Genomic DNA, 115,343 nt, shown 5'->3' with positions numbered 1-115,343 from the left:
CCCTCGGCGGTGGGCTCACCGCCCTGTGGGCAGCGATGACGCTGATGATGGCGATGCGGCTGCTGACGCTGTGGCTGCGTACCCGATCGGGGCGCTGGATCGTCACCGGTGCGACACGCTGACTGTTTCACGTGAAACGGCGAAAGGCGACGTTCCACGTGAAACATGACTGCCGCCACGGACACGAAAGGGGCCGCATCCCTCGGGAGATGCGGCCCCTCTCATCGCTTCAGCGAGAGCAGTGCTCAGGCAGCGACGACCTCGATGCTGACCTTGGCGTCAACCTCGGGGTGCAGACGCACGGACGTCTCGTGGGCGCCCAGGGTCTTGATCGGCGAGCCCAGCTCGATGCGGCGCTTGTCGACCTCGGGGCCACCGGCGGCCTTGATCGCCGAAGCGACGTCGGCCGGGGTGACGGAGCCGAAGAGACGACCGGCGTCGCCGGAGCGGACGGCCAGACGGACCTTCACACCCTCGAGCTGGGCCTTCACCTGGTTGGCCTGCTCGATGGTCTGGATCTCGTGGATCTTGCGCGCGCGACGGATCTGCGCGACGTCCTTCTCGCCACCCTTGGTCCAGCGGATCGCGAACTTCCGCGGGATCAGGTAGTTGCGAGCGTAACCGTCCTTGACGTCGACGACGTCGCCCGCGGCACCGAGGCCGGAAACCTCGTGGGTGAGGATGATCTTCATGATTCGGTCACCCTTCCCTTATCGCGCGGTGGAGGTGTAGGGCAGCAGCGCCATCTCACGGCTGTTCTTCACGGCCGTGGCGACGTCACGCTGGTGCTGGGTGCAGTTGCCGGTCACGCGGCGGGCACGGATCTTGCCGCGGTCGGAAATGAACTTCCGCAGCATGTTCGTGTCCTTGTAGTCCACGTACGTGACCTTGTCCTTGCAGAATGCGCAGACCTTCTTCTTCGGCTTGCGCACAGGCGGCTTAGCCATGATGTTTCTCCTGTGTGATCAAGAAGTGTGGGTAGAGCCCGTCCCTTAGAAGGGGGGCTCGTCCGAGTAGCCGCCACCGCCGCCGGAGCCACCGCCCCAGCCACCGCCCTGGCCGCCACCGCCCTGCTGGCCACCGGCGGGAGCGCCGGTCGCCCAGGGGTCGTCGGCGGGAGCGCCGCCGCCCTGCTGGCCGCCACCGGGGCCGCCGCCCCAGCCGCCGCCACCCTGGCCGCCACCGCCGCCGTAACCGCCCTGGCCTCCGCGGCCCTGGCCCGAGGTCTTGGTGACCTTGGCCGTGGCGTTGCGCAGGCTGGCGCCGACCTCGTCGACGTCCAGTTCGTAGACCGTGCGCTTGACGCCCTCACGGTCCTCGTAGGACCGCTGCTTCAGCCGGCCCTGCACGATGACGCGCATGCCTCGCTGGAGCGACTCGGCGACGTTCTCCGCCGCCTGGCGCCAGACCGAGCAGGTGAGGAAGAGGCTCTCGCCGTCCTTCCACTCGTTCGTCTGGCGGTCAAAGGTGCGGGGGGTCGACGCGACGCGGAACTTCGCGACGGCCGCACCGGACGGGGTGAAGCGCAGCTCGGGGTCGTCGACAAGATTGCCGACGACCGTGATGACGGTCTCGCCTGCCATGGGGAACCTCTCGGCGGGTTTGCTGCTCTGGCTGCTTGGTTGCTGCTACTCGGATCCCGGGATCAGCTGAGCGGGAAGGCTCAGTGGGTCTCGGGACGGAGGACCTTGGTCCGGAGGACCGACTCGTTCAGGTTCATCTGGCGGTCGAGCTCCTTGACGACCGCAGGCTCGGCCTGCAGGTCGATGACCGAGTAGATGCCCTCGGGCTTCTTCTTGATCTCGTACGAGAGACGACGACGGCCCCAGGTGTCGACCTTCTCGACCTTTCCGCCGCCGTCACGGACGACAGAGAGGAAGTTCTCGATCAGCGGGGAGACAGAGCGCTCCTCGAGATCGGGGTCGAGGATGACCATCACCTCGTAGTGACGCATGTGGAACCCACCTCCTTTGGACTCAGCGGCCACGGTCGTTCCGTGGCAGGAGGGTTGCGATGCGTTCGCACCGGCATCAACGAGTAAACCAGGACCCACTGACAATCGGGCCTCCTCCGAGGAGGTGGCCCGGTCGTGGCCGGCAACAGACACCGGTGCGGAAGGTACAGCGTACCCGGCTGCCCCCTTGCGGTTGAAATCAGGCCCCGAGGGGACACAATCGGTAGTCAGGGATGTGAGGGCGAAAACACACTGCCTTCGGCAGGAGGTTCTCCATGGCACAGATCATGCGACCCGCCAAGCCCCGGACCGGCTTGCTGGCCACCGACGGCAAACCGCACCCCCTCCAGGACACGCTGCTGGCCGTGACCGCGGTCCTCGCCGTACTCGCCGTCGCGACCGCGAGCTTCCGGGGGCTGCACGTCCTGACCTCGTGGGCGGGGCTGCTCGGTGTCCTGACCGGCGGGTACGGCCAGTACGTCTCCGAGACGACACGGGAGCGCTTCGGGCTGGTGCTCGCTCTCGGCGTCTCCGCGTTCGGTCTGTTCTTCGGCATCTACCACGGCGGGTTCGTCGGCTGATCCGCAAGCGCCGGTCGCCCGGCCGGTGCCACCCCTTCCAGCCGTACGCCGGACGGGGCGCTCACAGGGCGCAGTAGGCTTCGCGCGAGAGCCGGAGCCCCTGTACCCATGGGGACACACCAGCCCGAGGAGCGCCCCGAATGAGCCTGACCCTGAGGACCATCAGCCGCGAGCAGCATCTGGCCTACATCCAGAGCCTGCCGGCGGCGAGTCACATGCAGGTCCCGGCATGGGCGGACGTCAAGGCGGAATGGCGCTCGGAGAACCTCGGCTGGTTCGACGACCGGACCGGCCAGCTGGTCGGCGTCGGTCTCGTCCTCTACCGGCAGCTGCCCAAGATCAAGCGCTACCTCGCCTACCTCCCCGAGGGCCCGGTGATCAACTGGTTCGCGCCGAATCTCCAGGAGTGGATGGAGCCGATGCTGGCGCACCTGAAGCAGCAGGGCGCCTTCTCCGTCAAGATGGGCCCGCCGGTGATCATCCGGCGCTGGGACGCGACGTCCATCAAGAAGGGCATCCAGGACCCCGACGTCAAGCGCCTGCGGGACATAGAGGCGGACCACATCGAGCCGCGCGCCTTCGAGGTGGCCGACAAGCTGCGCCGTATGGGCTGGCAGCAGGGCGAGGACGGCGGTGCCGGCTTCGGTGACGTGCAGCCCCGCTACGTCTTCCAGGTGCCGCTGGCCAACCGCTCCCTGGAAGAGGTCCACAAGAACTTCAACCAGCTCTGGCGCCGCAACATCAAGAAGGCCGAGAAGGCCGGCGTCGAGGTCGTCCAGGGCGGCTACCACGACCTCGAGGAGTGGCAGCGGCTGTACGAGATCACGGCCGTGCGCGACCACTTCCGGCCGCGCCCGCTGTCGTACTTCCAGCGCATGTGGGCGGCCCTCAACAACGAGGACCCCAATCGCATGCGGCTGTACTTCGCCCGGCACAACGGGGTCAACCTGTCCGCGGCGACCATGCTGGTCGTCGGCGGGCACGTCTGGTACTCCTACGGCGCCTCCGACAACATCGGCCGCGAGGTCCGGCCGTCGAACGCCATGCAGTGGGCCATGCTCCGCGACTCCTACGCGCTGGGCGCGACCGTCTACGACCTGCGCGGCATCTCCGACTCGCTGGACGAGAGCGACCACCTCTTCGGTCTGATCCAGTTCAAGGTGGGTACGGGCGGTCAGGCGGCCGAGTACCTCGGCGAGTGGGACTTCCCGCTGAACAAGCTGCTCCACAAGGCGCTCGACATCTACATGTCGCGCCGCTGACCGCACCGCCCATCCCCGATCCGCACCTCTGACAGCCACGAGAAAGGTTCCAGGTCCGGCCATGGCGCTCACGCTCTACGTCGACACCGCGCGCTGGCGGGCGCACCACAAGCACGTGCAGGAGCAGTTCCCCGGGCTGGTCCCGGTCTGCAAGGGCAACGGCTACGGATTCGGTCACGAGCGGCTGGCGGAGGAGGCCACGCGGCTGGGCTCGGACGTACTGGCCGTCGGCACCACCTACGAGGCCGCCCGCATCAAGGACTTCTTCGGCGGTGACCTGCTGGTCCTCACGCCGTACCGGCGCGGTGAGGAGCCCGTGCCGCTGCCCGACCGGGTCGTGCGTTCGGTGTCGTCCATCGACGGCGTGTACGGCCTGGTGGGCGCGCGCGTGGTCATCGAGGTGATGTCCTCGATGAAGCGGCACGGCATCAGCGAGCAGGATCTGCCGCAGCTGCACGCCGCCATAGAGAACGTCCGGCTCGAGGGCTTCGCCATCCACCTGCCGCTGGACCGTACCGACGGCTCGGACGCCGTCGAGGAGGTCATCGGCTGGATGGACCGGCTGCGCGCCGCCCGGCTGCCGCTGCACACCATGTTCGTCAGCCACCTCAAGGCCGACGAGCTGGCCCGGCTCCAGCAGCAGTTCCCGCAGACCCGTTTCCGCGCCCGGATCGGCACCCGGCTGTGGCTGGGCGACCACGAGGCCACCGAGTACCGCGGCGCGGTCCTGGACGTCACGCGCGTCGCCAAGGGCGAGCGTTTCGGCTACCGGCAGCAGAAGGCCGCCTCCGACGGGTTCCTGGTGGTCGTGGCGGGCGGTACGTCGCACGGGGTGGGTCTGGAGGCGCCGAAGGCGCTGCACGGCGTCATGCCGCGTGCCAAGGGTGTCGCCCGGGCCGGCCTCGCCACGGTCAACCGGAATCTCTCGCCGTTCGTCTGGAGCGGCAAGCAGCGCTGGTTCGCGGAGCCGCCGCACATGCAGGTGTCGATCCTGTTCGTCCCCTCGGACGCGACGGAGCCCAAGGTGGGGGACGAGCTGGTTGCCCATCTTCGGCACACCACCACCCAGTTCGACCGCATCCTCGATCGCTAGCGAACGGGCCGTACCCGCGCGAAGGCCGTAGACGACGTCCTGACGATCACGGGGATCGTCAGGACGTCGTGTACGGCCTTGTTGTGCGTTCGCTCAGAGCGAACCATCCGGCTGCCGGCTCTTGCCCCAGTCGACGTGCGGTTCTTCGCAGTGGGCAGCGGGCGGTTCGGGACGAGCCGCGGGGCCCAGGACGAAGACGTCCTCCGCGCCGTCCAGCACACCGCCCGACGGGTCGTCGTCGCCCGTCCGCCGGACCGGGTCCCGGTCCGGCAGCAGGATGTCGCGCACGACCATGGCGCACAGGAACAGCGTTCCCAGCAGGTGCAGGCCGATCGCCCAGTGGTAGCCGTCCGTCGGCAGCCCCTTGTGGGCGTCTCCGCTGGTCGTGTAGGCGAGGTACATCCAGATGCCGAGGAAGTACGCCACCTCGCACGCCTGCCAGATCAGGAAGTCCCGCCACTTCGGCCGGGCCAGCGCGGCCAGCGGCACCAGCCAGAGCACGTACTGCGGTGAGTAGACCTTGTTGGTGAGGATGAACGCCGCGACGATCAGGAAGGCGAGCTGGGCGAAGCGCGGGCGCCGGGGTGCGGTCAGCGTGAGGGCCGCGACGGCACCGCAGCAGAGCAGCATCAGGAGCGTGGCGAGGGTGTTGACGGTCTCGGTGCTGAGCGGGTTGTCGGAGTTCTGGGCCAGGATCAGCCAGAAGGACCCGAAGTCCACTCCGCGTTCCTGGCTGAAGGTGTAGAACTTCGACCATCCGTCGAAGGCGTAGAGCATCACCGGCAGGTTCACCACGAGCCAGGCGACGACCGAACCCCCCAGCGCCGTTCCGAACGCCCGCCATTTGCCCGCTCGCCAGCACAGGACCAGCAGCGGGCCGAGAATCAGGAACGGGTAGAGCTTGGCGGCCGTGGCCAGGCCCAGCAGCACACCGAACGCCAGCGGGCGCTCCCGGGACCACATGAGCAGTGCTGCGGCCGTCAGGGCGACCGCCAGCAGGTCCCAGTTGACGGTGGCGGTCAGCGCGAAAGCGGGAGCCAGGGCTACCAGCAGGCCGTCCCAGGGACGCCGGGTGTGGGTACGGGTCACGCAGACGGCGATGACGGCCGCACACACCATGAGCATCCCGGCGTTGACCATCCAGTACCACTGCTCCTGGTCCTGAATGGTGCCGCTGCCCGGTGTGAGCCAGGACGCGACCTCCATGAACAGGCCGGTCAGCACGGGGTACTCCAGGTACTCCATGTCGCCGGGAAGCTTGTCGAAGTACGGCACGAGCCCGTCGACGAACCCACGGCCCTGGTAGAGGTGCGGGATGTCCGAGTAGCACGCGTGGGTGTACTGGGAGCTGGCTCCGAAGAACCAGGCACCGTTGTAACAGGGGGCTTTCTGGACCAGCCCGAGGGCGAACATGCCGATCGCCACGAGTGCGATCACCCGCACAGGCGTCCACCAGGACCGGCCGAGCAAGGCACGCCGGCCCATCGGGCCGCCGATCAGCTCGCTTCCGGCCGCGGCGACCGTGTCCTGACTGGTCGGTCGTACCGGGTCCGGCTCGTGCACGCTCGCTGGCGTCGATTCTGCACTGGGCATGGGGCACATCCTGCCGCATGCCCCTGGGAACGGGCCGGGGCCGCCGCACCCTCCTGGATGCGACGGCCCCTGTTTCACGTGAAACTTGCGGGTGTTTCACGTGAAACACCCCTGCTTGCGGCTCTGCGGTCAGCCGTTCGCACCCCAGATGGTGTTTCCTCGGCTGTTTCCGTTGGTGTCGCCCTCTGTGCCCGTCTCACTGGACGTTGGTGAGGGTGATCCACTCCCCTCCGAGCCACCTGGGCCATTGCCCCCGTTGCCGTTGCCGCCATTGCTTTCTTCACAGCCCCACTCGAAGACACCGCACGTGTTGCTCGGGGCGGGGGGTGAGGGGCTGTTCTGCGTGTCGCTGGGCGACGGAGTCGGCGACGGGCTGGCCTCCTCGGTCTCGGACGCGGAGGCAGAGGGGGTGGGCGTCGGGGTCGGCGACGGGGTGTCGTTGACGACCTCACCGATGGGCTCCGGCTCCGGGAACCCCTCCACCTTCAGGCCCTTCACCGCGTCCGACATGTAGTCCTGCCAGATCGTGGACGGGAAGGAGGCACCGTGGATCTTCTTCTCGCCACCCGTTCCGTACATCTCCAGGAACGTGCGGTTCTTGATGGTCTCGTCGTCCGGGTAGCGGTACATGCTGATCGCGGTCGACAGCTGCGGGGTGTAGCCCACGAACCAGGCGGACTTGTTGCCGTCCGTCGTACCGGTCTTGCCGGCCACCTCGCGGCCGGGCAGCTGGGCATTGGAGCCCGTGCCGTCCTCCACGACGGTCTTCAGGACGTCCGTGACGTTGTCCGCGACCTTCGCGGTGAAGGCCTGCTTCTCCTCGACCTTGTGCGTGTAGATCGTGCCGTCCTTGCTCGTCACCTTCGTGACGGAGTACGGCTCGCGCTGCTTGCCGCTGTCCGCGAAGGTGGCGTAGGCGCCCGCCATGCGGATGGCGCTCGGGTCCGAGATACCGAGGGAGAAGGACGGGAAGCTGGAGCCCGTCAGGCTGTCCTCCAGAAGCCCCGCGTCGACGGCGGCTTCCTTCACCTTGTCCAGGCCGACGTCCATGCCGAGCTGCACATAGGCGGAGTTCACCGACTCCCGCATCGCCTCTCGGAGGTCGATCTTGTAGTCCGGCGGATCACCGACGTTGTCCTGGCCGTCGTTCTCCTGGCGCCACTGCTCGCCGTCCTCGTTCTCCCAGATCGACCCGTCGTAATTGTTGATCTTGAGTTTGTTCTTGCCGCTGTAGAGGCTCTTCGGAGAGACGATGGTGCGCTCGTCCTGGGCCTGGACCGGTCCGAGGTCGGGGTCGCGCACGCCCCACTTCATCGCCGCCGCGAGCACGAACGGCTTGAACGTCGAACCGACCTGGGCACCGGTGACGTCGGCGTTGTTGGTGAAGTGCTTGGTGGCGTCCTCACCGCCGTAGATGGCCTTGATGGCCCCGGTCTTGGTGTCGATCGACGCACCGCCGAACTGGACGTGGGTGTCCGTCTCGGGGCGCTTCTTGGGGTCGATCTTCTCCTTGTAGACCTTCTGGACCGCCTTCTCCATCTCGTCGACCTTCTTCTTGTCGAAGGTCGTGTAGATCGAGTAGCCGCCCTTCTCCAGCTGCTGCTCCGACACCTTGCCGCTCTTGAGCACGGAGGACTTGGCGAGCCTGACGAGGTAGCCGATCTGGCCGCCCAGCTTCGCGTTCGACTGCGGGTGCTGCGTGGTGGGGAGTTCGGTGTACTTGGCCCGTTCCGTCTGGCTCAGATGCCCGTACTCCACCATCTTGTCGAGGGTGTCCTGCATCTGGGTGAGGGCCCGCTTCTGGTTGGCCTTCGGAGTGGCCCCCACCGGGTCGATCGAGACCGAGCCCGCCGGGTCGTAGTAGGTGGCGCCCTTGAGCATCGCCGAGAGGAAGGCGCACTGTCCCGGGTTGAGGTCGACGGCGTCGACGTTGAAGTACGCCCGGGCCGCGGCCTGGATGCCGTAGGCGCCGCGGCCGTAGTAGGCGGAGTTCAGGTAGCCCTCGAGGATCTTGTCCTTCGGCTCCTCGGCGCCGACCTTGATCGAGACGAAGATCTCCTTGACCTTGCGGGAGATCGTCTGCGACTGGTCGTTCAGCATCGCGTTCTTCACGTACTGCTGGGTGATGGTGGAGCCACCCTGCGTCTCACCGCCCTTGGCCATGTTGAACACGGCGCGGGCGATGCCCTTGGGGTCGATGCCGCTGTCGGAGTAGAACGTCTTGTTCTCCTGCGAGATGACCGCGTTGCGCATCGCCTTCGGGATCTGCGAGAGATCGACGCTCTGGCGGTTGCGGTCTCCGCCCGTGGCCACCATCTGGGTGTTGTCGGCCCAGTAGTAGACGTTGTTCTGCGCCGTGGCGCTCTCGTCGATGACGGGAACGCTCACCATGGCGTAGGCGAGGCCGGCGGCGCCGACCAGACAGCCGAAGAACGCGATGCACAGCCCGGAGACGAGCCTCCAGGAGGGCACCCAACGGCGCCACCCGTCCCTGTCGTAGCGCGGGTAGTCGATCATCCGCTTCTTGCCGGGCGCGGCGGCACGCCCCCGCCCGGGCCCTGCCGACCCGCCGGGGGCGCCTCGCCGGCCACCGCGGCCCGGCTCGGCCGCTCTGCGGCGGCCACCCCCGTTCCGCTGTGCGGCGCGCCGGGCTTCGGCGCGGCTGCCGTATTCACGCTCCTCGTTCTCCGGACCGTACGAGCCGGACGGAGACCCTGTGGCGCCTCGCGGTGCCGCACGGCGGCCGGAGGACGAGCCGGACTGACCGCGTCGGGCCGCGGCACGTCCGCCTCCCTGCGGCTGCGGCGGTTTGCGACGGTGCTCGCTCATCGAACGACTACTCCTCGGGCAGGCGCACCCTTGCGCGCCTGGTAAAGGCGGCTGGTTTCCGGTCCCCCCGAAGTACGGATGCGGCCCCTTCCGCATTCACCCGTACTGCACCGGGGACAGGGACGCCCCCAGACGTCACTCGGTTCCCGGTGGTTCGCATGGCGCACACACTACGCACCGTCAAAACCCCCGAGGCCCGAAGTTCACCTCAAATCAGGCAACTTGCTCGCGATGAAACCCTGATGTGATCCCGTTCACCAGTTCCCCCCTTGTCGCACGTGGAAGCTCGTTCTATCGTGCTGATGTATCGAGTCGATACATCAGCACGGCATAAGGGCGAGAGGAGGCGACGATGAGCCGGAGATCCGGCATCCTCGAGTTCGCCGTACTCGGCCTGCTCCGCGAGTCCCCGATGCACGGCTATGAGCTGCGTAAACGGCTCAACACCTCACTGGGTGTGTTCCGGGCGTTCAGCTACGGGACGCTCTATCCCTGCCTCAAGACGCTGGTCACCAACGGCTGGTTGATCGAGGAACCGGGGAACGTCGGCGAGGCCGCCGCTTCTCTCACGGGACGCCGCGCCAAGATCGTCTACCGGTTGACGGCCGACGGTAAGGAACATTTCGAGCAGCTCCTCTCCCAGACGGGCCCGGACGCGTACGAGGACGAGACCTTCGCCGCTCGCTTCGCGTTCTTCGGCCAGACGTCGCGGGACGTACGCATGCGCGTGCTCGAGGGCCGGCGCAGCCGGCTGGAGGAGCGCCTGGAGAAGATGCGGGCCTCCCTGGCCCGCACCCGGGAGCGACTCGACGACTACACGCTTGAGCTCCAGCGCCACGGAATGGAGTCCGTGGAGCGCGAGGTGCGCTGGCTGAACGAGCTCATCGAGAGCGAGCGGGCGGGGCGGGACCTGAGGGGTTCCGCCGCGGAGGGGACCGCTCAACAGGACACGACATCTGGAGCGACGGGCGGCCTGCCCCGGCCGGGGGACGACCCCCGGCCGGATACGCCCGGCGACACCGCCACGTGAGCGCCCAGTCAGGGCCTCACTCGTACACACAGGGAGCAACCGGAATGGGTTCGGTTCGCGTAGCCATCGTCGGTGTGGGCAACTGCGCCGCATCGCTGGTGCAGGGCGTCGAGTACTACAAGGACGCCGACCCGGCGGCCAAGGTCCCCGGCCTGATGCACGTCCAGTTCGGCGACTACCACGTAAGTGACATCGAGTTCGTCGCCGCCTTCGACGTGGACGCCAAGAAGGTGGGCCTGGACCTCGCGGACGCCATCGGCGCCTCCGAGAACAACACCATCAAGATCTGCGACGTGCCGAACACCGGTGTCCAGGTCCAGCGCGGCCACACCCACGACGGTCTCGGCAAGTACTACCGCCAGACCATCGAGGAGTCCGCCGAGGCGCCGGTCGACGTCGTCCAGGTCCTCAAGGACAAGCAGGTCGACGTTCTCGTCTGCTACCTGCCCGTCGGTTCCGAGGACGCGGCGAAGTACTACGCCCAGTGCGCCATCGACGCCAAGGTCGCCTTCGTCAACGCCCTCCCGGTCTTCATCGCCGGCACCAAGGAGTGGGCGGACAAGTTCACCGAGGCGGGCGTCCCGATCGTCGGCGACGACATCAAGTCCCAGGTCGGCGCCACCATCACGCACCGCGTCATGGCGAAGCTGTTCGAGGACCGGGGCGTCGTCCTGGACCGCACGATGCAGCTGAACGTCGGCGGCAACATGGACTTCAAGAACATGCTCGAGCGCGAGCGCCTGGAGTCCAAGAAGATCTCCAAGACGCAGGCCGTCACCTCCCAGATCCCCGACCGCGACCTGGGTGCGGACAACGTCCACATCGGCCCGTCCGACTACGTCGCCTGGCTGGACGACCGCAAGTGGGCCTACGTCCGCCTCGAGGGCCGCGCTTTCGGTGACGTCCCGCTGAACCTGGAGTACAAGCTCGAGGTCTGGGACTCCCCGAACTCGGCCGGTGTCATCATCGACGCCCTGCGCGCCGCGAAGATCGCCAAGGACCGCGGCATCGGCGGCCCGATCCTGTCGGCGTCGAGCTACTTCATGAAGTCCCCGCCGGTCCAGTACTTCGACGACGAGGCCCGCGCCAACGTCGAGAAGTTCATCGCGGGCGAGGTCGAGCGCTGAGAAGCCGCTCACCCCGCTCTGCCGAGGGTCCCCGGGTCGCAGGACCCGGGGACCTTTCCCGTATGTGAGGCTGTGCCCCATGGCCGTCGTCCGTGACCTGCGCATCCTGCTGCGTCTGAAGGGGTTTCGGCACCTGCTCGCCGTTCGTCTTCTCTCCCAGGGCGCCGACGGCGTCTACCAGGTCGCGCTCGCCACCTACGTCGTCTTCTCCCCGGAGAAACAGACCTCGGCCGCCGCGATCGCCTCCGCGATGGCGGTCCTGCTGCTCCCCTACTCCCTGGTGGGCCCCTTCGCCGGTGTCCTCCTGGACCGCTGGCGCCGCCGCCAGGTCTTCCTGTACGGCAACCTGCTGCGCGCCGTGCTGGCCTCGGTGACGGCCGTGCTGATGTTGGCCTCCGTCCCCGACTGGCTCTTCTACGTCTCGGCCCTCTGCGTCACCGCCGTCAACCGTTTCGTCCTGGCGGGCCTGTCCGCCGCGCTGCCCCGGGTGGTCGACGCCGAGCGCCTGGTGATCGCCAACTCGCTCTCCCCGACGGCCGGCACCCTGGCCGCCACGGCGGGCGGCGGCCTCGCGTTCGTCGTGCGCCTCGTGGTCTCGGACTCCGACGCCGCCGTGGTGCTGCTCGGTGCCGGTCTCTATCTGTGCGGCGCGCTGGCGGCGCTGCGCATCGCCGTGGAGCTGCTGGGCCCGGACCCGGCACGGGTTCCGCCGAGGCTGACCTCGGCTCTCACCGGCACCGCCCGCGACCTGGTGGCGGGCGTGCGTCATCTGGCCGCACCCGCCCGCCGGGAAGCGGCCTGGGCCCTCGCCGGCATGACACTGATGCGGTTCTGCTACGGCGCCCTGCTGGTCATGCTGCTGATGCTGTGCCGGTACGCCCTGACCTCGGACACGGACGAGGGGCTCGCCCTGCTGGGGCTGGCGCTCGGCGTTTCCGGGGCGGGCTTCTTCGCGGCCGCGGTGGTCACCCCGTGGACAGCGGGACTACTGGGCCCCGGGCGCTGGATGGCCGTGTGCGCTGCGATCGCCACGGTGCTGGTCCCGGCGCTGGGCCTGCCGTTCGCCACCGCGCCCCTGCTCGCCGCAGCGTTCGTGCTCGGCCTGACGACCCAGGGAGCGAAGATCGCGACCGACACGGTCGTGCAGTCCTCGGTCGACGACATCTTCCGCGGTCGGGTCTTCTCCGTCTACGACGTGCTGTTCAACGTGGCCTTCGTCGGCGCGGCCGGGGTGGCCGCACTCATGCTGCCGCCGGACGGCCGCTCGGTGCCGCTGGTCGTGACGGTCTCCGTGGTCTACGGAGTGGTTGCGGCAGCTATGTCCCGGTTTGAGAGCCGGTAAGTGTCACATCAGTGACACAGAGCCCCACCGGACTACAGAGTTGTCAGTGGGACCCGGTAGCTTACGTGCGTCTTATCTCGCGGCATGTCCGCGACACGCACCTATTCCAGGGGGACCCCCAGTGACCACCCAGCCGCCGCCTCAGGGCAACCCGTTCGCGCAGCAGCCGCAGCAGCCCCAGGGACAGAACCCCTACGCCCAGGGACAGCAGGGCTTCCCGCAGCAGGCGGGCCAGCCCGGTCAGCCCGGTTTTCCGCAGCAGGGTGCGCCGTACGCCCCGGTGCCGCCGCAGCCGGCCCGCCGCAAGCTGAGCTTCAAGACGATCAAGAACATCGTCATCGCGGTGGTCGTCGTGGGTGTCGCGATCGGCGGCTACATCGCCAGTCGGGACGATGCGGACCAGGCCGGCGTGGGTGACTGCCTGAAGTCCGCGTCGTCCTCGTCGGACCGCATGGAAGTCGTGGACTGCTCTTCCTCGGAAGCCGAGGGCAAGGTCCTCGAGAAGGTGAAGGGACACTTCACGTCGATCACCGCCGAGACCGAGTGCCGGAAGGTCAAGGACGCCACCGGTTTCTACGCCGAGACCGGTGATGGGGAGGAGTTCCTCCTCTGCCTCGGTGACGTCTAAAGCACCTGGGAATGCTTCCTCTCCCTTAACCGGGACGTGTTTCACGTGAAACACCCGGCATGCCGAACGGCGCCGCATCAGGTGATGTGATGCGGCGCCGTTAGCGTTCCAGGGCAAGCATGGAGAGCCGGAACCTCTGGTCACGCTCAAAAGCCTTGCCCGCCTCCCTCCCCACGGCAAAGATCACTCACTGGGCCTGACCAGCCCTCTCGGCGAGGACCTCAACCTCGCTGTACGACACCTCAACATGCAGGGGGAATTGCCGTGAGGAAACACTTCATTCACGGGGCCGCCGCCGCGTTCGGCGCTGCGGCTCTCACCTTCGGCTCGATCTCGACCGCTTCAGCGGCAGAGCCGGCACACAGCGGCCCGGCTTCCAGCCCGGCCGCATACGTCGACTATCTGGAGCACTCCGACGAAGACGGTGCATCGGAGACCCTCGAAGAGTTCCATTCCCTCACCACAAGTGAGCAGAAACGATTCATCGGCTATCTCCAGGACCCCGCTCTGTTCACAGAGTTCCTGACGCAGAGCACGGGCGAGGCCGCCGCCAGTACCGACACCGATGACATTCAGGTCACCGCCCTGCGAGGAGGTGACGTCACTCTCGAAGCTGAACAGACGGGCAGTGCTCTTGCCGTAGCGGCCAAACGACCGCTGCCCAAGGGCAACCACACGGTGACGAGGTCCAACAAGATCAAGCTGATGGGCGTCACCGTCATGGAGTTCAAGATCTGGGAGACCTTCTACAGCAACGGGCGCACCATCACGAAGGTGGTCGACGCCGACGGGGGAAAGAAGAACTACTCCGGTGTCGTCAAGATGTCGAAGGGCATAGCGAAGAAGCAGCTAGGGAAGCAGAGCTTCTGCAAGAAGGGCGGTCCTTGCAGCAGTGGCAACACGGCCGTCGCCTCCATCGTCTGGGAGGGTGAGGTCGTCATCTCCGGAGGGACCTTCCAGGTCGACAAGAAGCAGACCCTGGTCTCCAACGTCTACGGCACGGCCACCAGCACCCTCGTGAACGTGTAACGAGTCACGCGCAAGACCCGCAAGCACTGCAGCAGTAGGGGCGGCATGTTTCACGTGAAACATGCCGCCCCTACTCATTCAGCCTCTGACTCGTTGCTCCACCACTCCTTGAGTGCCGCGACGGCGGCCTCATGCCCCATGGGCCCGTTCTCCAGGCGCAGCTCCAGCAGGTGCTTGTACGCCCGACCGACGACCGGGCCCGGCGGGACGCCCAGGACCTCCATGACCTGGTTGCCGTCCAGGTCCGGGCGGATCGCGTCCAGCTCCTCCTGTTCCTGAAGCTGCGCGATCCGCTCCTCCAGACCGTCGTAGGCGCGGGAGAGGGCCGACGCCTTGCGCTTGTTGCGCGTCGTGCAGTCCGACCTCGTGAGCTTGTGGAGCCGGTCGAGCAGCGGTCCCGCGTCCCGGACATAGCGGCGGACCGCGGAGTCCGTCCACTCTCCCGTGCCGTAGCCGTGGAAGCGCAGATGCAGCTCGACCAGGCGCGAGACGTCCTTCACCAGCTCGTTGGAGTACTTGAGCGCGAGCATGCGCTTCTTCGTCATCTTCGCCCCGACCACCTCGTGGTGGTGGAACGAGACCCTGCCGTCCTTCTCGAAGCGACGGGTGCGCGGTTTGCCGATGTCATGCAGCAGGGCGGCCAGGCGCAGGGTCAGGTCGGGGCCCTCGCTCTCCAGGGCCATCGCCTGCTCCAGGACGATGAGCGTGTGGTCGTAGACGTCCTTGTGCCGATGGTGCTCGTCGCGCTCCAACCGCAGGGCGGGCAGCTCGGGCAGGACGCGCTCGGCGAGGCCGGTCTCCACCAGGAGGGTCAGCCCTTTGCGCGGGTGCGAGGAGAGGATGAGCTTGTTCAGCTCGTCCCTGACCCGCTCGGCCGAGACGATGTCGATGCGTCCGGCCATGTCCCGCATGGCCTTGACGACCTCCGGGGCCACCTCGAAGTCGAGCTGTGCGGCGAAGCGCGCGGCTCGCATCATCCGGAGCGGATCGTCCGAGAAGGAGTCCTCGGGAGTCCCCGGAGTACGCAGCACGCCGGCCGCGAGGTCGTCGAGTCCTCCGTGCGGGTCGATGAACGCCTTCTCCGGCAGCGCGACGGCCATCGCGTTCACCGTGAAGTCACGCCGGACGAGGTCCTCCTCGATGGAGTGGCCGTAGGACACCTCGGGCTTGCGCGAGGTGCGGTCGTACGCCTCCGACCGGTAGGTGGTCACCTCGATCTGCCAGCCGTCCTTCTGTCCCCCGACCGTGCCGAAGGCGATCCCGACCTCCCAGACCGCGTCCGCCCAGGGCCGCATGATCTTGAGTACGTCCTGGGGGCGGGCATCCGTCGTGAAGTCCAGGTCGTTGCCGAGCCGCCCGAGCAAGGCGTCCCGGACCGACCCGCCGACCAGGGCGAGCGAGAACCCGGCCTCCTGGAAACGGCGGGCGAGATCGTCGGCGACAGGGGCGACGCGCAGCGGCTCGTTCACCGCGCGGTGCTGCTCCTGGCTCAGGACACTGGGGCTGACTTCGTTGGCGTTCGGCACAACTGAACAGGGTACGTGGCCCGGGCGAAGACGGGCGCCCCCATTCGTCGGGCGCGGAATCCCGCACTTCCGTACCGCTCCCTTTATAGACGCACATAGAGGGAAGCCCGCCGTGGCTGCGGATCTTGTGGCGTACGCCGCGGCACTTCCCCTCGGCGCACATCGTTACCATGCGTGGACGCACATTCCGACGACCACTGATCACGACGAGGGACGGGCGAGCGCGTGGCCGAGGCGGCAGACTTCCAGGGGACCAGTCCCTCACCTGCCCGCCGGTGGCTCCGGCGCACCACGGCGCTGCTCGCCGGGGCGCCGCTGCTGGCCGGCCTCGTCCAGCTGCCCGCCGCCGGTTCGGCGCACGCCGAGGAAGCGGCCGCCGCCCTGGCCGACTCGGACTCGGGCTCGGTGGCCGTCGCCGTGGACTCGCTCACCCCCTCGGCCCCGACCGACGGGGACACGGTGACCGTGTCGGGCACCGTGACGAACAAGGGCAAGCAGACCGTCACCAACGCCCATGTCGGCCTGCGCGTGGGACCGCAGATCGACACCCGGTCGTCCGTCGACGCGATCGCCAAGGACAGCGACGATCTCCAGGGCTCCATCGCTCCGGAGATCGACAACAAGTACACCGAGAAGTTCTCCAAGCTCACCCCCGGTGTCGCCGAGCACTTCAACATCTCCGTCCCGGTCGACGACCTCAACCTCGGCGACGACGGTGTCTACGAATTCGCCGTCTCGCTGTCCGGTGAGACCTCCGCACGGCCGTGGGAGCAGATCCTCGGCATCCAGCGGACCTTCCTGCCGTGGCAGCCCGACGGGGCCGACACGAAAACCAGGACCACGGCGCTGTGGCCCCTCGTCTCGACGACGCACATGGCAGCCGAGACGGGGCCGAACGAGGAACAGACACCGGTCTTCCTCAACGACGACCTGGCGAAGGAGATCTCCCCCGGCGGCCGTCTGAACCAGATGGTGACGCTGGGCAAGGACCTCGACGTCACCTGGGTGGTCGACCCCGACCTGCTGGCCTCCGTCGACGCGATGACCGGCAGCTACCGCGTCCGGGACGGGGACAAGACCGTCGCCGGCACCCACCAGACGATCGCCAAGCAGTGGCTGGCGGACCTGCAGGACGCGGTGGCCGACGAAGAGGTCGTCGCCCTCCCCTTCGCCGACCCCGACCTGGCCTCCCTGGCCCACAACGGCACGGACGTCACCGGCTCCCTGAGCCAGCTCAAGGAGGCGACGGACGTCATCGGCAACACCGTCGAGCCGATCCTCCACGTGAAGCCGAACACCGACTTCGCCTGGCCCGTGGACGGCGCCGTCGACCGGTCGATCGTCAAGGTCGCCACCTCCGCGGGCGCTGACAAGGTGATCGCCCGCAGCGACTCCCTCCGGGAGACCGACGGCCTGCCCTACACCCCCTCGGCCGCCCGTCCCATCGGTGGCGGCACCACGGCCGTCGTGGCGGACGCCCGGCTCTCCACGGCGTTCGAGGGCGACCTCACGACGGCGTCCGCCTCCACGCTCGCCGTGCAGCGCTTCCTCGCCCAGAGCCTCGGCCTGAGCCTCCAGACCGACAAGCAGCGCAGCGTCGTCATCGCACCGCAGCGGATGCCCTCCGGCAGCCAGGCCCGCGCGATGGCCGAGGCACTGCGGGCCCTTCAGAGCGGCACCTGGTCCCAGTCCCAGAAGCTGTCCGCGGCCTCCGCCGCCAAGCCGGACCCGGACGCCGCCACCAAGGTGCCGGGCACCTCCTCCTACCCGTCCGGGCTGCGCAAGAAGGAGCTGCCCCGGTCGGCCTTCGTGGAGAGCGCGCGGACGCAGGACGCCCTGGACAGCTTCAAGGTCGTGCTCTCGGACCCGTCCCGGGTGGTGACCCCCTTCGGACGTGCCCTGAACAGGGAGATGTCCGTGTCGTGGCGCGGCCGGGCCACCGAGGCGGAGTCGTTCCGCGACGGGGTGAAGTCGTACCTCGACAGCCTGTCCGGCCGGGTCAGACTGATCGACAAGTCGGAGACGAAGCTCTCCGGCCGCAGCGCCACGATCCCGGTGACGGTCCAGAACAACCTGGTGCAGGACGTCGGCCCCCTGGTCCTCCGGCTCACCTCGACCAACCCGACGCGTCTGGAGATCGACGGCGCCCGCTACCAGGAGCAGCCGATCTCGGTCTCCGGCGGCCACAGCCAGTCGGTGAAGTTCACCACGTCGGCCAACGCCAACGGCCGGGCCACGGTGATCGCCCAGCTGTACACGCAGGACGGGCGGCCCTATGGCAAGGCCGTCACCTTCGACGTGAAGGTCACCGAGATCACGGCCACCGTGATGCTCGTCATCGGCGGCGGTGTCCTGCTGCTCGTCCTCGCCGGCTTCCGGATGTACACGCAGCGCAAGCGCGCCGCGGCCCGTGCCGCCGAGAAGGCCGACGAGGAGACGGAGTCCGGGGAGGAGCCGGAGGCGGCGGGAAACTCCGACGACGACCCGGAGAACCCGAAGGACCCCGAAGCACGTCACACACAGGAGTCCGAGGCACCGGCCCGGGCAGACGACCCGGAGCAGCCGAGTGACCCGACACCGGACACCGCAGCGGAAAACGCCGACCCGTCCGGCACGGGTGAGAGAGTGGACCGTTGAGGATGTCGTGGCCGGTCGGCCCGGGACGATGAGGTGGGGTAACCATGAACGCGCCGTACGACGGTGACCGCGGTCAGGCCGCGGACGGCTCGGGTCACCCCCAGGGCCCGCCGCCGGACCCCGGCCAGACGCCGCCGCAGGCGCCCGCGGACATGTACCTCCAGGACGCCTACGACCAGGACCCCTACCGGGCGCAGGACCTCTCCGCCCAGGACCCGGTCTCCGAGGCGCTCTACGATCGCGCCGCGCACCCTCCGCCGCCCCCGGGCACGTACCCGCCGCAGCAGCCGCTGTACTCCCAGCCCTCCCAGTCGCCCCACGCTCCCGACCCCCGCCTCTGGGCCCAGACCCCGGCGCCCGAACCGGAGGGCCCGACGCAGTACCTGCCGTACGGCGACGACCCGCGGACCACCCAGTTCGTCGGCGTGGACGACCTGGTCGGCCAGGCCGGTGACCAGCGTCACGAGCGCGACGCCTTCGCGCACCTCTTCCGCGACCAGCAGCAGGGCGGCGGCCACCCCTCGTACAACGACCAGGCGGCCGTCCCCGCCCCGGCTCCGGCGCCATACGGCGGGACGGCAGGACCGGGGCAGTACGGCACCACACCGGCTCCGGGACAGTACGGCGGGCACCAAGGGCCCGACTCGTACGGCAACGCTCCGGCGCACGGCCAGTACGGCGGCCCCACTCCGGCACCCGGCCAGCACGCGGCACCGGCGCCGGGCCAGTACGCGGTGGCGCCCACCCCCGAGGCGGCCGAGGCTCCCCTCCAGGAGCCCGAGCCCGCCCCTGCGGCACCGCCGGCCGCCGCGCCCAAGAAGGGCGGGCGCGCGGGCGGCCTGCTGAAGTCGAGCGCCGTGATGGCCGCGGGCACGATGGTGTCGCGGCTGACCGGGTTCGTCCGGTCAGCACTGATCGTCTCGGCGCTGGGTGTCGGCCTGCTCGGCGACACCTTCCAGGTCGCCTACCAACTGCCGACGATGATCTACATCCTTACCGTCGGCGGCGGTCTCAACTCGGTCTTCGTACCGCAACTCGTCCGCGCCATGAAAGACGACGAGGACGGTGGCGAGGCATACGCCAACCGCCTGCTGACCCTCGTCATGGTGGCCCTGGGCGCGCTGACGGTGATCACGGTCTTGGGCGCGCCCCTGCTGATCCGGCTCCTGTCCAACCCTGTGGCCAGTGACCCGGCTGCGAACGAGGTCGGTATCACCTTCGTCCGATACTTCCTGCCGTCCATCTTCTTCATGGGTCTGCATGTGGTGATGGGGCAGGTCCTCAACGCCCGTGGCAGGTTCGGCGCGATGATGTGGACCCCGGTCCTGAACAACATCGTCATCATCGTGACCTTGGGGATGTTCATCTGGGTCTACGGCACCGCTGAGAGCTCAGGGATGAAGGTCACGAGCATCCCACCGGAAGGCGAGCGCCTGCTCGGCATCGGTGTGCTGCTGGGCCTCATCGTGCAGTCCCTGGCCATGATCCCTTACCTGCGGGAGACAGGCTTCCGGCTCCGCCTCCGGTTCGACTGGAAGGGACACGGACTCGGCAAGGCCATCACTCTCGCCAAGTGGACGGTCCTCTTCGTGCTTGCCAACCAGGCGGGCGCCATGATCGTCATCCAGCTCTCCACCGCGGCGGGCAAGGCATCGCCTGTGGACGGCACGGGTTTCGCCGCCTACGCCAACGCCCAGCTGATCTGGGGGCTGCCGCAGGCGATCATCACCGTCTCCCTCATGGCCGCGCTGCTGCCCCGCATTTCCCGCTCGGCATCCGAGGAGGACGGGGGAGCGGTCCGCGACGACATCTCCCAGGGCCTGCGCACCACGGCTGTCGCCATCGTTCCTGTGTCCTTCGGTTTCGTCGCACTCGGCATCCCCATGTGCACGCTCATGTTCGGCTCGTCGGGCACCAGTGAAGCCACCAACATGGGCTACATGCTGATGGCCTTCGGTCTCGGCCTCATCCCGTACTCCGTGCAGTACGTCGTCCTGCGCGCCTTCTACGCCTACGAGGACACCCGGACGCCCTTCTACAACACCGTCATCGTGGCCGTGGTCAACGCCGCCGCCTCGGGCCTGTGTTACCTCCTGCTGCCCTCCCGCTGGGCCGTCGTGGGCATGGCCGCCTCCTACGGTCTGGCCTACGTGATCGGCGTGGGCGTCGCCTGGCGCAGGCTGCGCAAGCGGCTCGGCGGTGACCTGGACGGCGCCCGGGTGCTGCGCACGTACGCCCGGCTGTGCATCGCGTCCGTACCGGCAGCCCTGCTCGGCGGCGCCGCCTGCTACGCGATCAGCCAGGCGCTCGGCCAGGGCGTCGTGGGATCGTTCGCCGCGCTGATCGCCGGCGGTCTGCTCCTGTTCGGCGTCTTCTTCGTCGCCGCCCGCAAGATGCGCATCGAGGAAGTCAACTCTCTGGTCGGGATGGTGCGCGGACGCCTGGGACGCTGAGACCCGGGGTAGGCGCACAACCATCGTCCGCCGCTGTGTGTCGTGCATAGCGGCGGACTGTGGGCACAATTGGGTTCGGCGTCGGACGCGCGGATCGGGAGTCGGCCGACGCGCACGGAATGGGGAGGCAGGAACGACGGTGGCGGAACGGAGCACAGCTGCCGTCGACGTGGCAGACAACAGCGGTGACGAGCCGCTGACCGCACAGGCGGACCAGTCCACGGCCGACGGGGTGGCCAACAACCGGGAGCGGGACACGGACAGCGACGAGGCACAGGGGAGCCCCACGAGCGAGGAATCCGGCAAGGCCTCGCCTCCCGAACTGCACAGCGGGCACAAGCTCGCCAGACGCTACCGTCTCGAGGAATGCGTCACCCGTCTGGACGGCTTCAGCAGTTGGCGGGCCGTCGACGAGAAGCTGCGCCGCGCCGTCGGAGTCCACCTCCTCCCGGCGGACCACCCGCGCGCCCGCTCCGTGCTGGCCGCGGCACGCTCCTCCGCCCTCCTCGGCGACCCCCGATTCGTCCAGGTACTGGACGCCGTCGAGGACAACGACCTCGTCTACGTCGTCCACGAGTGGCTCCCCGACGCCACCGAGCTGACCGCGCTCCTCGCCTCCGGACCGCTGGATGCCTACGACGCCTACCAGATGGTCAGTCAGGTGGCGTCGGCCATGGCGGCCGCACACCGCGAGGGCCTGGCCCATCTGCGCCTGAGCCCCAACGCGGTGCTGCGCACGTCGACGGGCCAGTGGCGGATCCGCGGGCTCGCCGTCAACGCCGCGCTGCGCGGCATCAGTTCCGACACCCCGCAGCGCACCGACACCGAGGCCATCGGCGCCCTTCTGTACGCCACGCTCACCCAGCGCTGGCCGTACGAGAGCGACGCGCACGGTCTGGCGGGGCTGCCCAAGGACATCGGCCTGATCCCCCCGGACCAGGTGCGGGCCGGCATCCACCGCGGCCTGTCCGAGCTGGCGATGCGGGCGCTCGCCAACGACGGCGCCACCGCCTCCCGCCACGAGTCCCCCTGCACGACGCCGGAGGAACTGGTGAAGGCGATCGGCGAGATGCCCCGCATCCGCCCGCCGGAGCCTGCGTACACCGCTCCACCCCAGTACCAGCGCACGGCCTACCAGCAGGGCGCGTACGGACGTCCGGCGCCGCACCCCGGTGTCGCACAGCCCGTACCGACGCCGCCGCCCCCGCTGCAGAGCCGTACCGGCAAGGCCCTCAAGTGGAGCGTCTCGGCCCTGCTGATCGCCGCGCTCGGCCTCGGCAGCTGGCAGTTGGCGGACGCCCTGATGGAACGGGGCGGCAAGGCCGACGACCAGAACCAGACCCAGACGACGGACGGCAACGACAAGAACAACGAGCAGACCAAGCCGGCCAAGCCGATCAGTGTGCAGGCAGCCCAGGAGTACGTCGCCAGCGGCGGGGCCCAGGCACCGGGGGATGTCGCCAACACCTACGACGGTGACGCCTCCACCTACTGGCGCACGAAGAAATACAACGAAGGCCCGAAGCTCGCGCCGTACAAGCCCGGCGTCGGCATCGTCTACGACCTCGGTTCACCGCAGGACGTCTCGACGGCCTCGGTAGCACTCCGGTACACCGGTGATCACACGACCGTGCATCTCTACGCCACCGATTCCCTGTCGCCCTCGACGGGCGTCGAGGGGATGAAGGAGATCGCGAGCGCCACCACGACCGGCACCTCGCTCACCGCCAAGGCATCGAAGCCCGTCAAGACGCGGTACGTCCTCCTGTGGATGACCGACGTGCCGAACGCTCCGTCCGACGGCTACAGCGGCGCCGGCTACAAGCAGGCGATCACCGACGTGACGTTCAAGGGCTGAAGGCCCTCGGAGGAAGGGGGGAGGAGGCCGATGGCAGATGACACCGCATACAGCGGCATCAGCGATCAGGACCTCCTCGCCCGCCACGTCGAGGGCGACCCCGATGCCTTCGGTGAGGTCGTACGCCGTCACCGCGACCGGCTCTGGGCGGTGGCCCTGCGGACGCTGGGGGATCGCGAGGAGGCGGCCGACGCCGTCCAGGACGCTCTCGTCTCCGCCTATCGGGCCGCGCACACCTTCCGTGGGCAGGCAGCCGTCACGACCTGGCTGCACCGGATCACGGTGAACGCCTGTCTGGACCGTGCCCGCAAGGCCGCGTCTCGGAAAACCGCACCCGTCGACGACACCGAGCGCCTGGAGCAGCTCCTGGAGCCGCACGAGTCGGCCTCCGCGCCCGCCGAACGCAATGATCTGCACCGTCAGCTGCTGGCGGCCCTGAGCACCCTGCCAGCCGACCAGCGAGCCGCCCTCGTCCTGGTGGACATGCAGGGCTACCCCGTCGCGGAGGCCGCCCGCATCCTCGACGTACCGAGCGGGACGATCAAGAGCCGGTGTGCCCGGGGCAGAGCCAGGCTCCTGCCGCTACTCACCCACCTCCGGCCTGACGGCAGCGACAAGAAGAGGGAACCGGGCGCGGAGCGGAACCGGACGCAGGGGGCATCCGTCCCACCCGCAGCGGGACCGCAGCGTGCGGGTCCGCCGGAGACAGGGCCGAGCGATTCAGCCGCAGTGAAGGGCGGAGGTGGACGAGCGTGACGTCGTCGACGACAGACATGACCGAGCACCCGGACACCGCGGAGCTCTCCGACTTCGCCGAAGGTCTCCTCCCCAGTACACGGACTGCCGACGTACGGCAGCATCTGGCCGGCTGCGAGCTCTGCGCGGACGTCTACGCGGCACTGGACGAGATCCAGGGACTGCTCGGCAGCCTGCCCGCCCCGGCGCCCATGCCGGACGATGTGGCTGCCCGTATCGACGCCGCCCTGGCAGCCGAGCCACTGCCGGGCGTCTCCGGCACCGCGCATGTTTCACGTGAAACATCGGCCCCCGCCGACCGGCCCACGGGACACGCTCGCCCCTCCTCCACCGGCCCCGGTCGCAAGGATCGTCGGCGAGGCGGGCGACGCAGGATCGCCGTCCTCGGCGCCGTGACCGCGGCCGCGGCCATCGGACTCGGCTCGGTCATCGTGTCCTCCCTGAATGGGGGGAGCTCCTCCGACGACACCGCCCACGAGCAGCAGACCGCGCTCGCGGACACCTTCTCCGAGGGGCATCTCGAGGCCAAGGTCACCGGCCTCGTCGCGGACGGGAGCGCCCAGAAGGAGTCGCGCACACCGCGCAGCTTCGGCATGGAGTCCGAGACCGGTGGCGAGACCGCCGAGAATCACGTCTTCAAGCAGCCGACCGTCCCCGAGTGCATTCGGAGGGCCCTCGGGCGCGACGACGCGGCGATCGCCACCGAGCAAGGCGTCTACAAGGGCAAGGAAGCCCTGCTGGTGGTGCTGCCCGATGCCGCCAACGACACTCGGGTCACCGCCTACATCGTCGAGTCGGCGTGCGTGAAGCAACCTGCGATCGGCAAGGGCAAGATCCTCCTGAAGCACTCCTACGCGCGTCCGTAGCCGTCCGGCCCTATTCGCCCTCGGGCGGCCCTGAGCTGTCGCCGTGTGCCCGGACACAGCGGGAATGCGCGCCCCGTAGGATCCGTTAGGTGGGGTGAGAGTTCCGAGTGCAGCTCCACCCGGCCCTGAAGACACAGTCCAGAGACGAGGAATGAAGCCGTGAGCGACGTCCGAAACGTGATCATCATCGGCTCCGGGCCCGCCGGCTACACGGCGGCGCTCTACACCGCGCGAGCGTCGCTGAAGCCGCTGGTGTTCGAGGGTGCCGTCACCGCGGGCGGAGCTCTGATGAACACCACCGAGGTCGAGAACTTTCCCGGCTTCCAGGACGGCATCATGGGCCCCGAGCTCATGGACAACATGCGGGCCCAGGCGGAGCGCTTCGGCGCCGAACTGATCCCGGACGATGTCGTGGCCGTCGATCTCAGCGGTGAGATCAAGACCGTCACCGACACCGCGGGCACGGTCCACCGGGCCAAGGCCGTCATCGTCACCACCGGCTCCCAGCACCGCAAGCTCGGCCTGCCGAACGAGGACGCGCTGTCCGGCCGGGGTGTCTCCTGGTGCGCGACCTGTGACGGCTTCTTCTTCAAGGACCAGGACATCGCCGTGATCGGTGGCGGTGACACCGCGATGGAGGAGGCCACGTTCCTCTCCCGCTTCGCGAAGTCCGTGACGATCGTCCACCGTCGCGACACCCTGCGCGCTTCCAAGGCGATGCAGGAGCGTGCCTTCGCCGACCCCAAGATCACGTTCGTCTGGGACAGCGAGGTCGCCGAGGTCCAGGGCGACCAGAAGCTCGCGGGCCTGAAGCTGCGCAACGTCAAGACCGGCGAGCTCTCGGACCTGCCGGTGACCGGCCTGTTCATCGCGATCGGCCACGACCCGCGCACCGAGCTCTTCAAGGGCCAGCTCGACCTGGACCCGGAGGGCTACCTGAAGGTCGAGGCACCCTCGACCCGCACCAACCTGACGGGTGTCTTCGGCGCCGGTGACGTGGTCGACCACACCTACCGCCAGGCGATCACCGCCGCGGGCACCGGCTGCTCCGCCGCTCTCGACGCCGAGCGCTTCCTCGCCGCCCTCAGCGACGAGGACAAGGCGGAGCCCGAGAAGACCACCGTCTGACCACCCCATCCCCCGCACCACTCAGTTAAGGAGCCCGCCGTGGCCGGCACCCTGAAGCACGTGACCGACGCATCCTTCGAGCAGGACGTCCTCAAGAACGACAAGCCCGTCCTGGTGGACTTCTGGGCCGCCTGGTGCGGTCCGTGCCGCCAGATCGCGCCGTCCCTCGAGGCGATCGCCGCCGAGTACGGCGACAAGATCGAGATCGTCAAGCTGAACATCGACGAGAACCCGGGTACGGCTGCCAAGTACGGCGTCATGTCCATCCCCACCCTGAACGTCTACCAGCGTGGCGAGGTCGCCAAGACCATCGTGGGCGCCAAGCCGAAGGCCGCGATCGTCCGCGACCTCGAGGCCTTCATCGCCGACTGACGATCGCCGACTCACGTTTCACGTGAAACACGAATGGGTCGACCCGACCGGGTCGGCCCATTCGTGTTACAACGGCTTTCCGTGTCTCACTACAGCGGACGCAACACCGGTTCTTTCTGAACCGCGCCGAGCAGGCGGTCCAGCGCCATCTCCACGTCTTCCTTCCAGGAGAGCGTGGACCGAAGATCCAGTCGCAACCGTGGGTGGCGGGGGTGCGGCCGGACCGTCTTGAAGCCCACCGCCAACAGGTGCTCCGCCGGCAGGACACAGGCGGGTTCCTTCCAGCGAGCATCGCCGAACGCCTCGATGGCCTTGAAGCCCCGGCGCAGAAGATCCTTGGCGACCGTCTGGACCATCACCCGGCCCAGTCCCTGACCCTGATACCCCGGCATCACGAAGGCGGTCATCAGTTGGACCGCGTCCGAGGAGACCGGGCTGGTGGGGAATGCCGCCGAGCGCGGTACATACGCCGGCGGCGCGTAGAGAACGTAGCCCACCGGCACGTCGTCGACGTAGACCACCCGGCCGCACGACCCCCAGTCCAGGAGGACGGCGGAGATCCAGGACTCCTTCTCCAGAGCCGGTGTGCCCGCCTTTACCGCGGCCTCGCCGCTGACGGGGTCCAGTTCCCAGAAGACGCACGAACGACAGCGCTGGGGAAGGTCCTGAAGGTTGTCCAGCGTGAGCGGTACGAGCCGGCGCCCCATGAAGGCTGTTCCTCGCTTCCTTCGCCTGCCGCGTCGCGGGCGGCTGTCAGAGCGCTCCGTTCCCTGAGCAGGCTGCCGATGAACCCACCGACCGCGCCCAGCCCCAAGCCCGCGCTCACCAGTTCGGTGCGGCTCATCGTTCGCATGGCCCCTGCCTTCCACTCAGAGGTACTGCCAGGTGACGACGCCATCCCGGTCGCATCGTATCCACGATGCGGTGGCCTCGACACCGACGCAAAGCAAAGGGCGGGCCGTGTTCCGGTATGCACCGGACACGGCCCGCCCTTGAGGCTCTCGAGGCACCACCGAGCGCGCCGGGCGCTCCGCTGCCCCGACATCAGGATTCGACGTCGTCGTCCTTGTCCTCCAGGAGGCCCTTCTGGAGCACGGGGCCTTCGCCGGGGGCCAGGCTGCCGAGGATCCGCTCCAGGTCGTCCATGGAGGCGAACTCCACGGTGATCTTGCCCTTCTTCTGTCCCAGGTCGACCTTCACGCGCGTCTCGAATCGGTCCGAGAGCCGCGTCGCCAGGTCCGAGAGCGCCGGGGAGACCAGAGAACCGGCCCGTGGGCCCTTGGCCCGCTGCGGCTTCTGCGGCCGGGAACCCATCAGGGTCACGATCTCCTCGACCGACCGCACCGAGAGTCCTTCGGCCACGATGCGATGGGCCAGCCGGTCCTGCTCTTCCGGATCGTCGACGGAGAGCAGCGCTCGCGCGTGTCCTGCGGAGAGCACTCCGGCGGCGACCCGGTTCTGCACCTTCGGGGAGAGCTTCAGCAGGCGCAGCGTGTTGGACACCTGCGGGCGGGAGCGACCGATACGGTCCGCCAGCTGGTCGTGCGTGCAGTTGAAGTCCTTCAGCAGCTGGTCGTAGGCGAACGCCTCCTCCAGCGGGTTCAGCTGAGCGCGGTGCAGGTTCTCCAGGAGCGCGTCCAGGAGGAGCTTCTCGTCCTCCGTCGCCCGCACGATCGCCGGGATGGCATCCAGTTCCAGCTCTCGGCAGGCCCGGAAGCGGCGCTCGCCCATGATGAGCTCATAACGCCCGGGCTCCGTCGGCCGCACGACAACCGGCTGGAGCAGACCCACCTCCCTGATGGAGGTGACGAGCTCGGCCAGCGCGTCGTCGTCGAAGTCCTTGCGCGGCTGCTTCGGGTTCGGCGTGATGGCGTCGAGAGGAACCTCGGCGAAGTGTGCCCCCATCGGCGGGCGAAGTCCTTCGGCACCCTGAGGGACCGTCGGCTCCTCCGTTTCACGTGAAACATGCGGCAGCGTCGCCACCTTCGCCGCAGCCACACCGCGTTCGTTCGGCAGCAGAGGCATCGTCCCCGGGGACGCGGAAGCCGCAGCCCCCAAGGCCGCCGAGGCAACCGACTTCTCGGTCGGGGCGTTGGGGATCAGTGCGCCAAGACCACGGCCCAGCCCCCTCCGTCGCTCACTCACTGGATCCCCTCCACCATGCTCGGATCATTCTGAGCGCCGACATGGGCATGGGTCGCGTCATAGCTGACGCCCACACCCTTCAGCGCGATCTCACGGGCCGCCTCCAGATAGGAGAGGGCTCCGCTTGATCCTGGATCGTAGGTCAGTACCGTCTGCCCGTAGCTCGGGGCCTCGGAGATGCGGACCGAGCGGGGAATGCTCGTCCGCAGCACCTCCTCGCCGAAGTGGCTGCGCACCTCGTCCGCGACCTGGGACGCAAGCCGCGTCCGACCGTCGTACATGGTGAGGAGGATCGTCGACACATGCAGCGTGGGGTTGAGATGCCCTCGGACGAGGTCGACGTTGCGCAGCAGCTGACCCAGCCCCTCCAGCGCGTAGTACTCGCACTGGATCGGGATCAGCACTTCCTGGCCGGCGACGAGCGCGTTGACGGTCAGCAGGCCGAGTGAGGGCGGGCAGTCGATGAGGATGTAGTCCAGCGGCTGTTCATACGCCGTGATCGCCCGCTGGAGCCGGCTCTCCCGCGCGACCAGAGAGACCAGCTCGATCTCCGCACCGGCGAGATCGATGGTGGCGGGCGCGCAGAACAGACCCTCGACATCGGGGACCGGCTGGACCACTTCGGAGAGCGGTCGGCTCTCGACCAGCACGTCGTAGATGGACGGCACCTCGGCGTGATGGTCGACGCCCAGCGCGGTGGAGGCGTTGCCCTGTGGGTCGAGATCGACGACCAGGACTCGTGCACCGTGCAAGGCGAGCGACGCGGCAAGATTGACGGTCGTCGTCGTCTTGCCCACACCGCCCTTCTGGTTTGCTACGACCATGATCCGAGTCTGCTCGGGTCGCGGCAGCCCCTCACCGGCGCGGCCCAGAGCGTCCACCGCCAGTTGGGCAGCACGACCGATCGGAGTGTCGTCCATCGGAGGCGGTGTTTCACGTGAAACATCCGCCCCCATCGACTCGGTACGGGGACCGGGGACCGGATCGGTCATCGGCCCCGCGATATTGGCGTCGGACCGCAAGGATTCACTCTCCTCGACTTCAGGCTCGCAATGAACAGAGCCTCCCATGCCTCCGGGGTCATGAACCAGTGAGGCCTGGTCTTCTGTGGAGAAATCCACCTCTGTGGACAACTCCGCGCCCTCTCCGAGTGACCCGAGAGGCTTCCGTTCACGTGGGTCGGACGCGGCGCGGCCGCGACTGATGATGCCGTGCAACAGTGAGCGACGTTTCACGTGAAACACGATGCAGCGCGGCCCAAGCCGAACGGCCGCGACACTCCGGCATGCATGAGCAGGGCAGCTTGTGTGGAGTACGGCGGACCAGTGGAGTACGGCGGACCATGAGAGCTATCCGCGACGCCGGCGCGTTCGCCCCGTCCGGGCGGCCTTGGCCCGCTTGGCGGCGAACCGCACACCACCGGGGCTCTCGCCGACCTCGACACGCACCACGGTGGACATGGGTTCCACGACGCCCTCGCCGACGTGGAGGATGGACGTCTCCTCCGCTCCGAGCTTGCTCAGCGCCGCGGTCGCCGCCTTCAGTTCCTCCTCGGCGGTGTCGCCCTTGAGGGCGAGCATCTCGCCGTACGGCCGCAGGAGCGGGATGCCCCAGGTGGCGAGACGGTCCAGTGGAGCGACGGCTCGGGCCGTCACCACATGCACCGGCGGCAGCTTGCCCATGACCTCCTCGGCCCGGCCCCGCACCACGGTGACATGGTCCAGGCCCAGCAGCTCCACGACCTCGGTGAGGAAGTTCGTACGGCGCAGCAGCGGCTCAAGCAGGGTGATCTTCAGGTCGTCCCGTACCAGCGCCAAGGGAATCCCGGGCAGGCCGGCGCCCGAGCCGACGTCGCACACCGTCACTCCCTCGGGCACGACCTCCGAGAGCACGGCGCAGTTCAGCAGGTGCCGCTCCCAGAGCCGGGGCACTTCGCGCGGACCGATCAGGCCGCGTTTCACCCCCGCCTCGGCGAGCAGTTCCGCGTAGCGGACCGCGTCCGCGTAGCGATCACCGAACACAACACGTGCCTGCTCGGGTACAGGGGGGAGCTCCGCTGCCTCCGACACGGGGACCGTCCTTCCGTACGACACCGGCGCCAAGGGCGTCGGTGCCAGAACCACCAGAACTATCAGGCTGACAAAATTCGGCCCCGTCTGCGCAACAGACGGGGCCGGAGAACGAGAGGAAGCCGATCAGGCAGGGAGCACGACGACGAAGCGCTCCGGCTCCTCGCCCTCGGACTCACTGCGGAGCCCCGCGGCCTTGACCGCGTCATGCACGACCTTGCGCTCGAAGGGCGTCATCGGCTCGAGCCGCACGGACTCGCCGCTGCTCTTGGCCTCGGCCGCGGCCTTGGCGCCCAGCTCGGACAGCTCGGCGCGCTTGCCCGCCCGGTAACCCGCGATGTCGAGCATCAGCCGGCTGCGGTCCCCGGTCTCCCGGTGCACGGCGAGGCGCGTGAGCTCCTGCAGAGCCTCCAGCACCTCACCGTCCCGGCCGACCAGCTTCTGCAGATCGCGGCTGCTGCTGTCGCTGATGATCGAGACGGAGGCACGGTCGGCCTCGACGTCCATGTCGATGTCGCCGTCGAGGTCGGCGATGTCGAGCAGACCCTCCAGGTAGTCCGCCGCGATCTCGCCCTCCTGCTCGAGGCGGGTCAGGGTGTCTGCACCCTCGGCAGCGGCGGAGGTGGTGCCTTCCGTCACGGGATGGGCTCCTTCTTACTTCTTCGACGGGGACTTGGGCCGCTGCGGGCCCTTGCGCTGTCCGGACTGGGCCTTGCTGCGGCCACCGCCGCCGGACTTCTGAGCCGGCTTCTTGGCACCGGCGGCGGGCTTCGCGTCCTGCTTGCCCGCCGGCTTGGCGTCCTGCGGCTCGTCCGACTTGGTCAGCGACGTCTTCGGCTCGGCCTCACCTGCGGGCTTGGCCTGGCGCTGGGACTTGCTCTGCCGCTTGGGCTGCTGGCGCTTGGGCTGGCCCGTGGTCGTCACGGTCGAGCCGTCCGCGCTCTGAGCGGCCACGGCGGCATCACTCTTCACCACGGTGCCGTCGGTCTGGGCCGCCAGTCCCGCCTTGTTCAGGCCGTTGATGAACTTCCGCTCGGCCTCGTTGCGGTCCCGGCCCTTGGCGACGATGGCCTTCACGATGGCCTTCTCGCCCCGGCGACGGGTCTTGCCGTGCTCGGTGACGCTCTTGTGCAGCCGCTCCAGGTAGGCGGCCTGCGCCTTGGAGCCGGGCGTCGGGTTGTTGCGGATGACGTACATCTGCTGGCCCATGGTCCACACGTTGGTGGTCAGCCAGTAGACGAGGACACCGACGGGGAAGTTCACACCGAAGACGGCGAACATGACCGGGAAGACGTACATCAGCATCTTCTGCTGCTGCATGAACGGCGTCTTCACGGTGGTGTCGACGTTCTTCGTCATCAGCTGGCGCTGGGTGAAGAACTGCGAGGCCGACATCAGCACGATCATGATCGCGGTGACGACCCGGACGTCGGTGAGGGAGGCGTTGAGGGCGGCGACGTCGCTCTCGCTGCTGAAGAACTTCGAGGCCAGCGGAGCCCCGAAGATGTGCGCCTTCTGCGCGCTCTCCAGCAGGCTCTGGTTGACCGCACCGATGGTGTCGCCGGACGCGATGCCGTTGAGCACGTGGTACAGGGCGAAGAAGAACGGGGACTGCGCCAGGATGGGAAGGCACGAGGAGAGCGGGTTGGTACCCGTCTCCTTGTACAGCTTCATCATCTCTTCGGACTGACGCTGCTTGTCGTTCTTGTAGCGCTCCTGGATCTTCTTCATCTCCGGCTGGAGCGTCTGCATCCCGCGCGTCGCCTTGATCTGCTTCACGAAGAGCGGGATCAGGCAGATGCGGATGAGGATCACCAGCGACACGATGGACAGGCCCCAGGCCCATCCGGTGTCAGGTCCGAAGATCGCCCCGTACACCGTGTGGAACTGGACGATGACCCAGGAGACGGGCCAGGTGATAAAGCTGAAGAGGCTGGCAATCGTGTCCACTAATCATGCTCCTTGGGCATGGGGCGAGGTCTCTGCGGCCGGGCTCGAAGGCTCGGACGGGCTCGGGTGAGCGGGCCGTCCTTCGGTGGCCGGTTCGGCGGCGGAGGTCCCGCCCTTGCGTGCCCGCCAGGCGGCACGCAGCATTTCGTGCCACCGCGGGCGCTTGCGCGGCGGAACATGGTCCACACCGCCCGGCGACCACGGATTGCACCGCAGGATGCGCCAGGCCGTGAGTGCCGTGCCCTTGACGGCTCCGTGCCGGTCGATGGCCGTGTAGCCGTAGTGGGAACACGACGGGTAGTACTTGCAGACCGGCCCCAGCAGCGGACTGATCGTCCACTGATAGAGCTTGATCAGAGCCAGCAGCGGGTACTTCATCGCGCGCCCCCTCCCAGTAGCCGCGCCAGGGCGGCGTCCAGGTCTCGGGCCAGGTGTGCATGGTCGGCGTCACCCGCACCGGGCAGCGCTCGTACGACTACCAGGCTACCGGGGGGCAACAGGTCGATCCGGTCGCGCATCAGATGGCGAAGCCTGCGCTTCACCTTGTTGCGCACGACCGCACCACCCACGGCTTTGCTCACGACGAAACCCGCACGTGTCGGGGGAGCGCTCTCCCCAGGCGCGTGCGGGTCCGTGGCACCGCTTCGAAGGTGGACGACGAGGGCCGGGCGGCCGGCCCGGCGGCCCCGTCGTACCGCGGTCGCGAAGTCCTCGCGCCGCCTCAGCCGGTTCTCGGTGGGCAGCACGACGTCATGACCTGACCGGGATCAGGCGGACAGACGGGCGCGACCCTTGCTGCGGCGGGTCGCGAGAATCGCGCGGCCGGCACGGGTACGCATACGCAGCCGGAAGCCGTGGGTCTTCGCGCGGCGACGGTTGTTCGGCTGGAAGGTGCGCTTGCTCACTCGGGGGCTCCAGAAAGAATCGGGTGTTGGCGGGGTGCCGTCCTGGCTGTCACCGTGCGCCCACGAGTAGCTCGCGTTACGCCCGAGTGCACCGCTTTTCGATCACCTTGGACGTGACCTGTGCCCATCGGAGGCAGGCGGCAGCAGCCATCGACAACTCGACCTGGTTACGGTACGTGCGACTGCGCCATTCGGTCAAACCAGCGGTGACCGGGAGACACTTGTCCACAGGCTGGGGACAACAACTTGAACCCTACCCGCCGCGCTGACTACCGTGACTGAACTCCGATTCGTTCCCTTATCCCTGCCCCACCCGAGTTTCATCCCGACCCGTCCCCGAATCACACGTTCGAGGGACTCGTGAGAGAGCGTGCCCTGTGGCTGACGTACCTGCCGATCTTGCCGCAGTGTGGCCACGCGTACTGGAGCAACTCCTCGGAGAAGGCCGCGGGCAGGGCGTCGAGTCGAAGGACGAGCACTGGATCCGTCGCTGCCAGCCGCTCGCGCTGGTCGCCGACACCGCCCTGCTCGCCGTACCGAACGAATTTGCGAAGGGCGTACTGGAGGGCCGCCTGGCCCCGGTCGTCAGCGAGACCCTGAGCCGCGAATGCGGCCGCCCGATCCGCATCGCGATCACCGTCGACGACACCGCGGGCGAACCCGCCGGTCCTGCCCCACAGGCACCCCAGGCCCCCCAGGCGCCGCCGTCCCGCCCCCAGCCCCGCTACGAGGAGCCCGAGCTCCCCGCGCCCGGCCATGGGAGCCGCGAGGACTACCGCGACGGGTACGAGGGCTACGACCGCGGCCGCGCCGACCAGCTCCCGACCGCACGGCCGGCCTACCCGCAGGAGTACCAGCGCCCCGAGCCCGGCTCCTGGCCCCGGCCGGCCCAGCAGGAGGACTACGGCTGGCAGCAGCAGCGCCTCGGCTTCCCGGAACGGGACCCCTACGCCTCCCCGTCGCAGGAGCCGTACGGCCAGGAGCCGCCGCCACCGCCGTACTCCCACGACCCCCACGCCCCGTACCAGCAGCAGGACTACCGGCCGCAGCCCCCGGAGCGCCCGTCGTACGACTCTCCGCGCGGTGAGTACGAACAGTCCCGGAGCGACTACGACAAGCCCCGCGCCGACTACGAGCAGTCCCGTGGCGAGTACGACGGTCCGCGCGGCGACTACGACCAGCCGCGAAGCGACTACGATCAGCAGCGCGGCGACTACGACCAGCGCGGCCCCCGCCGGGACCTGCCCGAGCCGCCGGCCGGATCCGGTCACGTCCACCGCGGCGGCCCCGTGGGCCCCGGCCCCGCCACCGGGGCACCCGGACCGCTGGCCGCACAGCCGGCGCCGGCGACCGGACCCGGCGAGCCGACCGCGCGCCTGAACCCGAAGTACCTCTTCGACACCTTCGTCATCGGGGCCTCCAACCGCTTCGCCCACGCGGCGGCCGTCGCGGTCGCGGAAGCACCCGCGAAGGCCTACAACCCTCTGTTCATCTACGGGGAGTCGGGGCTCGGCAAGACCCACCTCCTGCACGCCATCGGGCACTACGCGCGCAGCCTCTACCCCGGCACGCGCGTGCGCTACGTGAGCTCGGAGGAGTTCACCAACGAGTTCATCAACTCCATCCGCGACGGCAAGGGCGACAGCTTCCGCAAGCGCTACCGCGAGATGGACATCCTGCTGGTCGACGACATCCAGTTCCTCGCGGACAAGGAGTCGACGCAGGAGGAGTTCTTCCACACGTTCAACACCCTGCACAACGCCAACAAGCAGATCGTGCTCTCCAGCGACCGGCCGCCCAAGCAGCTGGTGACGCTGGAGGACCGGCTCCGCAACCGCTTCGAGTGGGGGCTGATCACCGACGTCCAGCCGCCGGAGCTGGAGACCCGGATCGCGATCCTGCGCAAGAAGGCGGTGCAGGAGCAGCTCAACGCCCCGCCGGAGGTGCTGGAGTTCATCGCCTCGCGGATCTCGCGCAACATCCGCGAGCTGGAGGGCGCCCTGATCCGGGTGACGGCGTTCGCGTCGCTCAACCGGCAGCCGGTCGACCTGGGCCTGACGGAGATCGTCCTCAAGGATCTGATCCCCGGCGGCGAGGACTCCACTCCGGAGATCACCTCGACGGCCATCATGAGCGAGACCGCCGACTACTTCGGCCTCACGGTGGAGGACCTGTGCGGCAGCTCGCGCGGTCGCCAGCTCGTGACGGCCCGGCAGATCGCCATGTACCTGTGCCGCGAGCTGACGGACCTCTCACTCCCCAAGATCGGCGCGCTCTTCGGCGGCCGGGACCACACCACGGTGATGCACGCCGATCGCAAGATCCGCAATCTGATGGCCGAGCGGCGCTCGATCTACAACCAGGTGACCGAGCTGACCAACCGCATCAAGAACGGCTGACGGCCACCGGCCGCCGGCGCCGGCCACGCAGGCGCCCTCGGGACTTCCGGGGGCGCCTTTCGCATGCCCCTCGGCTTCCCTCCCGGGCTGCCGACCGCGCCTTCTCGGGGCCCCTCGATGCCTCCCGGTGCCTCTCAGAGGCCGTCCTGGGCCGTTCTGAGGCGCCCAGGGCCTCCCCGGCGCCTCCCCAGGACACTCCTCGGGCTCCCCCCCCCGGCTCGTACGGGCGTCCTGTCCGCTGTTCGAATACCTGCCGGGTTACGGCCGTCCTCCACAGATTGGGCCAGTTTTTTCCGTCCACACCTTGGGGACTGGGAAGTTGTCCCGATCCCGTCCACAGGCCAGGCTGGTGAGGGATCATCAGGGCAGGTCAGCTCCCTGTGGATTCGTGGACGAAGGATCTCCACAGGCTGTGGACGACGAAATGATCCACAGGCTGTGCATTCAGTTGTCCACGGGCAACCCACAGGCTGGAGCCGGTTGTCCCCAGCGATCCCCAGCTTCTCCACATGTCTGTCCACTGTTCGGCAACGCGACGCGCCCCGTCACCGCGTCGAGTGAAAGGCGTCACACGAGGCTGCCTGGTTGGGCTGTGGGAAACGTGGGTAAAGCTGGGGACGGCTCTGGGGAGAAGTCGCCTCTCCCTGTGCACGGTGTGTGCAGAACTTTCTGTTCTCCACAGACGAGCCTGGTTGTCCACGGGCTCCGCCCACAGGGCCCGTGGACAAAATTCATGCTCTGACCTGGGCAAACGGGGTTATCCACGGTATCCACAGGCCCTACTACTACTGACGACTAGAGAGAGAGCGGAATTCGTTTCGAAGCGGGTCCTGTGCACAACTCGCCCTCTCGAGCCCGACCGCCCCTCGTCACGACTTGACCCCGAACGGCACCTACTGTCAGTGGGGTGCGTCAGACTGGTCCCCGGTGTTCTGCCCCTCACAGCGGCGGACGACACCGGTCAGACGACGAAGGCGAAGCAGGGCGAGCAGCGCCGGCAACAGCAGGAGGCGGCAACAGTGAAGATCCGGGTGGAACGCGACGTACTCGCGGAGGCAGTGGCCTGGGCGGCTCGCAGCCTCCCGGCCCGTCCGCCGGCGCCGGTCCTCGCGGGCCTGCTGCTGAAGGCCGAGGAGGGACAGCTGAGCCTGTCGGGCTTCGACTACGAGGTCTCGGCGCGGGTGTCCGTGGAGGCGGAGATCGAGGAGGAGGGCACGGTCCTCGTCTCCGGTCGCCTGCTCGCCGACATCTCCCGGGCCCTGCCCAACCGGCCGGTGGAGATTTCCACAGACGGTGTACGGGCGACGGTGGTCTGCGGCTCCTCGCGGTTCACCCTCCACACCCTGCCGGTGGAGGAGTACCCGGCGCTGCCGCAGATGCCGGAGGCGACCGGCACCGTCCCCGGCGAGGTCTTCGCCTCGGCCGTGCAGCAGGTGGCGATCGCCGCGGGCCGCGACGACACGCTGCCCGTCCTGACCGGTGTGCGCATCGAGATCGAGGGCGACTCGGTCACGCTGGCCTCCACCGACCGCTACCGCTTCGCGGTCCGCGAGTTCCTGTGGAAGCCGGAGAACCCGGACATCTCCGCGGTCGCCCTGGTGCCCGCCAAGACGCTCCAGGACACCGCCAAGGCGCTGACCAGCGGTGACCAGGTGATCCTGGCGCTGTCCGGCTCGGGCGCGGGCGAGGGCCTGATCGGTTTCGAGGGCGCGGGCCGCCGGACGACGACGCGTCTGCTGGAGGGCGACCTCCCGAAGTACAAGACGCTGTTCCCGACGGAGTTCAACAGCGTCGCGGTGATCGAGACCGCCCCGTTCGTGGAGGCCGTGAAGCGCGTGGCCCTGGTCGCCGAGCGCAACACCCCCGTGCGGCTCAGCTTCGAGCAGGGCGTGCTCATCCTGGAGGCCGGCTCCAGCGACGACGCACAGGCTGTGGAAAGGGTCGACGCGCAGCTGGAGGGCGACGACATCTCGATCGCCTTCAACCCGACCTTCCTGCTGGACGGTCTGAGCGCGATCGACTCCCCGGTGGCCCAGCTGTCCTTCACGACGTCCACCAAGCCGGCGCTGCTCAGTGGCAAGCCCGCGGTGGACGCCGAGGCGGACGAGGCCTACAAGTACCTGATCATGCCGGTGCGGCTGAGCGGCTGAGTCCACAGGCGGTCGCTGCCGGCCGGTGGCGCCGTCGGTGGCTGTCCACAGGGTGGGGAAGAATCCGCAGGTGGGGGCGTACGTCTGAGCGCGTATGCCCACAGCTGTGCACGGGCGTCCGGGTTTAGGCTCGACGCGGGTACGAAAGTGCCGCGGCACGCATCCGGCGGGTTCGGAGGTGCCGCCTTGCCACCTCGCACACCTAAGGAACGCAACTGATGGAGCTCGGTCTCGTCGGCCTCGGCAAGATGGGCGGCAACATGCGCGAGCGGATCCGCCGCGCGGGCCACACCGTCGTCGGATACGACCGCAATCCGGACCTCGCCGACGTCCACAGCCTGGAAGAGCTTGTGGGCAAGCTCAGCGCCCCGCGCGCGGTGTGGGTGATGGTCCCGGCCGGCGAGGCCACCCAGGCCACCGTCGACCGGCTCGGCGAGCTGCTGGAGCCCGGTGACGTCGTTGTGGACGGCGGCAACTCCCGCTGGACGGACGACGAGAAGCACGCCGAGGAGCTGGCGGCCAAGGGCATAGGCTTCGTGGACTGCGGCGTCTCCGGCGGCGTGTGGGGCCTGGAGAACGGCTACGCGCTGATGTACGGCGGCGACGCGGAGAACGTCGCCAGGGTGCAGCCGGTCTTCGACGCCCTCAAGCCCGAGGGCGACTTCGGTGCCGTGCACGCCGGCAAGGTCGGCGCGGGCCACTTCGCGAAGATGGTCCACAACGGCATCGAGTACGCGATGATGCAGGCCTACGCCGAGGGCTGGGAGCTGCTGGAGAAGGTCGACTCCGTGGAGAACGTCCGCGAGGTCTTCCGCTCCTGGCAGGAGGGCACGGTGATCCGCTCCTGGCTGCTGGACCTGGCGGTCAACGCGCTCGACGACGACGAGCACCTGGACGGGCTCCGGGGTTATGCACAGGACTCCGGTGAGGGACGCTGGACTGTGGAGGCGGCGATCGACAACGCGGTGCCGCTGCCCGCGATCACGGCCTCCCTCTTCGCGCGGTTCGCGTCCCGCCAGGACGACTCGCCGCAGATGAAGATGATCGCCGCGCTGCGCAATCAGTTCGGCGGCCACGCGGTCGAGAAGAAGTAAGCAGCACCCGAAGGTCAACGCCCGAGGGTCCACATCCGAAGGCTGGGGAGGTCGGCGCACGACCATGCACGTCACGCATCTGTCGCTGGCCGACTTCCGTTCGTACGCCCGGGTCGAGGTGCCCCTGGACCCGGGCGTCACCGCTTTCGTCGGCCCGAACGGGCAGGGCAAGACGAACCTGGTCGAGGCGGTCGGCTACCTCGCCACCCTCGGCAGCCACCGGGTCTCCTCCGACGCCCCCCTGGTGCGCATGGGCGCCGAGCGGGCCGTGGTCCGCGCCCAGGTCCGCCAGGGCGAGCGGCAGCAGCTGATCGAGCTGGAGCTGAACCCGGGCAGGGCCAATCGCGCCCGCATCAACAGGTCCTCGCAGGTGAGACCGCGCGACGTGCTCGGCATCGTGCGCACCGTGCTGTTCGCGCCGGAGGACCTCGCGCTGGTCAAGGGCGACCCCGGGGAGCGGCGGCGGTTCCTGGACGAGCTGATCACCGCCCGTTCGCCGCGGATGGCCGGGGTGCGTTCCGACTACGACCGGGTCCTCAAGCAGCGCAACACCCTGCTGAAGTCGGCCGCGCTCGCCCGCCGGCACGGTGGCCGCACGCTGGACCTGTCCACGCTCGACGTCTGGGACCAGCACCTCGCGCGCGCGGGCGCCGAACTGCTCGCCCAGCGTCTGGACCTGATCGCGGCCGTGCAGCCGCTGGCCGACAAGGCGTACGAGCAGCTGGCCCCGGGTGGCGGCCCCCTCGCCCTGGAGTACAAGCCGTCGGCGCCCGGCGAGGCCCACACGCGCGAAGACCTGTACGAGCAGCTGATGGCGGCGCTCGCCGAGGCGCGCAAGCAGGAGATCGAACGGGGCGTCACCCTGGTCGGTCCGCACCGGGACGACCTGCTGCTCAAGCTCGGCTCGCTGCCCGCCAAGGGCTACGCCTCCCACGGCGAGTCGTGGTCGTACGCGCTCGCGCTGCGGCTGGCCTCCTTCGACCTGCTGCGGGCCGAGGGCAACGAGCCGGTGCTGGTCCTGGACGACGTCTTCGCCGAGCTGGACGCCCGGCGCCGGGAGCGGCTGGCGGAGCTGGTGGCCCCCGGTGAGCAGGTGCTGGTGACGGCCGCGGTCGACGACGACGTACCGCATGTGCTGGCGGGGGCGCGGTTCGCGGTGGCGGAGGGCACGGTGGAGCGCGCGTGAGCGCCGACGAGCCGGCTGCCGGGGGCGCACCGAACCGCCCTGCGGACAAGACGGGCGGGAGCGGCCCGGAGCCGTCCGGCGTCGACCTCGCGCGCGTGGCGCTCAGGGCGGCGCGGGAGGCGGCACGCGCGCGTGGGGACGCGGCGCAGCAGAAGAAGCAGGCGCGCCGCGGTGGTCTGCGCTCCGGCGCCCGCGCCGACGGCCGCGACCCGATGGCGCTGGGTTCGGCGATCAACCGGCTGATCACCGAGCGCGGCTGGGAGACACCGGCCGCGGTGGGCGGGGTCATGGGCCGCTGGCCGCAGATCGTCGGCGAGGACGTGGCGAAGCACTGCGTGCCGGAGCGGTACGACGAGGACGAGCGGGTGCTGGTGGTGCGCTGCGACTCGACGGCCTGGGCGACGAACCTGCGGCTGCTCGCGCCGACGCTGGTGGCCCGGCTCAACGAGGACCTGGGGCACGGGTCGGTACGGATGATCAAGGTCCTGGGACCCGGTGGTCCGGGCGGTCCCGGCCGGCGCTACGGGCCGTTGCGGGCGCCGGGCAGTCAGGGGCCGGGCGACACCTACGGGTGAGGCGGGGGCCGGTCTGGCGCCCCGTCAGTGATGCGTGATGTACCTCACAGAAATTGCCGCCGACGGTCGGTGTGAACCGTCGGCGCGCGCTGTTCCGTACCACCGTGCGCGGAGCCGGATCGGGATCTGACTCCCAAGTAGCAAAGGGTTGACGCCTCAAAGCGCTGAGTGCCGTTGTGAGCCTCTTGAGGCCCCCTTCCGCATATCGGGAGTCGGACAAGGCTCGTTCAGGGCGGCACATGCGGACTCAGGTACCGGCAAACCCCCATCAGTGTCAGTGGTACCGGTAGAATGGGAGAGAATCCCGCCCCGAACGTGGGGACCGTCCGGGACTAGCTGAGCAACGCTGATCAAGGCTTACCAACGCAACATGCCGCAGCCGCTCCGGCAACCTGCCGACGAGCCCGGCTCGTGGTGTGCCAGAAAGGGCGCTTCGTGGCCGATTCCGGCAACCCCAACGAGAACAACCCGTCCACCGACACCGGCGTGAACGACACGGTGAGCACCTCGCACGGCGAGGTGCCCGCGTCGTACGACGCCAGTGCCATCACCGTCCTCGAGGGTCTGGACGCGGTCCGCAAGCGACCCGGTATGTACATCGGATCGACGGGTGAACGCGGTCTGCACCACCTGGTGCAGGAGGTCGTGGACAACTCCGTCGACGAGGCGCTGGCCGGTCACGCGGACACGATCGACGTGACCATCCTCGCCGACGGCGGTGTCCGGGTCGTCGACAACGGCCGCGGCATCCCGGTGGGCATCGTGCCCTCCGAGGGGAAGCCCGCCGTCGAGGTCGTGCTGACCGTGCTGCACGCGGGCGGCAAGTTCGGCGGCGGCGGCTACGCGGTCTCGGGCGGTCTGCACGGCGTGGGCGTCTCCGTCGTCAACGCTCTTTCCACGCGGGTCGCGGTGGAGGTCAAGACCGACGGCTACCGCTGGACGCAGGAGTACAAGCTGGGCGTCCCCACGGCGTCGCTCGCCCGGCACGAGGCCACCGAGGAGACCGGCACCACGGTCACCTTCTGGGCCGACGGCGACATCTTCGAGACCACCGACTACTCCTTCGAGACGCTCTCCCGGCGCTTCCAGGAGATGGCCTTCCTCAACAAGGGCCTGAAGATCAACCTCACCGACGAGCGCGAGTCGGCGAAGGCCACCGCCGGCGCGGACGAGGCGGGCGAGGACGAGAAGCACGAGGTCAAGAGCGTCTCGTACCACTACGAGGGCGGCATCGTCGACTTCGTGACGTACCTCAACTCCCGCAAGGGAGAGCTGGTGCACCCCACCGTGATCGACCTCGAGGCCGAGGACAAGGACAAGAACCTGTCCCTCGAGGTCGCGATGCAGTGGAACGGCGGCTACACCGAGGGCGTGTACTCGTTCGCCAACATCATCCACACGCACGAGGGCGGCACGCACGAGGAGGGCTTCCGCGCGGCGCTCACCTCGCTGATCAACAAGTACGCGCGCGACAAGAAGCTGCTGCGCGAGAAGGACGACAACCTCACGGGTGACGACATCCGCGAGGGTCTGACGGCGATCATCTCGGTGAAGCTGAGCGAGCCCCAGTTCGAGGGCCAGACCAAGACGAAGCTGGGCAACACCGAGGTGAAGACCTTCGTCCAGAAGGTCGTCTACGAGCACCTGACGGACTGGCTCGACCGCAACCCCAACGAGGCCGCGGACATCATCCGCAAGGGCATCCAGGCGGCCCACGCGCGCGTGGCGGCCCGCAAGGCGCGCGACCTGACGCGCCGCAAGGGCCTGCTGGAGTCGGCGTCGCTGCCGGGCAAGCTGTCCGACTGCCAGTCGAACGACCCGACCAAGTGCGAGATCTTCATCGTCGAGGGCGACTCCGCCGGCGGCTCCGCCAAGTCCGGCCGGAACCCGCAGTACCAGGCGATCCTCCCGATCCGCGGCAAGATCCTCAACGTGGAGAAGGCCCGCATCGACCGGATCCTGCAGAACCAGGAGATCCAGGCGATGATCTCCGCGTTCGGCACCGGTGTGCACGAGGACTTCGACATCGAGAAGCTCCGCTATCACAAGATCATCCTGATGGCGGACGCCGACGTCGACGGCCAGCACATCAACACCCTGCTGCTGACCTTCCTGTTCCGCTTCATGCGGCCGCTGGTCGAGTCCGGGCACGTCTACCTGTCCCGCCCGCCGCTGTACAAGATCAAGTGGGGCCGGGACGACTTCGAGTACGCGTACTCCGACCGCGAGCGCGACGCGCTGATCGAGATGGGCCGCCAGGCCGGCAAGCGCATCCGCGAGGACTCGGTCCAGCGCTTCAAGGGCCTCGGCGAGATGAACGCCGAGGAGCTGCGCATCACGACCATGGACCAGGAGCACCGCGTGCTCGGCCAGGTCACGCTCGACGACGCCGCGCAGGCGGACGACCTGTTCTCGGTGCTGATGGGCGAGGACGTCGAGGCCCGGCGCGCGTTCATCCAGCGCAACGCCAAGGACGTCCGCTTCCTCGACATCTGAGTCGGTCTCGGCTGACCGCACCAGGAAGGACCTTCACCAGCAATGACCGACGAGAACACCCCTGTGACGACGCCCGAGGGTGACGCCCTCGCCATGCGTGTCGAGCCCGTCGGGCTCGAGACGGAGATGCAGCGCTCCTACCTCGACTACGCGATGTCCGTCATCGTCTCGCGTGCGCTGCCCGACGTCCGCGACGGCCTCAAGCCCGTGCACCGGCGCGTGCTGTACGCCATGTACGACGGCGGCTACCGCCCCGAGCGCGGCTTCTACAAGTGCGCCCGCGTCGTCGGCGACGTCATGGGCAACTACCACCCGCACGGCGACTCCTCCATCTACGACGCCCTGGTCCGCCTCGCGCAGCCCTGGTCGATGCGGATGCCACTGGTCGACTCCAACGGCAACTTCGGCTCGCCGGGCAACGACCCGGCGGCGGCCATGCGGTACACCGAGTGCAAGATGGCGCCGCTGTCGATGGAGATGGTCCGCGACATCGACGAGGAGACCGTCGACTTCACGGACAACTACGACGGCCGCTCCCAGGAGCCGACCGTCCTGCCCGCCCGCTTCCCGAACCTGCTGATCAACGGCTCGGCGGGCATCGCGGTCGGCATGGCGACCAACATCCCGCCGCACAACCTGCGCGAGGTCGCGGCCGGCGCCCAGTGGTACCTGGAGAACTACGAGGCCTCGCACGAGGAGCTCCTCGACGCGCTGATCGAGCGCATCAAGGGCCCCGACTTCCCGACCGGCGCCCTGGTGGTGGGCCGCAAGGGCATCGAGGAGGCCTACCGCACGGGCCGCGGCTCGATCACCATGCGCGCGGTCGTCGAGGTCGAGGAGATCCAGAACCGCCAGTGCCTGGTGGTCACGGAGCTGCCCTACCAGGTCAACCCGGACAACCTCGCGCAGAAGATCGCCGACCTGGTGAAGGACGGCAAGATCGGCGGCATCGCCGACGTCCGCGACGAGACGTCCTCCCGCACCGGCCAGCGCCTGGTCATCGTCCTCAAGCGGGACGCGGTCGCCAAGGTCGTCCTGAACAACCTGTACAAGCACACCGACCTGCAGACCAACTTCGGCGCCAACATGCTGGCCCTGGTCGACGGCGTGCCGCGCACCCTGTCCCTGGACGCGTTCATCCGCCACTGGGTGAACCACCAGATCGAGGTCATCGTCCGCCGTACGCGCTTCCGGCTGCGCAAGGCGGAGGAGCGGGCGCACATCCTGCGCGGCCTGCTCAAGGCCCTGGACGCCATCGACGAGGTCATCGCGCTGATCCGGCGCAGTGAGACCGTCGAGATCGCGCGCGGCGGCCTGATGGACCTCCTGGAGATCGACGAGATCCAGGCCAACGCGATCCTGGAGATGCAGCTGCGGCGCCTGGCGGCCCTGGAGCGGCAGAAGATCGTCCGGGAGCACGACGAGCTGCAGGCGAAGATCAACGAGTACAACGAGATCCTCGCCTCGCCCGTCCGCCAGCGCGGGATCGTCAGCGAGGAGCTGACCGCGCTCGTCGAGAAGTACGGCGACGACCGCAAGACGAAGCTGATCCCGTACGAGGGCGACATGTCCATCGAGGACCTGATCGCCGAGGAGGACATCGTCGTCACGGTCACGCGTGGCGGTTACATCAAGCGCACCAAGACCGACGACTACCGGGCGCAGAAGCGCGGCGGCAAGGGCGTGCGCGGCACGAAGCTCAAGGAAGACGACATCGTCAACCACTTCTTCGTGTCCACCACCCACCACTGGCTGCTGTTCTTCACCAACAAGGGCCGCGTCTACCGGGCCAAGGCCTACGAGCTGCCGGACGCCGGCCGGGACGCGCGCGGTCAGCACGTGGCGAACCTGCTGGCCTTCCAGCCGGACGAGACGATCGCCCAGATCCGCGCGATCCGCGACTACGAGGCGACGCCGTACCTGGTCCTGGCCACCAAGGCGGGTCTGGTGAAGAAGACGCCGCTGAAGGACTACGACTCGCCGCGTTCGGGCGGCGTCATCGCCATCAACCTGCGGGAGCAGCCGGACGGCAGTGACGACGAACTGATCGGAGCCGAGCTGGTCTCGGCCGAGGACGATCTGCTGCTGATCAGCAAGAAGGCGCAGTCGATCAGGTTCACCGCGTCGGACGACACGCTGCGTCCGATGGGACGCGCCACCTCGGGCGTCAAGGGCATGAGTTTCCGCGAAGGGGACGAGCTGCTCTCGATGAATGTTGTTCGAGCCGGTACGTTCGTGTTCACTGCCACCGACGGCGGTTACGCGAAGCGGACCTCCGTCGACGAGTACCGCGTCCAGGGTCGTGGTGGCCTCGGCATCAAGGCCGCCAAGATCGTCGAGGACCGCGGGGAGCTCGTGGGCGCGCTGGTGGTCGAGGAGAACGACGAGATCCTCGCCATCACACTCTCGGGCGGTGTGATTCGTACGCGAGTCAACGGGGTCAGGGAGACCGGCCGTGACACCATGGGCGTTCAACTGATCAATCTGGGCAAGCGCGATGCCGTCGTCGGCATCGCACGCAACGCCGAGGCGGGACGCGAGGCGGAGGAGGTCGACGGCGATGTGGCCGTCGACGAGACCGCCGAGGGTGCCGCGACCACCGGCACGGACGAGGGTGAGGTGCCCTCGGCCGAGTAGCACGAGGAGAGAGTCATCGTGAGCGGAGCCACGGGCGCCGGATCGGCCGGTACCCCCACGGGTACGGAAACGGGCGGCGGCGGCCGTGGCTCCGCCGCGCGTGCGACGGATTCGCACACGACTCAACTGCGCAAGATCGACGACGGAGCGACCGACTCGCACTCGGGGAGCTCGTCCTCAACGCATGGATCCCAGGGGGGAACTGTGACGGACACCCGAGGCCAGCGGACTCAGCAGGCGGCCTCGCCGCTGCCGGGAGAACGGCAGCCACAGCAGCCCGGCGGGCCCTACCACCCGCCGCAGGCCTACCAGACCCAGGGCGGCAACGCGTCCGCCGTGCGCCGCCCGCGCACCGGCGCCCGCACCACGCCCCGCGTCCGCAAGGCCCGCCTGCGCGTGTCGAAGGCGGACCCGTGGTCGGTGATGAAGGTCAGCTTCCTGCTCTCCATCGCGCTCGGCATCTGCACCATCGTCGCGTCCGCCGTGCTGTGGATGGTCATGGACGCCATGGGCGTCTTCTCGACGGTCGGCGGCACGATCTCCGAGGCCACCGGCTCCAACGAGTCCAACGGCTTCGACCTGCAATCCTTCCTGTCGCTGCCCAACGTGCTGATGTTCACCACGGTCATCGCGGTCATCGACGTCGTCCTCGCGACGGCCCTGGCGACCCTCGGCGCGTTCATCTACAACCTCTCCGCCGGCTTCGTCGGCGGTGTGGAGCTGACGCTCGCCGAGGACGAGTGAACGGCGAGCCGGCCGCGCTCGTCAGCCGCGCGACAACCGATTTTGGGACTGCCCGCCTCGTGCGCTAATCTTCAGGAGTCAGCGCGCGGGACATACACCGCAGAGCGCGGCGGGGCTATAGCTCAGTTGGTTAGAGCGCATCCCTGATAAGGATGAGGCCACAGGTTCAAATCCTGTTAGCCCCACCAGCATGAAGACCCCCAGCCGGATCCGGTTGGGGGTCTTTGCCGTGGCGGTGGGGTTCGTGAGCGGGGCGCGTGGTGTTCGGTCAGGTCGTGGCCAGCCGTGCCAGGCCCCACAGGATGATCAGGTCGAGGGTCATCACGCTGATCGACCACAGGGGGTAGTACGGGATGAACATGAACTGGGTCACCAGACTGATCGCGGCGATCGTCAACCCGGCCCCGCGGCCCCAGGGCACGGTTCGCAGCAGTGCCGCGCCCGCGATCACCAGTGCGACGCCCACGACGAGGTGGATCCAGCCCCAGCTGGTCAGGTCGAACCGGTACTCGTAGTGCCGCGGCACCCCGAAAAGGCGGTCCTTGGCGATGCCCGCGATGCCCTGGAGAATGCTCAGCACTCCGCTGAGGAGGAGCGGCACACCGAAGTACCTCATCGGTCCGGCCGACAAGCCGTCGTTTCGGGCGCCTCTGGTCTCCTGTCGTGCTCCATGAGGCATGTCCACCATGACCTTGCAACCCTTCGTCTTGGGGCGGTCGTCACCGCACCTCACGGCGCGGGTGGGAAGCGAACGCATCCGTCACGGTCACAGCGTCACCCCGGAGCAGCCGCCCGGCGAGCGCACGGGGGCATACGGGTCGTTCCTGCCGCGTGGTGCGGGGCGGCGGCGCGTGGGCAGGAAAAAACCCGACCGCTGGCGACGGGGGATGCGCCAGCGGTCGGGCTGTGGCCAAGGCTAACAAGGCCGGGTGTCCGGTGGGTGCCGACTGGTCGGTCGGTCACGATGATGTGACGGGGATCACGTAGGCGTCGTGAGAGTCAGTGGCCGCACGGCGACTCGTAGTCCAGGCGCGGCAGGTACTCGTGCCACTTCTCCTCGGTCAGCACACCTCGCGTGGCGGAGCAGATGCGGTCGATGGCGTCGTCCACGCCCAGGCTCCACAACCGGACGGTGTCCGTGCCGCTGGAGACCCCGAGCATGTGGCGTACGGGGCTGAAGGAGAGGAAGCTGCCGGTCTTGGCGTTGGGGCTCATCGCCTGGCCGATGGGGTTGGCCTCGGCGGGGGCGGAGACGCTCCACAGTCGGACCGTGTTGTCGTTGGCACCGCTGGCCAGGGTGGCGCCGTCCCGGCTGAACGTCAGCGACACCACCGAGTCGGTGTGGCCGGCCAGCGTGGCCTCGGGCCCGGACGCCCTGCCCGGCTCGGTGACGTCCCACAGCCGGACCGTGCCGTCGTCGCTGCCGCTGGCCAGGGTGTGGCCGTCGGGGCTGTAGGCGAGGATGTTGACGGGCCCGAGGTGCCCGGTGCGGGGCGCGCCGAGACGGGTGGGGTGCGCGGGGTCGGTGACGTCCCACAGGCGTACGGCGTCGTCGGCGCCGCCGCTGGCCAGGGTGTGGCCGTCCGGGCTGAACGCGAGGGTGTTGACGTATCCCGTGTGGCCGGCGAGCGGCTTGCCCAGCCGACGGGGGTGGGACGGGTCGCCGGTGTCCCACAACTGGATGGTGCGGTCGTCGTGCGCCGTGGCCAGGGTGTGGCCGTCCGGGCTGAAGGCCAGGGTGTCGGGGCCCGCGTAGCGGGTGTTCAGCGCCACGGGCGGCCCGTGGGACCTGGGCCGGGCCGGGTCCGTGACGTCCCACAGCTGCAGCGAGCTGCCTCCGGCGAGCACCGCGAGCGTGTCGCCGTCCGGGGAGAAGACCAGCGACCGAATGTCGCCCTCCCCCGGCCTGAAGGGGGCGCTCAGCGACACGGGCCGGGCCGGGTCGGTCACGTTCCACAGCCTGACCCTGCCGTCGCGGGCCGCCGTGGCCAGAACGTGCCCGTCCGGACGGAAGGCACCGATGCGGCCGATCATGTCCGACGTCGGCAGCGACCACAGGCGCACCTTGCTGTCGCCGCTGCCGGTGGCGAGGGTGCGGCCGTCGGGGCTGAAGCCGAGGGCGTACATCTCGCCGCTGCCTCCGGCGAGGGGCACGCCGACCTGTGAGGGGTAGGCCGGGTCGCTGACGTTCCACAGGCTCGCCGTGCTGTCCGCGCTGCTCACGGCGAGCATGGCGCCGTCGGGGCTGAAGGCCACCGCCCAGATGGGGCCGGTGTGACCGGTGAGCGGTGCCCCGGCCGGCCTGGCCCGGGCGGGGTCGGTGACGTCCCAGAGCCGGACCGTGTCGTCCGCGCTGCCGCTGGCGAGGGTGCGGCCGTCGGGGCTGAAGGCCACGGAGTGGATCAGGCCGCTGTGGCCGGTGAGCGGTTCCCCGACGGGCTTCGCCCCCGCCGGGTCGGTGACGTCCCAGAGGTGGACCTTGTCGTCGTCGCCGCCGGCGGCGAGCATGCGGCCGTCCGGACTGAAGGCCACCGAGCGCACCGCCGCGGTGGGGCCGGTCAGGGTGTCGAGCGCCTTGGGGGCGCGCGGGTCGGCCACGTTCCACAGGCGTACGGCGTGGTCGTCGTGGGCGGAGGCCAGGGTGTGGCCGTCGGGGCTGAACGCGAGCAGGTAGACGGTGCCGCCGCGGCCGGCCAGCGGGGCGCCGAGCGGACGCGGCCGGCTCGGGTCCCGTACGTCCCACAGCCGGATCGTGCCGTCGTCCGAGGCGCTGGCGAGGGTGTGGCCGTCGGGGCTGAAGACCGCGGTGCTCACCCAGCTGGTGTGCCCGGTGAGGGGCTTGCCGAGCTGCTTGGGACGGGCGGGGTCCGAGACGTCCCAGAGCCGGACGGTGCGGTCGTAGCTGGCCGTCGCCAGGATTCTCCCGTCGGGGCTGAAGGAGGTGAGGTAGACGGCGCCCGTGTGGCCGAGGAGCGGGGTGGCCAGGGGAGCGTTCACGATCGAGATCAGCCGGTTCCTGACGTCCTCGTCGTCCGGCCGCAGACGGTGTGCCGCGAGGTCGAGCTGGGCCGACAGCGACGGGTCCGTGTCCTGGACCCGGTCCGCCTCGGCGACCACCTGCTCGAACACGGCGTCGTTGCGCTGCTGCCAGGCGAGCACCGCGGAACCGACGGCCACCAGGGCCAGGACGACCACCACCGAGACCGCGGCGCGACTGATCATGACGGTGCGCCGGCGCAGCCTGACCGCGGCGGCCAGGAACTCCACCGCGCTGCGGGTCAGCAGGGTGTCCTCGGCCGACTTCGCCCAGCCGCTGGCCTGCGCCAGCCGGGAACCCCGGTAGAGCAGCGCGGAGTCGCGGTCCGACTCCTCCCAGGCCAGACCGTCCTCCTCCAGCCGCTGCCGCAGCAGGTTCCCGGCGCGGTCCTCGTCGATCCAGTCGCGCAGCCGGGGCCAGGCGTGCAGCAGCGCCTCGTGGGTGATCTCGACGGTTTCCGCGTCGAGCGTCACCAGCCGGGCCCGCACCAGGGCCTCGAGGGACTCCTCGGTCTTGCCGGGGTCCCCCGACTCCTCGGCCAGCCGGCGCCGCGTACTGCGCCTGCGGGTGGCCTGGGTGTCCTCGCTCAGCCGGACCAGCCTGAGCAGCAGCAGCCGCGCGGCCGTGCGGGCCGCCGGATCCAGGCCGGACCAGGCGCGCTCGGCGGTCGCGGCCACCGCGCCCTGGATGCCGCCGGCCGCGCGGTACCCGGCCAGGGTGAGGCGGCCCGCCTTGCGGCGCTGCCAGGTGGCGAGCAGGGCGTGGGAGAGGAGCGGCAGCACGCCCGCGTCGTGCGCTCCGTTCGGGCCGTCGGTGCTCACCTCGCGGATGATCAGCTCGGCGAGTCCCGGTTCGAGTTCCATGCCCACGGCCCTGGCGGGAGCGGTCACCGCCTCGCGCAGTTCCGCTGTGGTCAGCGGCCCGAGCACCATGTGCCGGTGCTGGAGGGCGTCGGCCAGTTCCGGGTAGCGCAGGCACCGGTCGTAGAAGTCGGCGCGTACGCCCAGCGTCACGAGCACCGGGGCCGGGTCCCCGTCGGGCCCGGGCACGCACGCCGCCTGGAGCAGCCGGATGAACACACGCCGGTCCGTCTCGTCGGCGCAGAGCGTGAACAGCTCCTCGAACTGGTCGACGATGACGACCGGACGGTCCGGGGGTGGGGGCGGGGGCGAGGGGGGTGGGAGTGCGGGGGGTGTGGTGCCGGTTCGGCTGCCGGGGGCTGCTTGGTCGTTTCGGCTGTCGGTGTCCGCAAGGTCGTCCCGGCCGTCCTGGCTGTCCCGGTCGCCCCGGTCGCCCCGGTCGCCCTGGTCGTCCAACGTGTCGCTGTGCCGATTCGGGTCGGCCGAGGTGTCCGGCGGGGCCGAGTCGCCTGCCCGGTTCGAGCTGTCCGAGCTGTCCGAGGTGCCCGTTCGGGCCGATCCCGCTGGTCCTTCGGGGTCGCCCGGCCTGCCGGAGCCGCTCGGTCGATCCGGGCCCTCCGGGACGCCGGACCCGTTTCCGTCCTCCGGGGACGCCGCCCAGGTCGCGAAGGCCGCTCTGGCGGCGTCGTCGGCGCGTGGGGTGTCCGTGGGTCGGGCCCCGGCGGTGCCCGGCTCCGCGGCCGGCGTCCTCTGCGTCACCGCTTCCCGCACGGCGCCGACGACGGGCGTGAGCTGCGGCACCAGGCGGGTCAGTTCCCCGATCGGGTCGGCCCCCGGCACGAGCTGGAGCACCCGCCGGGGCGTACCGTCCCCGGCGTCCGGGGCGCCGGCGCGAAGGGCGGGCACCAGGCCGGCGTTCAACAGGGAGGACTTCCCTGCCCCCGAGGCGCCCACCAGCATGACCAGGCCGCCCGTGTCCCGCGTCGCGTCGAGCTGGGCGACGAGGGCCCGCGTGCTCCGCTCCCGCCCGAAGAACCAGCCGGCGTCCTGCCTGCGGTAGGCGGCAAGCCCTCGGTACGGGCAGACCCCGCCGGGCGTGGCCGCGGCCTCGGCGGCGGGCTGCTCCTCGGCCGCGGGCGGCGCGGGGCGTTCCCCGTTCGGGTCGGCCAGCGCCCGCTCCCACAGGCGCTGCCACTGGGCCAGGTCGTACAGCCCCGCGGAGACCGGTACCGGTCGCGCGCGCCGCGCCTGCGGTATGAGGACGTGCAGGACCGCCGCGAGGGCGGGGAACTGGGCGGGCACGTTCTTGGCGCGCCGCCAGTCGCTGATCCGCTGGGCGGAGACCCGTACGGGGCGTCCTCGCTCGTCGACCCGCTGGAGCCGGACGACGGCTTCGGACACACGTTTGAGGGGAGGATTGCCGGCCTCCCTGTACAGCAGTGCGAGGCGTTCTGCGAAGGCCGTGCGTGCCCCTGAGTCGAAACTCAAGGCCTCCACTCCTTACTTCCCCCGCCATCTGGACGTCCGGACCGGAAAACTCACTCTATACGGCTGACCTGCGGCTACAGCGGGTCCAGGAGCCCGGAGCCTCCCCGGCGGTGACCACGGATGGCAGGATCGCGTCGCAGTGGCGAGGCGGCTTCGCGGAACCCGGACAGGTCAGCGGCTCGGTGCTCACAGAGCCACGCCGTGGGGCCCGCATGTTCTCGGTCAGCTTTCGGCGGTCGGTCCCTCCGGGACCCGTCCCGGCCCGCCACCGCACGCGAGAGCGGCGCCGGCATGGTTTGGCACCGGTCCCCACGAGGGGAGGGACCGGGGCCAAACCATGCCGACGCGTACCGCGTACCGACGTACCCGGGGGCGAGACGGTCCGTGCCGTCAGTCGCCGGCGGCCGGCCCGCGGTGAGGACGGCGGGCGGGCGGGACCAGCAGATCGCGCTCGGGGTGCTTCTCACCGGTGACGCGGCCCCGGATGCCGAGATCGGCCCTGGCGTCCTCGTGGAAGGCGTTGATGGCGCGGAAGGCGGCCCGGTGCCGCTCCCGCCACTCCTCCAGAGTGCCCTCGACCCGGCCGGTCGCCTGCCAGTCGATCTCGGCGAGCAGCACGTTCAGCTCGTGCCCGGACTCGATGGCTTCGTCCCCGCCGAGCAGCATGACCCGCTCGAAGGCGGATCCCCACCGGCGGCTCGCCTCCGCCAGGTCGTCGCGGAGATCCTCCTCGCTCCGGTGGCTCTCGCGCAGTCCCTTCCGCATCTCGTACAGCGGCACACAGGCGGCGATCCGCATCTTGGCGGCGTCGACGTACTCCCCGTAGGCGTCGACCTTCTTGTCGTCCCACCGCGTCAGCAGCTGGTGGCGGTTCCTGCTCCGCTCCATCAGGAAGTTCGTGACGTGCGTGGTCAGCGCGCCGAGCAGCACCGCCGCGATCGTCACGAGTTGCTCGCCGGTCCCCAAACCGTCCCCCCAGTCCCCACCGCGCATGCCGCACCCGTGCGCCGCACCCGCACGCCGCACCCGTGCGCCGCATCCGCCCCCGCACTCCGCGGGAGTGCCGGACGATGATGATCTTATGAGCGTCTGGGGGTGACTGGCCAACAGGCCTGCGTGTACGGCGGGTTCACCGCACCGATCCGTGGGAAGGCAGGTCGTGAAGGCTTCGACACCGACCGCCGCTGGAGTGCGCATGAGGATCTCCCTCGACCCCGAGCAGTGTTACGGCTCCGGCGACTGCGTCCACCGGGCCCCGTCCGTGTTCACCACGGTGGACGGCCTGGGCGCCGTCATACCGGGCCGTGAGCACGACGTCGACGCTCCACGCGTGCGCGAGGCGGCCGAGGGATGCCCGTCCGCCGCGATCACCATCATCCGCACGGACACGGAAGAGGCCCGGGGCTGAGCGGCCGGGGCGAACCGGGCGCTGCCCTTGGCGAGGCCCTGGCCGGCCTCGCCGTCCGGTACGTGCGGCAGGGCCCCGGCACCCTCGGAAAGGCGGCCCTCGCCGAGCGCCTGCTCAATCCGTACCTGCGCGAGCACCCCCGCCGGGCCGTCGTCGAAGCGCCGCGCGCCGGTGGCCGGTTCGCCGTGGACACGCAGGACCTCATCCAGCGGTACCTGTATCTGTTCGGCGCCTGGGAACCGCACCTGACGGGCTGGCTGCGGAGTCGGCTGAGGCCCGGGGACGGATTCGTCGACGTCGGGGCCAACATCGGGGTCTTCAGCGTCCTGGCGGCCCGGCTCGTCGGCGACCGGGGCCGGGTCGTCGCGGTCGAGGCGTCCCCGGACCTGCACCGCCACCTGCTGCGGAACCTCCGGCTCAACGGCCTCGACACCGTCCGCGCGCTCAACGCCGCCGTGTCGGACCGCCCCAGGACGCTGACCTTCACGCTCGCCAGCTCACGGAACACCGGCGCGAACAGCATCGTTCCGTACGACGGTCCGGTGGAGTCCCGCTTCGAGGCGGAGGCCCGGCCGCTGCCGGAACTCCTCGACCCGGCGGAGATCGCGGCCGCCCGGGTGATCAAGATCGATGTGGAGGGCGCGGAGGGGAGCGTCGTGCGCGGTCTCGCCCCCATGCTGGGCGCGCTGCGACCCGACGCGGAGATCACGGTCGAGGTGGCGCCCGAGCGCATGGCCCGGCTCGGGGACCGGGTCGACGATCTGCTGGGGGTGATGCGCGCGGCCGGGTTCCACGTCTACCGGCTGGCCAACGACTACGCCCCCGGGAGCTACCCGGAGGCGCTGCGCGGCGCGCCCCGTGCGCCGGTCCGCTGGCGCGGGCCGGTGACCGGGGAGAGCGACCTGATCTTCTCCCGGGTCGACGCGGAGCGGCTGCCCTGAACGGCCGCCACCCCGGACGCCCGCCCTGCCGCCCGCATCGCGCCGTCCGGCCGTGTCCGTTCCACCGCCCACATGCCGCAGCCCGGATGCCCGTTCTACCGCCCACATGCCGCAGCCCGGACGCCCGTTCTACCGCCCACACGCCGCAGCCCGGACGCCCGCTCTACCGCCCACATGCCGCAGCCCGGGTGCCCGTTCCGCCGCCCGCACGCCGCAGCGCCGCCGTCCGCTCTACCGTCCGCCCTCCGGCAGTCGCCACCCGAAGGACGCCAGAGCCCGAGCCCTGGCCTCCACCACCGCCATCCGGGCATCGCGTTCGGCGGGTTCCACATGGGATGCCTGGCCGGTCTCCTGGCCCTCCCACTTGCGGTACAGAAGGCCCACCTCCTCCGAGAACCACCCCCGGCTCACGGCGTTGAGCGCCAGCAGCAGGCCGGTGTCCTCGGACGCGGGCAGGGCCATCCAGCCGCCGAGGGCGAGCAGCAGCTCCCGCCGCACCAGGAGGGTCGCCGGGTGGACCTGGGCGCGAAAGCCGTTGGCCTTCCAGTAGTCGAGGACCTCCCCGCGCTCGATCGGCCCGTGCGCCGGGTCGCCGGGGAAGCCGGCCGTCGAACCGTCCGGCAGGAGGTCCAGGACCCGTGAGGTCGCCCACCCGATCGACGGGTCGGCCTCCAGGGCGGCCAGGTCGCGCGCCAGCGCACCCGGGGCCAGCCGGTCGTCGGCGTCCAGCACCTTCACGCAGGCGCCGTCCGCGTGCGCCAGGGCCATTGTGCGGGTCACCCCGGGGCCGCCCTGCCGGCCGGGGCGCCCCTGGTGGAAGACGACCCGCGGATCGTCGGGCACGTACGGCCGGACGTCCTGCGTACGGCCGTCCTCCTGGATCACCCAGCGCCATTCCCAGCCGTCGGGCAGCTCCTGGGCGCACAGGGAGGCGTGGGCCTCGGGCAGGAAGGGGGCGGAGGGGCCGTGGACGGCCGTGACGATGACGATGCGCCGGTTCACGGCGGCACTCACCACCTTTCCAGACGGGTCGTGAAGCGCAGTTCGGTGCGGTCGCCGGGCAGCGTGACGAAGGAGACCTCCACCACCCGGCCCCCGGTGTCGTACGAGGTCTTGCGGAGCAGGATCACCGACGTGCCCGGCGGCAGGTCCAGCGCCTCGGCCTCCTCCGGCGTCGGCGGGCGGGCGGTGAAACGCTCCTCCACGCGGTCCAGTTCGATCCCCACCGTGTGGAGCTGGTGCTGGGTGCCGCCCGGCCAGGGCTCCTTGGTCTCGTCCAGGAGCCCGGGGTTGGCCGCGATCATGTCGCGGACGAGGTAGGAGGTCACGAGGCTGAAGGGGGCGCGCTCGGCCGAGTAACGGGTGCGGAAGACGCGCCGCAGGAGCACGGTGCCCTCGGGGACGCCGAAGACGTCGGCCAGTTCCCCGGACGCCTCCTGTTCGCGGTACTCGGCGTGGAAGACGAGGTCGTCGGCGCGCAGGCCCGTGTCGTGCTCCGTGGCGCCGGTCTCGGCCCGCGCGGCGAGCGGCCGGCGGGCCCGGTCCTTCTCCCACTGGTGCCGGAGGTTGTCGCGCACCGCCGGGGTACGGGGGCGCCGGACGAAGGTGCCGAGCCCGTGCCGCCTGTCGATCAGGCCCTCGTCGCTCAGCAGCCGGAGCGCGTTCTGCACGGTGGGCACGCTGCGCCGGTAGTGGAGGGCGAGGTCCGCCTCCGAGGGCAGCCGGTCGCCCGGCTCGCGCTCGCCCGACCGGATCGAGCGGCGGAGATCGTCGGCGATCACTTCATAGGCCTTGGGCACGGTCGCAGGCTACAACTCCTCAAGAGGTCTTGAAGAGTGGGGCCCGGTCGAGGCGGGGATCGGGCCGGGGCGGCCGGTGGGCGCGGGGTCCCGCGCGTTCTGTGCCCACACACGGCGGCGGCCCGGCTGCTCTGTCGAGCCGCCGGGCCGTTTCTCGCGTGTGGTGCGGTACGCAGATCGCCGTTGCGTCGGGGTCGGGGGTGGCTCGGTCCGCTCAGCGTTGGAGCGGGATGGTGTGCTGGGCCGGGGGCTCGGCGGCGGTGCCGTCGCACGGGAGGCCGACGACCGAGGCGGCGGCCGCGGCGGAGGCACCGGCGCGCGGGTGGTGGCGGCAGCTGGGTGCCGCGCCGTGCGCCTCGGCACGGATGCGCTGCTTCATCGTGGGGGGCAGGGAACCGGTTCGGGTCCGGGGCAGGTGGACGGTGGCCGCGGGTGCCGCCTCGGGGGTGGCGCTCTCGGTGTTGCTGTGCGATCCGGTCTGCGGTACGGCCGCGGCGGCCGTCGTCGTGACGAATCCGAGCGCCGTGCACAGCGCGAGGAAGGCGGTGACGATGCTGGTCCACAGCGTCAGGACCTTGTTCCGGGCCATGGCCCCTCACTTTCGGGTTGGGCGATTTGCGTACTTTCCTCATGATGTGTATGAGGGCCGCGAAGTGGTGGACCTGAGCCCGTGGCGCGTCGATGTTCAGATGAACACCACCCGTTTGGTCGCAAAGGGATAGAAAAGGTGCGCAGACGGGAGGGAGGCGGACAAAAGTCACGCCGCGTGAGGGTGTGATCACCCTCCGGTCGGAACGATTTCGTCCACTTCTATCGGGGTCCGGCGACGGGCAGTTGACCACCGGCGCAGGTCACCGATCGGTATCGACCGGTGTGTATAGTCGGGCGCCAGAGGTCCCCTACGTCAAGGAAAGACGAGGTCGCGCGGTGAAGAAGCTTCTCCTGGTCGCACTGGCCGCCATCGGCGGGCTCCTCGTGTACCGCCAGATCCAGGCGGATCGCGCCGAGCAGGATCTGTGGACGGAGGCGACTGACTCCGTGCCCACGGGTTCGTGAGTACGACCGACATCCGGTCCTGAGCAGACCCCGGCCGTCAAACGGTCGGGGTTTTGTGTTGCCCTGAGGGGGCAGATCCGCCCGGGGCGGGCGGCGACGGAGCGACTGAGCCGGTGGACGCGAGGGGTGGCGGGTCATGGGACGGTGGTGTACGGCTCGGCGGCGCGCCGGAACGGGACGGGCACGACCGACGGGCCCCGGGCTGCGGACGGTGTTCGCGCGGACGGCCGTGGTGGCCGCCGTACTGGCCACGACCACGACCACGTCCCTGCCCGGCGCCACGGCACGCGCGGCCGGCCCGGCAGAGGCCCTCGCGGCCGGCCTGGCAAGTGCCCGTGGGGCCGGTTCGGCCGGTGAGCGTGCCGGGTACGACTTCGCCGACGACGCCGAGCGCATCGCGGGCGCGAGCACCGTCACGGGCGCCGAAACGCTGGCGGCCGGCTCCACCTACCGCAGCTCCCTGCCGCGGAACGGCACCCTCTACTACCGCCTCGAACTCGACGCCGCCTCGGACGCCTACGTCTCCGTGACCGCCGTACCCGGCTCCGACGGAGAGGTCACCGCCGTCGACGGCATCCGGGTATCCGTGCGGGACGCCGACGGCGGCTCCTGCTCCGTGCACAGCGCGACGTTCGGCGCCGCCCACAGCCCCCGACCCGTCACCGCCTGGGGGTCGCGCGAGATCGACCCCGGCGCCAACCGGTGCCAGGACCCCGGCACCTACTACGTCGGCGTCGAGCGGACCCGGCCCCAGGACTCCCCGCCGGACGACTGGGACCTGGAGATCACCGCCGCCACCGAACCCCGCCCGCGACAGGCCGGCGCCACGAAGGCCCCCGAGACCTGGGACTCCGCCTCGCCCGAACCCCCCGCCGGCGAGCCCGAACGCCGGCCGGGCGGCAACGGATTCGCCCACGCCGCCCTCGTCGGGCAGGGCGCCTGGAGCGCCGACATCCGGCCCGGCCAGACCCTCTACTACAAGGTGCCGGTCGACTGGGGCCGCCAGGTGTACGCCACCGCCGAACTCGCCGGCTCCCCGGACGCCTCCGGCTATGCCACCGGCGCCCTGCGCCTGGCCCTGCACAACCCCGTGCGCGCCGAGGTCGACGACGCCGCCAAGGGCTACACCGGCCGCCGGACCACCGTCGGCCTCGCCCCGCTGCCGCCCGTGGCCTACCCCAACCGGTATGCCACCGCGGCACACGTCGGCGCGCTGCGGTTCGCCGGCGACTACTACGTCGTCGTCCACCTCGCGGCGCAGGTGGCCGACGACTTCGGCCCGGGTCCCTTCGGACTGACGCTGCGCCTGCGACTCGGGGGGACGGCGGGGAACGGGCCCGAGTACGCGGGGGAGTCCCGGCCGAAGGGGCTCTTCGAGGTCTCCGCGCAGGACCGGGTCGCCGCGCCCGGGAGCGGAGGCGGGAGCGGGGCCGCGGCCGACGACGACGTCGCCATGCGAGCGGTCGCCGTCGGCGGGATCGGAACCGGCAGCCTGCTGCTCCTCGGCCTGGCGGTGTGGACGGCGGTTGCCCGGCGCCGGACCTGAACCGGGCCCCGGTGGGCCGGACTCAGATACGGGTCAGCGCCCAGAAACCCACGGCATAGCAGGCCAGCGCGAGCATCAGCAGCGGCAGCGCCACCTTCGCCGGTGGACCCGGACGGCGCCGGCGCCGAGTCCCACGGTGCTGGGCGGGCGCGGCGGACCGCGGGTTCCCGGTGGTGTACGGGGCGGTGGGAACGTCGGCCCGCTGCGGCGGGGACGGCGCGAGGGCCTGGGCGGGAAGCGGCGGCACGTGCGGCGCGCCGTACTCCGTGAACGCCGTTCTCCGAGAGGCCGGTTGGGAGGAAGCCCCGGTCGGCGACTCCGGCTGGGTGACGGTCGGCCGCGGAGGCGGCAGGCGGAAGCTCCCGGTCTCCGACATGGCACCCGGCCGCTCGCCCCCGGGAGCCACCGACGGACCGGCCCCGTCCGGGGCGGGGCGGGCGAGGCCGAGGGGCGAAGGCGGTGCGGTACGGGTGGAGGGCGTCCAGTCCTGGCCGGGCGGCGCGCCCGCAGGCATGGGCCCCGTGCCCGCCGGGGCTGCGCCGGGTACGGCGGGGAACCGGCCGTCGGTGGCTGGCGTGCCGGCCGGGGGCGGTGGTGTGCCGGTCGATGCGGGCCCGGATGGCGACGTACCGTCCACCGGGCCTGCCGGAGGCTGGGAAGCGTCGGGGACAGCGGGGGCCCAGGGCCCGGCGGGTGGTGGCGGACCGGCCGGGGCCGGGGGCGATGCCGGCGTACGGTCCGGGGCCGGAGGCGTGCCGGCCGGGGTCGGGGGCGATGCCGGGGCACCTTCCGGGGCCGGAGGCGTGCCGGGCGGGGGCGTCGACGCGCCGGGGAGTGGTGTGGACGCCGTGTGCGGGGCCGCGGCCGGGCCCGTCGGCCGGTGGGGGGCCGTTGCCGCGCCGTCCAGGCCGGACGCCCTCTTGAGCGGGCCCTCAGGGCCGAACCCCGCAGGCAGCGGGCCCACTTGGTCGAAGATCTCGATCAGCTCGTCGTCGGGCCCCGGCTCCGGCAGCAGCTCCACCGCCGCGGCCAGCGCCTTGCGCGCCCCCGTCGCCGTACGGAACCGCGCCGCCGGATCCGGCTGCACCAGCGTCGCCACGACCTGCCACAGCGGCTCGGGGATCCCCCGCGGCGCGGTCGGCGTACCGTGCTCGGCGAAGTGCTCGACGAGCGCCTTTGCGTCCGGCTTCGCCCCCTCCAGCAGGTACAGGGCGACCACACCCACCGCGAACAGGTCCGCCGGGAAGTCCGGCTCCGCGCCCATCATCTGCTCCGGCGCGAGATAGCCCGGCGTCCCCACCACCAGGTTGGTCTCCGTCAGCCGGGGCTCACCCAAGCGCATCGCGATACCGAAGTCGGACAGCCGCAGACGCGGGCGGCCCGTCCCCGTCGCCTCCAGGAGCAGGTTGGCCGGCTTGATGTCACGGTGCACCACGCCCTCCCCGTGCACCGCCGCCAGACCCGACAGGAGCTGGTCGAGCAGCGTGCACACGAAGTCGGGCGGCAGCGGACCGTAGTCCCCGACCAGATGGACCAGCGAACCACCCGTGACCAGGTCCATGGTGAACAGGACCTGGTCGTCGTCGGCGGCCCAGCTCGCGGGCGCGAGCACATGCGGATGATCGATACGCAGCGCCTGCTCGCGGACGAACCGCAGCAGCGAGTGCGCGTCCCGCTGCTGGAGCACCTTCGCGGCCACATAACGCCGGCGCCGGTGGTCCCAGGCACGCCAGACGGCACCCACCCCGCCCCGGCCGACCGGGTCGACCAGCTCGTACCGGCCCGCGAAGACCTCACCCATGGCTGTGCGCCGCTCCTCCCCTGGGACCTGTCGCGCCACTCCAGCGGGCCCGGCCGCCGACCCCTCGGCGAGCGGGCTCCGGGATCAGTTCTGGTGGGACTGGTAGTGCGCGACCGCGTCCGAGGTGCGGCCCGCGCCGTACACCCGCAGGAACTCCGCCAGCTCGGGATGCGAGGAGGAGAGGGCGTCCGCCGCCTCGATGATGTCCCCCGCGGCCGCCACCGAACGCAGCAGCGACTGGATCTCACGGACCACCCGCTTGACCGTGGGCGCACCCGAACTGCTCGTGGTCGTCGTGGTGTTGCTGAGCACCGAGCCCCCCTGCGACTTCTTGATCTCGTCCATGCGCTCCGTCGCCTCGGCCGCGCTCACACTGCCGTCGGCGACCTGACCCGCCAGATCCTGCAGCAGCTGCACCCGCTGCACCACCGCGGGATTGCCGATCTTCGCCCGCTGGCCGCTCATCAGCTGCGACAGCATCGGCGCGGACAGCCCCAGCACCCCCGCCAGACGAGCCTGGTTGAGACCGAGGTCGTCGATAAGCCTGCGAAAGAGCGCCCCCAACGGCTCCCCGTACCAGTTCCGCTGCAGTTCCCGCGCTCTTGCGGTGGCTTCCTGCTGTGCGGCGTCCATTGCGTCTCCCCATCGCTTCCCCAAAAACCGCAGTTCGCTCCAGCGAACCACGCCGAGCATCTTACGGAGCGTGGTCGTTCCCCGGGAGCCCCAATCATTTGTGAGATACGGGGGGCGACCCGGTACTCTTGTCCGCGGTGACCGACGGTCCGCGACACCGGGACCGGCGACACCGCCAAGGGGCCTTAGCTCAGTTGGTAGAGCGCTGTCTTTGCATGGCAGATGTCAGGGGTTCGACTCCCCTAGGCTCCACCGAAAAGAGCGCCTCCGACCTGCGGAAACGTAGATCGGAGGCGCTCTGTTCCATTCAGGGGACCACCCGGCGGGGGCCGCACCGCTGCCGGGCGGTCCTGCCGGTGGGCGGAGACGTTCCTCACCGTCGTCGCCCTCGCACCCCCGCCCGACCCCGCACGCGCCACCCGGTGATCACCAATGCCTGGAGGGAAAAGGCCAGTTGACCGCCTGGAAGAACACTCCGACGCCCGCTCCGTCACCGACAGGAGCCCACGGGCGGGCCCCCGTCGCCGCCCGGGCGGGGCTGTCTGCTCTTGATATCGTCACCCCACAGGGCATCAGCGCCACACCCCCGCGGGGCGGTGCCACGTGGCTCATCGCCGTCGGAGCCGTCCGTTCGCTACCGACGAGGTGGAAGGGGTAGACCATGCGGGCGAAGGTACGGGCCGCTCTCGACGCGCTCTACATGAAGCGGCTGGTCAGGGAGTTGGAAGGACGCCCACGCCCCCAGCACATCGGCATCATGCTCGACGGCAACCGCCGGTGGGCCAAGATGTCGGGCATCGACGACCCCCGCGAGGGCTACCGGGCCGGCGGCGCCAAGGTGCTGGACTTCCTGCGCTGGTGCGACTCCGCCAAGATCGAGCACGTCACCCTGTTCATGCTCTCCGACGACAACCTCCACCGGCCCGAAGAGCAGCTGAACCCGCTCATCGACATCATCGCCGAGGTCGTCGAGCAGCTGGCCGCGCCGGGCAACCCCTGGCCCGTCGAAGCCGTCGGCGCCCTGGACCTGCTGCCCGCCGAGTCCGCCAGCCGCCTCAAGACCGCCACCGCTGCCACGCAGGGCCGCAAGGGCGGCACCAAGGTCGACGTCGCCGTGGGCTACGGCGGCCGACGCGAGATCGTCGACGCCGTGCGCTCCGCCCTGACCGAGCACAGCTCCCAGGGCGGCGACATCGACGAGTTCATCGAGACCTTCACCATGGAGCACATCTCCAAGCACCTGTACTCCAAGACGCGGTCCGAGTCCGACCTCATCATCCGCACCTCCGGCGAACAGCGGCTCTCCGGATTCCTGCTCTGGCAGTCCGCCTACGCGGAGGTCCACTTCTGCGAGACCTACTGGCCGGACTTCCGCGAGATCGACTTCCTGCGCGCCCTGCGCTCCTACTCCCTGCGGGAGCGCCGCTACGGGCGCTGAGCGCCGTTTCACGTGAAACATCGCCGAGGGGCGGGAGACCCGGACCAGGGTCTCCCGCCCCTCGGCGGCAGGACCGCACTCCGCCAGAACCGCTGGCGAACAGCGAGGATCAGCGGGGCTCGTCGCCCTCGGCCGCCTCATCCTGAGCCTGCTTGGCCTGCACCTCGGGATCGAGGATCGCCTCGCCGGTACCGTCCACCGACGTCAGTCGCCCCGACTCGGGCACCTCCGTCGCCTCCGGCGGCTCCACCAGCCAGTCCGGGTTGGCCTGCTTGTCCCACCACTTCCACGCGGCGAAGGCACCGCCCGCGACGACGCCCACCACCGCGAGAACCTTGGCGACACGGCCGACCCTGGCCCGGCGCTGGTGCCTGCGCGTCAGCCTCTGGATCTCCTTCGCCGTCACCTGACCGCGCAACGCGGCCAGCGCGGCGGCACCCCGCGCCGTGGCCTCGTCGCGCACGGGACCGGCCGCGGCCACCGCCTGCTCGATCCTCGGACGTGAGTAGTCGGCCGCCTGCCGAGCGGCGAGCCGGGCACGGACCGCGGCCTCCTGCGCGGCCGCGTCCATCTTCGGCGGCACATGCGTACGGGCCTGTTCCAGCCGCGGCGCGACATGCGTGCCGTACTGAAGACGCGCCTGGCACGTGGCCTGCGACACCTTGGGCGCCAGCCGTACGCGCGCCTCCTGTGCATAGTGAGCGGCCCTGTCCTTGGCCGTGTCGGCGTAGGGCGCCACCACTTCCGCGGCGTGCAGCACGCTGTCCTTCGCCGAACCGGTCGCGGCGCGCACGCTGTCGATGCGGGTCACGGGTTCCTCCTCCTCGGTGGCGTACGGTAATTCGACTTTCCACCCTTTTACGGATCATGCCTGGGGACGCTCCGCCAGGCATGTGAGGGCGGGCATCCGGGTCACGGACGATGCCGCCGAGACCTCTGGGACAAGTGGTGATGAAGTTGCGAACAAGAGCTGATCAACGTCAATAACCGATGAATACCGGGCAACACGAGCCTGTCCACGACCATGCCACGGATCGGTCCCCCACGCTCGTGACCCAGCGGTAGGAGCACCGGACGCGCCCCCGCCCGTGGGAGGATCGGTGCGCACCACAGGACGACGGAAGGCACACCGTGGCCGAGCAGCTCTACGCCACCCTGAAGACCAGCCAAGGTGACATCGAGGTCCGGCTGCTGCCGAACCACGCACCCCGGACGGTCAAGAACTTCGTCGAGCTGGCCCGCGGCGAGCGGGAGTGGACCCACCCCGCCACCGGAGAGAAATCCACGGCCCGGCTCTACGACGGCACCGTCTTCCACCGGGTCCTCGGCGGCTTCATGATCCAGGGCGGCGACCCGCTGGGCAACGGCACCGGCGACCCCGGCTACCAGTTCCCCGACGAGTTCCACCCCGACCTCACCTTCCACAAGCCCTACCTGATGGCCATGGCCAACGCGGGTCCCAACACCAACGGCTCCCAGTTCTTCATCACCGTCTCCCCGACCACCTGGCTCAACCGCAAGCACACGATCTTCGGTGAAGTGACCGACGCGGCCAGCCAGAAGGTCGTCGACACCATCGCCGCCGCCCGGATCAACCCCCGCACCGAACGCCCCCTCGACGACATCGTCATCGAGTCGGTCGTCGTCGAGACCCGCGAGGCCTGAGACCCGGCACACCGGGCAGGAACCAAACGCCCCGCCCATCCGTAAAAAAGGGCGGGGGCGGTGCATCTGCACACACCGCCCGCAGGACGACCGAGGGGATGTCATGGACCACGCGGCCGCCGGCCCACCGGACGCGGGCCCGCCGGGAGCCCAGAGCCTGCCCGGCTGCTATCGCCACCCCGACCGGGAGACCGGCATCCGCTGCACCCGCTGCGAACGCCCCATCTGCCCGGACTGCATGGTCAACGCGTCGGTGGGCTTCCACTGCCCCGACTGCGCCGCAGGCCGCACCCCGGGGGCCAAGGGACCGGCCCCGGCCGCCTCCCGGCCCCGCACCCTCGCGGGCGGCACGGTCGCTGCCGACCCGCATCTCCTCACCAAGATCCTGATCGGGATCAACGTGGCGGTGTTCATCGCCGTCCAGGCACTCCCGTCGTCGTTCCTCAGCGACCTGGTGCTCATCGGCCGCTGGCCCCCGGCTCCCTTCGTCCCGACGGAGGGCGTCGCGGAGGGTGAGTGGTACCGCCTGGTGACCACGATGTTCACCCACGAGGAGATCTGGCACATCGGCTTCAACATGATCAGCCTCTGGTTCCTGGGCGCCCCCCTCGAAGCAGCCCTCGGCCGAGCCCGCTATCTCGCGCTCTACCTCGTCTCCGGCCTGGCCGGCAGCGCCCTCACCTACCTGCTGGCCGCCCCCACCACGGCCACACTGGGCGCCTCCGGCGCGGTCTTCGGCCTCTTCGGCGCCACCGCCGCGCTCGTGCGCCGCCTCAACGCGGACATGCGCCCGGTGGTCATCCTCCTGGTGATCAACCTGATCTTCACCTTCACCTGGGCCAACATCGCCTGGCAGGCCCACATCGGCGGCCTCGTCGCCGGCGGTGTCATCGGCTTCGCCATGCTCCACGCCCCGCGCGAGCGGCGGACGCTCGTGCAGTACGGCACCTGTGCGCTGGTCCTCGTGGCCGTCGTCGGGCTGACCCTGTTGAGGACGGCTCAGCTCACCTGAGCGCCCCGTTGTCCACAGAAGGTGCCGGATCTTGTGCACAGCGTGCGGGAACAGGTGTGCCCCCTGTCACTGACCAGTGTTTGCGCAGGTCAGGCAGGGGGCGAACACGTTTTCGGAACCTGGGGTCAGTCGATACTTCCGTCACACCGGCGTCAATGTCCGGCGGGTTATCCACAGATCGTCTTTCTTTTCCCCAGCGTGTGGACAGCGCCTGTGGATAACTCGGTGAATACCCCTGGGCAGAGCCTTCGGGGACTACCGCCGCGCTACTTCCACTGCGTCGAGACGCCGAACCCCGCGGCGATGAAACCGAAGCCCACCACGATGTTCCAGTTGCCCAGCGAGTCGATGGGCAGCGAACCGTCGGTGACGTAGAAGACGACGATCCAGGCCAGGCCGATGATGAACATGGCCAGCATGACCGGCGCGACCCAGCTGCGGTTGGTCAGCTTGATACTGGCCGCCTGCTTCGAGGGCGGCGGCGTGTAATCGGCCTTCTTGCGGATACGTGACTTCGGCACGAGGGTCTCTCCTGTCGATGCGCTGCGTGGCCGCGCAGGGAACGGGGGTCGGTCTCGGTGGGCGGCGTACTTGGGGACAAGGGGACTCTGAGCGCTCCCCCGGGCGTCCGTTAGCGTAGTCCTTCCGTGGCGCCGAAGGAGATAAGGGTACGTTGAGCAATTCTGCCGACTCCCCCGGAACGGGATCCAGCCCTGCCCGCCGGCACCGTTTCCGGCCCGTGCGGGTTCTCACGGCGGCCGTCTTCGCGCTCGCGGGACTTATTTTCTTCACCAGCTTCAATACCGCGAAGGGCACCAATATCCGTACGGACGCCTCTTTGCTCAAGTTGTCCGATCTCATCCACGAGCGCAGCCGGGAGAACGGCGATCTGGAGGAGTCGAACGGCGCCCTGCGCGAGGAGGTCGAATCGCTCGCCGAGCGCGACGACGGCCGGACGCAGTCGGAGGACGACGAACTCGCCGCGCTGGAGAAGAAGGCGGGTACGCAGAAGCTCAAGGGCGAGGCGATCACCGTCACGCTGGACGACGCCCCGCCGGACGCCACCGCGAAGCTGCCCGGCTACCCGGAGCCGCAGCCCGACTACCTGGTGATCCACCAGCAGGACCTGCAGGCCGTGGTGAACGCGCTGTGGCAGGGCGGCGCGGAGGGCATCAAGGTGATGGACCAGCGGCTGATCTCCACCAGCGCGGTGCGCTGCGTGGGCAACACCCTGATCCTGCAGGGCCGCGTCTACTCGCCGCCGTACAGGATCCAGGCGGTCGGTGACCCGGAGCGGCTGAAGAACGCGCTGGCCAAGTCGCCGGCGATCCAGAACTACATGGTGTACGTCAACGTGTACGGGCTCGGCTGGAAGGTCGAGGACGACGGGCGGGTGACGCTGCCGGGCTACTCGGGCACGGCGGACCTGCACTATGCCCAGCCTGTGGATTAGGGCCGTTCCCAAGGGTCCCGCGCCGCTAGTCTGGTGCGGTACGGCGTGAGTGTGGCGTCGTGGTGCGACGGAAGGGACGGCATGTACGGCTGGATCTGGCGGCATCTGCCGGGAAACGCGTGGGTGAAGGCGCTGCTCTCGCTCATGCTGGCGATGATCGTGGTCTACGTCCTGTTCCAGTACGTCTTCCCGTGGGCCGAACCGCTGCTGCCCTTCAACGATGTGACGGTGGACAACCAGTGAGCGCGCGCATCCTCGTCGTCGACAACTACGACAGCTTCGTCTTCAACCTGGTCCAGTACCTCTACCAACTCGGCGCCGAGTGCGAGGTGCTGCGCAACGACGAGGTGTCGACGGCCCACGCCTCTGGGGGCACCTCCCGCTCGAAGAGTGGGGGAGGGTTCGACGGCGTGCTGCTCTCGCCCGGCCCGGGTACGCCGGAGCAGGCGGGCGTCTGCGTCGACATGGTCCGGCACTGCGCGGCGACCGGGGTGCCGGTCTTCGGCGTGTGCCTGGGCATGCAGTCGATGCAGGTGGCGTACGGCGGTGTGGTGGACCGGGCGCCGGAGCTGCTGCACGGCAAGACCTCGCCGGTGGAGCACACGGGCCGGGGCGTCTTCGCGGGCCTGCCCTCGCCGTTCACGGCGACGCGGTACCACTCGCTGGCGGCGGAGCCGGACACGGTGCCGGCGGAGCTGGAGGTGACGGCCCGGACGCCGGACGGGATCGTGATGGGCCTGCGCCACCGGGAACTGCTCGTGGAGGGCGTGCAGTTCCATCCGGAGTCGGTGCTGACCGAGCACGGGCACCGGATGCTGGCCAACTGGCTGGCGGAGTGCGGCGACCAGGACGCGGTGGCGAGGTCGGCGGGGCTCGCCCCGGTGGTGGGCAGGGCCACGGCGTGACCGCGCTGCGCCCCGAGCGCGACTCCGGCACGGCCGGTGACCAGGGATCCTCGTACGGGCAGCCGTACGGGGATTCCGGTGCGTTCGGGGGCGGTTGGCACGAGGGGTTCGCGTCCGGGGCGGAGTACCAGGCGCCGCCGGTCGACGACGAGACGGTGGCGCTGCGGATCCCGGAGCCCCCGGTGCGGCGGGCGGACACCGGGACGGGTGCTGCCGGGGACGGTCCCGTGGGGGGCGGGCGCGCGGCCCGCAGGAAGGCCGCGAAACGGCGTCACGGGCGCCGTGGGGCGCCCCGGGGGCAGTCGGCGGAGGTCGAGGCCGAGGAGCCGTCGAAGGCGCCTCTGTCGCGCGTGGAGGCCCGTCGGCAGGCGCGGGCGCGCAAACCCGGTGCCGCGGTGATCGCCAGTCGGGCGATAGGTGAGATCTTCATCACGACCGGTGTGCTGATGCTGCTGTTCGTCACCTACCAGCTGTGGTGGACGAACGTGCGCGCGCACGCGCAGGCGAACCAGGCCGCGAGCAATCTCCAGGACGACTGGGCGAGCGGCAAGCGCAATCCCGGGACGTTCGAGCCGGGGCAGGGCTTCGCGCTGCTGCACATTCCCAAGCTGGACGTGGTGGTGCCGATCGCGGAGGGCATCAGCAGCAAGAAGGTGCTGGACCGGGGCATGGTCGGGCACTACGCGGAGGGCGGCCTGAAGACGGCGATGCCGGACGCGAAGACGGGCAACTTCGGACTCGCGGGGCACCGCAACACGCACGGCGAGCCGTTCCGGTACATCAACAAGCTGGAGCCGGGCGACCCGATCGTGGTGGAGACGCAGGACAAGTACTTCGTGTACAAGATGGCGTCGATCCTGCCGGTGACGTCGCCGAGCAACGTCAGTGTGCTGGACCCGGTCCCGAAGCAGTCGGGCTTCAAGGGGCCCGGCCGCTACATCACCCTGACCACCTGCACGCCGGAGTTCACCAGCAAGTACCGCATGATCGTCTGGGGCAAGATGGTCGAGGAACGGCCGCGCAGCAAGGGCAAGCCGGATGCGCTCGTCAGTTAAGGGCGGATGACCAGTGGCATCGACCACCGACACGGAGCAGCAGGAGCACGCCGAGGCCCGCGGTCGCGGGCGGCGTCGTCCCGGACGGATCGTCGCGCAGGCGGTCAGCGTCTTCGGCGAACTGCTCATCACCGCGGGCCTGGTGATGGGTCTGTTCGTCGTCTACTCGCTGTGGTGGACCAACGTGGTCGCCGACCGGGCGGCGGACAAGCAGGCGGACAAGGTGCGGGACGACTGGGCCCAGGACCGGGTGGGTCCGGACGGCCCGGGAGCGCTGGACACCAAGGCGGGCATCGGCTTCCTGCACGTCCCGGCGATGGGGGACGGCGACATCCTGGTGGAGAAGGGCACGTCGATGAAGATCCTCAACGACGGCGTGGCCGGCTACTACACCGACCCGGTCAAGGCGACGCTGCCCACCTCGGACAAGAAGGGCAACTTCTCGCTCGCCGCCCACCGGGACGGGCACGGGGCGAGGTTCCACAACATCGACAAGATCGAGAAGGGCGACCCGATCGTCTTCGAGACGAAGGACACCTGGTACGTGTACAAGACGTACGCCGTCCTGCCCGAGACGTCGAAGTTCAACGTCGACGTCCTCGACGCCGTCCCGAAGGAGTCCGGCAAGAAGAAGGCCGGCCACTACATCACCCTGACGACCTGCACCCCGGTCTACACGAGCCGCTACCGGTACGTGGTCTGGGGCGAGCTGGTCCGCACGGAGAAGGTGGACGGGGAACGGACGCCGCCGGTGGAGCTGCGCTGACTGATCTCCTCGCGTGAGGTCTCGGTCCCCTAGCATGGCGAAAGCCCGAAGCCGCAACTTCCTCTTGCGGCTTCGGGCCTCTTCGTTCACTCAGTGCAGGACGGTCAGCGGTGCACCGGCACTCCATTCCTCCAGGAGCCCGCGGTGTACGACGGTGATGCCGCTCTCTGCGGCGATGTTCCGGGCGTCGCGCGTGAAGGGGCAGGTCGCCACGAACAGGGCGATGTCGGAGGTGTGCAGCACTTTGGCCCCGAGGAACTTCTGGATCTCGGGACTGGTGATGTTGAGGTGAGGCGCGAACCTCTTGCACTGGACGACGAGTGCTCGCCCGTCGGAGGTGAGCGCGGTGATGTCGATGCCTCGGTCCCTGCCGCCACCGCGCACGAGGACGTTGGTGCATCCGTCGCGGCGGAGCAGTGTGGCCACGTGTTCCTCGAACTCGCGGCCGTTCATGGCGTCCATGGCGGCCATGATGCCGGCGCGGGGGCGGTCCTCCCGAGGGCCTTCGAGCCGTTGCAGCCTGGAGTGGTGCTGCCGGAGCCGCCTCTCGATGTGCTGGACGCCTGTGCGGAGAGCGATGAGTTCTCGTCGGTGATCGCTCGAGGTCTCGATCAGGGCGTTGAACATCGGCACGACGGTCTTGCCGAGGATGTGGGTGATGCGCTGGTCGATGCGGGCGTTGAGGGTGGCGGTGTCTGTCGGAACCGTGTTTTCCACAGGCTGTGTGCGGGCCAGGTACTCCATGTCCAGGAGGTAGACACGCACCTGACGTGCGACTTCGCTGTCACGGAGGAGCATGGCGACGTTGAGGACGGCGCGGCGGGGATACAGCGCGAGAGATCGGGAACGCGACTGGATTCCACTGGCCCTCTTGAAGAGGGCCAGTTGTGTACCCGTCAAGACGTGGTAGCCACTGGCGCGCAGTTCTTCCCGATGGTCCTCGACGACGGACTCCAGCGTTTTCACAGTGACTTTGAAGTACGTCGCCACCATCGCCGTGGTCACATGCATGCCGTCCGGCAGCAGGGACAGTGCCTTGACGCGGTCGAGTACGTCGGTGCGGTCCAGGACGCTGTTGCGCAGGGCCGGTGATTCCAGTAGGGCGGTCTCGCTGATCACGGTGTTCTCCGGGTCGGGTCGTGTGGTCACCCGGAGTCAACGAGTCATGACATACGAAGACACGATCGACGCACGTCGGCCTGTACGACGGAGCCCCGGCCCTCAGCTCAGCTGAGGGCCGGGGCTCCGGACGGTGGATCGGGTGGGTCAGTCGCGGCCGGGGAGGCCGCCGATGAACCCGCCGTTGTCGTTGCCGCCGTTGTTGTTGCCGCCGTTGCCGCCCACCGTGGTGAGGGTGATCGGCGTGGCGGCCGGGTTGTCGACCTCGGTGCCGGGCTGCGGGTCCATGGCCATGACCACCGCGTTGTCGTCACCCGGGGCGCCCTGCGCGACCTGCACGTTGGTGAAGCCGTTCTGCTGCAGGATCTGACGGGCCTGGGCGAGGGTCTTCGTGCGGACCTCCGGCACCTTCGTCTTCTCGACGGCCTTGCCGACGACGATCGTCACCTGCGAGCCCTTGTCGACCGGCTGCCCCTGCTGCGGCGTGGTGGAGATGACCTTGCCCACCTGGTTCGGGTCGTTGGTCGGCTGGTCCGTGCAGGTGGCTTTCAGGTCGTTGTTCTCCATCTGGGCCTTGGCCTCGTCACAGGTGCGGCCGATGACGTCCGGCACCGTGGCCTTCTCCTCGGCCTTGGCGACCTCCAGGGTCACCGTGGAGCCCTTCTCCAGCTCCTTGCCCGGCTCCGGGTCCTGGCTGAGGACGGTGCCCTCGTCCTGGGAGGACTCGGTCTGCTTGGTCTCGACCTTGAGGCCCTTGTCCTCGAGCTGCTGGGTGGCCTCGTCGACGTTCTTGCCGATCACGTTGTCGACGGCGACCTTGGGCGCGCCCGTGGAGACCACCAGGTTGACGGTGGAGTCCTTGTCGACCGAGGTGCCCTGCTTGGGGTCCTGGGAGCAGACGTTGCCCTTCTTCTGGTCCTCGCAGGGCTTCTGCTCGACCGTGCCCAGCTTGAGGTCGGAGTTGGTGAGCAGTTGCTCGGCGTCGTCCTGCGTCTGGCCGACCAGGGCGGGCACGTCGACCTTGCCGCCGCCCGGATCCCCGCCTCCGCTGAAGGCGTACCGGCCGATCAGGATGGCGCCGACCAGGACGAGGATGCCGGCCAGGACCAGGAGGATCGTGGAGGTGTTCTTCTTGCGGGGCTGCTGGCGGCGCCGGTCGGGGCGGTCGTCGTAGCCGTAGCCGCCGTCGTCCGGGTTCATGGGCGGCAGCATGGTCGTGGCGCCGGCGCCCGCGTCGGAGCGCAGGGCGGTGGTCGGCTGCTCGTCGGGGTAGGCGCCGTAGCCGCCGGCGGCCATGGCGCCCATCGCGGCGGTGGCGCCGACGGGCTGGCCGTCGAGGCAGGCCTCGATGTCGGCGCGCATCTCGTCGGCCGACTGGTAGCGGTAGTCCGGGTCCTTGACCAGGGCCTTCAGCACGATCGCGTCCATCTCGGGCGTGATCTCGGGGTCGAAGACGCTCGGCGCCTGCGGTTCCTCGCGCACGTGTTGGTAGGCGACGGCCACCGGGGAGTCGCCGACGAAGGGCGGGCGCACCGTGAGCAGCTCGTAGAGCAGGCAGCCCGTGGAGTACAGGTCGGACCGGGCGTCGACCTGCTCGCCCTTGGCCTGCTCCGGGGAGAGGTACTGGGCGGTGCCGATCACGGCGGCGGTCTGGGTCATCGTCATGCCGGAGTCGCCCATGGCGCGGGCGATGCCGAAGTCCATGACCTTGACCTGGCCGTTGCGCGTGAGCATGACGTTGGCCGGCTTGATGTCGCGGTGGACGATGCCGGCCCGGTGCGAGTACTCCAGGGCCTGGAGGATGCCGATGGTCATCTCCAGCGTCCGCTCCGGCAGCAGCTTGCGGCCGGAGTGGAGCAGCTCACGGAGGGTGGAGCCGTCGACGTACTCCATGACGATGTATGGGATCGACACGTTGTCGATGTAGTCCTCGCCCGTGTCGTACACCGCCACGATCGCGGGATGGTTGAGCGAGGCGGCCGACTGGGCCTCCCGGCGGAAGCGGGCCTGGAAGGACGGGTCGCGCGCGAGGTCCGCGCGGAGCGTCTTCACCGCCACGGTGCGGCCGAGCCGGGTGTCGTGCGCGAGGTAGACCTCCGCCATGCCACCACGGCCGAGCACCTGGCCCAGCTCGTACCGGCCGCCGAGGCGACGCGGCTCTTCCATGGTTACCTACCAGCCCTCTCCGTCGGTCCCGACCGGCATGCTTGTACGGTCGGAGGCTGCCGTCCGGCCTACCGTACCCGGCTCGCTCCGGGCCCCTTGGCCGAGCCGGGCAGCCGATACAGGACCGGTATCGCAACGTGCGCCGATGTGAAGGGGACGTGACCGGAGTCACGTCCCGTTCATGGCGCGGTCACTTCTTGCTGTCGATGACGGCCTCCATGACGTTCTTCGCGATCGGTGCCGCGAGGCCGCCGCCGGAGATGTCGTCGCGGCTGGCGTTCTCGTCCTCGATCACCACGGCCACGGCGACGGGCGAGCTGCCGTCGTCGGTCTTGGCGTACGAGATGAACCAGGCGTACGGGTTCTCGCTGTTGTCGACACCGTGCTGTGCGGTACCGGTCTTACCACCCACCGTGACGCCGTCGATCTGCGCGTTGGTTCCCGTGCCGTCCTTGACGACGGTCTCCATCATGGACTGGAGGATCTGGGCGTTGTCCGCGGACAGCGGCTTGCTCATCTCCTCCGGGTCCGTCTTCTCGATGGTGTCGAGGTTGGGGGCCTGGAGCGCGTCGACCATGTACGGCTTCATCAGGGTGCCGTTGTTGGCGATGGCCGAGGTGACCATGGCCATCTGCAGCGGGGTGGCCGCGGTGTTGTACTGGCCGATGGAGGAGAGCGCGACCTGGGAGTCGTTCATGCCGTCGGAGAAGCGGGAGGCGCTGGAGCGGACCGGGACGAACTGCTCCTTGTTGAAGCCGAACTTCTCGGCGGTCTCCAGCATCTCGTCGTTGCCGAGGTCGTAGCCGGCCTTGCCGAAGACGGTGTTGCAGGAGACGCGCAGGGCTTCGCGGAGGGTGGCGTCCTCGCAGGGAAGGTCGCCCTCGTTCGGCAGCGGCGTGGTGGTGCCGGGCATGGTCCAGGGCAGCGGGGAGTCGGTCTTCTCGTCGGCGGACTTGTACAGGCCGTGCTCCAGCGCCGCGGCGGCGGTGACCACCTTGAAGGTGGAACCGGGCGGGTAGACCTCGCGCAGCGCCCGGTTGAGCATCGGGTCGTCGGGGTTGTTCTTCTTCTGGAGCCTGTTCCAGGCCTCGCCGGCCGCGTTGTTGCTGCCCGCGATCGTGGTGGGGTCGTACGAGGGGTACGAGGCCATGGAGAGGATCTTGCCGGTGGACGGCTCGATCGCGACGACGGCTCCCTTGGCGCCCTGCTTCTTCAGACCGTCGTAGGCGGCCTTCTGGGCGGCGGCGTTGAGGGTGGTGACGACGTTGCCGCCCTCGCGCTTCTCGCCCGTGATCATGTCGAGGGTGTTGCGGAAGAAGAGCCGGTCGTCGTTGCCGGTGAGGATGCCGTCGTCGATGGACTCGAGCTGGGTGGCGCCGAACGCCTGGGAGACGTACCCGGTGACGGGCGCCCACATGGCGCCGTCCTTGTAGGTGCGCTTGTACTTGAAGTCGCCCTCGGTGGTGGCGTGTCCGGTGATGGCCTTGCCGTCGACGATGATGTCGCCGCGGGGGCTGGCGTACCGCTCGATGGCGACGCGGCGGTTGTGCTCGTCCTCCTTGAGCTCGTCGGCCTGGACGTACTGGAGCCAGTTGTCCCGGATGAGCAGGGTGAGGACGAGGATGCCGCAGAAGATCGCGATTCGGCGCAGTGGCTTGTTCACGGTCGGACCACCTGGGTCATCTCGGCGTCGGGGTTGGCGGGCGCGGCGGGTGCCGGCCTGCGCGCGGTGTCGCTGATGCGCAGCAGGATGCCGATCAACGCCCAGTTGGCGATGACGGAGGAACCGCCGTAGGCCAGGAAGGGCATGGTCATACCGGTGAGCGGGATGAGGCCCATGACACCGCCGGCGACGACGAAGACCTGGAGGGCGAAGGCGCCGGAGAGGCCGATGGCGAGGAGCTTGCCGAACGGGTCGCGGGCGGCGAGGGCGGTGCGCACGCCGCGTTCCACGATCAGGGCGTAGAGCAGGAGCAGGGCCATCAGGCCGGCGAGGCCCAGTTCCTCGCCGAAGGTGGCGAGGATGAAGTCGGAGTTGGCGGCGAAGCGGATCAGCTCGGAGTGGCCCTGGCCCCAGCCGGTGCCGAGGGTGCCGCCGGAGCCGAAGGCCCACAGGGCCTGCATGGCCTGCTCGGAGTGGCCGACCTGGCCCGCGCGGGAGAGCGTGTACTCGCGCATCGGGTCGAGCCAGGCGTCGACGCGCTGCTGGATGTGCGGCTCGAAGGTGGCCACGCCGACGGCGCCGACGGCGGACATCAGCAGACCGAAGACGATCCAGCTGGTCCGCTCGGTGGCCACGTACAGCATGATCACGAACATGCCGAAGAACAGCAGCGAGGTGCCGAGGTCGGTCTCGAAGACCAGGATGAGGATCGAGACCATCCACACGACCAGGATCGGGCCGAGGTCGCGTCCGCGGGGCAGGTAGAGGCCCATGAAGCGGCGGCTGGCCAGGGCGAGCGCGTCGCGTTTCACCATCAGATAGCCGGCGAAGAAGATCGCCAGGACGATCTTGGCGAACTCACCGGGCTGGATGGAGAAGGAGCCGACCTGGATCCAGATCTTGGCGCCGTAGATGTTCTTGCCGAGGCCCGGCACCAGCGGGAGCAGCAGCAGGAACAGCGCGGTGACCATGGAGATGTAGGTGTAGCGCTGCAGGACGCGGTGGTCCTTGAGGAAGATCATCACGGCGACGAACAGGGCGATGCCCATCGCGGTGTACATCAGCTGGCGGGGCGCGGCGGTGCCGGCCTGCTTGATGTCCTGGAGCAGTTCGGACTGGTCCAGGCGCCAGATGGCGACGAGTCCGAGTCCGTTGAGCAGGGTGGCCAGCGGCAGCAGCAGCGGGTCGGCGTACGGCGCGAACTTGCGGACGACGAGGTGGCCGACGCCGGCCAGCAGGCCGAGGCCGAAGCCGTAGCTCAGCAGCCCTGCGGGCACCTCGTCGTTGATGGCCAGGCCCACGTTGGCGTAGGCGAAGACCGGGATGAGGACGGCGAACACGAGCAGAGCCAGCTCGGTGTTGCGCCGGCTCGGGGCGCCGATGGCGCCGATCGTGGACGTGTGCTGCGTCGACGGGTTGGTAGTACTGCTCATCGTGTGACGGGGCCTCTCACGGCTTGCCTACTGCTGCTTACCGCACAGCGAGACGACCTTCTGTTCTTCCTCCGAGAGGGTCGGGCCTGAGCCTGGAGTGGGTGCGGTCGTGGACGGGGACTCGGACGATTCGGGTGCCTTGGCCGATCCCGAGGGGTTGGGGCTCGGTGAGGCCTTGGACGTGAAGGAGGCGGTGCTGGTTCCCGTGGTGCCTCCGGCCTCGCCCTCGCCCGTCTTCGCGTTCTCCTCGGCCGCCGCGGAGCGCCGCTCGGCCTGCTTCTTGCAGGCGGAGGCCTGGACCGCCAGTTCCTCGATCTTGGCCCGGGCGTCGTTGAGGTCGCTTTCGGGGATGGTCGCCTCGACCAGCTTCTGCTGGTAGGGCGGCAGGTACTTGAGTTCGATCTCGGGGTGGTCCTTCTGGACCTTGGAGAGCGAGACCCAGGCGAGGTCCTGGCTGATGCCCCGGTAGAGCGCGAGGTGGTCGTCGTTGGTGCCGACGTAGTACTGGGTCTGGGTCCAGCGCCAGCCGCCGTAGGTGCCGCCGCCGATGACGGCGAGGGCGAGGACGGTGTAGAGGGACCGCTTGAGCCACTTGCGGTTCTTGCGGGGTTTGACGAAGTCGTCGGGGCCGTAGTCGTCGAAGCCGCCGGTGGGGATGAAACCGGTGACGTCGCCGCTGCCGGGCGGGCCGAACTCGCCGCCCCCGCCGCGCGGACGGCCCAGGCCCGCGGCGCGGCCGGCCGGGGTCTGCATGATGCCGTTGTCGCCCATCTGGGCCTGGTTCTCGGCGACGGCGCCGACGACCACGGGGGTGTCGGAGAGCTGCGCGGCGAGGGTGTCGCCGGTGTCGAGGTCGAGGACGTCGGCGACGATGACGGTGATGTTGTCCGGGCCGCCGCCGCGCAGGGCGAGCTGGATCAGCTCCTGCACGGTCTCCTGGGGGCCCTGGTAGCTGGCGAGGGTGTCCTCCATCGTCTGGTGGGAGACGACGCCGGAGAGCCCGTCGGAGCAGATCAGGTAGCGGTCGCCGGCCCGGACCTCGCGGATGGACAGGTCGGGTTCGACGTGGTCGCCGCTGCCGAGGGCGCGCATCAGCAGGGAGCGCTGCGGGTGGGTGCCCGCCTCCTCCTCGGTGATCCGGCCCTCGTCCACGAGGCGCTGCACCCAGGTGTGGTCCTGGGTGATCTGGGTGAGGACGCCGTCGCGCAGCAGGTAGGCGCGGGAGTCGCCGACGTGGACCATGCCCAGGCGCTGCCCGGTCCACAGCAGGGCGGTCAGGGTGGTGCCCATGCCCTCCAGGGCGGGGTCCTCCTCGACCATCTGCCGCAGCTGGTCGTTGGCGCGCTGGACGGCGGCGCCGAGCGAGGTGAGGACGTCGGAGCCGGGCACGTCGTCGTCGAGGGCGACGATGGTGGAGATCACCTCGGAGGAGGCGACCTCGCCGGCCGCCTGGCCGCCCATGCCGTCGGCGATGGCGAGCAGGCGGGGCCCGGCGTAGCCGGAGTCCTCGTTGCCCTCGCGGATCATGCCCTTGTGGGAACCGGCGGCGAAGCGCAGTGACAGACTCATGCGCACCTCGCCCGTCGGCTCCGACTGCAGCCGGTCGTGTCGAGCCACACTGCCCACCCTCCGGTCGGGAGCGCGCCGGGGCCCGGGGTGCCGGCCGCCGCTGCGTGCTCGCTCCGCTCGCGCTCATTCATTGGTGTAGCACTACTTCCGCAGCTCGATGACGGTCTTGCCGATGCGGATCGGCGCCCCCGGGCCAATCGGGGTGGGGGTCGTCAGCCGGGCCCGGTCCAGGTAGGTGCCGTTGGTGGAGCCCAGGTCCTCGACGATCCACTGGCCGTTCTGGTCCGGGTAGATCCTGGCATGGCGGCTGGAGGCGTAGTCGTCGTCCAGCACGATCGTCGAGTCGTGGGCCCGGCCGAGCGTGATGGTCTGGCCCTGGAGGGCGACGGTGGTGCCGGTGAGGGTGCCCTCCGTCACGACCAGCTTGGTGGGCGCGCCCCGGCGGCCGCGGCCGCCGAACTGCTGGCGCTGCTGCGGAGGCGCCTGGCCCTGGCGCGTGGCGGTCTGCTGCGGTCGGCCGGCGTCGCGCCGCGCGCCGCGCTGGGTGACCCGCGTACCGAACAGGTCGCTGCGGATGACCTGCACGGCCACGATCACGAACAGCCACAGTACGGCGAGAAAACCCAGCCGCATGACCGTGAGGGTCAGCTCTGACATTGCCCCCGGATCACCCTTCGGCTTGCCTGTAGATAACGGTGGTGCTGCCCACGACGATCCGCGAGCCGTCGCGGAGCGTAGCGCGGGTGGTGTGCTGCCCGTCCACCACGATGCCGTTGGTGGAGCCGAGATCCTGGATCGTCGAGGGCGTTCCGGTCCGGATCTCGCAGTGCCGGCGGGAGACGCCGGGGTCGTCGATCCGCACGTCGGCCTCGGTGCTGCGGCCCAGCACGAGCGTCGCGCGGGAGATCTGGTGGCGGGTGCCGTTGATCTCGATCCAGTGGCGGGTGCGTCCGCCGGGGGCGGGCGTGGCCGGGGGCTGCGGGCCGCCGGCGGGCTGCGGGTAGCCGTAACCGCCGGGGCGGCCGCCGGGCGGCGGCGCGGACGGCATGGGCGGGGCGCCCGCGGGGGCGGCCGGCGGGTAGCCGTACCCGCCGCCCGGGCCGGTGGGCCGTGCGGGGGGTGCCGGGGGCGCGGCGGGCGCCGGGCCGCCCTGGTGGCTGCTGGAGGAGGCGAGAGTGCGGCTGCGCACCCGGTACAGGCCGGTGTCGAGGTCGTCCGCCTTCTCCAGGTGGACCTTGATCGGTCCCATGAAGGTGTAGCGCTGCTGCTTGGCGTAGTCGCGCACCATGCCGGCCAGCTCGTCGCCGAGCTGTCCGGAGTAGGGGCTGAGGCGCTCGTAGTCGGGCGTGCTCAGTTCCACGATGAAGTCGTTGGGCACGACGGTGCGGTCGCGGTTCCAGATGGTCGCGTTGTTGTCGCATTCACGCTGAAGCGCTCCCGCGATCTCCACGGGCTGCACCTCGGACTTGAAGACCTTCGCGAAGGTGCCGTTGACCAGGCCTTCGAGCCGCTGCTCGAACTTCTTCAGGACTCCCATGGGGCACCTCCTCCGTCGCTGCCGTCCTGTCCGCTGCCACTGTCCTGCGTAGTGCTGTGCTGCGTACTGCTGCCTTGCCTGCCGGTGCCTTGCGCAGTGCCGCTCCGCGTCGTGCGGTGCGTGCGCGCACTGCCCACCTGGTACTGCTTACTGATCGTATCCACGCGCCGGTCGATCGGCTGGTTCCCCCTGTCGGCCCGGTCGACGGGTGTCGACGCCTGTCAGAGTTCCCGCGTTTCCGCCGGAGCTCCCCTTCGAACTCCCGCGCTCCCTTCGGGTGTGCTCCCTCGGGTACTCATGCCCAGGATCGTAGAGGCGGCCGCAGACCAGTGTCCCGCACCCGACCGCGGTCCCCTACCGGCTCCTGGGGAGACGGGCCGGACCGGTACGAGGTTGATACGTGAACGGCCACGGACCGGGACGAGTGCCCGAAGGAGGGCGGGCGCCCCGGTCCGCCCCGGTCCGCCCGGGGAAAGGGATGTGAATCGACCCCTTCCAGCGTGCTAATGTTCTCGTGTCGGAAGGCGCCGGACCGCAAGGAAAGGCCCGGAAGACACACCCAATGCGCGGGTGGCGGAATAGGCAGACGCGCTGGATTCAGGTTCCAGTGCCCGCAAGGGCGTGGGGGTTCAACTCCCCCCTCGCGCACCAGCCGGAAGCCCCCCAGGTCTCGGACCTGGGGGGCTTCCGCATGTCCGGGCGCGGTGGCCCGTGGTGTGTGCGCCGGGTGTGCGCTGTGAGGAAGGTCTCAGGACTCCGGCTGCCACAGGGCCGGCACGTTGGGCGGCTCCCAGCCGGTCATCGAGGTGTGCGCCTGGAGGCAGCGGTAGGAGCGTCCGCCGTACGTCACCCGGTCACCGGAGGTATAGGCGTGGCCGCTTGTCCAGGTGCCGCCCGGCGGATCGGTCGGGGGGTCGGTGGGCGGGTCCGTGGGGCCGGTGTCGCCGTCCACGTTCAGCACGAAGTCGAAGGTGCCCTCCTTGCCGCCGCCGGCGCCGCGGACGTTCATCAGCAGGGCCGGGTCGAAGATCATGTCCGTGCTGTTGCGGGGCTCGCCGGGGAAGTACAGCTGGGTGGTCAGGATCGGCTCGCCGGGGGCCTGCACCTTGACGTGGATGTGCCGGGTGCGGCCGGGGTAGAGGCCGGGGACGATCGTCTTCAGGGCGAAGGCGCCGGTGGCGTCGGTGAACTGGTGGCCGCGGAAGGTGTAGCCGGCCATGTCGTAGTCGCCGTTGTCGTCGGCCTGCCAGAAGTCGAGCAGCACGCCGGACAGCGGGACGCAGTTGCGGCCGAAGACGTAGCCGCTGACGGTCAGCGGGGTGCCCGGGGTGCCGGGCGTCACCAGGTTGGTGCGCAGCGGCGAGTTCGGCTTGAAGTACGGGCCCTCCATCTGGTCGGGCGTCAGGTCGTCGCCGTCGTCGCAGTACGGCGTCGGCGTCAGCGTCCGGCCGTCGGAGGAGCGGGCGGCGTCCCGGGCCAGCGCGACGCCGCCGGTGGCGAGCAGGGGGACGGCGGCACCGGCGGCGACGGCCGCCCTGAGCAGCGTCTTGCGGCTGATGCCGCGGTCCGCGCCGGAGCCCTGGCCGGGTCCGGGCCTGGGGCCGGGCTTGGGCTCGTCGGGGGTGGTGGGGGTGTCGGAGGTCATGGCGGTTCCTCGGTCTCCTCGGTGGTTGGTCCCTCGGGGAAGCTGAACGGGACGTGCGACATCCGGGACGTCGGGGACAGGGGGCGCGCCCGCCGGCGCGGGGCAGGCTGCTGTGGTTGCTTCGACGGGCGCGCTCCGTGGTGATCGCTGGCCACGGTAGGCGCGCCGCGGGGGCCGGGGGCACCTCCTGTTTCGCCCTCTGCCCGGCGTTATGCGGGGCGGTGGGCCGGGGCGTGTACGGGCGGTGCGGTGCGGCGGTACGGTCGGGGCGCGCCGGGTGGGGCGGGGGTCGGTCGCGGGTTCGGGTCCGGGGCCGGGTTCGGATCCAGGTCCGGGAGCGGCGACGCGGACCGGCTCGGCGCCGGGCGGTGGTCGGCGGTGGCGCGGGGCGGTTCACGGACGGGTCGCGTGTGCGGCCGGGTCGTGTCCCGGAGCGGCCGGGTCGCTTGCCCGGCCAGGTACGACGACGCACGGCGGGCAGGCCGGACGGGCAGGCCGGACGTGCGAGCCGGACGTGCGAGCCGGACGGGCGGGTCGCTGGTGCGCCGCACAGCGGGTCGGCGTATCGGGCGGCCCGGGGCCGGCGCACGGCCCGACGCACGGCACCCGCGCGCGGCAGGCACGATGCACGGGCAACACGAGGCACAGGCAAGATGCACAGCAAGACGCACAGGGCGGACGAAGACGCGGAGGGGGCCGGGATGACCGGGGCGACGGCGGGGGCGGGCACGCAGGCGGCGACGGCCGGGGAGGCGGCGACCGGAGCGGTGCCGGTGGCGCGTACGGGCGGGGACGGCGAGGGGACGGCGGCAGGCACCGCGCGGGGCGGGCGGATGCCGGTCGTCCCGGGGTTCGCGCGCTGGCCCGCGGCCGGCTCGCCGAAGGCGGAGGGCAAGGCGCTGCGCAGCCGCGTCGCGCGGACCGCGCACGCCGCGCTCGACCTGGACGCCGCCCGCCCGGACGCGGTGACCGCGGTCGAGGAGTCCAACCGCGGCCGGATACCGGGGCTCGCCCCGATCCGCGCGGGGCGGATGGCGGCCACCCCGTTCGCGTTCCTGCGCGGGTCGGCCGGCCTGATGGCGTACGACCTGGCGCGCACGCCGGTGACCGGGATCGGCGCCCAGATCTGCGGTGACGCGCACGCCGCCAACTTCGGCCTCTACGGCGACGCCCGCGGCCGTCTGGTCATCGACCTGAACGACTTCGACGAGACGGTCCACGGCCCCTGGGAGTGGGACCTCAAGCGGCTCGCCGCCTCGCTCGTCCTCGCGGGCCGGGAGGCCGGTGCCGACGAGGACACCTGCCGCGAGGCCGCCCACGACGCGACCGGCGCGTACCGGCGCACCATGCGGCTGCTGGCGAGGCTCCCCGCGCTGGACGCCTGGAACGCCATCGCCGACGAGGAACTCGTCTCCCACACCGACGCCCACGACCTGCTCGGCACCCTGGAACGGGTCTCGGAGAAGGCGCGCGCCAACACCAGCGGGCGCTTCGCCGCCAAGTCGACCGAGTCCACCGAGGACGGCGGGCGGCGCTTCGTGGACGCGGCGCCGGTGCTGCGCCGGGTGACGGACGCCGAGGCGGCGACGGTCGCCGGTGCCCTGGAGGCGTACCTGGGCACGCTCTCCGAGGACCGGCTGCCGCTGCTGGCCCGGTACGCGGTGCACGACGTGGCCTTCCGGGTCGTCGGCACCGGCAGCGTCGGCACGCGGTCGTACGTCGTGCTGCTCCTGGACCACCGGGGCGAACCGCTCGTGCTCCAGGTCAAGGAGGCCAGGGCCTCCGCGCTGCTGCCCCACCTGGCGGCCGCCGGGTTCGAGGCCCCCGAGGCCGGTCACGAGGGCCGCCGGGTGGTCCTGGGACAGAAGCGGATGCAGGTGGTCAGCGACATCCTGCTGGGCTGGACCTCGGTCGAGGGACGGCCCTTCCAGGTGCGGCAGTTCCGCAACCGCAAGGGCAGCGTCGACCCCGCCGCCCTGGCCGCCGACCAGCTGGACGACTACGGCCGCATGACCGGCGCCCTGCTGGCCCGGGCCCACGCGCACAGCGCCGACCCGCGGCTGATCGCGGGCTACTGCGGCAAGAACGGCGAGCTGGACGAGGCGGTCGCCGCCTTCGCCGTCGCCTACGCCGACCGCACCGAGGCGGACCACGCCGCGCTGGTGGCCGCGGTGCGCACGGGGCGGGTCGCGGCGGAGCTGGGGGTGTGACGGGAGCGGTGGGGAGCGCGTGGGCGGCTCCCCTCGCGGACACCCCCTAGGCTGGTCGGGTGACGACGCCGGAAGCTGAGCCCGAGCAGGAGGGTGCGCCGCGTCCCGAGGAACGGCTGGAACGGGCCGTACGGGCCGCCGAGCAGGCACTCATCGAGTACGAGATCGCGCTGGAGACCTTCCGCGTGGAGGTCGAGAACTTCTCACGGCTGCACGAGCAGCGGCTCGGCCCGGTGTACGCCCGGCTCGAGGAGCTGGAGGCGCAGATCCTCGAGGCCACGGCGGCCCGCACGGGCGACGACGAGGACCGGCGCCGGGCCGACGAGGCGCGGGCCCGGCTGATGCCGATCCCCGGGGTCGAGGAGCTGCTGAACGGCTGGATGGACGGGGACGGGCTGTTCCCTGAGGCGGCCGCGATGCTCACGGACCAGGCGGTCCGGCCCCCGCAGCGGGTCCGGCCCGGCGAGGAGGCCCGCAAGCTCTACCGCGAGCTGGCCCGCAAGGCCCACCCCGACCTGGCGCAGGAGGAGTCCGAGCGGGTCCGGCGCGAGGAGTTCATCACCCGCGTCAACGCCGCCTACGCCCGTGGCGACGCCGCGCAGCTGCGCGAGCTGGCCGAGGAGTGGGCCGCCGGGCCGGTGCCCGAGCGGCGCCCGAGCCGCGCCGAGGAGCTGTACGTCCGGCTCGAGTGGCTCGACCGGCGCAAGGAGATGCTCACGCTGCTCGCCAAGGAGCTGGAGGAGAGCGCGATCGGCGCCATGCTCAGGCTGGCCCCGGAGGACCCCGACCGGCTGCTGGAGGAGATCGCCGAGCAGCTGGCCACCCAGGTGCGCGAGCGGGAGACGGAGCTGGCGGGGATCCTCGCCCAGGACTGAGCCGGCTGCGGCTCCGGTAGCGTCTGGGGCATGAGTTTCGGAGCTGGTGTGCCCACGGTCGGGATCGACGACCTCAAGGACGGCGACTTCCTGCTGGACGTCCGCGAGGACGACGAGTGGCAGGCGGGTCATGCCGCCGGGGCGCTGCACATTCCCCTGAGCGAGTTCGTGGCCCGCTACGGTGAGCTGGCCGAGGCCGCGCCCCAGGACGGCCGGGTGCACGTGCTCTGCCGCGTCGGGGGCCGCTCGGCGCAGGTCACCATGTACCTGGTCCAGCAGGGCGTCGACGCGGTGAACGTCGACGGTGGCATGCAGGAGTGGGCCGCGGCCGGGCGTCCCGTGGTGGACGACAAGGGTGAGCCCGGGCACGTCCTCTAGGGAGTGCCGGGGGCGCCGGTACGCCGTCCCCGCCGGCTCCGGGGGGTCGCGCCGGATGTGGCGACGGCCACGGTGCGGCCGGTCCGCCGGGGGCTGTGCGGGCGGCCGGTCCTGAGTACCGTTCCCGTTCGAACGTCGCCGAGCGGCCGCACGGGCGGCGCTGGGCGTCCCGTGACGGGACGTGCGGATGGACGGATCGGGACCGAACGGGGCGGAATGGACGCGTACGACAAGGATCCGGCCGCCGGGCAGGGGCAGGCGCCGGGGCCGGGGCCGGACGGCGGAGCCGCCCCGGAGGAGACCGGCGCGACCGAAACCGGCACCACCGGAACCGGTGCGAACGTAACCGGTGCGAACGTAACGGGCATCACCGGAACCGGCGCGACCGACGGGTCGGCCGTCGGGGAAACCGTCGCCGCACCTCCCACCCCCGCCCCCGCCCCCGCTCCGGCCCCCGAGCCCCGTACCGGCGTCGCCGCGCTGTCCCCGCGCTACCAGATCGGTGCCGTGGTCGCCCTCGCGGTGGTCGCGGTCGCCGTCTGCGCCCATCTGGGCCTGGTGTTCCTGCACGTGGCCCCGTCCAACACGCTCACCAAGCAGCACGGCGCCGCGGTGGACGAGTGGGTGTTCCCGGAGTTCGAGCAGAACTGGAAGCTCTTCGCACCCAACCCGCTCCAGCAGAACGTCTCCGTCCAGGTCCGTGCCGAGGTCAGCACGGCGGACGGCGGGATACGGACCACCGGCTGGTACGACCTGTCCGCCGAGGACGGCCGGGCCATCGCCGGCAATCCGCTGCCGAGCCACACCCGGCAGAACGAACTGCGCCGGGCCTGGGACTTCTTCGTCGCGACCCACGACTCCGAGGACCGCCCGGTGGGCCTGCGGGGCTCCCTCTCCGAGACGTATCTGCGGCGCATCGCGCTGCTGCGCCTGGACCGCAACGACGCCGCCGGGCCGGGCGGTGTGGTCGAGCGCGTCCAGTACCGTTCCCGGACCACGAACGTGGCCCCGCCCTCGTGGAGCGGCGAGAAGGTCTCCGGCCGCCCGACCGTGCGCGAGCTGCCCTGGTGGTCCGTGGCCGCGGAGACCGGGGGCGCGAGGACCGAAGCGGCCGGGGCGGCCGGAAGGGAAGGGGGCGCCGCGTGAACGGCATCGTCCTCTCGGTCTCCCGCTCCATCGCCCGTGTCACGGGCGCCGCGCTCGGTCCGTACCAGACCGCCGTGGTCCGCATCGGCTTCGCCGCGACCTGGCTGCTCTTCCTGCTGCGTGAACTGCCGCACCGGCACGAGCTGTACGGTCCGGACGGGCCCTGGGGCCACGACCTCGCCGAGCAGCTGATCGCGGACAACGGCGCCTTCACGGTGCTGATGTGGTCGGACGGGCGGGCCTGGTTCGAGATCGTCTACGCGGTGGCCGTCCTGAGCAGCGTGCTGCTCCTGCTGGGCTGGCGCACCCGCACCATGTCCGTGCTGTTCATGGTCGGTGTGCTCTCGCTGCAGAACCGCAGCGTGTTCATGGGGGACGGCGGCGACAACGTCGTTCACCTGATGAGCATCTACCTGGTCCTCACCCGGTGTGGCCAGGTGTGGTCGCTGGACGCGCGCCGTGCCCGGCGGGCGGCGGCGGCACGCGCGCGCGGGGAGCGGGTCGTGGACCGGGTCGGGCCGGTGCTGTGGAGCGCCTTGGGGTTCGGGCTGGTGGCGGTGACGTCGGCGGGCCTGCTCGACGGCGACTGGTTCGTCCCGGCGTTGCTGTGGGCGGTGTGGGTCTCGCTGGGCCTGTGGTGGGTCGTCGGGCGGGGCCCGGAGGGCGGTCAGCCGCGCATCCTGCTGGACGTGGTCACCCATGTCGTCCACAACGGCGCGCTGGTCGTGATCATGGCCGAGGCGTGTCTGATCTACGCCACGGCGGGCTGGTACAAGATCCAGGGCTCGCGCTGGCAGGACGGCACGGCCGTCTACTACCCGCTGAACCTGGACTACTTCACGCCGTGGCCCGCGCTGTCCGACGCGCTGGCCGCCAACGGCACGATGATCATGCTCATCACGTACGGCACGGTCGCCGTGCAGGTCGCGTTCCCGTTCACGCTGTTCAACCGGCGGGTCAAGAACGTGCTCCTCGCCGTGATGATGACCGAGCACGCGGTGATCGCCGTGACGCTCGGGCTGCCGTTCTTCTCGCTGGCGATGATCGCGGCCGACGCGGTCTTCCTGCCGACCTCGTTCCTGCGCCGACTGGGCGACTGGGCGGCACGCGCGCGTGGCCGGATGTTGCGCCGGGTGCCCTCGCCGCTGTTCGCGGGAACGGCGGACGGGCACGGGGCCGGTCGTACGACGACGCCGCCGCTGCCCGGGCCCCGCACCCGGGAAGGCGAGCGTGCGACGGGTGCCGGAGCCGAAGCTGAGGCCGGGGCTGGGACCGGAGCCGAGGCCGGGGCCGGGAACGGGCCGGGAGCGGGCGTCGTGGACCGGAAGGGCCCCGGCCCCCCGCACGTAGGCTTCCGCACATGACCGACCCCGCCGCCTCCGGACCGCCCGCCGACTGGCATCTGCACGCCGGCCGGTGCGTGCTGCTGGACGGCTTCCACGCCCTCAAGCACGCGCTCCGGTTCGGCGCCGAGGTGCCGGTGGCGGTCACCAGCGACCGCGCGGGCGCCCTGGCCCTCGCCGACGAGCTGGCACCGGACCTGCGCGGGGCGCTGGCGGGGTTGCTGACCGAGGTGTCGCACCAGGTGTACGCGTCGCTGGTCGCCCGGCCGCACCCGACCGCGGTGGCCGCCCTGGCCGTACGGCCCTCCCGGGCGGAGGGCCTGGAGGTGCTGGCACGCACGCCCCGCCGCGCCCCCGTCGTGGTCCTCGACCAGCCGCGCAACCTCGGCAACGCGGGCGCGGTGATCCGGCTGGCCGCCGGTTTCGGGGCGACCGGTGTCGTCACCACCGGCACGCTCGACCCCTGGCACCCCACGGTGGTGCGCGGCGGGGCGGGGCTGCACTTCGCGACCGTCGTGGAGCGGCTGGAGGTCGGCGAGCTGCCGCCGGGTCCGGTGTTCGCGCTCGACCCGGAGGGTGAGGACATCCGGGGGCTGAAGCTCCCGGACGACGCGCTGCTCGCGTTCGGCTCCGAGCGCAGCGGGCTCTCGCCGGAGCTGCGGGCGCGGGCCGACCACCTGGTGGCGCTGCCGATGCGCCCCCAGGTCTCCAGCTACAACCTCGCGACCAGTGTGGCCATGACGCTGTACCACTGGAGCGCCACCGGGGGCGCACCGCAGGTGCCGTAGGGCCGCGGCGGCCGCGGCGCCGTGGTGGTGCCGTCGACTCAGGCCGGGCGGCGGACCTCCACCACCCGGAAGCGGTTGGCCACGAAGGCGCCGTCGCACAGGGCCGCGTTGGCCGCCGGGTTGCCGCCCGAGCCGTGGAAGTCGGAGAAGGCGGCCGTCTGGTTGACGTACACCCCGCCGGTGAGGTTCAGGGAGAGCTGGGCCGCCTCGTCCAGGCAGGCCTCCTGCACGGCCTCCTCGACCTCCGGGTCGGTCGTGTACGCGCCCACCGTCATCGCGCCCTGCTCACGGACGCTGCGGCGCAGCAGCTCCACGGCGTGGGCCGCCGAGTCGACGGCGACGGCGAAGGAGACCGGGCCGAAGCACTCGCTGGTGTAGGCGGCCTCGTCCTCGGGCTTGGCGCCGTCCAGCTTGACGATCACCGGGGTGCGCACCACCGCGTCCGGGAACTCCGGGTTGGTGACCTCGCGGGAGGCGAGGGCGACCTCGCCGAGTCCGGCGGCGGCCTCCAGGCGGGCCTTGACGTCCGGGTTGACGATGGCGCCGAGCAGGGCGTTCGCCCGGGCGTCGTCGCCTAGGAGGCCGTCGACGGCGCGGGCCAGGTCGGCGGTGACCTCGTCGTAGGACTTGTCGCCCTGGTCGGTGCGGATGCCGTCGCGGGGGATCAGCAGGTTCTGCGGGGTGGTGCACATCTGGCCGCTGTACAGGGAGAGCGAGAAGGCCAGGTTGGCCAGCATGCCCTTGTAGTCGTCGGTCGACTCCACGAGCACCGTGTTGACGCCGGCCTTCTCCGTGTACACCTGGGCCTGACGGGCGTTGGCCTCCAGCCAGTCGCCGAAGGCGGTGGAGCCGGTGTAGTCGATGATCCGGATCTCCGGGCGGGTGGCCAGGGTCTTGGCGATGCCCTCGCCGGAGCGTTCGGCGGCCAGCGCGACCAGGTTCGCGTCGAAGCCGGCCTCGGTGAGGACCTCGCGGGCGACCTGGACGGTCAGCGCGAGCGGCAGCACCGCGCGGGGGTGCGGCTTGACCAGGACCGCGTTGCCGGTGGCGAGGGAGGCGAACAGGCCCGGGTAGCCGTTCCACGTCGGGAAGGTGTTGCAGCCGATGACCAGGCCGATGCCGCGGGGGACCGGCGTGAACCGCTTGGTGAGCGCGAGCGGGTCGCGCTTGCCCTGGGGCTTGGTCCACTCCGCCGTGTCGGGGGTGCGGGACTGCTCCGCGTACGCGTAGGCCACGGCCTCCATGCCGCGGTCCTGGGCGTGCGGGCCGCCCGCCTGGAAGGCCATCATGAAGGCCTGTCCCGAGGTGTGCATGACCGCCTGGGCGAACTCCATGGTCCGGTCGGCGATCCGCTTGAGGATCTCCAGGCAGACCATCGCGCGCAGCTCCGCGCCCGCGTCCCGCCACGCCTTCTGGCCGGCCTTCATGGCGGGCAGCAGCACGTCGAGGTCCGCGTGCGGGTACTCGACGCCCAGCTCGATCCCGTACGGGGAGACCTCGCCGCCGACCCAGCCGTCGGTGCCGGGCTGGCCGAGGTCGAGGCGGGTGCCGGCCAGGGCGTCGAAGGCGGCCTTGCCCGCGGCCGTGTCCAGGCTGCCGTTCTCCCCGTAGGCCTTGGGGTGCTCGGGGTGGGGGGACCAGTACGCGCGCGTGCGGATCGTCTCCAGCGCCAGGTCCAGGGTCGGCCGGTGCTGGGCGATCAGCTGGTGTGCGGTGAGTTCGGCGGCCATGCGGGACCAACTCCTCGTCTCTCACGGGCTCCCGACGCGCCGCCGACGCTCCGTCGGCCGTCTGTCGAGTCCGTGGACCTGGGGGGAAACCTGGGCAGAAACAGGCGGACACGGCTAGAGTAACCGAACGATCGGTCGGGACAAGGGGGTCCGCCGCATCTGTGGAAAACCCCGTGCGGGAGGATCGCGCACATGACAGCACTGGACCTCAGCAGCCCCGTGGCCGTCGTCGGCACCGGCACCATGGGCCAGGGCATCGCCCAGGTGGCGCTGGTCGCGGGCCATCCCGTGCGGCTGTACGACGCCGTCGCCGGGCGGGCCCGGGAAGCGGCCGACGCGATCGGCGCCCGGCTCGACCGGCTCGTCGAGAAGGACCGCCTCACCGGCGCCGAACGGGACGCCGCCCGCGCCCGGCTCACGTCCGCCGAGACCCTCTCCGACCTGGCCGGCTGCGCGCTCGTCGTCGAGGCGGTCGTGGAGCGGCTGGACGTCAAGCAGGAGCTGTTCCGGGCCCTGGAGGACGTGGTCGGCGACGACTGCCTGCTCGCCACCAACACCTCCTCCCTGTCCGTCACCGCCGTCGGCGGCGCGCTGCGCATACCCGGGCGCTTCGTCGGCCTGCACTTCTTCAACCCAGCGCCGTTGCTGCCGCTGGTGGAGGTGGTCGCCGGCGCCGCCACCGACCCCGCGTCGGCCACGCGCGCGTACGAGACGGCCCGCGCCTGGGGCAAAACCCCGGTCGCCTGCGCCGACACCCCCGGCTTCATCGTCAACCGCATCGCCCGGCCCTTCTACGCCGAGGCCTTCGCGCTCCACGAGGAGCGGGCCGCGGACCCGGCCACCATCGACGCCGTGCTGCGCGAGTCCGGCGGCTTCAGGATGGGCGCCTTCGAGCTGACCGACCTCATCGGGCAGGACGTCAACGAGTCCGTCACGCACTCCGTGTGGCAGTCGTTCTTCCAGGACGTGCGCTTCACCCCGTCGCTGGCCCAGCGCCGCCTGGTCGAGTCCGGCCGGTTCGGCCGCAAGAGCGGGCGGGGCTGGTACGACTACCGGGACGGCGCCGAGCGCCCCGAGCCGCACACCGCCGAACCGGCCGATCCGCCCGCGCACGTCGTCGTCGAAGGGGACCTGGGACCGGCCGCCGACCTCGTCGCGCTGATCCGCGAGGCGGGCATCGAGGTCCGCGAGGCGGGCGGGGACACCGCCGGGTCGCTCGTGCTGCCCGGCGGCGGCCGGCTCCGTCTCACCGACGGAAGGACCTCGGCCGGGCTCGGCGGCGTCGTCCACTTCGACCTCGCCCTCGACTACCGGCGGGCCGGCCGGATCGCCCTCGCTCCCGCGGGGACCACCCCGCCCCGGGCCCTCGCCGAGGCCACCGGCCTCTTCCAGGCGCTCGGCAAGAAGGTCAGCGTCGTCGGCGACGTGCCCGGCATGATCGTGGCGCGCACGGTCGCGCGGATCGTCGACCTGGCGTACGACGCGGTCGACCGCGGCGTGGCCTCGGCGGCCGACGTCGACACCGCCATGCGCCTCGGCGTGAACTACCCGCTCGGTCCCGTCGAATGGGGTCGCGGGCTGGGCCTGAGGTGGGTGTACGAGCTGCTCGTCGCGTTGCGCCGGCTCGACCCGTCCGGGCGCCACGCACCGTCCCTCGCGCTCCACCGCCACACGCACGTCTCCGACGCCGGGGAGGGCACCCCCTCATGACCACCGCCAGGCGCGACACGTACACGCCGGAGACGCTGCTGTCCGTCGCCGTGCAGGTCTTCATCGAGCGCGGCTACGACGGCACCTCCATGGAGCACCTGTCCAAGGCGGCCGGGATCTCCAAGTCGTCGATATACCACCACGTCAGCGGCAAGGAGGAGCTGCTGCGCCGGGCCGTGAGCCGGGCCCTGGACGAGCTCTTCGGGATCCTCGACGAGGAGCACGCGCGCGTGGGGTCCGCCGCCGGGCGCCTGGAGTACGTCGTGCGGCGCATGGTCGAGGTGCTCATGGCGGAGCTGCCCTACGTGACGCTGCTGCTGCGGGTGCGCGGCAACACCGACACCGAGCGGTGGGCGCTGGAGCGGCGGCGCGAGTTCGACCACCGGGTCGCCGCCCTGCTGAAGGCGGCGGCGGCCGAGGGGGACGTCCGCGCGGACGTGGAGGTGCGGCTCGCGACGCGCCTGGTCTTCGGCATGATCAACTCGATCGTCGAGTGGTACCGCCCGGAGGGACCCGACGGCCGGGGCGGCGCAGGGGGCGCCGGTGAGGGCGAAGTGGTCGACGCGGTGGTGCGGCTGGTCTTCGGCGGGCTGCGCAAGGCGTCCTGAGCGGCACCGCGGGAGTGGCCCTCAGCCCTGCGGTTCGAGGTCCTCGGTCTCGAAGACCAGCAGCGTGCGGGTGCTGAGCACCTCCGGGATGGCCTGGAGGCGGCTGAGCACCAGCTCGCGCAGGGCCCGGTTGTCCGGGGTGTGCACCAGCAGCAGTACGTCGAAGTCGCCGCCCACCAGCGCGATGTGCGAGGCCCCGGGCAGCTTGCGCAGCTCGGCGCGGACCGTGCGCCACGAGTTCTGGACGATCTTGAGGGTGATGTACGCCGAGGTGCCGTGCCCCGCGCGTTCGTGGTCGACGCGGGCGCCGAAACCGCGGATGACGCCGTCCTCCACGAGCCGGTTGATGCGCGCGTAGGCGTTGGCCCGCGAGACGTGCACCCGCTCCGCGACCGACCGTATGGAGGCGCGGCCGTCCGCCTGGAGCATGCGCAGGATGTCCTGGTCGATGGCGTCCAGCGGGCGCGGGGGCGGCGGGGTGCCGGGCTCGTCCGGACCGCCGCCCTCCCCGGGGCGATCGGCCATTTGTTCAGATGCCACGTGCCCCCGCCTTCCCCAGATGGACGTACTGCGTCCATCACAGGCTGTGGAGAACCGTTTGTCCACAGCCTGGGGCCGCCTGTAGCCAAAATGTGCCGGCGACCGAACAATCGGTAGGTGAGGCCCGTCACACCCGTGGCGAGCCCAGAGCCGTCTCCCACGAGGAGGTGCCGTCATGACGGTCATGGAGCAGCGGGGCGCGTACCGGCCCACACCGCCGCCCGCCTGGCAGCCCCGTACCGACCCCGCGCCGCTGCTGCCGGACGCCGAGCCGTACCGCGTCCTCGGCACGAAGGCCGCGGACCGAGCCGACACCGGGCTGCTGCGCACGCTGTACGCCCGGCTGGTGCGCGGCCGCCGCTACAACGCGCAGGCCACGGCGCTGACCAAGCAGGGCCGGCTGGCCGTCTACCCCTCCAGCACCGGCCAGGAGGCGTGCGAGATCGCCGCCGCGCTGGTCCTCGAGGAGCGGGACTGGCTCTTCCCCAGCTACCGCGACACCCTCGCGGTCGTCTCGCGCGGCGTCGACCCCGTCGAGGCGCTCACCCTGCTGCGCGGCGACTGGCACACCGGCTACGACCCCTACGAGCACCGGGTCGCCCCGCTCTCCACACCGCTGGCCACCCAGCTGCCGCACGCCGTGGGCCTCGCCCACGCCGCCCGCCTCAAGGGCGACGACGTGGTGGCGCTGGCCATGGTCGGCGACGGCGGCACCAGCGAGGGCGACTTCCACGAGGCGCTGAACTTCGCCGCCGTCTGGCAGGCCCCGGTCGTCTTCCTGGTGCAGAACAACGGCTTCGCGATCTCCGTCCCGCTCGACAAGCAGACCGCCGCCCCGTCGCTGGCCCACAAGGCCGTCGGCTACGGGATGCCCGGCCGCCTGGTCGACGGCAACGACGCCGCCGCGGTGCACGAGGTCCTGTCCGACGCCGTGCGCCGCGCGCGTGCGGGCGGCGGCCCCACGCTGGTGGAGGCGGTGACGTACCGCGTCGACGCGCACACCAACGCCGACGACGCCACGCGCTACCGGGGCGACGCCGAGGTGGAGACCTGGCGCCGGCACGACCCGGTCGAGCTGCTGGAGCGGGAGCTGACCGAGCGCGGCCTGCTCGACGAGGAGGGCATCCGCGCCGCCCGCGAGGACGCCGAGACCATGGCCGCGGACCTGCGAGCCCGGATGAACCAGGACCCCGAGCTGGACCCCCTGGAGCTGTTCGACCACGTCTACGCCGAGCCCACACCGCAGCTGCGCGAGCAGCGGGACCAACTGCGTGCGGAGCTGGCGGCGGAGGCGGAGACCGGGGCCGCGTCCACCGCACCCGAAGGGGGACACCGATGACCACCGTCGCCGTCAAGCCGGCCACCATGGCGCAGGCCCTCACGCGCGCGCTGCGCGACGCCATGGCCGCCGACCCGGGCGTGCACGTCCTCGGCGAGGACGTGGGCACGCTCGGCGGCGTCTTCCGGGTCACCGACGGACTCGCCGCGGAGTTCGGCGAGGACCGCTGCACGGACACCCCGCTCGCCGAGGCGGGCATCCTCGGCACGGCCGTCGGCATGGCGATGTACGGGCTGCGCCCGGTCGTCGAGATGCAGTTCGACGCCTTCGCCTACCCGGCGTTCGAGCAGGTCGTCAGCCATGTCACCAAGATGCGCAACCGCACGCGCGGGAAGATGCCCCTGCCGCTGACCATCCGCGTCCCCTACGGCGGCGGGATCGGCGGCGTCGAGCACCACAGCGACTCGTCCGAGGCGTACTACATGGCGACTCCGGGGCTCCATGTCGTCACGCCCGCGACCGTCGCCGACGCCTACGGGCTGCTGCGCGCGTCCATCGCCTCCGACGACCCGGTGGTCTTCCTCGAGCCCAAGCGGTTGTACTGGTCGAAGGACACCTGGAACCCCGAGGAGCCCGCACCCGTTGAGCCGATGGGCCGCGCGGTGGTGCGGCGCTCCGGCCGGAGCGCCACGCTCATCACGTACGGACCGTCGCTGGCCGTCTGCATGGAGGCGGCCGAGGCGGCCCGGGCCGAGGGCTGGGACCTCGAAGTCGTCGATCTGCGCTCCCTGGTGCCGTTCGACGACGAGACGGTGTGCGCCTCGGTGCGGCGGACGGGACGCGCGGTGGTCGTCCACGAGTCGGGCTCCTTCGGGGGTCCGGGCGGGGAGATCGCGGCCCGGGTCACGGAGCGCTGCTTCCACCACCTGGAGGCGCCGGTGCTGCGGGTGGCCGGATTCGACATCCCGTATCCTCCGCCGATGCTGGAGCGTCACCACCTGCCCGGTGTGGACCGCATCCTGGACGCCGTGGGGCGCCTGCAGTGGGAGGCCGAGAGCTGATGGCACACGCTTCTGACGGTCGCAGCATGGAGTTCAAACTCCCCGACCTCGGTGAGGGGCTCACCGAGGCGGAGATCGTGCGCTGGCTGGTCGAGGTCGGCGATGTGGTCGCCGTCGACCAGCCGGTCGTCGAGGTCGAGACGGCCAAGGCGATGGTCGAGGTGCCCTGCCCCTACGGCGGTGTGGTCACCGCCCGCTTCGGCGAGGAGGGCACGGAGCTGCCCGTCGGGGCGCCGCTGGTGACCGTGGCGGTGGGCGAGGCGGCTGCCGACGGACCGGCACGGGAGCGCGGCGCCGGTGACGGTGCCGCACCGACGCCGGCCGCCGAGCCGCCCGCCGCCGAGCCGAAGCCGGAGGGCTCCGGCAACGTTCTGGTCGGCTACGGCACCTCCGAGGCGCCCGCGCGGCGGCGCAGGGTGCGGCCCGACCGGCCGGCGGCCACCGGGGCGTCCGGGCGGGCGAACGGCCGCGTTCGCGCGGCGGAGCCGGTGGGCGGCGCGGTCGGTACGGCGGAGCCGGTGGACGGCCCGGTCCCGGTCATCTCCCCGTTGGTGCGCAGGCTGGCCCGGCAGCACGACCTGGACCTGCGCGAGCTGACGGGCTCCGGCCCGGACGGGCTGATCCTGCGGGCGGACGTCGAGTACGCGCTGCGGGCCGCCGCCGCACAGGGCGGCCGTACGGCGGACCGGGAGGCCGGGGCCGGTGGGGCATCGGCCGGCGCCGCTGCCCACGCCGCCTCGCCCTCCGACGGCACCCGCGTCCCCCTCAAGGGCGTGCGCGGCGCCGTCGCCGACAAGCTCTCCCGCAGCCGGCGCGAGATCCCCGACGCGACCTGCTGGGTGGACGCCGACGCGACCGAGCTGATGCGGGCGCGCACCGCGATGAACGCGTCCGGCGGGCCGAAGATCTCCCTGGTCGCCCTGCTGGCCCGGATCTGCACGGCGGCCCTGGCCCGGTTCCCGGAGCTGAACTCGACGGTGGACACCGAGGCCCGGGAGATCGTCCGGCTCGACGGGGTGCACCTCGGCTTCGCCGCCCAGACGGACCGCGGTCTCGTCGTGCCGGTGGTGCGGGACGCCCACGCGCGGGACGCCGAGTCGCTCACCGCGGAGTTCGCCCGGCTGACCGAGGCGGCCCGCGCCGGCCGGCTGACCCCGGGGGAGCTGACCGGCGGCACCTTCACGCTGAACAACTACGGCGTGTTCGGCGTCGACGGCTCCACGCCGATCATCAACCACCCCGAGGCGGCCATGCTCGGCGTCGGCCGCATCGTCCCCAAGCCGTGGGTGCACGACGGCGAGTTGGCGGTGCGTCAGGTCGTGCAGCTCTCGCTCACCTTCGACCACCGGGTGTGCGACGGCGGCACGGCGGGCGGTTTCCTGCGGTACGTGGCGGACTGCGTGGAACAGCCGGCGGTGCTGCTGCGGACCCTGTGACCAACTGGTGGTGCTCGGTTGGCACTACCGGTGACGCCCCTGGGCGGCGGGGCGTCCGCGCACCCCGCGATCGCGTGGGCTCCCCTGCGTTCCCTGTGATCGCGCAGGGCCCCATACTCGTGGGGTGACCGCGTACGAGCCCGTCGGCGACCAACGCGCCGGCAGCGACCCCGCGCCGGATTCCGAGGCCGGACCGGGCCCGGACCCCGCCCCGGGGCCCGGCACGGGTCCCGGCCCTGCCGGGTACGACGCCGTCGTGCTCGCCGGCGGGGCCGCCCGGCGGCTCGGCGGTGCGGACAAACCCGGCCTGCGGGTGGGCGGCCGCGCGCTGCTCGACCGGGTGCTCGCCGCCTGCGCCGGCGCCCGGACCACCGTCGTCGTCGCCGCACCCCGGCCCACCGCGCGCCCCGTGACCTGGGCGCGCGAGGACCCGCCCGGCGGCGGACCACTCGCCGCCCTCGCCGCCGGACTGCGGCACATCACGGCGGAGCACGTCCTCGTGGTCTCCGCCGACCTGCCGTTCCTCGCCGGGCCGACCGTCGGGCGGCTGCTGTCGGCCCTCGCCGCGGGAGACGCCGACGGGGTGCTGCTCACCGACGCCGACGGTCGCGACCAGCCCCTCGTCGCCGCCTACCGTGCCTCCGCACTGCGCCGCGAACTGGCCGCGCTCGCACGGGACGGTGCCGACCGGAGCGCCGGAGCGCCAGACGCGACAGACACGGCGGACACCCCGGATCTGACCGGGCTGCCGCTGTGCCGCCTGACCGGCGCGCTGCGCCTCACCCGCCTCCCGGACGCCGTCGCCTCCTTCGACTGCGACACCTGGGACGACATCGCCACCGCAAGGGCACGCATCAGGGAGCATGGTCACGTGTTGGATGAATGGATTTCCGCAGCCAAGGACGAGTTGGGCATCGACCTGGACGTCGACATCAAGGTCCTGCTCGATCTCGCACGCGACGCCGCCCACGGGGTGGCCAGGCCGGCGGCCCCGCTGACCACCTTCCTCGTCGGCTACGCGGCCGGGCGGGCCGAGGGCGGCCCGGAGGCCGTCGCCGAGGCCGCCCGCAAGGCCGCGGCCCTCGCCCTGCGCTGGGCGGAGGAGGCCGCAGCCGAACCGGCCCCGGCGCCGGGGAAGCCCGACGTGGCCCCGGACGCCACCCCCGACACCCGCCCGGACGCCTGATGACCTCCCCCGGCACGCGGGCCGACGCGGAGACCGAGGACCTCGACGTCGAGGAGGCGCTCGCCCTCGTGAGGGACAGCTCCGGCCCCGCCCGCCCCGGCGGTCACGGCACGCCCGCCCCGCACCACCCGGCGGGCTCCCACCACCGCGCGACCTCCTGGCCCGAGGCCCGGGCGATCGCCGAGCGTGCCGCCCGCGCCGCCGCCCGTGCCGTCCGCCGCACCCCGGTCTCCGTACCCCTCGACGCGGCCCTCGGCCTCACCCTGGCCGCCCCTCTGGCGGCCCTCACCGACCTGCCGTCCTTCGACGCCTCCGCGATGGACGGCTGGGCCGTCGCGGGGCCGGGCCCCTGGACGGTGCGCGACGAGGGCGTCCTGGCCGGACACGCGGAACCCGTGCCCCTCACCGACGGCGAGGCCGTCCGCATCGCCACCGGCGCACGCATCCCCCCGGACACCACCGCCGTCCTGCGCAGCGAGCACGGCCGCACCGACGAACGCGGCCGCCTGCACCCCACCCGCGACGTCGTCCACGGCCAGGACATCCGCCCGCGCGGTCAGGAATGCCGCAGCGGCGACCAGCTGCTGCCGGTCGGCACCCTCGCCACCCCGGCGGTCCTGGGACTCGCGGCGGCCGCCGGATACGACACGCTCACGGCGGTCCCCCGCCCCCGCGTCGACGTTCTCGTCCTCGGTGACGAGCTGCTCACCGAGGGTCTTCCGCACGACGGCCTCATCCGGGACGCGCTCGGTCCGATGCTGCCGCCCTGGCTGCGGGCGCTGGGCGCCGAGGTCGGCTCCGTCCGCCGGATCGGCGACGACGCCAAGGCCGTGCACCGCGCCGTCACGACCTCCGATGCCGACCTGATCGTCACGACCGGCGGCACCGCCGCGGGCCCCGTCGACCACGTCCATCCGACCCTGCGCCGCATCGGCGCCGAGCTCCTCGTGGACGGCGTCGAGGTACGCCCCGGCCATCCCATGTTGCTGGCCCGCCTCAAGGACGACCAGCACCTCGTCGGGCTGCCGGGCAACCCCCTGGCCGCCGTCTCCGGACTGCTCACCCTCGCCGAGCCGCTGCTGCGCACCCTCGCCGCCCGTCCGGCGCCCGAGGCGTACACGCTGCCGCTGCGGGACGCGGTGCACGGCCACCCGTCCGACACCCGGCTCGTGCCGGTCGTGCTGCGTGGGGAGGGCGCCGTACCGCTGCACTACAACGGTCCGGCGATGCTGCGCGGCATCGCGGCCGCCGACGCGCTGGCCGTCGTGCCCCCGGGTGGAGCGGGGCCGGGCCAGGAGGCCGAGCTGCTCGACCTGCCCTGGGCGACCGGCGGAATCGGGGTGTGTTTCACGTGAAACTTCCGGGCCAGGACGCGATCGCCCGCCAGGCGGACGAACACCTGGTGACCCACAAGGTGAAACTCCCCAGGAAACTGGTGGAGCACCCGTTCCGCCAGGTCGCCAAACGGCTGTCCGTGGCCCTGGTGGTCCTCGTGGTGACGGCCTTCGTCGTGTACGTCGACCGCGACGGCTACACCGACAACTCCGACGGTTCCGTCGACCTCCTCGACGCCTTCTACTACGCCACCGTCACCCTCTCCACCACCGGGTACGGCGACATCACCCCGGTCAGCGACTCCGCCCGGCTGACCAACATCTTCGTCATCACGCCCCTGCGCGTGCTGTTCCTGATCATCCTGGTCGGCACCACGCTGGAAGCCCTCACCGAGCGCACTCGGGAGGAGTGGCGCCTGAACCGCTGGAGGTCCGCCTTGCGCGATCACACCGTCGTCGTCGGCTTCGGTACCAAGGGACGGTCGGCGATCCAGACCGTCTGCGCGACCGGGCTGCGCAAGGACCAGGTGGTCGTGGTCGACCCCAGCGGCAAGGCCATCGAGGCCGCGACGGCCCACGGCTACGCGGGCGTGATCGGCGACGCCACCCGCAGCGACGTGCTCAACCGGGCCGAGGTGTACCGGGCGAAGCAGATCATCATCGCCACCCAGCGCGACGACACGGCCGTGCTGGTCACGCTGACCGCCCGGCAGCTCAACCGCGGGGCGAAGATCGTGGTCGCGGTCCGCGAGGAGGAGAACGCTCCGCTGCTGAAGCAGTCCGGAGCCGACGCCGTGATCACCAGCGCCAGCGCGGCGGGCCGCCTGCTCGGGCTCTCCGTGCTCAGCCCTGCCGCCGGCATGGTCATGGAGGACCTCATCAGCCAGGGCAGCGGACTCGACCTCATCGAACGGCCCGTCATAAAGGCCGAGGCGGGGAAGAACCCGCGGGAGGTGGACGACCTGGTGGTGAGCGTGATCCGCGGCCACCGGGTCCTGGGGTACGACGATCCGGCCGTCGGCGGACTGGAACTGACGGACCGACTGATCACGATCGTACGGGCGACGCCGGCCACCCATGTGACGCCCGACGCCCGCCCGCTGCCCCGCGACTGATGCGGCGCCGATCGGGGGTTCGCTTCGCGTCGTTCGCCACCGGAAATCACTCGCAGTCCATCGGGTTTCAGCCCGGGGGCGAAGCGCATCTTGTGACTGGGGCGCGATGGTGTTCCGGTGGATCGTCGGGCACCGCTGTCTCCAGCGGGGTGAGGTGGGGAACGGGTGTTCCGGGTTACGACTGGAGTGGCTTGTTCGTACGGTCTTCGTATGCAGCTTCGGTACGCGTTTCGGGTGTACCCCGATGCCGGTCAGCGCATCGCGTTGGCGAGGGCGTTCGGGTGTGCCCGGGTCGTGTTCAACGACGCGGTCCGTGCCCGCGAGGAGGCCCGCAGGGCCGGTCTGCCGTTCCCGACGGTGGCCGAGCTGTCCCGGAGGCTGATCACCGAGGCGAAGCGGACCGCCGAGCGATCCTGGCTGGGTGAGGTGTCCGCGGTAGTGCTCCAGCAGTCCCTGCGAGACGCCGAGGCCGCGTACCGCACCTTCTTCAGCTCCCTCAAGAACGCCCGCAAGGGACCGAAGGTGGGCGCGCCCCGCTTCAAGTCACGCAAGGATGCTCGACAGTCGGTCCGGTTCACCGCCAACGCACGCTGGAGCATCACTGGCAATGGTCGGCTGAACCTGCCTAAGGTCGGCGCGGTGAAGGTGAAGTGGTCCCGTACCCTGCCCGCCGTCCCCACCTCCGTCACGGTCGTCCAGGATGCGTCCGGGCGGTACTTCGCCTCCTTCGTCGTCGATACCGACCCTGCCGCCGACGAGGCACGCATGCCCGCGACCGACCGCACCGTCGGCATCGATCTCGGCCTCACTCACTTTGCCGTCCTGTCCAACGGTACGAAGATCGACTCCCCGCGTTTCCTTCGGCGTGCGGAGAAGAAGCTGAAGAAGGCCCAGCGGGAGCTGTCCCGGAAACAGAAGGGATCGAAGAACCGTGACAAGGCCCGTCTGAAGGTCGCCCGCGCCCACGCCAAGGTCGCCGACGCGCGCCGTGAGTTCCACCACCAGCTCTCCACGAAGCTGATCTCCGAGAACCAAGGAATCGCCGTGGAGGATCTGTCGGTCAAGGGACTGGCCCGCACCCGGCTGGCCAAGTCGGTGCATGACGCCGGGTGGTCGGCGTTCGTCGGCATGCTGAAGTACAAGGCGGAGCGGTACGGCCGCAGCCTGGTCACGATCGGCCGGTTCGAACCGACCTCCCAGACCTGCTCCACCTGCGGCGTCAAGGACGGGCCCAAACCCCTCAACGTGCGGGAATGGACCTGCACCGCCTGCGGCGCCGTCCATGACCGGGACCACAACGCCGCACTCAATGTCAAACAGGCCGCCGGACTGGCGGCATCGGCCTGCGGAGCGCCGGTAAGACCAGGAGCAATCCTGGCACAGCGCGAAGAAACAGGAAGCCACGGATTCCCGACCGAACCCCGTGCCGCGTAGCGGTACAGAACTCGGCTGGGAAGGCCAGAATCCTCGGGATTCAACCCGATGAGCAAGTCAATTGCGGTTGTAGAGCCCCCGCCCGCCCGCATCGTGACCGGGCCGAAGACCAACAGGAGCAGGCCGGCCCAGCCCAGCGTTCACGTGACCTGGGCGCCGGGCCGGCCGCCCGCCAACAGTCCCGGGGACTCGATCGCGAGTCCAGGGCCACGCGGGCAGCACAGGAGTAGCGTCGCCCTCATGCATGCGATCACGATTTCCGAACCCGGAGGCCCCGAGGCCCTGGTGTGGGCCGAGGTCCCCGACCCGCAGCCCGGCGAGGGCGAGGTCCTGGTCGAGGTGACGGCCAGCGCCGTCAACCGCGCCGACATCATGCAGCGCCAGGGCTTCTACGACCCCCCGCCCGGCGCCTCCGCCCACCCCGGCCTGGAGTGCTCCGGCCGGGTCGCCGCGCTCGGGCCGGGGGTGTCCGGCTGGGCCGTCGGCGACGAGGTGTGCGCGCTGCTCGCGGGCGGCGGCTACGCGGAGAAGGTCGCCGTCCCGGCCGGACAGCTGCTGCCGGTGCCGCAGGGCGTCGACCTGAAGCGGGCGGCGGCGCTGCCCGAGGTGGTCTGCACGGTCTGGTCGAACGTCTTCATGGTCGCCCACCTGCGCCCCGGCGAGACGCTGCTCGTGCACGGCGGCTCCAGCGGCATCGGCACGATGGCGATCCAGCTGGCCAAGGCCGTCGGAGCCAAGGTCGCGGTGACGGCGGGCACCAAGGAGAAGCTGGAGCGCTGCGCCGAACTGGGCGCGGACATCCTGATCAACTACCGCGAGCAGGACTTCGTCGCGGAGATCAAGGACGCGACGGGCGGCGCGGGCGCCGACGTCATCCTCGACAACATGGGCGCGAAGTACCTCGACCGCAACGTCCAGGCCCTCGCCGTGAACGGCCGGCTCGCGATCATCGGCATGCAGGGCGGCCGGAAGGGCGAGCTGAACATCGGCACGCTCCTCGCCAAGCGCGCCGCCGTCAGCGCGACCTCGCTGCGGGCCCGTCCCCTGGAGGAGAAGGCGGCGATCGTGGCGGCCGTACGGGAGCACGTCTGGCCGCTGTTCGCCGGGGGGCACGTCCGCCCGGTCGTCGACCGTGAGATGCCGATGAGCGAGGCAGCGGAGGGGCACCGGGTAGTGGAGGAGAGCGGTCACATCGGCAAGGTGCTGCTCGTCACCACGTAGACGATGCGGGGACGGGGCTCGCGGGCGACGAACCCGGTAGGCACGGCCGGTGCGCGGCGGGCCCCTGAGGTTCGATGTGCGGTGAGCCCCTGACGTTCGGTGCGCGGCCGGCCCCTACCCCCGGCGCAGGCGCAGCCCCACGAGGCCCAGGGCGAGGCCGAGACCGATGAGGACCAGCCCGGTGCCCAGCGGCAGGACCCGCAGGACCGGCTCGGCGGTCCCCTGGGCCGCCACACCTGTCTGCGCCCCGGACCGCGACGGGGAGACCGAGGGGGTCGGGGCGGCCTCGGTCGGTCCGGGCGGGACCGCGCTGACGGCACTGGCCGGTTCCTCGGGCACGTCGTCGCCGCGGTCGCCGTCCTGATGCCGACCGGTGTTTCCGTCCCTGCCGTCGCGTTCCGGCTCACGCTCCTCGGCGCGACCGGGCCGCTGCCGTCCCTCGCCCGGCACGTCCCCGGCCCGGGAGGGTTCGGGGTCGGCCGTGGCGCGGGACGCCGACGAGGTGGGGGAAGCGGGGGAGGGCCTGGCGGAACCCCGCCCCGCACCGTCCGAGGGGTCGGAGTCCGGGGCGGGCCGGGAGGCGGACGGCGGGTCGGGGCGCTGCTCCGGGCGGTCGGGACCGGCCGGACGCCGGGGACGCTCGTGACCGCCCCGCCCGTCGTGGGTGGCGGAGCCGTCCGGAAGGACGTCCGCGTCCGGCGCCGAACCGCGCCCCGGCGAGGAGAACCCGGGGGACGGCGCCACCGCCGGGCCCGGCGGCCCCGCCAACCCGGCGACCGGCCTCGTCGCGACCGCGGTGACCGGTCTCGTCGGCGCCGTCGCCAGGTCCGCGGCCGTGGCGTGGGCCGGGGCCGTTCCGTACGGGGACACCACGGCGCCGACCCCCAGGGCGGCGCCCGCCAGCCCCGTCGTCCGCAGTGTGCGCAGCCATGGAGTCACGTCCGTGACCCCCTCCCGGTGTCGCCCGTCGTGGAAAGCGTCGTAGAAGTCGTGGAAAACGACGGAACAAGCCTCACACCGGTCGGCGATACCGGCATTCCGGGCGCCGCCGAACGCGTGGGAGGCCGGTTTCCCTGGGGCAGCACCCGTTCGGGGAGTACGGGTGAGAGACAATGGCGGCATGGAAATGCCGAGGAACGACAGGTCGCCGGAGAACCCCCAGATCCTGGTCGTCGGCCAGGACGGAATGGCGCTCAGCGGTGGCGGGGACGACGAATCCCGCGAGATCCCGGTGACCGAACAGGTGGAGCAGCCTGCCAAGGTCATGCGGATCGGCAGCATGATCAAGCAGCTGCTCGAAGAGGTGCGGGTCGCGCCCCTGGACGAGGCGAGCCGGGTCCGGCTCAAGGAGATCCACGCCAGCTCGGTGAAGGAGCTGGAGGACGGACTGGCCCCCGAGCTGGTGGAGGAGCTGGAGCGGCTCTCCCTGCCCTTCACGGACGACGGCACCCCCACCGACGCCGAACTGCGGATCGCCCAGGCACAGTTGGTCGGCTGGCTGGAGGGCCTCTTCCACGGCATCCAGACCACGCTGTTCGCCCAGCAGATGGCCGCGCGGGCCCAGTTGGAGCAGATGCGCCGCGCGCTTCCGCCCGGCGTCGCGCCCGAGGGCGAGGAGACCCCGCACCCGGGCGGCCGGTCCGGCGGCCCCTACCTGTAGAGACAGCCTCCGACGAATATCGAGAAGGGCCCGGCAGCACTCGCTGCCGGGCCCTTCGTGATATTTCGTCAGCCGCCCGTCACGTCGTCACGGGCCCGGGGCTCACTCGCCGGCCGGGTTGCCCGTCGACACCTTGAGCTGGATCGTCGGCATGTTCTCCGGGTCGACGTCCGTGCCGGCGACGGGGAACTGGTCCCGGACCGAGCCCTCGCCGTAGGTGTTCTCGTCGACTTCGACGACCTTCATCTGCCAGCCCGCGGCGTTGAAGCACTCCTTGACCGAGCCGATGTACTTGAACGTGAAGTCCGGCACCTTGATCTTGTCCGGGTCGTTGTACGACTCCTCCGGCTCGGTGCACTCGTCCTTCTCGATCGTCTTCGTCTTGTCCGGCCCGCGGTAACCCGCCGCCTTCGTCGGCGACGCGGACACGCTCGCGGAGCCGCCACCGCCGGCCTCCGGGTCCTCGTCCCCGCCGCTGTTCATCAGCAGTGCGGCGATCAGCCCGCCGACGGCCACCAGGGCGACCACGATCGAGCCGATGATCACCGGCTTGTTGCTCTTGCCCCCGCCGGAGGAGCCGGACCCCGCGGTGGACGGCGTCAGGTTGTACGGCGGCGGCGTGGCCGCGCCCTGCTGCTGCCCGTACGGCGAGGGGGCGGGCGTCTGGTAGCCGCCCTGCTGCGGATAGCCGTACGCCGGCGAGTGCGCCGCCGGGGCCGGGGTGCCGTACGGGTTCGGGCCGGGGGCCGGCGCCGGCTGGTACGGCGTCTGCACGGGGCCCGTGGGCGCCGGGGTGCTCTGGTCGACCGGCGGGAAGACCGCGGAGCCGACACCCGCGCCGTTCGACGTCTGGGCGCCGGGCACGATGCTCGGCGGGGCCGCCTGGAAGGAGGCCGCCACGCGCAGGCACTCGTCGCGCATGGCCTCGGCGCTGGGGAAGCGTTCGTTGGGGTTCTTCTTCAGCGCGCGGGCGACCAGCGCGTCCACCGCCGGGGGCAGGGAGCGGTTGACGGTGGACGGGGCCACCGGCTCCTCCTGCACGTGCGCGTACGCGATCGCGAGCGGCGAGTCGGCGTCGAACGGCAGGCGCCCGGTGACCAGTTGGAACAGCATGATGCCGACCGAGTACAGGTCGGAGCGGGCGTCGACGCCGCGACCCAGGGCCTGTTCCGGCGAGAGGTACTGCGGGGTGCCGACGACCATGCCGGTCTGCGTCATCGAGGTCACGCCGGACTGCATGGCGCGGGCGATGCCGAAGTCCATCACCTTGACCACGCCGCGCTTGGTCATCATCACGTTGCCCGGCTTGATGTCCCGGTGGACCAGGCCCATCTCGTGACTGATCTCCAGCGCGGCCAGCACGTCCGCGGTGATCTTCAGCGCCTTGTCGGCGGGCATCGCGCCCTGCTGCCGCACGTCCTCGTCGAGCACGGAGCCCAGCGGCCGGCCCTCGACGTACTCCATGACGATGTAGGGAGTCGTCAGGCCGTTCAGCTCGTCCTCGCCTGTGTCGAAGACCGAGACGATATTGGTGTGCGTGAGCTTCGCCACGGCCTGCGCCTCACGGCGGAAGCGCTCACGGAAGGCCTGTTCGCGGCCGAGCTCGGTGTGCAGCGTCTTGATCGCGACCTGACGGTCGAGCACCGAGTCGTACGCCAGGTGCACGGAGGCCATGCCGCCCTCGCCGAGCAAGTCGCGCAGCTGGTAACGGCCGCCGGCGAGTGCCCGCCCCGCGTACCGTCCCTGTCCGGCGTCCTGGCTCATGTCTCTGCGTCCCCCATTGGCGGCGGGCGCCGGTGGCAGCGGCACGCGCGCTTGTGATCGAAAGTGCTATTCCCGGCCAAGTCTGCCCCAGGGCACTGACACGTCAAGCGCGGTGCCCGTTCCGTGACCGTACGCGAAAGAAGCGTCGCGGAAGCGTTACAGCCGGCGTACTGCCGGTACACGGAATTTGCACGAGAGTACGGAACCAGGGTTTCATGACCGGTCCGTCTCATGTCCGGTCCCGGCGCCCCATCCCGGACCGGAGGCCCCCGCGAAGGCTGTAGCGTGGCCGACGGAGACCGTAACAACACCGCGCGTACCGCGGGCAGAAACGACGGCGAGGACTGATGGCACAGCAGCAGCGCGCCCAGGGCCCGTCCGAACCCGAGGCATCTGGCGGCGGTATGTCTGACGCGCCGGAGAACTGGGGCAACGGCGGCCTGGTCGGCGACGGCCGGTACCGGCTGACCCGCAGGCTCGGGCGGGGCGGCATGGCCGAGGTGTTCGCCGCCGAGGACGTCCGCCTGGGCCGCACCGTGGCGGTCAAGCTGCTCCGCGCGGACCTCGCCGAGGACCCGGTCTCCAAGGCCCGTTTCACGCGCGAGGCACAGTCGGTGGCCGGCCTCAACCACCATGCCATCGTGGCCGTGTACGACTCCGGCGAGGACGTCGTCGGCGGGCAGTCCGTCCCGTACATCGTGATGGAGATCGTCGAGGGCCGCACCATCCGCGACCTCCTCCTCAACGCCGAGGCGCCCGGCCCCGAGCAGGCGCTGATCATCGTCTCCGGTGTCCTCGAGGCGCTCGCCTACTCCCACCAGCACGGCATCGTGCACCGTGACATCAAGCCCGCCAACGTCATCATCACCAACGCCGGCGCGGTGAAGGTGATGGACTTCGGCATCGCGCGCGCCCTGCACGGCGCCCAGTCGACGATGACCCAGACCGGCATGGTCATGGGCACCCCGCAGTACCTCTCCCCCGAGCAGGCCCTCGGCAAGGCCGTCGACCACCGCTCCGACCTGTACGCGACCGGCTGCCTCCTCTACGAACTCCTCGCACTGCGCCCGCCGTTCACCGGCGAGACCCCGCTGTCGGTGGTCTACCAGCACGTGCAGGACATCCCGACGCCCCCGTCCGAGGTCTCCGACGCCACCCCGCCGGAGCTGGACGGCCTGGTGATGCGCTCGCTGGCCAAGGAGCCCGACGACCGCTTCCAGACCGCCGAGGAGATGCGCGGCCTGGTCCAGTACGGCCTGCAGATGCTGTACGAGCAGGGCGGCCACACCGGCACCTGGAACACCGGCCCGGTCGCCGCGCACGACGGCCGGCACACCCCCTCGGCCGGTCTCGCGGGCACGACGGTGATGCCGCACCCCGACCACCACGGGGCCTCGGGCACCCAGCAGATCCCCCAGCCGATCCTGCCGAACGGCTACGGCGGGGGCGACGACGGCGGCTTCGAGGGCCACGGCAACAAGGGCAGCGGGCGCGGCAAGCTCTGGATACTGGCCGTCCTCGCGGTGATCGCCATCGCGGCCGGCGTCGCGCTGGCCCTCAACAACGGCGGCGGCGACAAGGGCGGCACCGAGACGGACAAGAGCCCGTCGGCGAGCACGTCGCAGAGCAGCAGCGAGGAGACGCCCAGTTCGTCGCCCAGCGACGAGCAGACCCAGGAGACCACCGACCCGGGCACCGAGCAGGGCTCGGGCGGGGGCGGCAACGGCGGCGGGGACTGGGACCGGCCGTACACGCCGTCGTACGAGCCGTCGCACACGACGACGGACGATTCGACCGGTGGCGGTGAGCCGACCGGTGGTGGCGAGCCGACCGGTGGTGGCGAGCCGACGGGCGGTGGCGAGCCCAGCGGTGATCCGACTGGTGGCACCGATCCGACCGGGGGCGAGACCCCGCCGGACGGCGGCGGCACCGAGGGCGGCTCCGGAAACACGGGCGGTGCCACCGACCCCGCGGGCGAGTGACCGACTCCCCACCACACCCCACGCGCGCGTGCGGCCCGGAAACGGGCTTCACGCGCGCGTTGCGTTCGCCTACGCGGGCCCCGCGGCCCCGTCCGTGAAGTGCACGGTGCCGAACTGCGGGTCGACGCGCAGGTAGGCGGGCTCGAACGGCTCGCCGTCCACCCGGCTCGGCGCGGGACCGAACCGCTCCAGCTCGGCCGCGCTCGGCACGTGCGCCTCGCAGTGCCCCACGACCTGCACGGTCCACAGGCTCTCGCCGGGCCGCGCGGAGGTCAGGTTGTCCGCCCCGTACGCGACGACGCTCCCGGCGCACACCTGGTGGTACCCCCAGCTCCTGGGCATGCGCAGCAGGACCCGGCCGTCGGCCACGATGTGGCGCGCGAGGGCGAGGAAGGGCAGGGCGCGCATGGTGGTGGCCGCCCGGCCGTAGGGGGTACGGCCGAGCAGGCCGACGGCGAGCTGTTCGTCGGAGGGCATGGAATCACTGTGCGGGAGCGGCGGGCGCCGGAACAGAGTCGCCCGCCCCGGCAGGAAGGGACGTAAGTCCCGAGTAAGCCCGGAGCCGGTGACCGGCCGGGCCCCGTCAGCGGTTCTCGGCCTCCAGGCGGGCCACGAAGGCGGCCGCCTGCGAGCGCCGCTGCATGCCGAGCTTGCCCAGCAGGCTCGACACGTAGTTCTTGATCGTCTTCTCCGCCAGGTGCAGCCGCTCGCCGATCGCGCGGTTGGTCAGCCCCTCGCCGATCAGGTCGAGGATGCGGCGCTCCTGCTCGGTGAGGTGGGCCAGCCGGTCGTCGGGCTTGGCCCCGCCGTCGCGCAGCCGCTCCAGCACGCGCGCGGTGGCCGCCGGGTCGAGCAGCGACTTCCCGGCCGCCACCTCCCGCACGGCGCCGAGCAGCTCGGCGCCGCGGATGTCCTTGAGGACGTAGCCGGAGGCGCCCGCCATGATCGCGTCGAAGAGGGCCTCGTCGTCGGCGAAGGACGTCAGCATCAGGCAGCGGACGGACTCGTCCCGGGAGCGGATGTCGCGGCAGACCTCCACGCCGCTGCCGTCCGGCAGCCGTACGTCCAGTACGGCGACGTCCGGACGGGTGGCCGTGACCCGGGCCTGCGCCTCGGCGGCCGTGCCGGCCTCGCCCACCACCTCGATGTCGGGCTCGCCGGCGAGCAGATTGTGCACCCCGCGCCGGACCACCTCGTGGTCGTCGAGGAGGAATACCCGGATTTTTCCGTCTTCGCGCACGCGGTCAGTCTCACACACCGACTCTTCCCGTGCCCGGGGTGGCCGGGATAACGTGCCGTTGTTCCGGCCCCCTGCAAGGCTGTGACCAGTAAAACTTCCGTCCTACGCCGATTTACTTGGAAATCCGAGTAAAAACGCAGGTCAGGAGGGGTTTCACAGAAATGTGGAGCACTGGGTAACGTGCTGTTCGCAGGGCGCTCGCCGGGGCACCTGTCACGCCTGTTCCCGATCGGGCCGCACCCACCCTTGTGCGTCCGCCGGGCCGCAGGTGAGCCGCACTGGCTTCCGGCGAACCCGGGGGCCGGACCGACGGAGGAGCACACGTGACCGAGAGCACTGCCGCGCGCAAGCCGCGACGCAGCGCCGGAAGCAAGGCGGCCGGGACCACCGGCGGCAAGGCCGGCACCGGCAAGCGCACGACTCGCACCACCAGCACCACCCGTACCGCTGCCAAGAAGGGCTCCGAGACGGAGCTGGTGCAGCTGCTGACGCCCGAGGGCGAGCGCGTCGAGGACGCCGCTCACGCCGAGTACGCCTCGTACGTCGCCGACATCACCCCCGACGAGCTGCGCGGCCTGTACCGCGACATGGTGCTCACCCGGCGCTTCGACGCCGAGGCCACCGCGCTGCAGCGCCAGGGCGAGCTGGGCCTGTGGGCCTCCCTGCTCGGTCAGGAGGCCGCCCAGATCGGCTCCGGCCGGGCCACCCGCGAGGACGACTACGTCTTCCCGACCTACCGCGAGCACGGCGTCGCCTGGTGCCGCGGGGTGGACCCGACCAACCTGCTCGGCATGTTCCGCGGTGTGAACAACGGCGGCTGGGACCCCAACAGCAACAACTTCCACCTGTACACGATCGTCATCGGCTCGCAGGCGCTGCACGCCACGGGCTACGCCATGGGCGTGGCCAAGGACGGCGCCGACTCGGGCGTGATCGCGTACTTCGGCGACGGCGCCTCCAGCCAGGGCGACGTCAGCGAGGCGTTCAACTTCGCCGCCGTCTACAACGCGCCCGTCGTGTTCTTCTGCCAGAACAACCAGTGGGCGATCTCCGAGTCCAACGAGAAGCAGACCCGGGTGCCGCTCTACCAGCGCGCCCAGGGCTTCGGCTTCCCCGGCGTCCGCGTCGACGGCAACGACGTGCTGGCCTCCCTCGCGGTCACCCGCTGGGCCCTGGACCGCGCCCGGCGCGGCGAGGGACCGGCGCTCATCGAGGCGTACACGTACCGCATGGGCGCGCACACCACCTCGGACGACCCCTCCCGCTACCGGCACGACGACGAGCGCGCCGCCTGGGAGGCGAAGGACCCGATCCTGCGCCTTCGCCGCTTCCTGGAGTCCGCAAACCACGCGGACGAGGGATTCTTCGCGGAACTGGAGGCGGAGAGCGAGACGTTGGGCAAACGAGTGCGCGAAGTGGTCCGTGCCATGCCGGACCCGGACCGGTTCGCCATCTTCGAGAACGTGTACGCGGACGGGCACGCGCTCGTGGACGAGGAGCGGGCGCAGTTCGCCGCGTACCAGGCATCGTTCGCAGACGCAGAGGGGGTCTGACATGGCAGCGGAAAAGATGGCGCTGGCGAAGGCGATCAACGAGTCGCTGCGCCGCGCGCTGGAGTCGGACCCCAAGGTCCTGATCATGGGCGAGGACGTCGGCAAGCTCGGCGGTGTCTTCCGGGTCACCGACGGCCTCCAGAAGGACTTCGGCGAGGACCGGGTCATCGACACCCCGCTGGCCGAGTCCGGCATCGTCGGCACCGCCATCGGCCTGGCCCTGCGCGGCTACCGCCCGGTGGTGGAGATCCAGTTCGACGGCTTCGTCTTCCCGGCCTACGACCAGATCGTCACCCAGCTGGCGAAGATGCACGCCCGCTCGCTGGGCAAGGTCAAGATGCCGGTCGTCATCCGCATCCCCTACGGCGGCGGCATCGGCGCGGTCGAGCACCACTCCGAGTCCCCCGAGGCGCTGTTCGCGCACGTGGCGGGCCTGAAGGTGGTCAGCCCGTCCAACGCGGCGGACGCGTACTGGATGATGCAGCAGGCCATCCAGAGCGACGACCCGGTGATCTACTTCGAGCCCAAGCGCCGCTACTGGGACAAGGCCGAGGTCGACAAGGAGGCCATCCCGGGCCCGCTGCACGCCGCGCGCGTGGTGCGCGAGGGCACCGACCTCACGCTGGCCGCCTACGGCCCGATGGTGAAGCTCTGCCAGGAGGTCGCCGACGCGGCCGCCGAGGAGGGGCGTTCCCTGGAGGTCGTCGACCTGCGCTCGATCTCGCCGGTCGACTTCGACACCGTCCAGGCGTCGGTGGAGAAGACCCGCCGCCTGGTCGTGGTCCACGAGGCGCCGGTGTTCCTGGGCTCGGGCGCGGAGATCGCCGCCCGGATCACGGAGCGCTGCTTCTACCACCTGGAGGCCCCGGTGCTGAGGGTCGGCGGCTACCACGCCCCGTACCCGCCGGCGCGTCTGGAGGAGGAGTACCTGCCCGACCTGGACCGGGTGCTGGATGCCGTCGACCGCTCGCTGGCGTACTGAGGAGGGGAGCGTGACGACGATGACGGACAGCTCCGTGCGTGAGTTCAAGATGCCCGACGTGGGCGAGGGGCTCACCGAGGCCGAGATCCTCAAGTGGTACGTCCAGCCCGGTGACACGGTCACCGACGGGCAGGTGGTGTGCGAGGTCGAGACGGCCAAGGCCGCCGTCGAACTGCCCATCCCCTACGACGGCGTGGTCCGCGAGCTGCACTTCCCCGAGGGCACCACGGTCGACGTCGGTACGTCGATCATCGCGGTGGCCGTCGGCGACGGTGCGGCGGCGGCCGCGGAGCCGGTGCAGGAGGCCGTGGCGGACACGCCGGCCACCGCCGAGGCGGAGGAGCCCAAGCCGGAGGGCCGCCAGCCGGTCCTGGTCGGGTACGGGGTCTCCACCTCCTCGACCCGGCGCCGCCCGCGCAAGGGCGCTCAGGCCCAGGCCGCCGCCCAGGAGGCGTCCGCGGCGATCCAGGCGGAGATGAACGGCCACGAACCGGCCGCCCCTGCCGCACCCGCGGTCCCGGCCGCCCCGGTCACCGGCGACCGCCCGCTGGCCAAGCCCCCGGTGCGCAAGCTCGCCAAGGACCTCGGCGTCGACCTGGCGACCGTGGTCCCGTCCGGCCCGGACGGCATCATCACCCGCGAGGACGTCCACGCGGCGGCGGCCGAGCCCGCGACACCGGAGCCGCAGGCGGCCCCCGCGGCCGTCGCGCCCGCCCCCTCCCAGACGGCGGCGTCGGCGTCGTACGACACGACGCGCGAGACCCGTGTCCCGGTCAAGGGCGTGCGCAAGGCGACGGCGGCGGCGATGGTCGGCTCGGCGTTCACCGCGCCGCACGTCACGGAGTTCGTGACGGTCGACGTGACGCGCACGATGAAGCTGGTCGAGGAGCTGAAGCAGGACAAGGAGTACGCGGGCCTGCGGGTGAACCCGCTGCTCCTGATCGCCAAGGCCCTGCTGGTCGCGATCAAGCGCAACCCGGACATCAACGCGTCCTGGGACGAGGCCGCCCAGGAGATCGTGGTCAAGCACTACGTCAACCTGGGCATCGCCGCCGCCACCCCGCGAGGCCTGATCGTCCCGAACATCAAGGACGCCCACGCCAAGACGCTGCCGCAGCTGGCGGGGTCCCTCGGCGAGCTGGTGTCGACGGCCCGGGAGGGCAAGACCTCCCCGGCCGCGATGCAGGGCGGCACGGTGACCATCACCAACGTCGGCGTCTTCGGCGTCGACACCGGCACGCCGATCCTCAACCCGGGCGAGTCCGCGATCCTCGCGGTCGGCGCGATCAAGCTCCAGCCGTGGGTCCACAAGGGCAAGGTGAAGCCGCGTCAGGTGACCACCCTCGCCCTGAGCTTCGACCACCGCCTGGTCGACGGCGAGCTGGGCTCCAAGGTCCTCGCCGACGTGGCGGCGGTCCTGGAGCAGCCGAAGCGGTTGATCAGCTGGGCATGAGAGGCACGAGCCGGGTAGGTTCATGACGGAGGGGCGCCGCAAGTTGGAGTTGCGACGCCCCTTTCGCCGTTCCTCGGCTCAGCCCTGGTGCAGCACGTACACCGGGGCCCCGCCCTCGGCCCCGCCCCGCGAGCGGATGCAGGCGTGGGTGCGCAGCAGCCGCAGGCACTCGTTGACCCGCCGCACGGAGAGCCCCGTACGGGCGGCGATCGACTCCAGCGGCTCCCGCAGCTCACCCTTCTCGACGAGCACGGGCGCGACGACCAGGGCGACCGTCCACACGTCCTCCGTCACGGACAACCGCTGCCGCCAGTTGGCCAGCACGGACTCCGTGGTCGGTACCGGGGCGAGGTGCGGGCGGGACGCCCCCTGGTGGAGCACCAGGGTGTCGAACCGGTCCGCGATGCGCTCCAGGGCGTGCACCATGGCCTGCTGCACGGCGAGGGTGGCCTGTTGGGCGGCGAGGGTCGCCTGCTGCGTGGAGAGCATCTCCCTCTGCAAAGCGATCGACGTGCGCTGCCCCTCGGCCAGCTGCTCGTCCAGTCGGAGGTTGTGCGCCTCCAGCCGGACGATCGCGTCGGCCACCTGGTCCGGCATGGCGTAGGCGATGGGGGCGCCGGGTGCGGCGGGCTGCACTTCCGCCTCGTCCAGAGAGTACGAGCCCTCGCGCTGCACGGTCTCGATGACTTCGGCGACCCATTGCTTGAAGGGGGCGCAGGCCGGTTTGGTGCAGGCGTTGACGAGGAGGATGAGACCTTGCAGAGAGATGACGTGCAAGTCTCGACGCCACCCCCTACCTGCGGGAACGCTGAGACCGTAACTTCCAGTTACAGTCTCGAGCAAGTCTCGGTGCTCGTCGGGAACATGATCTGCGAGCGCCTTGCGAGAGTTGCTGTGGCCGAGTTCCTTGCACACGTCCACCGCCGGAAACCAGTGGCTTCCGTCGGGCATGGTCAGCCGGCGCACCCGGGCGCCGGTGGCCGCGTACACGAAGTCGCCGGCGTCGATCGCCTCGTGCCGCGCGCCGGAGTTCTGTCGCTTGCTGGGTTCGTTCATGTGAACCACCTCCGTCGCGGAACGTAGGGCGGAGCCGAAGGCATATGCCAGCCAGATCGATGATGTTCACGACTGCGAGCGAAGATCACCGAAAAAGCTGCAGCGGCCGACGCGTGCGTGTATGACGGCCCCAGGCTCCGGCCCTCGGGCTCCGGCCCCTGCGCTCAGCCCCGGGTTCGGTTCGTGCGCAGGGCGTTGAGCAGGGCCGCTCCCCGCTCGGCGTCGTCGATGCTCACGGCGAAGTCGCTTCGGCGCCCCCGGGGCCGGATGACCAGGCACTCGCCGGCGCGCAGCATCACCGTGGTGCCGAGGCCGCTGAGGCGGTAGCCCCAGCCGCCGACCTGGGAGGGCTGTCGGATCTCCATCCGCGCCGTGTCGATGTCCCCGGGCGCCCAGCGGCGGCCGGGCCAGCCGAGGGGCCCGAAGGAGACCTCCAGGCCCCGTTCCGAGACGCGGGCCTGGACCGAGGAGAACACGGCGCAGGCGAGGGAACCGGCGGCGCACCCGGCGAACAGTGCCCACAGGGCGCCAGGCTCGGCCAGACCGCCGACCAGGGCGACGAGCGCGCCCACCGCCACCAGGCCGATCACGGCAGCCAGCAGTTGGAGCCAGGGGTTGGCGGTGCGGGAGAACCAGACCAGGCGCCGGCCCTTCGGGATGTCCAGGGCAGGGGCGCCCTCGTCGGCGGGCGTGGCGTCGTCCGGGACGCCGCGCCGCCGGGTGACGAGCAGCCATCCGGCCACCGCCGCGAGCACGGCCGCGACGAGGATCGCGACCCCCCAGCCGGTGGGCTGCCGGGCCTCGTGCCAGTCCGCGCGGTCCAGGTTGGCCCGGACGACCGCGGCCTGCGCGCCGGTGAGGACGATGCCCAGGGGGAGCAGGGTCACGGTGGGCCACGGCCGGGCCGCCGGGCCCGCCCGCATCAGCGGGACGGTGACCGCGGCCGCCGTCACCAGCCAGATCAGCGCGGGCACCAGGGATGCCGCCCACAGGGGCATCGAGCCGTCGGGGGCCTCGCCGTTCAGGCCCCAGTGGGTCGCCAGCCGGTCGGGCAGCCGGTCTCGCGCCAGGAGCGGCATCCCGGCGAGCACCGCCGTGACCCCGACCGTCCAGACCGCGGCCGTCGTGCGCCGCGCCGCCGTCGTGTCCCTCATGGCAACCCCCTGATCATGTCGATGACATCGGTCCTGCTGTAGCCCAGCCGCGCCGCCTCGGCGAGCAGCTCCCGCGCCCGGATCTGCAACTCGGAGTGCGGCCGGGCGCCCTCGGCCACCGTCACCCCCCGGCCCCGGCGGAACTCCAGCAGGCCCTCGTCCCGCAGGCCGCGCAGGGCGCGCAGCGCGGTGTTGACGTTGATGTCCAGCGCCTCGGAGAGGTCGCGGGCCGAGGGCAGGCGGTCCCCCGGGGCGCACTCCCCCTCGGCGATGGCGCGCCGGAGGGCGCCGGCGACCTGTTCGTGCAGGGGCCGGGTGTCGGTCTTGTCCAGACTCAGCAGCATGGTGCTAATGACACTATCACCATGCATGTCATCGCGTCCGTGTGAGCCGGACAGCGAGAGGGGCCCGTCGCGTCGGCGACGGGCCCCGGTGGTGGTGTGGTGTCAGGTCTACCTCTTGAATCCGTAGTCCATGAGTTTGGTGGCGTCCTTGGCGCGCTGCGTCGACGACGAGGACGCCAGGACCGTGCCGATCACGGTCTTGCCCTTCCTGGTCGCGGCGAAGACCAGGCAGTACTTGGCCTCCGGTCCGGACCCGGTCTTGACGCCGATCGCACCGCTGTAACTGCCCAGCAGCGTGTTGGTGTTGGTCCAGGGCGCCATCGTGCGGGTGCCGCCCTTCTTGGTCTTCGTC

101 protein-coding genes and 3 tRNA genes (2 of these 104 only partly in view) are annotated in these 115,343 nt (G+C 70.8%); 60 read left to right on the top strand and 44 right to left on the bottom strand.

Annotated elements, in window-relative coordinates:
* Window positions 1–122 carry the 3' end of an MATE family efflux transporter gene (locus tag D1J63_RS18525; RefSeq protein ID WP_125630081.1) on the top strand. It extends 1,216 nt beyond the left edge of the window, so only the last 122 of its 1,338 coding nucleotides appear in the window; its start codon lies off the left edge, out of view; the stop codon is at window positions 120–122.
* A 123-nt stretch (window positions 123–245) separates the two neighbouring features.
* Here the strand turns inward: D1J63_RS18525 and rplI are convergent, their stop codons facing one another.
* The 4 genes from rplI to rpsF form a co-directional block, all read right to left on the bottom strand.
* A complete protein-coding gene (gene rplI, locus D1J63_RS18520) occupies window positions 246–692 on the bottom strand; it encodes a 50S ribosomal protein L9 (protein ID WP_102932588.1) in 447 nt (148 codons plus the stop codon).
* 18 nt (window positions 693–710) lie between these two features.
* Window positions 711–947, bottom strand: a complete 237-nt coding sequence (gene rpsR / locus D1J63_RS18515) for a 30S ribosomal protein S18 (RefSeq protein WP_003949403.1) — start codon at window positions 945–947, stop codon at window positions 711–713.
* A gap of 45 nt (window positions 948–992) precedes the next feature.
* Entirely contained in the window at window positions 993–1,583 is a 591-nt protein-coding gene (locus D1J63_RS18510) for a single-stranded DNA-binding protein (RefSeq protein ID WP_102932587.1), read from the bottom strand.
* 80 nt (window positions 1,584–1,663) lie between these two features.
* Window positions 1,664–1,954 (bottom strand): 30S ribosomal protein S6, encoded by a 291-nt coding sequence (gene rpsF, locus D1J63_RS18505; protein WP_019324683.1) that lies wholly within the window; start codon window positions 1,952–1,954, stop codon window positions 1,664–1,666.
* Window positions 1,955–2,229: 275 nt separating this feature from the next.
* On the opposite strand from rpsF, the gene D1J63_RS18500 reads away from it, so the two are divergent.
* The 3 genes from D1J63_RS18500 (at window position 2,230) to D1J63_RS18490 (ending at window position 4,890) form a co-directional block, all read left to right on the top strand.
* Entirely contained in the window at window positions 2,230–2,535 is a 306-nt protein-coding gene (locus D1J63_RS18500) for a hypothetical protein (RefSeq protein ID WP_125630079.1), read from the top strand.
* 140 nt (window positions 2,536–2,675) lie between these two features.
* Window positions 2,676–3,797 (top strand): peptidoglycan bridge formation glycyltransferase FemX, encoded by a 1,122-nt coding sequence (gene femX, locus D1J63_RS18495; protein ID WP_061443658.1) that lies wholly within the window; start codon window positions 2,676–2,678, stop codon window positions 3,795–3,797.
* A 61-nt stretch (window positions 3,798–3,858) separates the two neighbouring features.
* A complete protein-coding gene (locus D1J63_RS18490) occupies window positions 3,859–4,890 on the top strand; it encodes an alanine racemase (protein ID WP_061443657.1) in 1,032 nt (343 codons plus the stop codon).
* A gap of 93 nt (window positions 4,891–4,983) precedes the next feature.
* On the opposite strand, the gene D1J63_RS18485 is transcribed toward D1J63_RS18490, so the two are convergent.
* Both D1J63_RS18485 and D1J63_RS18480 read right to left on the bottom strand, forming a co-directional pair.
* The gene (locus tag D1J63_RS18485) at window positions 4,984–6,492 is read right to left on the bottom strand and encodes a glycosyltransferase 87 family protein (protein WP_125630077.1); all 1,509 of its coding nucleotides are present in this window, start codon (window positions 6,490–6,492) and stop codon (window positions 4,984–4,986) included.
* Between the two features lie 120 nt (window positions 6,493–6,612).
* Window positions 6,613–9,000: a transglycosylase domain-containing protein gene (locus tag D1J63_RS18480; protein ID WP_125630075.1), complete on the bottom strand. Its 2,388-nt coding sequence runs from the start codon at window positions 8,998–9,000 to the stop codon at window positions 6,613–6,615.
* A 664-nt stretch (window positions 9,001–9,664) separates the two neighbouring features.
* On the opposite strand from D1J63_RS18480, the gene D1J63_RS18475 reads away from it, so the two are divergent.
* From D1J63_RS18475 to D1J63_RS18455, 5 genes are all read left to right on the top strand, one after another.
* A complete protein-coding gene (locus D1J63_RS18475; RefSeq protein WP_125630073.1) occupies window positions 9,665–10,342 on the top strand; it encodes a PadR family transcriptional regulator in 678 nt (225 codons plus the stop codon).
* Between the two features lie 44 nt (window positions 10,343–10,386).
* The gene (locus D1J63_RS18470) at window positions 10,387–11,469 is read left to right on the top strand and encodes an inositol-3-phosphate synthase (protein WP_125630071.1); all 1,083 of its coding nucleotides are present in this window, start codon (window positions 10,387–10,389) and stop codon (window positions 11,467–11,469) included.
* Window positions 11,470–11,548: 79 nt separating this feature from the next.
* The gene (locus D1J63_RS18465; protein WP_125630069.1) at window positions 11,549–12,811 is read left to right on the top strand and encodes an MFS transporter; all 1,263 of its coding nucleotides are present in this window, start codon (window positions 11,549–11,551) and stop codon (window positions 12,809–12,811) included.
* A 46-nt stretch (window positions 12,812–12,857) separates the two neighbouring features.
* The gene (locus tag D1J63_RS18460; RefSeq protein ID WP_102929314.1) at window positions 12,858–13,439 is read left to right on the top strand and encodes a hypothetical protein; all 582 of its coding nucleotides are present in this window, start codon (window positions 12,858–12,860) and stop codon (window positions 13,437–13,439) included.
* Between the two features lie 264 nt (window positions 13,440–13,703).
* On the top strand, window positions 13,704–14,468 hold the full coding sequence (locus D1J63_RS18455) for a hypothetical protein (RefSeq protein ID WP_125630067.1): 765 nt from the start codon (window positions 13,704–13,706) through the stop codon (window positions 14,466–14,468).
* 74 nt (window positions 14,469–14,542) lie between these two features.
* On the opposite strand, the gene D1J63_RS18450 is transcribed toward D1J63_RS18455, so the two are convergent.
* Window positions 14,543–15,994, bottom strand: coding sequence for a CCA tRNA nucleotidyltransferase (locus tag D1J63_RS18450; protein WP_125630065.1), 1,452 nt, complete (start codon window positions 15,992–15,994; stop codon window positions 14,543–14,545).
* 225 nt (window positions 15,995–16,219) lie between these two features.
* On the opposite strand from D1J63_RS18450, the gene D1J63_RS18445 reads away from it, so the two are divergent.
* From D1J63_RS18445 to trxA, 7 genes are all read left to right on the top strand, one after another.
* A complete protein-coding gene (locus D1J63_RS18445) occupies window positions 16,220–18,631 on the top strand; it encodes a DUF6049 family protein (protein WP_125630063.1) in 2,412 nt (803 codons plus the stop codon).
* Window positions 18,632–18,675: 44 nt separating this feature from the next.
* A complete protein-coding gene (murJ, locus tag D1J63_RS18440) occupies window positions 18,676–21,084 on the top strand; it encodes a murein biosynthesis integral membrane protein MurJ (RefSeq protein ID WP_125630061.1) in 2,409 nt (802 codons plus the stop codon).
* A gap of 139 nt (window positions 21,085–21,223) precedes the next feature.
* Window positions 21,224–22,942 carry a protein kinase family protein gene (locus D1J63_RS18435; RefSeq protein ID WP_125630059.1) on the top strand — a complete coding sequence of 573 codons (1,719 nt, stop codon included), beginning with the start codon at window positions 21,224–21,226 and terminating at the stop codon, window positions 22,940–22,942.
* Window positions 22,943–22,972: 30 nt separating this feature from the next.
* Entirely contained in the window at window positions 22,973–23,698 is a 726-nt protein-coding gene (gene sigM, locus D1J63_RS18430) for an RNA polymerase sigma factor SigM (RefSeq protein WP_125630057.1), read from the top strand.
* A gap of 17 nt (window positions 23,699–23,715) precedes the next feature.
* Window positions 23,716–24,564 carry a zf-HC2 domain-containing protein gene (locus tag D1J63_RS18425; RefSeq protein ID WP_125635580.1) on the top strand — a complete coding sequence of 283 codons (849 nt, stop codon included), beginning with the start codon at window positions 23,716–23,718 and terminating at the stop codon, window positions 24,562–24,564.
* 159 nt (window positions 24,565–24,723) lie between these two features.
* Window positions 24,724–25,692 carry a thioredoxin-disulfide reductase gene (trxB, locus tag D1J63_RS18420; protein ID WP_125630055.1) on the top strand — a complete coding sequence of 323 codons (969 nt, stop codon included), beginning with the start codon at window positions 24,724–24,726 and terminating at the stop codon, window positions 25,690–25,692.
* Window positions 25,693–25,731: 39 nt separating this feature from the next.
* Window positions 25,732–26,064, top strand: coding sequence for a thioredoxin (gene trxA, locus D1J63_RS18415; RefSeq protein WP_102929305.1), 333 nt, complete (start codon window positions 25,732–25,734; stop codon window positions 26,062–26,064).
* 89 nt (window positions 26,065–26,153) lie between these two features.
* On the opposite strand, the gene D1J63_RS18410 is transcribed toward trxA, so the two are convergent.
* The 9 genes from D1J63_RS18410 to rpmH all read right to left on the bottom strand — a co-directional run bounded on the left by D1J63_RS18410 (window position 26,154) and on the right by rpmH (window position 33,133).
* The gene (locus tag D1J63_RS18410; RefSeq protein WP_102929304.1) at window positions 26,154–26,771 is read right to left on the bottom strand and encodes a GNAT family N-acetyltransferase; all 618 of its coding nucleotides are present in this window, start codon (window positions 26,769–26,771) and stop codon (window positions 26,154–26,156) included.
* 337 nt (window positions 26,772–27,108) lie between these two features.
* Window positions 27,109–28,209, bottom strand: a complete 1,101-nt coding sequence (locus D1J63_RS18405) for a ParB/RepB/Spo0J family partition protein (protein ID WP_125630053.1) — start codon at window positions 28,207–28,209, stop codon at window positions 27,109–27,111.
* Complete coding sequence (locus D1J63_RS18400) at window positions 28,206–29,279, bottom strand: ParA family protein (RefSeq protein ID WP_164713197.1); 1,074 nt, start codon at window positions 29,277–29,279, stop codon at window positions 28,206–28,208. The genes D1J63_RS18405 and D1J63_RS18400 overlap by 4 nt, the downstream gene beginning before the upstream one ends.
* 279 nt (window positions 29,280–29,558) lie before the next feature.
* The gene (gene rsmG / locus D1J63_RS18395) at window positions 29,559–30,278 is read right to left on the bottom strand and encodes a 16S rRNA (guanine(527)-N(7))-methyltransferase RsmG (RefSeq protein WP_102929302.1); all 720 of its coding nucleotides are present in this window, start codon (window positions 30,276–30,278) and stop codon (window positions 29,559–29,561) included.
* A gap of 126 nt (window positions 30,279–30,404) precedes the next feature.
* On the bottom strand, window positions 30,405–30,917 hold the full coding sequence (locus D1J63_RS18390; protein ID WP_125630051.1) for a R3H domain-containing nucleic acid-binding protein: 513 nt from the start codon (window positions 30,915–30,917) through the stop codon (window positions 30,405–30,407).
* A 15-nt stretch (window positions 30,918–30,932) separates the two neighbouring features.
* Window positions 30,933–32,228 (bottom strand): membrane protein insertase YidC, encoded by a 1,296-nt coding sequence (yidC, locus tag D1J63_RS18385; protein WP_102929300.1) that lies wholly within the window; start codon window positions 32,226–32,228, stop codon window positions 30,933–30,935.
* Between the two features lie 3 nt (window positions 32,229–32,231).
* Window positions 32,232–32,606, bottom strand: a complete 375-nt coding sequence (yidD, locus tag D1J63_RS18380) for a membrane protein insertion efficiency factor YidD (protein WP_031039985.1) — start codon at window positions 32,604–32,606, stop codon at window positions 32,232–32,234.
* Window positions 32,603–32,974 (bottom strand): ribonuclease P protein component, encoded by a 372-nt coding sequence (rnpA, locus tag D1J63_RS18375; protein WP_125630049.1) that lies wholly within the window; start codon window positions 32,972–32,974, stop codon window positions 32,603–32,605. The genes yidD and rnpA overlap by 4 nt, the downstream gene beginning before the upstream one ends.
* A gap of 21 nt (window positions 32,975–32,995) precedes the next feature.
* Complete coding sequence (gene rpmH, locus D1J63_RS18370; protein ID WP_003975051.1) at window positions 32,996–33,133, bottom strand: 50S ribosomal protein L34; 138 nt, start codon at window positions 33,131–33,133, stop codon at window positions 32,996–32,998.
* Between the two features lie 377 nt (window positions 33,134–33,510).
* On the opposite strand from rpmH, the gene dnaA reads away from it, so the two are divergent.
* From dnaA to D1J63_RS18320, 9 genes are all read left to right on the top strand, one after another.
* Window positions 33,511–35,532: a chromosomal replication initiator protein DnaA gene (gene dnaA, locus D1J63_RS18365; RefSeq protein ID WP_125630047.1), complete on the top strand. Its 2,022-nt coding sequence runs from the start codon at window positions 33,511–33,513 to the stop codon at window positions 35,530–35,532.
* A 1,019-nt stretch (window positions 35,533–36,551) separates the two neighbouring features.
* Window positions 36,552–37,682: a DNA polymerase III subunit beta gene (gene dnaN, locus D1J63_RS18355; protein WP_030403061.1), complete on the top strand. Its 1,131-nt coding sequence runs from the start codon at window positions 36,552–36,554 to the stop codon at window positions 37,680–37,682.
* Window positions 37,683–37,900: 218 nt separating this feature from the next.
* Window positions 37,901–38,776: a phosphogluconate dehydrogenase (NAD(+)-dependent, decarboxylating) gene (gene gnd / locus D1J63_RS18350; RefSeq protein WP_125630045.1), complete on the top strand. Its 876-nt coding sequence runs from the start codon at window positions 37,901–37,903 to the stop codon at window positions 38,774–38,776.
* A 64-nt stretch (window positions 38,777–38,840) separates the two neighbouring features.
* Complete coding sequence (gene recF, locus D1J63_RS18345) at window positions 38,841–39,962, top strand: DNA replication/repair protein RecF (protein ID WP_102931184.1); 1,122 nt, start codon at window positions 38,841–38,843, stop codon at window positions 39,960–39,962.
* Entirely contained in the window at window positions 39,959–40,537 is a 579-nt protein-coding gene (locus tag D1J63_RS18340; protein ID WP_240798641.1) for a DUF721 domain-containing protein, read from the top strand. The genes recF and D1J63_RS18340 overlap by 4 nt, the downstream gene beginning before the upstream one ends.
* Before the next feature lie 435 nt (window positions 40,538–40,972).
* On the top strand, window positions 40,973–43,033 hold the full coding sequence (gyrB, locus tag D1J63_RS18335) for a DNA topoisomerase (ATP-hydrolyzing) subunit B (RefSeq protein ID WP_176154591.1): 2,061 nt from the start codon (window positions 40,973–40,975) through the stop codon (window positions 43,031–43,033).
* 42 nt (window positions 43,034–43,075) lie between these two features.
* On the top strand, window positions 43,076–45,670 hold the full coding sequence (gene gyrA / locus D1J63_RS18330) for a DNA gyrase subunit A (protein WP_125630043.1): 2,595 nt from the start codon (window positions 43,076–43,078) through the stop codon (window positions 45,668–45,670).
* 18 nt (window positions 45,671–45,688) lie between these two features.
* A complete protein-coding gene (locus D1J63_RS18325) occupies window positions 45,689–46,414 on the top strand; it encodes a DUF3566 domain-containing protein (protein WP_164712878.1) in 726 nt (241 codons plus the stop codon).
* Window positions 46,415–46,525: 111 nt separating this feature from the next.
* A tRNA-Ile gene (locus D1J63_RS18320) sits at window positions 46,526–46,602 on the top strand.
* Between the two features lie 80 nt (window positions 46,603–46,682).
* Here D1J63_RS18320 and D1J63_RS18315 read toward each other — a convergent pair.
* The 3 genes from D1J63_RS18315 to D1J63_RS18305 all read right to left on the bottom strand — a co-directional run bounded on the left by D1J63_RS18315 (window position 46,683) and on the right by D1J63_RS18305 (window position 52,744).
* Entirely contained in the window at window positions 46,683–47,015 is a 333-nt protein-coding gene (locus tag D1J63_RS18315) for a hypothetical protein (protein WP_240798642.1), read from the bottom strand.
* Window positions 47,016–47,413: 398 nt separating this feature from the next.
* Window positions 47,414–51,808 (bottom strand): hypothetical protein, encoded by a 4,395-nt coding sequence (locus D1J63_RS18310; RefSeq protein ID WP_125630039.1) that lies wholly within the window; start codon window positions 51,806–51,808, stop codon window positions 47,414–47,416.
* Between the two features lie 381 nt (window positions 51,809–52,189).
* Window positions 52,190–52,744 carry a hypothetical protein gene (locus D1J63_RS18305; RefSeq protein WP_164712876.1) on the bottom strand — a complete coding sequence of 185 codons (555 nt, stop codon included), beginning with the start codon at window positions 52,742–52,744 and terminating at the stop codon, window positions 52,190–52,192.
* Between the two features lie 250 nt (window positions 52,745–52,994).
* Here D1J63_RS18305 and D1J63_RS18300 point away from each other — a divergent pair, with 250 nt between their 5' ends.
* Window positions 52,995–53,207, top strand: coding sequence for a ferredoxin (locus D1J63_RS18300; protein WP_102931179.1), 213 nt, complete (start codon window positions 52,995–52,997; stop codon window positions 53,205–53,207).
* A 62-nt stretch (window positions 53,208–53,269) separates the two neighbouring features.
* Window positions 53,270–54,148, top strand: coding sequence for an FkbM family methyltransferase (locus D1J63_RS18295; protein WP_125630034.1), 879 nt, complete (start codon window positions 53,270–53,272; stop codon window positions 54,146–54,148).
* Window positions 54,149–54,379: 231 nt separating this feature from the next.
* Here D1J63_RS18295 and D1J63_RS18290 read toward each other — a convergent pair whose 3' ends face one another.
* The 3 genes from D1J63_RS18290 to D1J63_RS18280 form a co-directional block, all read right to left on the bottom strand.
* On the bottom strand, window positions 54,380–55,150 hold the full coding sequence (locus tag D1J63_RS18290) for a glycosyltransferase family 2 protein (RefSeq protein WP_125630032.1): 771 nt from the start codon (window positions 55,148–55,150) through the stop codon (window positions 54,380–54,382).
* An 8-nt stretch (window positions 55,151–55,158) separates the two neighbouring features.
* Window positions 55,159–55,947 (bottom strand): GntR family transcriptional regulator, encoded by a 789-nt coding sequence (locus D1J63_RS18285; RefSeq protein ID WP_125630030.1) that lies wholly within the window; start codon window positions 55,945–55,947, stop codon window positions 55,159–55,161.
* A gap of 214 nt (window positions 55,948–56,161) precedes the next feature.
* Entirely contained in the window at window positions 56,162–56,536 is a 375-nt protein-coding gene (locus D1J63_RS18280; protein ID WP_125630029.1) for a DUF6344 domain-containing protein, read from the bottom strand.
* A 338-nt stretch (window positions 56,537–56,874) separates the two neighbouring features.
* Here D1J63_RS18280 and D1J63_RS37235 point away from each other — a divergent pair, with 338 nt between their 5' ends.
* Both D1J63_RS37235 and D1J63_RS18270 read left to right on the top strand, forming a co-directional pair.
* Window positions 56,875–57,003 carry a DLW-39 family protein gene (locus tag D1J63_RS37235; RefSeq protein WP_003999697.1) on the top strand — a complete coding sequence of 43 codons (129 nt, stop codon included), beginning with the start codon at window positions 56,875–56,877 and terminating at the stop codon, window positions 57,001–57,003.
* 136 nt (window positions 57,004–57,139) lie between these two features.
* The gene (locus tag D1J63_RS18270; protein WP_125630027.1) at window positions 57,140–58,549 is read left to right on the top strand and encodes a hypothetical protein; all 1,410 of its coding nucleotides are present in this window, start codon (window positions 57,140–57,142) and stop codon (window positions 58,547–58,549) included.
* Window positions 58,550–58,571: 22 nt separating this feature from the next.
* Here the strand turns inward: D1J63_RS18270 and D1J63_RS18265 are convergent, their stop codons facing one another.
* Window positions 58,572–60,350, bottom strand: coding sequence for a serine/threonine-protein kinase (locus D1J63_RS18265; protein ID WP_125630025.1), 1,779 nt, complete (start codon window positions 60,348–60,350; stop codon window positions 58,572–58,574).
* An 84-nt stretch (window positions 60,351–60,434) separates the two neighbouring features.
* The gene (locus D1J63_RS18260; protein ID WP_102930168.1) at window positions 60,435–60,983 is read right to left on the bottom strand and encodes a DNA-binding protein; all 549 of its coding nucleotides are present in this window, start codon (window positions 60,981–60,983) and stop codon (window positions 60,435–60,437) included.
* Between the two features lie 179 nt (window positions 60,984–61,162).
* Between D1J63_RS18260 and D1J63_RS18255 the strand changes: the two genes are divergently transcribed.
* Both D1J63_RS18255 and D1J63_RS18250 read left to right on the top strand, forming a co-directional pair.
* Window positions 61,163–61,235 (top strand) — tRNA-Ala (locus D1J63_RS18255).
* Between the two features lie 409 nt (window positions 61,236–61,644).
* Window positions 61,645–62,421 (top strand): isoprenyl transferase, encoded by a 777-nt coding sequence (locus tag D1J63_RS18250; RefSeq protein WP_061443622.1) that lies wholly within the window; start codon window positions 61,645–61,647, stop codon window positions 62,419–62,421.
* Window positions 62,422–62,530: 109 nt separating this feature from the next.
* On the opposite strand, the gene D1J63_RS18245 is transcribed toward D1J63_RS18250, so the two are convergent.
* Window positions 62,531–63,232 carry a DUF5324 family protein gene (locus D1J63_RS18245; protein ID WP_102930167.1) on the bottom strand — a complete coding sequence of 234 codons (702 nt, stop codon included), beginning with the start codon at window positions 63,230–63,232 and terminating at the stop codon, window positions 62,531–62,533.
* Window positions 63,233–63,552: 320 nt separating this feature from the next.
* On the opposite strand from D1J63_RS18245, the gene D1J63_RS18240 reads away from it, so the two are divergent.
* Together D1J63_RS18240 and D1J63_RS18235 are read left to right on the top strand one after the other, a co-directional pair.
* Window positions 63,553–64,086, top strand: coding sequence for a peptidylprolyl isomerase (locus D1J63_RS18240; protein ID WP_125630023.1), 534 nt, complete (start codon window positions 63,553–63,555; stop codon window positions 64,084–64,086).
* A gap of 103 nt (window positions 64,087–64,189) precedes the next feature.
* Window positions 64,190–65,098 carry a rhomboid family intramembrane serine protease gene (locus tag D1J63_RS18235; RefSeq protein ID WP_125630021.1) on the top strand — a complete coding sequence of 303 codons (909 nt, stop codon included), beginning with the start codon at window positions 64,190–64,192 and terminating at the stop codon, window positions 65,096–65,098.
* A 266-nt stretch (window positions 65,099–65,364) separates the two neighbouring features.
* Here the strand turns inward: D1J63_RS18235 and crgA are convergent, their stop codons facing one another.
* Window positions 65,365–65,619, bottom strand: a complete 255-nt coding sequence (gene crgA / locus D1J63_RS18230; protein ID WP_102930164.1) for a cell division protein CrgA — start codon at window positions 65,617–65,619, stop codon at window positions 65,365–65,367.
* Window positions 65,620–65,771: 152 nt separating this feature from the next.
* Between crgA and D1J63_RS18225 the strand changes: the two genes are divergently transcribed.
* From D1J63_RS18225 to D1J63_RS18205, 5 genes are all read left to right on the top strand, one after another.
* Window positions 65,772–66,551 carry a DUF881 domain-containing protein gene (locus D1J63_RS18225; RefSeq protein ID WP_164712874.1) on the top strand — a complete coding sequence of 260 codons (780 nt, stop codon included), beginning with the start codon at window positions 65,772–65,774 and terminating at the stop codon, window positions 66,549–66,551.
* 81 nt (window positions 66,552–66,632) lie between these two features.
* A complete protein-coding gene (locus tag D1J63_RS18220) occupies window positions 66,633–66,794 on the top strand; it encodes a hypothetical protein (protein WP_016326682.1) in 162 nt (53 codons plus the stop codon).
* The gene (locus D1J63_RS18215; protein ID WP_125630017.1) at window positions 66,791–67,456 is read left to right on the top strand and encodes an aminodeoxychorismate/anthranilate synthase component II; all 666 of its coding nucleotides are present in this window, start codon (window positions 66,791–66,793) and stop codon (window positions 67,454–67,456) included. The genes D1J63_RS18220 and D1J63_RS18215 overlap by 4 nt, the downstream gene beginning before the upstream one ends.
* Window positions 67,453–68,511 carry a class E sortase gene (locus tag D1J63_RS18210; protein ID WP_102930160.1) on the top strand — a complete coding sequence of 353 codons (1,059 nt, stop codon included), beginning with the start codon at window positions 67,453–67,455 and terminating at the stop codon, window positions 68,509–68,511. Before D1J63_RS18215 ends, D1J63_RS18210 begins: the two co-directional genes overlap by 4 nt.
* A gap of 13 nt (window positions 68,512–68,524) precedes the next feature.
* Window positions 68,525–69,277, top strand: a complete 753-nt coding sequence (locus D1J63_RS18205) for a class E sortase (protein ID WP_125630015.1) — start codon at window positions 68,525–68,527, stop codon at window positions 69,275–69,277.
* A 90-nt stretch (window positions 69,278–69,367) separates the two neighbouring features.
* Here the strand turns inward: D1J63_RS18205 and D1J63_RS18200 are convergent, their stop codons facing one another.
* The 7 genes from D1J63_RS18200 to fhaA all read right to left on the bottom strand — a co-directional run bounded on the left by D1J63_RS18200 (window position 69,368) and on the right by fhaA (window position 78,764).
* Window positions 69,368–70,426, bottom strand: coding sequence for a restriction endonuclease (locus D1J63_RS18200; RefSeq protein ID WP_241235583.1), 1,059 nt, complete (start codon window positions 70,424–70,426; stop codon window positions 69,368–69,370).
* 117 nt (window positions 70,427–70,543) lie between these two features.
* Window positions 70,544–72,562: a Stk1 family PASTA domain-containing Ser/Thr kinase gene (gene pknB, locus D1J63_RS18195; protein WP_125630013.1), complete on the bottom strand. Its 2,019-nt coding sequence runs from the start codon at window positions 72,560–72,562 to the stop codon at window positions 70,544–70,546.
* 190 nt (window positions 72,563–72,752) lie between these two features.
* Window positions 72,753–74,225: a penicillin-binding protein 2 gene (locus D1J63_RS18185; protein ID WP_125630011.1), complete on the bottom strand. Its 1,473-nt coding sequence runs from the start codon at window positions 74,223–74,225 to the stop codon at window positions 72,753–72,755.
* Window positions 74,222–75,658 (bottom strand): FtsW/RodA/SpoVE family cell cycle protein, encoded by a 1,437-nt coding sequence (locus D1J63_RS18180; RefSeq protein WP_102930156.1) that lies wholly within the window; start codon window positions 75,656–75,658, stop codon window positions 74,222–74,224. The genes D1J63_RS18185 and D1J63_RS18180 overlap by 4 nt, the downstream gene beginning before the upstream one ends.
* A 27-nt stretch (window positions 75,659–75,685) precedes the next feature.
* Window positions 75,686–77,227 (bottom strand): Stp1/IreP family PP2C-type Ser/Thr phosphatase, encoded by a 1,542-nt coding sequence (locus D1J63_RS18175; RefSeq protein WP_102930170.1) that lies wholly within the window; start codon window positions 77,225–77,227, stop codon window positions 75,686–75,688.
* A 141-nt stretch (window positions 77,228–77,368) separates the two neighbouring features.
* A complete protein-coding gene (fhaB, locus tag D1J63_RS18170) occupies window positions 77,369–77,884 on the bottom strand; it encodes an antibiotic biosynthesis regulator FhaB (RefSeq protein WP_125630008.1) in 516 nt (171 codons plus the stop codon).
* A 10-nt stretch (window positions 77,885–77,894) separates the two neighbouring features.
* Window positions 77,895–78,764: an antibiotic biosynthesis regulator FhaA gene (fhaA, locus tag D1J63_RS18165; protein WP_125630006.1), complete on the bottom strand. Its 870-nt coding sequence runs from the start codon at window positions 78,762–78,764 to the stop codon at window positions 77,895–77,897.
* A gap of 564 nt (window positions 78,765–79,328) precedes the next feature.
* On the opposite strand from fhaA, the gene D1J63_RS18160 reads away from it, so the two are divergent.
* Window positions 79,329–79,415 (top strand) — tRNA-Leu (locus D1J63_RS18160).
* 97 nt (window positions 79,416–79,512) lie between these two features.
* Here the strand turns inward: D1J63_RS18160 and D1J63_RS18155 are convergent.
* Window positions 79,513–80,409 carry a carbohydrate-binding protein gene (locus D1J63_RS18155; protein ID WP_125630004.1) on the bottom strand — a complete coding sequence of 299 codons (897 nt, stop codon included), beginning with the start codon at window positions 80,407–80,409 and terminating at the stop codon, window positions 79,513–79,515.
* Window positions 80,410–81,242: 833 nt separating this feature from the next.
* Here D1J63_RS18155 and D1J63_RS18150 point away from each other — a divergent pair.
* The 6 genes from D1J63_RS18150 to D1J63_RS18125 all read left to right on the top strand — a co-directional run bounded on the left by D1J63_RS18150 (window position 81,243) and on the right by D1J63_RS18125 (window position 87,149).
* Complete coding sequence (locus D1J63_RS18150) at window positions 81,243–82,619, top strand: DUF2252 domain-containing protein (protein ID WP_232250726.1); 1,377 nt, start codon at window positions 81,243–81,245, stop codon at window positions 82,617–82,619.
* Window positions 82,620–82,678: 59 nt separating this feature from the next.
* Complete coding sequence (locus D1J63_RS18145; protein WP_102929542.1) at window positions 82,679–83,494, top strand: hypothetical protein; 816 nt, start codon at window positions 82,679–82,681, stop codon at window positions 83,492–83,494.
* Between the two features lie 48 nt (window positions 83,495–83,542).
* Window positions 83,543–83,872: a rhodanese-like domain-containing protein gene (locus tag D1J63_RS18140; RefSeq protein WP_031043538.1), complete on the top strand. Its 330-nt coding sequence runs from the start codon at window positions 83,543–83,545 to the stop codon at window positions 83,870–83,872.
* Between the two features lie 216 nt (window positions 83,873–84,088).
* Entirely contained in the window at window positions 84,089–85,018 is a 930-nt protein-coding gene (locus D1J63_RS18135; RefSeq protein WP_164712873.1) for a DUF5819 family protein, read from the top strand.
* A complete protein-coding gene (locus tag D1J63_RS18130; protein WP_125629998.1) occupies window positions 85,015–86,382 on the top strand; it encodes an HTTM domain-containing protein in 1,368 nt (455 codons plus the stop codon). The genes D1J63_RS18135 and D1J63_RS18130 overlap by 4 nt, the downstream gene beginning before the upstream one ends.
* Entirely contained in the window at window positions 86,379–87,149 is a 771-nt protein-coding gene (locus D1J63_RS18125; protein WP_125629996.1) for a TrmH family RNA methyltransferase, read from the top strand. Before D1J63_RS18130 ends, D1J63_RS18125 begins: the two co-directional genes overlap by 4 nt.
* A gap of 38 nt (window positions 87,150–87,187) precedes the next feature.
* Here D1J63_RS18125 and paaN read toward each other — a convergent pair whose 3' ends face one another.
* On the bottom strand, window positions 87,188–88,879 hold the full coding sequence (paaN, locus tag D1J63_RS18120; RefSeq protein WP_125629994.1) for a phenylacetic acid degradation protein PaaN: 1,692 nt from the start codon (window positions 88,877–88,879) through the stop codon (window positions 87,188–87,190).
* Window positions 88,880–89,071: 192 nt separating this feature from the next.
* On the opposite strand from paaN, the gene D1J63_RS18115 reads away from it, so the two are divergent.
* Both D1J63_RS18115 and D1J63_RS18110 read left to right on the top strand, forming a co-directional pair.
* Window positions 89,072–90,589 carry a 3-hydroxyacyl-CoA dehydrogenase gene (locus tag D1J63_RS18115; RefSeq protein WP_125629992.1) on the top strand — a complete coding sequence of 506 codons (1,518 nt, stop codon included), beginning with the start codon at window positions 89,072–89,074 and terminating at the stop codon, window positions 90,587–90,589.
* Window positions 90,586–91,197 (top strand): TetR/AcrR family transcriptional regulator, encoded by a 612-nt coding sequence (locus D1J63_RS18110; protein ID WP_102929548.1) that lies wholly within the window; start codon window positions 90,586–90,588, stop codon window positions 91,195–91,197. Before D1J63_RS18115 ends, D1J63_RS18110 begins: the two co-directional genes overlap by 4 nt.
* 21 nt (window positions 91,198–91,218) lie before the next feature.
* Here the strand turns inward: D1J63_RS18110 and D1J63_RS18105 are convergent, their stop codons facing one another.
* Entirely contained in the window at window positions 91,219–91,722 is a 504-nt protein-coding gene (locus D1J63_RS18105; RefSeq protein ID WP_102929549.1) for an Lrp/AsnC family transcriptional regulator, read from the bottom strand.
* Window positions 91,723–91,912: 190 nt separating this feature from the next.
* Here D1J63_RS18105 and pdhA (D1J63_RS18100) point away from each other — a divergent pair, with 190 nt between their 5' ends.
* From pdhA (D1J63_RS18100) to D1J63_RS18065, 8 genes are all read left to right on the top strand, one after another.
* A complete protein-coding gene (pdhA, locus tag D1J63_RS18100; RefSeq protein ID WP_125629990.1) occupies window positions 91,913–93,076 on the top strand; it encodes a pyruvate dehydrogenase (acetyl-transferring) E1 component subunit alpha in 1,164 nt (387 codons plus the stop codon).
* Window positions 93,073–94,077 carry an alpha-ketoacid dehydrogenase subunit beta gene (locus D1J63_RS18095; RefSeq protein WP_125629988.1) on the top strand — a complete coding sequence of 335 codons (1,005 nt, stop codon included), beginning with the start codon at window positions 93,073–93,075 and terminating at the stop codon, window positions 94,075–94,077. Before pdhA (D1J63_RS18100) ends, D1J63_RS18095 begins: the two co-directional genes overlap by 4 nt.
* Entirely contained in the window at window positions 94,077–95,513 is a 1,437-nt protein-coding gene (locus D1J63_RS37570) for a dihydrolipoamide acetyltransferase family protein (protein ID WP_125629986.1), read from the top strand. Before D1J63_RS18095 ends, D1J63_RS37570 begins: the two co-directional genes overlap by 1 nt.
* 124 nt (window positions 95,514–95,637) lie before the next feature.
* Window positions 95,638–96,699 (top strand): NTP transferase domain-containing protein, encoded by a 1,062-nt coding sequence (locus D1J63_RS18085; RefSeq protein ID WP_164712872.1) that lies wholly within the window; start codon window positions 95,638–95,640, stop codon window positions 96,697–96,699.
* Window positions 96,699–98,054, top strand: a complete 1,356-nt coding sequence (locus D1J63_RS18080; protein WP_125629984.1) for a molybdopterin molybdotransferase MoeA — start codon at window positions 96,699–96,701, stop codon at window positions 98,052–98,054. Before D1J63_RS18085 ends, D1J63_RS18080 begins: the two co-directional genes overlap by 1 nt.
* Window positions 98,051–99,148, top strand: a complete 1,098-nt coding sequence (locus D1J63_RS18075) for a potassium channel family protein (RefSeq protein WP_102927881.1) — start codon at window positions 98,051–98,053, stop codon at window positions 99,146–99,148. The genes D1J63_RS18080 and D1J63_RS18075 overlap by 4 nt, the downstream gene beginning before the upstream one ends.
* A 210-nt stretch (window positions 99,149–99,358) precedes the next feature.
* Window positions 99,359–100,582 (top strand): RNA-guided endonuclease TnpB family protein, encoded by a 1,224-nt coding sequence (locus tag D1J63_RS18070; protein WP_125629982.1) that lies wholly within the window; start codon window positions 99,359–99,361, stop codon window positions 100,580–100,582.
* 240 nt (window positions 100,583–100,822) lie between these two features.
* Window positions 100,823–101,803: an NAD(P)H-quinone oxidoreductase gene (locus D1J63_RS18065; RefSeq protein ID WP_125629980.1), complete on the top strand. Its 981-nt coding sequence runs from the start codon at window positions 100,823–100,825 to the stop codon at window positions 101,801–101,803.
* A gap of 114 nt (window positions 101,804–101,917) precedes the next feature.
* On the opposite strand, the gene D1J63_RS37215 is transcribed toward D1J63_RS18065, so the two are convergent.
* Entirely contained in the window at window positions 101,918–102,742 is an 825-nt protein-coding gene (locus D1J63_RS37215; protein WP_241235582.1) for a hypothetical protein, read from the bottom strand.
* Window positions 102,743–102,923: 181 nt separating this feature from the next.
* Here D1J63_RS37215 and D1J63_RS18055 point away from each other — a divergent pair, with 181 nt between their 5' ends.
* A complete protein-coding gene (locus D1J63_RS18055) occupies window positions 102,924–103,463 on the top strand; it encodes a bacterial proteasome activator family protein (RefSeq protein ID WP_061443558.1) in 540 nt (179 codons plus the stop codon).
* Between the two features lie 102 nt (window positions 103,464–103,565).
* Here the strand turns inward: D1J63_RS18055 and D1J63_RS18050 are convergent, their stop codons facing one another.
* The gene (locus tag D1J63_RS18050; RefSeq protein ID WP_125629978.1) at window positions 103,566–105,227 is read right to left on the bottom strand and encodes a protein kinase; all 1,662 of its coding nucleotides are present in this window, start codon (window positions 105,225–105,227) and stop codon (window positions 103,566–103,568) included.
* A gap of 347 nt (window positions 105,228–105,574) precedes the next feature.
* Between D1J63_RS18050 and D1J63_RS18045 the strand changes: the two genes are divergently transcribed.
* Window positions 105,575–107,209: a protein kinase gene (locus tag D1J63_RS18045; protein ID WP_164712871.1), complete on the top strand. Its 1,635-nt coding sequence runs from the start codon at window positions 105,575–105,577 to the stop codon at window positions 107,207–107,209.
* A gap of 69 nt (window positions 107,210–107,278) precedes the next feature.
* Here the strand turns inward: D1J63_RS18045 and D1J63_RS18040 are convergent, their stop codons facing one another.
* Together D1J63_RS18040 and D1J63_RS18035 are read right to left on the bottom strand one after the other, a co-directional pair.
* On the bottom strand, window positions 107,279–107,686 hold the full coding sequence (locus tag D1J63_RS18040) for a pyridoxamine 5'-phosphate oxidase family protein (protein ID WP_125629973.1): 408 nt from the start codon (window positions 107,684–107,686) through the stop codon (window positions 107,279–107,281).
* A gap of 106 nt (window positions 107,687–107,792) precedes the next feature.
* On the bottom strand, window positions 107,793–108,449 hold the full coding sequence (locus D1J63_RS18035; RefSeq protein WP_102930325.1) for a response regulator transcription factor: 657 nt from the start codon (window positions 108,447–108,449) through the stop codon (window positions 107,793–107,795).
* A gap of 323 nt (window positions 108,450–108,772) precedes the next feature.
* Here D1J63_RS18035 and pdhA (D1J63_RS18030) point away from each other — a divergent pair, with 323 nt between their 5' ends.
* From pdhA (D1J63_RS18030) to D1J63_RS18020, 3 genes are read left to right on the top strand one after another with little or no spacing between them, the layout of a single operon-like run.
* Window positions 108,773–110,002, top strand: coding sequence for a pyruvate dehydrogenase (acetyl-transferring) E1 component subunit alpha (gene pdhA / locus D1J63_RS18030; protein WP_125629971.1), 1,230 nt, complete (start codon window positions 108,773–108,775; stop codon window positions 110,000–110,002).
* A 16-nt stretch (window positions 110,003–110,018) separates the two neighbouring features.
* Window positions 110,019–110,984 carry an alpha-ketoacid dehydrogenase subunit beta gene (locus tag D1J63_RS18025; RefSeq protein WP_054103006.1) on the top strand — a complete coding sequence of 322 codons (966 nt, stop codon included), beginning with the start codon at window positions 110,019–110,021 and terminating at the stop codon, window positions 110,982–110,984.
* 10 nt (window positions 110,985–110,994) lie between these two features.
* Complete coding sequence (locus D1J63_RS18020) at window positions 110,995–112,437, top strand: dihydrolipoamide acetyltransferase family protein (protein ID WP_164712870.1); 1,443 nt, start codon at window positions 110,995–110,997, stop codon at window positions 112,435–112,437.
* Window positions 112,438–112,515: 78 nt separating this feature from the next.
* Here the strand turns inward: D1J63_RS18020 and D1J63_RS18015 are convergent, their stop codons facing one another.
* The 4 genes from D1J63_RS18015 to D1J63_RS18000 form a co-directional block, all read right to left on the bottom strand.
* Window positions 112,516–113,493, bottom strand: coding sequence for a Bro-N domain-containing protein (locus D1J63_RS18015; RefSeq protein ID WP_125629969.1), 978 nt, complete (start codon window positions 113,491–113,493; stop codon window positions 112,516–112,518).
* A gap of 164 nt (window positions 113,494–113,657) precedes the next feature.
* Complete coding sequence (locus tag D1J63_RS18010; protein WP_125629967.1) at window positions 113,658–114,647, bottom strand: DUF1648 domain-containing protein; 990 nt, start codon at window positions 114,645–114,647, stop codon at window positions 113,658–113,660.
* Window positions 114,644–114,991, bottom strand: coding sequence for a GntR family transcriptional regulator (locus D1J63_RS18005; RefSeq protein ID WP_102930329.1), 348 nt, complete (start codon window positions 114,989–114,991; stop codon window positions 114,644–114,646). Before D1J63_RS18005 ends, D1J63_RS18010 begins: the two co-directional genes overlap by 4 nt.
* A 108-nt stretch (window positions 114,992–115,099) precedes the next feature.
* Window positions 115,100–115,343: the 3' end of a serine hydrolase gene (locus tag D1J63_RS18000; RefSeq protein WP_125629965.1), read on the bottom strand. 698 nt of this gene lie beyond the right edge of the window; 244 of the gene's 942 nt are visible here — the last part of the coding sequence; the start codon falls outside the window, past its right edge — the gene reads right to left on this strand; its stop codon occupies window positions 115,100–115,102.

The sequence above is a fragment of the Streptomyces sp. KPB2 genome, assembly GCF_003950055.1.
GTDB lineage: Bacteria > Actinomycetota > Actinomycetes > Streptomycetales > Streptomycetaceae > Streptomyces > Streptomyces salinarius.
This window is presented reverse-complemented; position numbering and strand designations above follow the sequence as displayed.

Excerpts from the sequence above, each read along its gene's own strand:
- rplI (WP_102932588.1), bottom strand. The coding sequence starts at position 692 with ATGAAGATCATCCTCACCCACGAGGTTTCCGGCCTCGGTGCCGCGGGC.
- rpsR (WP_003949403.1), bottom strand. The coding sequence starts at position 947 with ATGGCTAAGCCGCCTGTGCGCAAGCCGAAGAAGAAGGTCTGCGCATTC.
- D1J63_RS18510 (WP_102932587.1), bottom strand. The coding sequence starts at position 1,583 with ATGGCAGGCGAGACCGTCATCACGGTCGTCGGCAATCTTGTCGACGAC.
- rpsF (WP_019324683.1), bottom strand. The coding sequence starts at position 1,954 with ATGCGTCACTACGAGGTGATGGTCATCCTCGACCCCGATCTCGAGGAG.
- D1J63_RS18500 (WP_125630079.1), top strand. The coding sequence starts at position 2,230 with ATGGCACAGATCATGCGACCCGCCAAGCCCCGGACCGGCTTGCTGGCC.
- femX (WP_061443658.1), top strand. The coding sequence starts at position 2,676 with ATGAGCCTGACCCTGAGGACCATCAGCCGCGAGCAGCATCTGGCCTAC.
- D1J63_RS18490 (WP_061443657.1), top strand. The coding sequence starts at position 3,859 with ATGGCGCTCACGCTCTACGTCGACACCGCGCGCTGGCGGGCGCACCAC.
- D1J63_RS18485 (WP_125630077.1), bottom strand. The coding sequence starts at position 6,492 with ATGTGCCCCATGCCCAGTGCAGAATCGACGCCAGCGAGCGTGCACGAG.
- D1J63_RS18480 (WP_125630075.1), bottom strand. The coding sequence starts at position 9,000 with ATGATCGACTACCCGCGCTACGACAGGGACGGGTGGCGCCGTTGGGTG.
- D1J63_RS18475 (WP_125630073.1), top strand. The coding sequence starts at position 9,665 with ATGAGCCGGAGATCCGGCATCCTCGAGTTCGCCGTACTCGGCCTGCTC.
- D1J63_RS18470 (WP_125630071.1), top strand. The coding sequence starts at position 10,387 with ATGGGTTCGGTTCGCGTAGCCATCGTCGGTGTGGGCAACTGCGCCGCA.
- D1J63_RS18465 (WP_125630069.1), top strand. The coding sequence starts at position 11,549 with ATGGCCGTCGTCCGTGACCTGCGCATCCTGCTGCGTCTGAAGGGGTTT.
- murJ (WP_125630061.1), top strand. The coding sequence starts at position 18,676 with ATGAACGCGCCGTACGACGGTGACCGCGGTCAGGCCGCGGACGGCTCG.
- sigM (WP_125630057.1), top strand. The coding sequence starts at position 22,973 with ATGGCAGATGACACCGCATACAGCGGCATCAGCGATCAGGACCTCCTC.
- D1J63_RS18425 (WP_125635580.1), top strand. The coding sequence starts at position 23,716 with ATGACCGAGCACCCGGACACCGCGGAGCTCTCCGACTTCGCCGAAGGT.
- D1J63_RS18410 (WP_102929304.1), bottom strand. The coding sequence starts at position 26,771 with ATGGGGCGCCGGCTCGTACCGCTCACGCTGGACAACCTTCAGGACCTT.
- D1J63_RS18400 (WP_164713197.1), bottom strand. The coding sequence starts at position 29,279 with ATGGGAGGCTCTGTTCATTGCGAGCCTGAAGTCGAGGAGAGTGAATCC.
- yidD (WP_031039985.1), bottom strand. The coding sequence starts at position 32,606 with ATGAAGTACCCGCTGCTGGCTCTGATCAAGCTCTATCAGTGGACGATC.
- gnd (WP_125630045.1), top strand. The coding sequence starts at position 37,901 with ATGGAGCTCGGTCTCGTCGGCCTCGGCAAGATGGGCGGCAACATGCGC.
- recF (WP_102931184.1), top strand. The coding sequence starts at position 38,841 with ATGCACGTCACGCATCTGTCGCTGGCCGACTTCCGTTCGTACGCCCGG.
- gyrA (WP_125630043.1), top strand. The coding sequence starts at position 43,076 with ATGACCGACGAGAACACCCCTGTGACGACGCCCGAGGGTGACGCCCTC.
- D1J63_RS18300 (WP_102931179.1), top strand. The coding sequence starts at position 52,995 with ATGAGGATCTCCCTCGACCCCGAGCAGTGTTACGGCTCCGGCGACTGC.
- D1J63_RS18280 (WP_125630029.1), bottom strand. The coding sequence starts at position 56,536 with ATGGCCCGGAACAAGGTCCTGACGCTGTGGACCAGCATCGTCACCGCC.
- D1J63_RS18270 (WP_125630027.1), top strand. The coding sequence starts at position 57,140 with ATGGGACGGTGGTGTACGGCTCGGCGGCGCGCCGGAACGGGACGGGCA.
- D1J63_RS18265 (WP_125630025.1), bottom strand. The coding sequence starts at position 60,350 with ATGGGTGAGGTCTTCGCGGGCCGGTACGAGCTGGTCGACCCGGTCGGC.
- D1J63_RS18260 (WP_102930168.1), bottom strand. The coding sequence starts at position 60,983 with ATGGACGCCGCACAGCAGGAAGCCACCGCAAGAGCGCGGGAACTGCAG.
- D1J63_RS18250 (WP_061443622.1), top strand. The coding sequence starts at position 61,645 with ATGCGGGCGAAGGTACGGGCCGCTCTCGACGCGCTCTACATGAAGCGG.
- D1J63_RS18235 (WP_125630021.1), top strand. The coding sequence starts at position 64,190 with ATGGACCACGCGGCCGCCGGCCCACCGGACGCGGGCCCGCCGGGAGCC.
- D1J63_RS18220 (WP_016326682.1), top strand. The coding sequence starts at position 66,633 with ATGTACGGCTGGATCTGGCGGCATCTGCCGGGAAACGCGTGGGTGAAG.
- pknB (WP_125630013.1), bottom strand. The coding sequence starts at position 72,562 with ATGGAAGAGCCGCGTCGCCTCGGCGGCCGGTACGAGCTGGGCCAGGTG.
- D1J63_RS18180 (WP_102930156.1), bottom strand. The coding sequence starts at position 75,658 with ATGAGCAGTACTACCAACCCGTCGACGCAGCACACGTCCACGATCGGC.
- D1J63_RS18175 (WP_102930170.1), bottom strand. The coding sequence starts at position 77,227 with ATGAGTCTGTCACTGCGCTTCGCCGCCGGTTCCCACAAGGGCATGATC.
- fhaB (WP_125630008.1), bottom strand. The coding sequence starts at position 77,884 with ATGTCAGAGCTGACCCTCACGGTCATGCGGCTGGGTTTTCTCGCCGTA.
- fhaA (WP_125630006.1), bottom strand. The coding sequence starts at position 78,764 with ATGGGAGTCCTGAAGAAGTTCGAGCAGCGGCTCGAAGGCCTGGTCAAC.
- D1J63_RS18155 (WP_125630004.1), bottom strand. The coding sequence starts at position 80,409 with ATGACCTCCGACACCCCCACCACCCCCGACGAGCCCAAGCCCGGCCCC.
- D1J63_RS18150 (WP_232250726.1), top strand. The coding sequence starts at position 81,243 with ATGCCGGTCGTCCCGGGGTTCGCGCGCTGGCCCGCGGCCGGCTCGCCG.
- D1J63_RS18135 (WP_164712873.1), top strand. The coding sequence starts at position 84,089 with ATGGACGCGTACGACAAGGATCCGGCCGCCGGGCAGGGGCAGGCGCCG.
- D1J63_RS18125 (WP_125629996.1), top strand. The coding sequence starts at position 86,379 with ATGACCGACCCCGCCGCCTCCGGACCGCCCGCCGACTGGCATCTGCAC.
- paaN (WP_125629994.1), bottom strand. The coding sequence starts at position 88,879 with ATGGCCGCCGAACTCACCGCACACCAGCTGATCGCCCAGCACCGGCCG.
- D1J63_RS18115 (WP_125629992.1), top strand. The coding sequence starts at position 89,072 with ATGACAGCACTGGACCTCAGCAGCCCCGTGGCCGTCGTCGGCACCGGC.
- D1J63_RS18110 (WP_102929548.1), top strand. The coding sequence starts at position 90,586 with ATGACCACCGCCAGGCGCGACACGTACACGCCGGAGACGCTGCTGTCC.
- D1J63_RS18105 (WP_102929549.1), bottom strand. The coding sequence starts at position 91,722 with ATGGCCGATCGCCCCGGGGAGGGCGGCGGTCCGGACGAGCCCGGCACC.
- pdhA (WP_125629990.1), top strand. The coding sequence starts at position 91,913 with ATGACGGTCATGGAGCAGCGGGGCGCGTACCGGCCCACACCGCCGCCC.
- D1J63_RS18095 (WP_125629988.1), top strand. The coding sequence starts at position 93,073 with ATGACCACCGTCGCCGTCAAGCCGGCCACCATGGCGCAGGCCCTCACG.
- D1J63_RS37570 (WP_125629986.1), top strand. The coding sequence starts at position 94,077 with ATGGCACACGCTTCTGACGGTCGCAGCATGGAGTTCAAACTCCCCGAC.
- D1J63_RS18080 (WP_125629984.1), top strand. The coding sequence starts at position 96,699 with ATGACCTCCCCCGGCACGCGGGCCGACGCGGAGACCGAGGACCTCGAC.
- D1J63_RS18070 (WP_125629982.1), top strand. The coding sequence starts at position 99,359 with ATGCAGCTTCGGTACGCGTTTCGGGTGTACCCCGATGCCGGTCAGCGC.
- D1J63_RS18065 (WP_125629980.1), top strand. The coding sequence starts at position 100,823 with ATGCATGCGATCACGATTTCCGAACCCGGAGGCCCCGAGGCCCTGGTG.
- D1J63_RS18055 (WP_061443558.1), top strand. The coding sequence starts at position 102,924 with ATGGAAATGCCGAGGAACGACAGGTCGCCGGAGAACCCCCAGATCCTG.
- D1J63_RS18050 (WP_125629978.1), bottom strand. The coding sequence starts at position 105,227 with ATGAGCCAGGACGCCGGACAGGGACGGTACGCGGGGCGGGCACTCGCC.
- D1J63_RS18045 (WP_164712871.1), top strand. The coding sequence starts at position 105,575 with ATGGCACAGCAGCAGCGCGCCCAGGGCCCGTCCGAACCCGAGGCATCT.
- D1J63_RS18040 (WP_125629973.1), bottom strand. The coding sequence starts at position 107,686 with ATGCCCTCCGACGAACAGCTCGCCGTCGGCCTGCTCGGCCGTACCCCC.
- D1J63_RS18025 (WP_054103006.1), top strand. The coding sequence starts at position 110,019 with ATGGCGCTGGCGAAGGCGATCAACGAGTCGCTGCGCCGCGCGCTGGAG.
- D1J63_RS18015 (WP_125629969.1), bottom strand. The coding sequence starts at position 113,493 with ATGAACGAACCCAGCAAGCGACAGAACTCCGGCGCGCGGCACGAGGCG.
- D1J63_RS18010 (WP_125629967.1), bottom strand. The coding sequence starts at position 114,647 with ATGAGGGACACGACGGCGGCGCGGCGCACGACGGCCGCGGTCTGGACG.
- D1J63_RS18005 (WP_102930329.1), bottom strand. The coding sequence starts at position 114,991 with ATGCTGCTGAGTCTGGACAAGACCGACACCCGGCCCCTGCACGAACAG.